The organism is Haemophilus haemolyticus, assembly GCF_003490935.1.
In the GTDB taxonomy this organism is placed as follows: Bacteria; Pseudomonadota; Gammaproteobacteria; order Enterobacterales; family Pasteurellaceae; genus Haemophilus; species Haemophilus haemolyticus_M.
On the sequence record NZ_QQGD01000002.1, the window covers coordinates 288,358 to 382,957 of the forward strand.

80 protein-coding genes, 2 rRNA genes and 2 pseudogenes (1 of these 84 cut by a window edge) are annotated in these 94,600 nt (G+C 38.4%); 37 read left to right on the forward strand and 47 right to left on the reverse strand.

Annotated elements, in window-relative coordinates:
- The 5 genes from DV417_RS03825 to DV417_RS03845 all read right to left on the reverse strand — a co-directional run.
- Positions 1–467 carry the 5' portion of a hypothetical protein gene (locus DV417_RS03825; RefSeq protein WP_192878542.1) on the reverse strand. Its footprint begins 64 nt before the window's first position, so the window shows 467 of its 531 coding nt (coding positions 1–467); it begins with the start codon at positions 465–467; its stop codon lies beyond the left edge, outside the window.
- 72 nt (positions 468–539) lie between these two features.
- Positions 540–1,838, reverse strand: coding sequence for a polyamine export protein PaeA (gene paeA, locus DV417_RS03830; protein WP_118878622.1), 1,299 nt, complete (start codon positions 1,836–1,838; stop codon positions 540–542).
- A 50-nt stretch (positions 1,839–1,888) separates the two neighbouring features.
- Positions 1,889–2,413, reverse strand: a complete 525-nt coding sequence (locus DV417_RS03835; RefSeq protein ID WP_118815970.1) for a DUF1523 family protein — start codon at positions 2,411–2,413, stop codon at positions 1,889–1,891.
- 26 nt (positions 2,414–2,439) lie between these two features.
- Positions 2,440–3,222: a YchF/TatD family DNA exonuclease gene (locus tag DV417_RS03840; protein WP_118878624.1), complete on the reverse strand. Its 783-nt coding sequence runs from the start codon at positions 3,220–3,222 to the stop codon at positions 2,440–2,442.
- A 54-nt stretch (positions 3,223–3,276) separates the two neighbouring features.
- Positions 3,277–4,260, reverse strand: coding sequence for a DNA polymerase III subunit delta' (locus tag DV417_RS03845; protein WP_118878626.1), 984 nt, complete (start codon positions 4,258–4,260; stop codon positions 3,277–3,279).
- Positions 4,261–4,457: 197 nt separating this feature from the next.
- Between DV417_RS03845 and DV417_RS03850 the strand changes: the two genes are divergently transcribed.
- Complete coding sequence (locus tag DV417_RS03850) at positions 4,458–6,431, forward strand: autotransporter outer membrane beta-barrel domain-containing protein (RefSeq protein ID WP_118878628.1); 1,974 nt, start codon at positions 4,458–4,460, stop codon at positions 6,429–6,431.
- Between the two features lie 632 nt (positions 6,432–7,063).
- Here DV417_RS03850 and tmk read toward each other — a convergent pair.
- The 4 genes from tmk to pyrR form a co-directional block, all read right to left on the reverse strand.
- Positions 7,064–7,696, reverse strand: coding sequence for a dTMP kinase (tmk, locus tag DV417_RS03855; protein ID WP_162790756.1), 633 nt, complete (start codon positions 7,694–7,696; stop codon positions 7,064–7,066).
- Positions 7,697–7,712: 16 nt separating this feature from the next.
- Positions 7,713–8,759 carry an endolytic transglycosylase MltG gene (gene mltG, locus DV417_RS03860; RefSeq protein WP_114908339.1) on the reverse strand — a complete coding sequence of 349 codons (1,047 nt, stop codon included), beginning with the start codon at positions 8,757–8,759 and terminating at the stop codon, positions 7,713–7,715.
- A gap of 70 nt (positions 8,760–8,829) precedes the next feature.
- Positions 8,830–9,765, reverse strand: coding sequence for a peptidylprolyl isomerase (locus DV417_RS03865; RefSeq protein ID WP_162790757.1), 936 nt, complete (start codon positions 9,763–9,765; stop codon positions 8,830–8,832).
- Positions 9,766–9,840: 75 nt separating this feature from the next.
- Positions 9,841–10,380 carry a bifunctional pyr operon transcriptional regulator/uracil phosphoribosyltransferase PyrR gene (gene pyrR / locus DV417_RS03870; RefSeq protein WP_046950471.1) on the reverse strand — a complete coding sequence of 180 codons (540 nt, stop codon included), beginning with the start codon at positions 10,378–10,380 and terminating at the stop codon, positions 9,841–9,843.
- A gap of 131 nt (positions 10,381–10,511) precedes the next feature.
- Here pyrR and mazG point away from each other — a divergent pair, with 131 nt between their 5' ends.
- A complete protein-coding gene (mazG, locus tag DV417_RS03875) occupies positions 10,512–11,303 on the forward strand; it encodes a nucleoside triphosphate pyrophosphohydrolase (RefSeq protein ID WP_114908341.1) in 792 nt (263 codons plus the stop codon).
- Positions 11,304–11,351: 48 nt separating this feature from the next.
- Here mazG and DV417_RS03880 read toward each other — a convergent pair whose 3' ends face one another.
- Positions 11,352–12,227, reverse strand: a complete 876-nt coding sequence (locus DV417_RS03880; RefSeq protein WP_118788615.1) for a VirK/YbjX family protein — start codon at positions 12,225–12,227, stop codon at positions 11,352–11,354.
- Positions 12,228–12,416: 189 nt separating this feature from the next.
- Between DV417_RS03880 and lon the strand changes: the two genes are divergently transcribed.
- The 4 genes from lon to serA all read left to right on the forward strand — a co-directional run bounded on the left by lon (position 12,417) and on the right by serA (position 18,156).
- Positions 12,417–14,831, forward strand: a complete 2,415-nt coding sequence (gene lon / locus DV417_RS03885) for an endopeptidase La (RefSeq protein WP_118878630.1) — start codon at positions 12,417–12,419, stop codon at positions 14,829–14,831.
- A 133-nt stretch (positions 14,832–14,964) separates the two neighbouring features.
- The gene (hemW, locus tag DV417_RS03890; RefSeq protein ID WP_065246492.1) at positions 14,965–16,116 is read left to right on the forward strand and encodes a radical SAM family heme chaperone HemW; all 1,152 of its coding nucleotides are present in this window, start codon (positions 14,965–14,967) and stop codon (positions 16,114–16,116) included.
- 118 nt (positions 16,117–16,234) lie between these two features.
- A complete protein-coding gene (gene rpiA / locus DV417_RS03895) occupies positions 16,235–16,894 on the forward strand; it encodes a ribose-5-phosphate isomerase RpiA (RefSeq protein ID WP_118878632.1) in 660 nt (219 codons plus the stop codon).
- A gap of 29 nt (positions 16,895–16,923) precedes the next feature.
- Positions 16,924–18,156 carry a phosphoglycerate dehydrogenase gene (gene serA, locus DV417_RS03900; RefSeq protein ID WP_118878634.1) on the forward strand — a complete coding sequence of 411 codons (1,233 nt, stop codon included), beginning with the start codon at positions 16,924–16,926 and terminating at the stop codon, positions 18,154–18,156.
- A gap of 453 nt (positions 18,157–18,609) precedes the next feature.
- Here the strand turns inward: serA and mutS are convergent, their stop codons facing one another.
- Positions 18,610–21,195, reverse strand: coding sequence for a DNA mismatch repair protein MutS (gene mutS / locus DV417_RS03905; RefSeq protein WP_118878636.1), 2,586 nt, complete (start codon positions 21,193–21,195; stop codon positions 18,610–18,612).
- A gap of 184 nt (positions 21,196–21,379) precedes the next feature.
- On the opposite strand from mutS, the gene DV417_RS03910 reads away from it, so the two are divergent.
- The gene (locus DV417_RS03910) at positions 21,380–22,660 is read left to right on the forward strand and encodes a tyrosine-type recombinase/integrase (protein ID WP_118878638.1); all 1,281 of its coding nucleotides are present in this window, start codon (positions 21,380–21,382) and stop codon (positions 22,658–22,660) included.
- 19 nt (positions 22,661–22,679) lie between these two features.
- Here the strand turns inward: DV417_RS03910 and DV417_RS03915 are convergent, their stop codons facing one another.
- The 4 genes from DV417_RS03915 to DV417_RS03930 are packed head-to-tail and all read right to left on the reverse strand — an operon-like array spanning position 22,680 to position 24,588.
- Positions 22,680–23,384: a DNA translocase FtsK gene (locus DV417_RS03915; protein WP_338121158.1), complete on the reverse strand. Its 705-nt coding sequence runs from the start codon at positions 23,382–23,384 to the stop codon at positions 22,680–22,682.
- On the reverse strand, positions 23,342–23,629 hold the full coding sequence (locus tag DV417_RS03920) for a hypothetical protein (RefSeq protein WP_118878640.1): 288 nt from the start codon (positions 23,627–23,629) through the stop codon (positions 23,342–23,344). The genes DV417_RS03915 and DV417_RS03920 overlap by 43 nt, the downstream gene beginning before the upstream one ends.
- Before the next feature lie 20 nt (positions 23,630–23,649).
- Positions 23,650–24,066 (reverse strand): hypothetical protein, encoded by a 417-nt coding sequence (locus DV417_RS03925; protein ID WP_046938922.1) that lies wholly within the window; start codon positions 24,064–24,066, stop codon positions 23,650–23,652.
- Between the two features lie 6 nt (positions 24,067–24,072).
- Positions 24,073–24,588, reverse strand: coding sequence for a hypothetical protein (locus tag DV417_RS03930; protein WP_005699280.1), 516 nt, complete (start codon positions 24,586–24,588; stop codon positions 24,073–24,075).
- Between the two features lie 108 nt (positions 24,589–24,696).
- On the opposite strand from DV417_RS03930, the gene DV417_RS03935 reads away from it, so the two are divergent.
- The gene (locus DV417_RS03935) at positions 24,697–25,065 is read left to right on the forward strand and encodes a helix-turn-helix domain-containing protein (protein ID WP_005699313.1); all 369 of its coding nucleotides are present in this window, start codon (positions 24,697–24,699) and stop codon (positions 25,063–25,065) included.
- A 483-nt stretch (positions 25,066–25,548) separates the two neighbouring features.
- On the opposite strand, the gene DV417_RS03940 is transcribed toward DV417_RS03935, so the two are convergent.
- A complete protein-coding gene (locus DV417_RS03940) occupies positions 25,549–25,971 on the reverse strand; it encodes a hypothetical protein (RefSeq protein ID WP_118878642.1) in 423 nt (140 codons plus the stop codon).
- Between the two features lie 181 nt (positions 25,972–26,152).
- On the opposite strand from DV417_RS03940, the gene DV417_RS03945 reads away from it, so the two are divergent.
- Positions 26,153–26,395 (forward strand): AlpA family transcriptional regulator, encoded by a 243-nt coding sequence (locus DV417_RS03945; protein ID WP_046938925.1) that lies wholly within the window; start codon positions 26,153–26,155, stop codon positions 26,393–26,395.
- 10 nt (positions 26,396–26,405) lie between these two features.
- The gene (locus DV417_RS03950) at positions 26,406–27,449 is read left to right on the forward strand and encodes a hypothetical protein (protein WP_118878644.1); all 1,044 of its coding nucleotides are present in this window, start codon (positions 26,406–26,408) and stop codon (positions 27,447–27,449) included.
- Positions 27,450–27,712: 263 nt separating this feature from the next.
- Here the strand turns inward: DV417_RS03950 and nlpD are convergent, their stop codons facing one another.
- From nlpD to truD, 5 genes are read right to left on the reverse strand one after another with little or no spacing between them, the layout of a single operon-like run.
- Positions 27,713–29,005 carry a murein hydrolase activator NlpD gene (gene nlpD, locus DV417_RS03955; RefSeq protein WP_118878646.1) on the reverse strand — a complete coding sequence of 431 codons (1,293 nt, stop codon included), beginning with the start codon at positions 29,003–29,005 and terminating at the stop codon, positions 27,713–27,715.
- Positions 29,006–29,028: 23 nt separating this feature from the next.
- Complete coding sequence (locus DV417_RS03960) at positions 29,029–29,214, reverse strand: hypothetical protein (protein WP_118878648.1); 186 nt, start codon at positions 29,212–29,214, stop codon at positions 29,029–29,031.
- 9 nt (positions 29,215–29,223) lie between these two features.
- Entirely contained in the window at positions 29,224–29,802 is a 579-nt protein-coding gene (locus DV417_RS03965; protein WP_118878650.1) for a YqaA family protein, read from the reverse strand.
- A 29-nt stretch (positions 29,803–29,831) separates the two neighbouring features.
- Positions 29,832–30,572: a 5'/3'-nucleotidase SurE gene (surE, locus tag DV417_RS03970; RefSeq protein ID WP_118878652.1), complete on the reverse strand. Its 741-nt coding sequence runs from the start codon at positions 30,570–30,572 to the stop codon at positions 29,832–29,834.
- A gap of 9 nt (positions 30,573–30,581) precedes the next feature.
- On the reverse strand, positions 30,582–31,601 hold the full coding sequence (gene truD, locus DV417_RS03975) for a tRNA pseudouridine(13) synthase TruD (RefSeq protein WP_118878654.1): 1,020 nt from the start codon (positions 31,599–31,601) through the stop codon (positions 30,582–30,584).
- A 108-nt stretch (positions 31,602–31,709) separates the two neighbouring features.
- Between truD and rraB the strand changes: the two genes are divergently transcribed.
- Entirely contained in the window at positions 31,710–32,132 is a 423-nt protein-coding gene (rraB, locus tag DV417_RS03980) for a ribonuclease E inhibitor RraB (RefSeq protein ID WP_118878656.1), read from the forward strand.
- Between the two features lie 66 nt (positions 32,133–32,198).
- Here rraB and DV417_RS03985 read toward each other — a convergent pair whose 3' ends face one another.
- The gene (locus tag DV417_RS03985; protein ID WP_118878658.1) at positions 32,199–35,096 is read right to left on the reverse strand and encodes a type III restriction-modification system endonuclease; all 2,898 of its coding nucleotides are present in this window, start codon (positions 35,094–35,096) and stop codon (positions 32,199–32,201) included.
- A gap of 1 nt (position 35,097) precedes the next feature.
- Positions 35,098–37,077 carry a site-specific DNA-methyltransferase gene (locus DV417_RS03990; RefSeq protein ID WP_118878660.1) on the reverse strand — a complete coding sequence of 660 codons (1,980 nt, stop codon included), beginning with the start codon at positions 37,075–37,077 and terminating at the stop codon, positions 35,098–35,100.
- A 228-nt stretch (positions 37,078–37,305) separates the two neighbouring features.
- Here DV417_RS03990 and slyD point away from each other — a divergent pair, with 228 nt between their 5' ends.
- The 4 genes from slyD (at position 37,306) to ppx (ending at position 45,257) form a co-directional block, all read left to right on the forward strand.
- Positions 37,306–37,926 (forward strand): peptidylprolyl isomerase, encoded by a 621-nt coding sequence (slyD, locus tag DV417_RS03995; protein ID WP_118878662.1) that lies wholly within the window; start codon positions 37,306–37,308, stop codon positions 37,924–37,926.
- A 151-nt stretch (positions 37,927–38,077) separates the two neighbouring features.
- Entirely contained in the window at positions 38,078–39,814 is a 1,737-nt protein-coding gene (gene tamA / locus DV417_RS04000) for an autotransporter assembly complex protein TamA (protein ID WP_118878664.1), read from the forward strand.
- 9 nt (positions 39,815–39,823) lie between these two features.
- Entirely contained in the window at positions 39,824–43,720 is a 3,897-nt protein-coding gene (tamB, locus tag DV417_RS04005) for an autotransporter assembly complex protein TamB (RefSeq protein ID WP_118878666.1), read from the forward strand.
- Positions 43,721–43,727: 7 nt separating this feature from the next.
- A complete protein-coding gene (gene ppx / locus DV417_RS04010) occupies positions 43,728–45,257 on the forward strand; it encodes an exopolyphosphatase (RefSeq protein WP_118878668.1) in 1,530 nt (509 codons plus the stop codon).
- Positions 45,258–45,320: 63 nt separating this feature from the next.
- Here ppx and DV417_RS04015 read toward each other — a convergent pair whose 3' ends face one another.
- Both DV417_RS04015 and hel read right to left on the reverse strand, forming a co-directional pair.
- A complete protein-coding gene (locus DV417_RS04015; RefSeq protein WP_192878544.1) occupies positions 45,321–46,004 on the reverse strand; it encodes an rRNA large subunit pseudouridine synthase E in 684 nt (227 codons plus the stop codon).
- 179 nt (positions 46,005–46,183) lie between these two features.
- On the reverse strand, positions 46,184–47,008 hold the full coding sequence (gene hel / locus DV417_RS04020) for a lipoprotein e(P4) (protein WP_118878672.1): 825 nt from the start codon (positions 47,006–47,008) through the stop codon (positions 46,184–46,186).
- Between the two features lie 225 nt (positions 47,009–47,233).
- Here hel and ftsB point away from each other — a divergent pair, with 225 nt between their 5' ends.
- The 3 genes from ftsB to ispF are packed head-to-tail and all read left to right on the forward strand — an operon-like array spanning position 47,234 to position 48,662.
- Positions 47,234–47,512 carry a cell division protein FtsB gene (ftsB, locus tag DV417_RS04025; protein WP_005629914.1) on the forward strand — a complete coding sequence of 93 codons (279 nt, stop codon included), beginning with the start codon at positions 47,234–47,236 and terminating at the stop codon, positions 47,510–47,512.
- On the forward strand, positions 47,512–48,189 hold the full coding sequence (gene ispD / locus DV417_RS04030) for a 2-C-methyl-D-erythritol 4-phosphate cytidylyltransferase (RefSeq protein WP_118878674.1): 678 nt from the start codon (positions 47,512–47,514) through the stop codon (positions 48,187–48,189). The genes ftsB and ispD overlap by 1 nt, the downstream gene beginning before the upstream one ends.
- A complete protein-coding gene (gene ispF / locus DV417_RS04035) occupies positions 48,186–48,662 on the forward strand; it encodes a 2-C-methyl-D-erythritol 2,4-cyclodiphosphate synthase (RefSeq protein WP_118805915.1) in 477 nt (158 codons plus the stop codon). Before ispD ends, ispF begins: the two co-directional genes overlap by 4 nt.
- Positions 48,663–49,186: 524 nt before the next feature.
- On the opposite strand, the gene dtd is transcribed toward ispF, so the two are convergent.
- The 3 genes from dtd to DV417_RS04050 all read right to left on the reverse strand — a co-directional run bounded on the left by dtd (position 49,187) and on the right by DV417_RS04050 (position 50,385).
- Entirely contained in the window at positions 49,187–49,621 is a 435-nt protein-coding gene (gene dtd / locus DV417_RS04040; RefSeq protein ID WP_118805914.1) for a D-aminoacyl-tRNA deacylase, read from the reverse strand.
- Entirely contained in the window at positions 49,618–50,058 is a 441-nt protein-coding gene (gene mioC, locus DV417_RS04045; RefSeq protein WP_114891363.1) for an FMN-binding protein MioC, read from the reverse strand. Before mioC ends, dtd begins: the two co-directional genes overlap by 4 nt.
- A 108-nt stretch (positions 50,059–50,166) precedes the next feature.
- Complete coding sequence (locus DV417_RS04050) at positions 50,167–50,385, reverse strand: cell division protein ZapB (RefSeq protein WP_005629924.1); 219 nt, start codon at positions 50,383–50,385, stop codon at positions 50,167–50,169.
- 160 nt (positions 50,386–50,545) lie between these two features.
- Between DV417_RS04050 and glpX the strand changes: the two genes are divergently transcribed.
- Positions 50,546–51,559, forward strand: coding sequence for a class II fructose-bisphosphatase (gene glpX / locus DV417_RS04055; RefSeq protein WP_118878676.1), 1,014 nt, complete (start codon positions 50,546–50,548; stop codon positions 51,557–51,559).
- A gap of 63 nt (positions 51,560–51,622) precedes the next feature.
- Here glpX and DV417_RS09520 read toward each other — a convergent pair whose 3' ends face one another.
- The 6 genes and pseudogenes from DV417_RS09520 to DV417_RS04085 all read right to left on the reverse strand — a co-directional run bounded on the left by DV417_RS09520 (position 51,623) and on the right by DV417_RS04085 (position 57,986).
- The gene (locus tag DV417_RS09520) at positions 51,623–54,280 is read right to left on the reverse strand and encodes an autotransporter outer membrane beta-barrel domain-containing protein (protein WP_239990468.1); all 2,658 of its coding nucleotides are present in this window, start codon (positions 54,278–54,280) and stop codon (positions 51,623–51,625) included.
- Between the two features lie 71 nt (positions 54,281–54,351).
- Positions 54,352–54,450: pseudogene (locus DV417_RS09415) on the reverse strand (NADP-dependent ketol-acid reductoisomerase); the annotation flags it as partial.
- A gap of 435 nt (positions 54,451–54,885) precedes the next feature.
- Positions 54,886–56,067 carry a formate-dependent phosphoribosylglycinamide formyltransferase gene (gene purT, locus DV417_RS04070; protein ID WP_065249825.1) on the reverse strand — a complete coding sequence of 394 codons (1,182 nt, stop codon included), beginning with the start codon at positions 56,065–56,067 and terminating at the stop codon, positions 54,886–54,888.
- An 8-nt stretch (positions 56,068–56,075) separates the two neighbouring features.
- A complete protein-coding gene (luxS, locus tag DV417_RS04075; RefSeq protein ID WP_009499584.1) occupies positions 56,076–56,579 on the reverse strand; it encodes an S-ribosylhomocysteine lyase in 504 nt (167 codons plus the stop codon).
- 331 nt (positions 56,580–56,910) lie between these two features.
- The gene (locus DV417_RS04080; RefSeq protein WP_118878680.1) at positions 56,911–57,384 is read right to left on the reverse strand and encodes a YqaA family protein; all 474 of its coding nucleotides are present in this window, start codon (positions 57,382–57,384) and stop codon (positions 56,911–56,913) included.
- The gene (locus DV417_RS04085) at positions 57,384–57,986 is read right to left on the reverse strand and encodes a beta-phosphoglucomutase family hydrolase (RefSeq protein ID WP_118878682.1); all 603 of its coding nucleotides are present in this window, start codon (positions 57,984–57,986) and stop codon (positions 57,384–57,386) included. The genes DV417_RS04080 and DV417_RS04085 overlap by 1 nt, the downstream gene beginning before the upstream one ends.
- 115 nt (positions 57,987–58,101) lie before the next feature.
- Here DV417_RS04085 and DV417_RS04090 point away from each other — a divergent pair, with 115 nt between their 5' ends.
- Entirely contained in the window at positions 58,102–58,479 is a 378-nt protein-coding gene (locus DV417_RS04090) for a PRD domain-containing protein (RefSeq protein WP_118813362.1), read from the forward strand.
- Positions 58,480–58,538: 59 nt separating this feature from the next.
- Here DV417_RS04090 and DV417_RS04095 read toward each other — a convergent pair whose 3' ends face one another.
- Complete coding sequence (locus DV417_RS04095) at positions 58,539–59,834, reverse strand: NAD(P)/FAD-dependent oxidoreductase (RefSeq protein WP_118878684.1); 1,296 nt, start codon at positions 59,832–59,834, stop codon at positions 58,539–58,541.
- Positions 59,835–59,975: 141 nt separating this feature from the next.
- Between DV417_RS04095 and DV417_RS04100 the strand changes: the two genes are divergently transcribed.
- Complete coding sequence (locus tag DV417_RS04100; RefSeq protein ID WP_118878686.1) at positions 59,976–61,028, forward strand: extracellular solute-binding protein; 1,053 nt, start codon at positions 59,976–59,978, stop codon at positions 61,026–61,028.
- Positions 61,029–61,432: 404 nt separating this feature from the next.
- On the opposite strand, the gene plsB is transcribed toward DV417_RS04100, so the two are convergent.
- On the reverse strand, positions 61,433–63,862 hold the full coding sequence (gene plsB, locus DV417_RS04105; RefSeq protein WP_118878688.1) for a glycerol-3-phosphate 1-O-acyltransferase PlsB: 2,430 nt from the start codon (positions 63,860–63,862) through the stop codon (positions 61,433–61,435).
- A gap of 174 nt (positions 63,863–64,036) precedes the next feature.
- Here plsB and lexA point away from each other — a divergent pair, with 174 nt between their 5' ends.
- From lexA to DV417_RS04130, 5 genes are all read left to right on the forward strand, one after another.
- On the forward strand, positions 64,037–64,660 hold the full coding sequence (lexA, locus tag DV417_RS04110; protein WP_118861515.1) for a transcriptional repressor LexA: 624 nt from the start codon (positions 64,037–64,039) through the stop codon (positions 64,658–64,660).
- A 142-nt stretch (positions 64,661–64,802) separates the two neighbouring features.
- Entirely contained in the window at positions 64,803–65,627 is an 825-nt protein-coding gene (gene dapF, locus DV417_RS04115; RefSeq protein WP_118878690.1) for a diaminopimelate epimerase, read from the forward strand.
- Between the two features lie 129 nt (positions 65,628–65,756).
- Positions 65,757–69,704, forward strand: coding sequence for a phosphoribosylformylglycinamidine synthase (purL, locus tag DV417_RS04120; RefSeq protein WP_118878692.1), 3,948 nt, complete (start codon positions 65,757–65,759; stop codon positions 69,702–69,704).
- Between the two features lie 128 nt (positions 69,705–69,832).
- Positions 69,833–70,462, forward strand: a complete 630-nt coding sequence (locus DV417_RS04125; RefSeq protein WP_005639071.1) for a YkgB family protein — start codon at positions 69,833–69,835, stop codon at positions 70,460–70,462.
- Positions 70,463–70,700: 238 nt separating this feature from the next.
- Complete coding sequence (locus DV417_RS04130) at positions 70,701–72,440, forward strand: DUF262 domain-containing protein (RefSeq protein ID WP_118878694.1); 1,740 nt, start codon at positions 70,701–70,703, stop codon at positions 72,438–72,440.
- 72 nt (positions 72,441–72,512) lie between these two features.
- Here DV417_RS04130 and DV417_RS04135 read toward each other — a convergent pair.
- A pseudogene (locus DV417_RS04135) lies at positions 72,513–72,674 on the reverse strand (glycerophosphodiester phosphodiesterase); the annotation flags it as partial.
- Positions 72,675–72,753: 79 nt separating this feature from the next.
- On the opposite strand from DV417_RS04135, the gene psiE reads away from it, so the two are divergent.
- A complete protein-coding gene (psiE, locus tag DV417_RS04140; RefSeq protein ID WP_005625591.1) occupies positions 72,754–73,173 on the forward strand; it encodes a phosphate-starvation-inducible protein PsiE in 420 nt (139 codons plus the stop codon).
- Between the two features lie 63 nt (positions 73,174–73,236).
- Here the strand turns inward: psiE and DV417_RS04145 are convergent, their stop codons facing one another.
- A complete protein-coding gene (locus tag DV417_RS04145; protein ID WP_118878696.1) occupies positions 73,237–74,523 on the reverse strand; it encodes a heme biosynthesis protein HemY in 1,287 nt (428 codons plus the stop codon).
- Between the two features lie 9 nt (positions 74,524–74,532).
- Positions 74,533–75,777 (reverse strand): uroporphyrinogen-III C-methyltransferase, encoded by a 1,245-nt coding sequence (locus DV417_RS04150; protein WP_118878698.1) that lies wholly within the window; start codon positions 75,775–75,777, stop codon positions 74,533–74,535.
- A 365-nt stretch (positions 75,778–76,142) separates the two neighbouring features.
- On the opposite strand from DV417_RS04150, the gene DV417_RS04155 reads away from it, so the two are divergent.
- The 3 genes from DV417_RS04155 to DV417_RS04165 all read left to right on the forward strand — a co-directional run bounded on the left by DV417_RS04155 (position 76,143) and on the right by DV417_RS04165 (position 80,432).
- On the forward strand, positions 76,143–78,674 hold the full coding sequence (locus DV417_RS04155; protein WP_118878700.1) for a class I adenylate cyclase: 2,532 nt from the start codon (positions 76,143–76,145) through the stop codon (positions 78,672–78,674).
- Positions 78,675–78,803: 129 nt separating this feature from the next.
- Positions 78,804–79,607 (forward strand): serine O-acetyltransferase, encoded by an 804-nt coding sequence (cysE, locus tag DV417_RS04160; RefSeq protein ID WP_046949318.1) that lies wholly within the window; start codon positions 78,804–78,806, stop codon positions 79,605–79,607.
- Positions 79,608–79,616: 9 nt separating this feature from the next.
- Positions 79,617–80,432 (forward strand): shikimate 5-dehydrogenase, encoded by an 816-nt coding sequence (locus DV417_RS04165; RefSeq protein ID WP_118878702.1) that lies wholly within the window; start codon positions 79,617–79,619, stop codon positions 80,430–80,432.
- Positions 80,433–80,464: 32 nt separating this feature from the next.
- On the opposite strand, the gene lpxH is transcribed toward DV417_RS04165, so the two are convergent.
- Positions 80,465–81,178, reverse strand: coding sequence for a UDP-2,3-diacylglucosamine diphosphatase (lpxH, locus tag DV417_RS04170; protein WP_118878704.1), 714 nt, complete (start codon positions 81,176–81,178; stop codon positions 80,465–80,467).
- Between the two features lie 85 nt (positions 81,179–81,263).
- On the opposite strand from lpxH, the gene DV417_RS04175 reads away from it, so the two are divergent.
- The 4 genes from DV417_RS04175 to lptD all read left to right on the forward strand — a co-directional run bounded on the left by DV417_RS04175 (position 81,264) and on the right by lptD (position 86,437).
- Positions 81,264–81,986, forward strand: a complete 723-nt coding sequence (locus DV417_RS04175) for a 1-acylglycerol-3-phosphate O-acyltransferase (RefSeq protein WP_118878706.1) — start codon at positions 81,264–81,266, stop codon at positions 81,984–81,986.
- Between the two features lies 1 nt (position 81,987).
- Positions 81,988–83,397 (forward strand): multicopper oxidase domain-containing protein, encoded by a 1,410-nt coding sequence (locus DV417_RS04180; protein WP_118878708.1) that lies wholly within the window; start codon positions 81,988–81,990, stop codon positions 83,395–83,397.
- 64 nt (positions 83,398–83,461) lie between these two features.
- Positions 83,462–83,929: a hypothetical protein gene (locus DV417_RS04185; protein ID WP_005635602.1), complete on the forward strand. Its 468-nt coding sequence runs from the start codon at positions 83,462–83,464 to the stop codon at positions 83,927–83,929.
- Between the two features lie 162 nt (positions 83,930–84,091).
- Positions 84,092–86,437, forward strand: a complete 2,346-nt coding sequence (gene lptD / locus DV417_RS04190; protein WP_118878710.1) for an LPS assembly protein LptD — start codon at positions 84,092–84,094, stop codon at positions 86,435–86,437.
- 86 nt (positions 86,438–86,523) lie between these two features.
- Here lptD and proS read toward each other — a convergent pair whose 3' ends face one another.
- From proS to cyaY, 3 genes are all read right to left on the reverse strand, one after another.
- Complete coding sequence (proS, locus tag DV417_RS04195; protein WP_118878712.1) at positions 86,524–88,242, reverse strand: proline--tRNA ligase; 1,719 nt, start codon at positions 88,240–88,242, stop codon at positions 86,524–86,526.
- A gap of 84 nt (positions 88,243–88,326) precedes the next feature.
- Positions 88,327–90,186, reverse strand: a complete 1,860-nt coding sequence (recQ, locus tag DV417_RS04200; RefSeq protein WP_118878714.1) for a DNA helicase RecQ — start codon at positions 90,184–90,186, stop codon at positions 88,327–88,329.
- Position 90,187: 1 nt separating this feature from the next.
- Positions 90,188–90,493 (reverse strand): iron donor protein CyaY, encoded by a 306-nt coding sequence (gene cyaY, locus DV417_RS04205; RefSeq protein WP_118878716.1) that lies wholly within the window; start codon positions 90,491–90,493, stop codon positions 90,188–90,190.
- 97 nt (positions 90,494–90,590) lie between these two features.
- Here cyaY and lptM point away from each other — a divergent pair, with 97 nt between their 5' ends.
- From lptM to DV417_RS04220, 3 genes are all read left to right on the forward strand, one after another.
- Positions 90,591–90,707, forward strand: a complete 117-nt coding sequence (gene lptM / locus DV417_RS04210; RefSeq protein WP_118878718.1) for an LPS translocon maturation chaperone LptM — start codon at positions 90,591–90,593, stop codon at positions 90,705–90,707.
- A 44-nt stretch (positions 90,708–90,751) separates the two neighbouring features.
- Entirely contained in the window at positions 90,752–91,999 is a 1,248-nt protein-coding gene (lysA, locus tag DV417_RS04215) for a diaminopimelate decarboxylase (RefSeq protein WP_118878720.1), read from the forward strand.
- Between the two features lie 195 nt (positions 92,000–92,194).
- Positions 92,195–92,821 carry a response regulator gene (locus DV417_RS04220; protein WP_118878722.1) on the forward strand — a complete coding sequence of 209 codons (627 nt, stop codon included), beginning with the start codon at positions 92,195–92,197 and terminating at the stop codon, positions 92,819–92,821.
- 64 nt (positions 92,822–92,885) lie between these two features.
- On the opposite strand, the gene DV417_RS04225 is transcribed toward DV417_RS04220, so the two are convergent.
- From DV417_RS04225 to DV417_RS04240, 4 genes are all read right to left on the reverse strand, one after another.
- Positions 92,886–93,326 carry a DUF2489 domain-containing protein gene (locus DV417_RS04225; protein WP_118878724.1) on the reverse strand — a complete coding sequence of 147 codons (441 nt, stop codon included), beginning with the start codon at positions 93,324–93,326 and terminating at the stop codon, positions 92,886–92,888.
- A 3-nt stretch (positions 93,327–93,329) separates the two neighbouring features.
- Complete coding sequence (yihI, locus tag DV417_RS04230; protein WP_118878726.1) at positions 93,330–93,890, reverse strand: Der GTPase-activating protein YihI; 561 nt, start codon at positions 93,888–93,890, stop codon at positions 93,330–93,332.
- Positions 93,891–94,065: 175 nt separating this feature from the next.
- Positions 94,066–94,181, reverse strand: a 5S ribosomal RNA gene (gene rrf / locus DV417_RS04235).
- Between the two features lie 181 nt (positions 94,182–94,362).
- Positions 94,363–94,600: ribosomal RNA gene (locus DV417_RS04240) — 23S ribosomal RNA — on the reverse strand; the annotation flags it as partial.

Consider the following 94,600-nt stretch of genomic DNA (forward strand, 5'->3'; position numbering starts at 1 on the left):
CCGCGCTCTTTGCCTTTTTGCAAATCACGCATCGCATCATAAATACCTTGAGTCATGCTTTGCGAATCCACTTTTTCCCAACAATTTCCACTCAAACGTTTAAGGTTCTCTTGCAATGCTTCCGCATGTAACACGCCGCTATAATAAGCATATACATCAGAATCATGGCCACCTGTATAAAGTTTATCCTGAATTTGTTTCACAGGAACTAAAATACGGCCTAAATACCAGTCATTCGCACCACTTGCAAAATTATCTACAAAGAAATTTTCATTCACGCGACCTTTATATGTCGCCACAGTCGCTTCATAAGCTGCGGCATAGGATTTCTGATCGATTTTATCTTTATCTAGATCAATCACTTTTTTATCGTTTCCCATAAATGGAATATAGTTGGTAACCGATGACCAAGAAGAACAACCTGCCAACATTAACATAAAAAATAAAACAGAGATTTTTTTAAACATAGTCATACCTGATTAAAGTTAATAAAACGCCGCCATTATACTGGCTGAAGGGGATTAAAGAAAGGGCGGTAATTATTCCGCCTCTTTTACTAAAGACACCAAAATCTGATCGATTTTAAAGTTTTCCGTATCAATCACCTCAAACTTGTATTTTCCGTAAACCACAGAATCGGTTTTTTTCGGGATTTTACGTAACATATACATCATAAAGCCACTGATAGTTTCGTAATTTTCTTCATCTGGGAAAGATTCAATATCTAACACTCGTGTCACATCCTCTAATGGCGTTGCGCCATCAATCAGCCACGAGTTTTCATCACGGCTCACAATATATTCTTCTTCGTTAGAAACCAATTCCCCCATGACAATACTCATTACATCATTTAGCGTAACAATACCCACTACAAGGGCATATTCATTCACAATAATGGCAAAATCTTCACCAGTAGATTTAAACAATTCCAACACTTCGTAAAGAGAAAGCGTATCAGGCACAAATAAGGCTTTACGGAGTAGTTTGGGATCAGTCAGCACCACATTTTCATTCTGCAAATACATGGTTAGCAACGTATGGGATTCTACATAACCTAAGATTTTGTCGAGGCTATTGTCACAAATCACAATTTTAGAATGAGAATCACGAGAAAGCGTATCCATGACTTCTTGGCGAGAAAAAGTGCGGTCTAAATACACGATATTTTCACGGGTTGTCATGGTGGAAGTCACTGTGCGTGCTTGCATATCGAAAATATTTTCGATGAGATAATGCTCTTGAGTTTTTAATACACCTGCTTCTGCGCCTGCTTCAACTACGGCGAAAATATCTTCAGATGTCATGCCATCTTCACGCACAGTGGAAATACGAAGTAAGCGGAAAAATACATTAGCAAGCGTATCAAAAAACCATACAAGCGGCTTAAACACAAACATACTGAAATTCATAATCCCGACAACGCGCAACGCCACCATCTCAGGATAAGTAATAGCAATACGTTTTGGAATAAGATCAGCAAATAAGATAAAGAAACAAGTAACCAATACAAACGCAATGGTAGAAGCAGTTGGCTCAATCCACTCGCCCACAAAAGAACGACTTAAAATTTCCGCGATATAAGGGCTTAGTGCACTTTCACCAATTCCCCCGCCAAGAATCGCCACCATATTCAAACCGATTTGAACCACGGTAATAAAACGACCAGGATGCTCTTGTAATTTAAGCACTTGAAGCGCGCGCACATCCCCTTCATTAGCTAGAGTTTGTAGTTTCAATTTACGCGAACCCGCCAGTGAAATTTCTGCAGAAGAAACAACCGCACTAATTAGAATTAAGGCAATAATCGCCAAAATAGTATGAAATAATTCCATAATCATTACTCAAAAATATGAAAGAAAACGACCGCACTTTGCGGCCGTTCAGGATATTACTCTTCGCTGTCAAACCAGCCGCGAACAAATTGAATAGACAAGAATAAAGTAGCTAACAGAAATGCATAGAAAATCCAAGAAACGATTGGATGACTTGGCATGTCATCAGCCGTAATTTCTTTAATTGAGGTTGCATTGCGATATTCATCTATCATCGTAATACGCCAACCATAGTATTTAATTTGCACAAGTTTGTTATCATTACCCAAAGCCTGCGCTTCAGCCTGTAAATTGGCTGATCCAAATTTGAAGTAGAACGGGAAACCCCAACGTGTATCTTCATTGCGATACACCATAATTTTGCCATCGTCATTTTGCGTATTGATGTAATACACATCACGTGTTGGGCCATCAGCTGGATTCGATTTTGTGATTGGGCCGTCTTTATCAACACGTTTAACTTCTACGCCAGTAACACGTGTCACATCATAATGAGGGAACACATAATTCACCACAGAAAACATAAAACCGTGGAATAAAAAAACAACAATAAATAAGAAATATTTAAAAAACTTTCGCATACTTTTCCCTTGTCAGAACTGTGCATTTATTCTACACGAATTTTAAATAAACGCTCGAAATTTTGCGTAGTGATTCGAGCAAACTCCTCAGTAGAAAAGCCCTTTAAGGTTGCTACGTATTCACAGACTTCTCTCGTATAAGCCGGTTGATTTTCTTTTCCCCGATAAGGCACTGGCGCAAGATAAGGCGAATCTGTTTCCACCAATAAGCGATCCATTGGCACATAACGAATAACATCACGAATCGCTTCGGCATTTTTAAAGGTGACAATGCCAGAACAAGAAATGTAAAAACCTAAATCTAACGCTTTTTTCGCAAATTCCATGGTTTCCGTAAAACAATGAATAACGCCACCGCACTTTTCAGCATGGTGTTGGCGTAACATTGAAATAGTATCATCACCTGCAGAACGTGTATGAATAATTACAGGCTTATCTAACTGGTTTGCAATATCGATTTGGCTACCAAACACCGCTTGTTGCTCCGCTTTATTGTCCGCGCTGTAATAATAATCTAATCCAATTTCGCCAATCGCAATCACTTTTGGATCTTTCGCTAAACGCAATAAGCGTTCTGCGTCATAAGGTTCCTCTTCAAAATCCAGTGGGTGAACACCACAAGCAAGCGAGACATTATTAAATTCGCGTAAAGATTCATAAGCCTGCTCAAAACGGCTTAACGTTACACCAATTGCGAGCAAATGTTTCACATCACGCGCGCGCGCTTTTTCCACCACATCTGCGATGTTTTTATGTAAATTTTCATAATCCAATGCATCTAAATGGCAGTGGGAGTCAACAATGAACATAATTATTTTTCCTTATGCCTAAGGCTTGAACACCATAGACTATATATCTTTAATTTATTGCGTTTCAAATACTTCTGTGACTAATCTGGTCAAGCTATCTAATAGCATCAATTCAACATTCACACCATTAATTGTAAGCAAATCTGACCGCACTTTTTGCATAATTTTGATTGCTTGTAATAAACCAAGAGCGGTTTGCTCATCGCTGAATTGTTCGATGCCACGGCCAAGATCGGCAACTTGTCGATGACTATCAATTTCAAGTTTATGCTTTAAACAATCAGAAAGAAAAGCCAAAATCCAATCTACTTGCTGAACATAGCGTTCTTTATCAAACAACGGAAGTAATTCCAATGGCGAACGTCGGCGATAGAACACCCAAAATTGACGTAAGAAGTTTTTACGCTGTTCAATCAGCCCTTCTTGTAACGTTTCTAATGCTAAAAGCGGACGCCCAAGATTCATCGCAAGTGCGGTTAAAATTTCCTGATTTTCAGCCGCACTTTCTGATTTCAACCAATCAAGAGCCATTTGTTCATTAGGCACGGAAAGATTCCACACTTGGCATCGACTGTAAATAGTTGCCAACAAACTTGCTGAACTATCCGTCTGAAGTAAAAAATAAGTATTTGGACGAGGCTCTTCCAATGTTTTCAATAACGCATTGGCAGCCGCTTCCGTTAAACGTTCCGCTCCTTGCACATACACCACTTTATTGCCGTTTTGTTGTGCGTGCTGCGCGACGATTTCATTAATGTCGCGAACTTGATCGACGCCAATATCCTTACCGTCAATCGGGCTTAGTTCGTGATAATCTGGATGGCTATGGGCTTGCATTAAATGACAAGAATGGCATTGACCACAAGGCTTATCGCCTTGAGCCACACACATTATTTTCTGTGCAAGTGCATCAAATAAACGTTCTACACCTAAACCAGAATCAGTTTTAATCAGCACAGCATGATGGCCCAAACCTTCGTCAAAGGTTTGAGCAATTTGATGATAAATTGGCATTAGCCAAGGGTAAAGAGCGGTCATTTTTCCAAAAATTTTTGAGAATAACGAGAGCAATTATACACATTTTCAAACTGGCTTGACAAAATAGCAAAAAGCAAACGTTTACTTTTAATAAATAAGAAATAAATAGAGAAATTTGAACCAAATGGCATTTTTTGTTCAGTTTTATGCTAGAATCTGCGCCCCATTTATTTTTACTTGACAAAAGAAAGCTTATTATGAAACTCAAAGTAAGAAAAGGTTTAATTTTTTTCTTGATTACATTTAGTTTGTTTATCCCTCGTTTTAGTTTTGCATATCCTGAATTTTTTGAAAAATATTGGAATGAGCGGGGAATTCTGCATCGAGGTGAAGGATTTCACGAAACTGTATTTTATTCATTAGAAGATATGCTAAATCCAAATTCGGTGGCTTGGCGTCGTATTCCCAAACAAGTTATTGATTATGCAAATTCTGACGACTGTAATGATAATCCTAAAGATGGTTGTAAACTATTCGGCTCTAATACTTACGAAAGAAAATGGTACTTTACAGATTTAGAGGAGAATAGATCTGGAGCAGAACAAGAAGGGGAGTGGTATGATTTTAATGCACCATATGCGAAACATTTTATGAATTCTTTCCGAGAAAATGCCCCTTGCGATTGGTGTTTACCCGTTTTGTATCAGTCTTATCTATATGATAACGATGAAGCAGGAAAAACAAGCCGACCATTAAATGCGTTAATCAATAACAGGGTATATGATTTTAATGTACTTGCTATTGACAACTATCGATTTAAGTTTCCAGGTGAAACAAGAGGATTGACTCTCACAGTGAAAAACCAAAGTGAAGTGCGCGGCGCCACCCTTCAGTTATTAAAAATGGTTTTACAAGATTCTCTTTGGGAGCCGCGTTTTGATTCCGATGTATATAACTTAGAGACACAAAATGCCAATATTCGCTTTAATAGCACCAATACAAGATTAACCGTGCATGAAAATTATCAAGGTGACGGCTCTCGCTTTTTCATTAAATTTAATCCAAAAGAAGCTACTCAACCTGTTTTAACCTTTGATAAAGATGTGACAGGAACGTCTAATATCATTTTTGAAACGCCAATTGAAGACTTAAAAAGTCTAGACGGGCATCAAATTATCAAAGTAAATGGCACAGCAGATAAACGCGCATTCCGTCTTTCTGGCAAACACCAAAAGGGAATTTATACACTCTCTTTACAACAACGCCCAGAGGGCTTTTTTACCAAAGTGCAAGAACGCGATGATATTGCGATTTATGCACAACAGGCTCAGGCAGCCAATACCTTATTCAACCTACGTTTGAATGACAAATATAGCGATATTTTTGACCACACTTTACCACGTAAAGCACTATGGGTACGTTTGCTTAACGGACATTCAAGCCAACATGTACAAGGTAAAATAGCGCCAGTAGAAGGAAACCATAAAGGTATACAACTTGGTGGCGATGTTTTCTCCTTACAGAATCAAGACTACCAACTTTCCTTTGGCTTAATGGGTGGGCAAGCAGAACAACGTAGCACTTTCCGTAACCCAGATACAGACAATCTTACAACAGGAAATATGAAAGGCTTTGGTGTGGGCATTTACGCCACTTGGCATCAACTTCAAGACAAACAAACAGGTGCGTATGTTGATAGCTGGATGCAATATCAACGCTTCCGCCATAACGTCAATAGTGAAGATGGTACAGAACGCTTTACTTCAAAAGGTATCACCGCCTCAATTGAAGCGGGTTACAATGCTTTATTGGCAGAACACTTAACGGGGAATGGGACTCAAATTCGTTTTTACCTACAACCACAGGCACAACTGACTTATTTGGATGTAAATGGCGGCTTAACCGATAGTGGTAATAGTAAAGTGAATTTACTTGGCTCTCGCCAATTACAAAGCCGAGTGGGCGTTCAAGCTAAAGCACAATTTGCTTTCACTAATGGAGTCATTTTCCAACCATTTGTTGCTGTCAATTCAATCTACCAACAAAAACCTTTCGGCGTGGAAATAGACGGTGAACGTCGAGTGATAAATAATAAAGCGGCAATTGAAAGCCAATTAGGTATAGCAGTGAAAATCAAATCTCACTTAACTTTACAAGCCACATTCAATCGCCAAACAGGTAAACATCACCACGCTAAACAAGGTGCGCTGAATTTACAGTGGACGTTTTAAGTTAAGTTGTAACAAAATAAAATCGGCAGGAAAATTTTCTGCCGATTTTTTATTTTAAAAGTGCGGTCATTTTTCGTTTGATTTACACCAATTTTTTACCGCTCTTTTAATTGCCAGTGTAGGATGGGCGTAAGCCCACGCGTATTATTAATAATATTCTTTTTTTCGTGGGCTTACGCCCACCCTACGGGCTTAACCTTACACGCTACATTCAATCATCAAACAAGCAAGCATCATCACGCTAAACAAGGTGCGCTGAATTTACAGTGGATGTTTTAAGTTAAATAGTAAAAAATAAAATCGGCAGGAAAATTTCTGCCGATTTTTTATTTTAAAAGTGTGGTCATTTTTCGTTTGATTTCCACCAATTTTTAACCGCTCTTTCAATTCCAGCTAATGTAGCCAATGTAGGGTGGGCGTAAGCCCACGCGTATTATTAATAATATTCTTTTTTTCGTGGGCTTACGCCTACCCTACGGGCTTAACCTTACAAGCAACATTCAATCGCCAAACAAGCAAGCATCATCACGCTAAACAAGATGCGTTGAATTTAAAGTGGACGTTTTAAGTTTAGTAGTAACAAAAAAAATCGGCAGGAAAATTTCTGCCGATTTTTTATTTTAAAAGTGCGGTCATTTTTCGTTTGATTTCCACCAATTTTTTACCGCGCTTTCGATATCAGCTTGCACAAGTTCAATTCTCTGCTCAGCATTAATCATCACTGCTTTTGGATTATCTTTTACTAATTCTAAATAGCGTGCTCGAGTGCGATGGAAAAAATCTAAATCCATTTGCTCAATACGGTCTAACTCGCCACGTCCACGAGCTCGCGCTAAACCGACAATCGGATCTATATCCAAATAAATTATGAGATCTGGCTCAAAATCACCTAATACGGTTTCTTTCAAGGTGAGCATAAAATGCGGGGCTAATTGACGTCCCCCCCCTTGATATGCCTGAGATGACATATCGTGACGATCGCCCACTACCCATTTCCCTTGCATTAAGGCAGGTTTAATCACATTTTCCACCAACTGAATACGCGCTGCATAAAGCATTAATAACTCTGCTTTCGCTGTCACAGGTTCTTCGGTTTCATGTTTGATGAGATGACGTAATTTCTCTGCCAATGGTGTTCCGCCCGGTTCGCGAGTAAACACCACATCTTTAATACCGAGTTCATGCAAGACTCGCACAACAGACTGATGAGCGGAACTTTTCCCCGCACCTTCCAAACCTTCAATGACAATAAACTTTCCTTTCATATTTTCTTCCGCACTTTTATTTGGCATTTTTCTGACTGCGATACCAACGTAAATATTCTTGTACCGCTTTATTATGTTCATTCAAATTTCGGGTAAATTTATGGCCGCCATTTCCATCGGCAACAAAATAATAAAAGTCTGTTTTTGCTGGATGCGCAACAGCTTGTAAAGCACTCTCACTCACCATCGCAATTGGTGTTGGTGGTAGCCCCTCAATCATATAGGTATTGTAAGGGGTTATCGTTTCCAAATCTTTCTTACGAATATTACCGGTATAACTCTCACCCATTCCATAAATCACGGTTGGGTCAGTTTGTAGTTTCATATTGGCTCTTAAGCGATTAATAAATACGGAAGCCACTTGTGGGCGCTCCGCCGCAATCCCCGTTTCTTTCTCCACAATAGAAGCCAAAATCAGCATCTGATACGGATCCGCTAATGGGAGGTTTTCATCACGTTCATTCCACGCTTTATCTAAGGCTTTTTGTAGACGAGTCGTTGAACGTTTTAATAATTCAAGATCTGTTGAGTTTGGCGTGTAATTATAGGTATCTGGATACAACCACCCATCCATGTTATTCCATTCGTAAACGGCTTTTGCAATGGCTGGAATATCCAATAACGCCATAATTTCTTTATCACTTTTACCTTGCAAGGTTTGTTTTAAGTGCGGTGCGTTTTCAAGGTTTTTACGCCATTCCTTGAACGTTTTACCTTCAATAAACTTCACACTAAATTGCGCTTCCTTGCCGGAATTAATGATATCCAATAAATCTTGCAACGTTTTCACACCCTCAAGAGAATAAGTTCCTGCTTTTATTTTATTTAGCTCAGGTTTCAACTTCAGTAAATAAGGTAATAATTTCCCATCATCAATTAACTTTTCTTGCTCAAAAAGTGCGGCTAATTTTGAACCTGTTGTGCCACGTTCAATAGTTAAAAGCTGATCTGCCTGCACATTTACTGGTGTTTTGACAAATTCAGTAATTTTGTAATAAGCAAAACTTGCCACGCCCGCTAAAATCAAAATTAAAAGTAAAATCGCAATTAAAAATTTCTTCATAAGCTATAAGAAAGAGAAAATAAAAAACAACAAAAGGGGCAATTAAAGCCCCTTTCTTTTTGATACTTTGTTATTTATTAAAATACTGAATATTCGCTCTTTTACGCAATGCCTTTACCCAATCCTTTGTCGCATCTTGTAATTGAGTGTTCACTAAACGTTCATATGCTTTTTGTGTGTAGGCTTCTGTAGTAAGATCGCCATCACGTGTGCCAGTTACTTCCAAAATATGCCAACCGAACTCGGTTTTAAATGGTTCAGAAATCACACCTTGTTTACTTTTCACAACGGTTTGCGCAAACTGTGGTGCATAAGTTTCTGGGAACGCATAACCTAAACTCCCACCATTTGCACCTGATAAATAATCTTTAGAGTACTTTAATGCGGCATCAGCGAAAGTTGTTTTACCTGCAATAATATCAGAACGAATTTTAGCTAATTGTTTTTTTGCTTGAGCATCATTTAACAATGGATTAAGTTTTAACAAAATGTGACGCACTTCGTATTCTTTACCTGTAACTTTTTGTGCGGTGCCTTGTGATTTTGCCTCATCCAACATTTTTTGACCAAGTGCAACCACTTCTTCACGCGTCACATCAATACTTTCTTGAATAGCTTTGTTACGTACAGCCCCCATCACCATTTGATTGGCAATTTGCTGACGGAATGTATTTAATGAGATGCCTTGATAATCCAGTGCATCTAAAAATTGACCATAAGTTAAGCCATTTCTAGCTGCAGTGTCTTCCACAATATGATCAATTTCACGCGGATCAATTTTTACACCTGATTCTTGAATTGCTTTCTGCACTAAAATATCATCAATAATTTTATCAAGTGCGCTTTGGCGATTGCCTTTTTTGCCCATATTGGCACGTACTTGACTTTCTAATACAGGAATACCATCCACTGTCGCTACGACACGTTCCTCAGCTTGTGCCATAGAAGAAAAAGCGACACATCCCAAAGCAACCAATAAAAAAGATCTTAAAACAAATTTTTTCATTTTCATCTCATCCAAAAAGAGTCAATAACGTTGGTTAGAGTAACAATTCTACTGAAGGTTCACAATAGGCAAAATTTATTTCCCTAAGATAGCAACTTCGTAACAGCCATCTTGTTTTTCAGTACGAACTTGTACAAGTTCATCACGGCTTGTTGGCACATTTTTACCTACGTAATCAGCGCGAATGGGTAATTCACGATGGCCACGATCAACAAAAATCACTAATTCAATTTTTGCAGCACGACCAAAATCAGTAAGTGCATCCATTGCCGCTCGAATGGTTCGACCAGTAAACAGCACATCATCAACCAAAATGACGGTTTTATCTTGAATATTCAAATATTGTGATGAACCACTATAAACTGGCATTTTATCTTCCTGATCAACTAAAGTTAAATCATCGCGATAAAAGGTGATATCCAGTTCCATTGAAGGTAAATTTATACCACTTAACTCTTCAACTCGACGTTGTAATAATTCGGCAATTTCCGCACCACGGCGTTTAATCCCAACAATAACAAGATCATCCAAAGATTGATGCTTTTCAATAATTTCGTGAGAAATACGCGAAATCGTGCGAAGAAAACGATCATGGTCGATAATAATTTTTTCCATTTTTCCCAGCTTTATCAATAATGTTTTAATGCGCAAAGTATAAAGAAAATACGCCTAAAAAGCGATGGTATTTGCACCATTTTTATCCTTCGTTATACTATCCAAAACATTCCATCAAAGGAAATAAAATTATGCGCTACTCCATTCAAGATTTCATCCAACTCATTGCCCAACTTCGTAATCCAAATGGCGGATGCCCTTGGGATTTAAAACAAAATTATGAATCCATGATTCCCTGCTTAACGGAAGAAACTTACGAAGTAATTGAAGCGATTGAGAAAAAAGATATACCAAATTTACGCGAAGAATTAGGAGATTTATTGTTACAAGTCGTTTTCTTCAGCCAGCTTGCTACGGAAGATAAATACTTTACTTTTGATGATGTATTGCAAGATGTTGCTGAAAAAATTGTGCGCCGTCATCCCCACGTTTTTGGTGATGCAAAAGCGGGGGACGAAACAGAAGCCCTTTCCCGTTGGAACGAAATGAAAGCCAAAGAAAAACAAGGTAAAAGTGAAGAAACCTCTATTTTAGATAATGTGCCCCGTGCTTTACCTTCTCTTACGCGAGCAGTAAAATTACAAAAACGTTGTTCAAAAGTAGGATTTGATTGGGAAGAAATTTCACCCGTATTTGACAAAGTGCGGGAAGAATTAGAAGAAGTTCAAGCTGAAACTAACCGCACTTCGATTGAACAAAATAAAGTGGAAGAGGAAATGGGTGATTTATTGTTCTCAACCGTCAATCTTGCTCGCCACTTAAAATGTGATCCTGAAGATGCATTACGGAAAGCGAATTTAAAATTTGAACGTCGTTTTCGAGCAGTAGAACAAGCGGTTCAACAACAAGGTAAGCAAGTTAATGATGTGCCACTTATTGAGTTAGATTTGTTGTGGGATGAAGTGAAAAAACAAGAAAATTAATTGAGAAGTGCGGTAAAAATTTCTCTCATTTTTACCGCACTTTCTTCGTTAAAGTTGCTGAATATCCAATGCCATTTGGTCTAACATTTCATAACGTTTACGATACATAGAACGTTTTTTACTTGCGATATCTTCTAACTGTTTGCGTTCAATATGCAAAGGTAATTGCCAATAATTATGGCGATATTCTCCTTGGTTTTCTTGCCAAAATTCATCGTAATTAAACAAAATCTTACTGCGCGCAGAAAGACGATATTTTCCTTGCGCTTTGTGTGGAATGCCCACTAACTCACATTGCCATTTTTCAGCAAGCATTTTGAACGCATTGACTAACAGAAACATTGGACGCATACCGTGCAATGCTTTTGTCGCTTGTTTTATAAGCTCTTGAGCATTGTCACTTGAGGGGCCTTGAATCGAGGCGATAAGCAATTTATTCGGGCTTAAAAAAGTGAAAGATGCATCATATACTCGCTCATCATGTTGATTACGAATATTAATAGAAAAATACCCTTCAAAGGGATCGATATGATTGATACTTAAAGATAAACGCAAATCATCGGTTAATTGCGTTAGCACAATATATTGTTGAGCTAATAATTGTTGGCAAAGCGAACGCCTCATTTTTTTTTCTGCCAAACGTAAATTCTCGGTAATCGCTGTTAAACGTTCAGCAGCAGAAAAGCGTTTATCGCAAAAAGTAGTCAGCATTGTATTGATACGATAATAATCTTGTGTAAATAAAGGCTGCCATTGAGTTTCTGTATTAAGAAAATTTACTAATTGGCGGCATTGCTTTTGATACAACCACTTATAGCCATAATAGCGTAATTTTTCCCGCACTTGTTTGAGAAAAGGGCGATCCTTGGAATAAGGATACATTTGAACATAAGTGGGGAAAATAAAATTATTTTTCGTGGACATAACTCAATATTTTGTGAAATTTAATAAAATTGTCAGTCATTTTAGCGATTATCACTGCATTTGCCAAAATTCTTTTTTGTTTAAAACCCACTTTATAACTCAGATTTTGTTATAATCTTTTCCTTGAATTCCTTTTTCCCTACCCCAATATTTACCCAAATTATCGGAAAGAATTAAGAGAGATAAATTATGGCGAAGAATACCCAACGTACGATGCCCGTATTGCCATTACGCGACGTCGTCGTTTTCCCTTATATGGTAATGCCACTTTTTGTAGGGCGTGCAAAATCAATTAATGCCCTTGAAGAAGCGATGAACGATGATAAACAGCTTCTTTTGGTATCTCAAAGAGAAGCAGATTTGGAAGAACCTACCCCTGAAGATTTATTTGATGTGGGTACCATTGCTAACATTATTCAATTACTAAAATTACCTGATGGCACAGTGAAAGTGCTAGTTGAAGGTCAAAACCGCGCGAAAATTAACAGCCTTGAAGATGGCGAAAAGTGCTTTTCCGCAAAAATTACCCCTATCGAAACCACTTATGGTGATGAGAAAGAGTTAGATGTTGCGAAAAAAGCGGTACTTTCTGAATTCGAAAATTATCTCACCTTAAATAAAAAAATCCCTGCAGATGTATTAAATGCACTTCATCGTCTTGGTGATGCAGATCGCTTATCAGACACAATGGCTGCGCATTTACCGGTAAGTGTTCGCCATAAACAAAGCGTGTTGGAACTTGCTAACGTGCAAGACCGCTTAGAATATCTGCTTGGCATGATGGAATCAGAAGCGGACATTCTTCAAGTTGAAAAACGCATTCGCGGTCGTGTAAAAAAACAAATGGAGAAAAGCCAACGTAACTATTATCTAAGCGAACAAATTAAAGCCATTCGCAAAGAAATGGATAGTGGTGAAAACGAAGATACGATTGATGAAGTGGAACAACTTCGTCAAAAAGTAGAAGCGGCTGGCATGCCTGCGGACGTACGCGATAAAGTGGAAAATGAGCTACAAAAACTCAAAATGATGTCAGCCATGTCTTCTGAAGCGACCGTTGTTCGTAGCTACATTGAATGGATGATCCAAGTGCCTTGGCATCAACGTTCTAAAGTGAAAAAAGACATTTCGAAAGCACAACAAGTATTAGATGCCGATCACTATGGTTTAGAACGAGTGAAAGAACGTATTCTTGAATATCTTGCAGTACAAGCACGTTTAAACAAAGTGAAAGGACCAATTCTTTGCTTAGTTGGTCCTCCAGGCGTAGGTAAAACCTCTCTTGGTCAGTCTATTGCCAATGCCACTGGTCGAAAATATGTACGTATGGCATTAGGCGGTGTTCGCGATGAGGCAGAAATCCGTGGTCACCGTAAAACCTATATTGGTGCATTGCCGGGTAAATTAATTCAAAAGATGGCAAAAGTGGGTGTAAAAAATCCATTATTCTTGCTTGATGAAATCGACAAAATGGCATCCGATATGCGAGGTGACCCAGCATCAGCATTGCTTGAAGTATTAGATCCCGAGCAAAACACCACGTTTAACGATCACTATTTAGAAGTGGATTATGATCTTTCTGATGTAATGTTTGTAGCAACATCAAACTCTATGAACATTCCAGGCCCATTATTGGATCGTATGGAAGTGATTCGTCTTTCTGGTTACACAGAAGATGAAAAACTTAATATTGCGATGCGTCATTTGTTAGCGAAACAAATTGAACGTAATGGTTTGAAGAAAGGCGAGCTTACCGTCGAAGAAAATGCAATTTTAGATATTATCCGCTATTACACACGTGAAGCGGGCGTTCGTGGGTTAGAACGTGAAATCTCAAAAATCTGCCGTAAAGCAGTGAAAAATTTATTGGTAAATCCAAAACTTAAATCTATCACGGTAAATTCAGATAATCTGCACGATTATCTTGGTGTCAAACGCTTTGAATTTGGCAAAGCCGATACACAAAACCGCATTGGTGAAGTGACAGGCCTCGCTTGGACAGAAGTGGGCGGTGATTTGCTCACGATTGAAACAGCCTCCGTTGTTGGAAAAGGAAAACTCACATTCACCGGCTCGTTAGGTGATGTAATGAAAGAATCCATCCAAGCAGCTATGACTGTTGTGCGCGCACGTGCTGAAAAATTGGGTATCAATTCTGAATTCCATGAGAAACGCGACATTCACATTCACGTGCCAGATGGTGCAACACCAAAAGATGGCCCGAGTGCAGGTATTGCAATGTGTACTGCATTAGTTTCTTGTTTAACAGGTAATCCTGTACGTGCTGATGTAGCCATGACAGGTGAAATCAGTTTACGCGGTAAAGTATTACCAATCGGTGGATTAAAAGAAAAACTTCTTGCTGCACATCGTGGCGGAATTAAAACCGTATTAATTCCAAAAGAGAACGTTAAAGATCTCGAAGAAATTCCAGAAAACGTAAAACAAAATCTTGCGATTCATGCAGTAGAAACCATTGATGAAGTACTTGGTCTTGCGTTGGAAAATCCGCCTGAAGGCATTGAGTTTGTCAAAGTTGAAGCTAAAGCGGCAAAATCACCCCGCCGTAAAGCGACCAGTAAGACAACAAGAGCGGTCAATTAATTGAATGTTTTAGGGCTTGTGAAAACAGGCCCTTTTTATCAACATTCACAGTGTCAGCTAAAATTTCATATTTACACAACGTGAATTTGTACTTTTTCAACTGTTCTCACATTTAAAACTTGTAAATAACAGCATGCTCAAACTTCCTCCACTTTCCCTTTATATACACATTCCATGGTGCGTTCAAAAATGCCCTTATTGTGATTTTAATTCGCACGCACAAAAAGGCGATATACCAGAACAAGACTATATTCATCATCTTCTGAAAGATCTGCAGGCCGATTTACAGCGCTTTAAAGATTCTATTCAACAGCGAAAACTCCATTCAATTTTTATTGGTGGCGGTACGCCAAGTTTATTCTCAGCAGAAAGCATTGCGTATCTCTTAAAAGAAATAAAAACACAGATTGATTTTGAAGATAATATTGAAATCACATTAGAAGCTAATCCTGGCACGGCAGAAGCTGAACGTTTTAAAGGTTATGTATCCGCAGGCATCACGCGAATTTCTATGGGGATACAAAGTTTTAATGATGACAAATTACAGCGCCTTGGGCGAATTCATAATGCAGCAGAGGCAAAAAGTGCGGTCAATTTAGCGAAAGTTTCTGGGCTAAAAAGTTTCAATTTGGATTTAATGCACGGCTTGCCGAACCAAACACTAGAAGAAGCCTTAGATGATCTTCGTCAAGCAATTGAACTATCCCCATCTCACCTTTCTTGGTATCAGCTCACGATTGAGCCAAATACGATGTTTGCTTACCGCCCACCTAAATTACCAGATGATGATGAGCTTTGGGATATTTTTGAGCAAGGCCACCAACTTTTAACCACAGCAGGCTACCAGCAATATGAAACGTCTGCTTACGCAAAAGCTGGTTTTCAATGTAAACATAATTTGAATTATTGGCGGTTTGGGGATTATTTAGCCATTGGCTGTGGCGCACACGGGAAATTGACGTTTCCGAATGGTGAGATTACCCGCTTTGCTAAAACCAAGCACCCGAAAGGTTATTTGCATGGCGAATATCTTTACGAAGAAAAAAATGTGCCAGAAATTGACCGCCCTTTTGAGTTTTTCATGAATCGCTTTCGTTTGTTAGAAACGGTGCCCAAACAAGAATTTGAAGATTACACAGGTTTATCGCAAAGTGCAGTGAAAAATCAAATTGATTTTGCCATTCAACAAAACTATATTGTGGAAAACGCTGATTATTGGCAAATCACTGAGCATGGCAAATTATTTCTTAATGAACTCTTAGAATTATTTTTAATAGAAGAATAACCAAAACATGAAATGGTACTGCTTGCGAAAGACATCTGTTCGGAAAATTACACTTGTTTATTAAATACTCTCGTAATAAAGTAACGCAATCGTTTACTTATTAAAATAAGGAAAAGAAATGAATCAATTAGAAATGAAAAAACTCGCCGCACAAGCCGCATTACAATATGTAAAAGCAGATACGATTGTTGGGGTGGGAAGCGGCTCCACGGTGAACTGCTTTATTGAGGCTTTAGGTACAATCAAAGATAAAATTCAAGGCGCAGTTGCGGCTTCAAAAGCATCAGAAGAATTATTACGTAAACAAGGTATTGAAGTATTTAATGCAAATGATGTCTCTAGCTTAGATATTTATGTGGATGGTGCAGATGAAATCAATCCACAAAAAATGATGATTAAAGGCGGTGGCGCAGCGCTCACTCGTGAAAAAATCGTCGCTGCATTAGCGAAAAAATTTATTTGTATTGTGGATTCTAGTAAACAAGTGGATGTGTTAGGTTCGACCTTTCCATTACCAGTTGAAGTTATTCCAATGGCTCGTTCACAAGTAGGCAGAAAATTAGCCGCACTTGGTGGCGCACCTGAATATCGTGAAGGCGTGGTGACAGACAACGGCAATGTGATTTTAGATGTGCACAACTTCACTATTTTAAATCCAGTTGAAATAGAAAAAGAATTAAACAACGTTGCGGGTGTCGTCACTAATGGGATATTCGCGTTACGTGGCGCAGACGTTGTGATCGTCGGTACGTCTGAAGGCGCCAAAATTATTGACTAATTCATAATAAAAATCATAAGGAAGCAAACATGACAAACAAAGTCTCTCTAGACAAATCAAAAATCAAATTTGTATTGTTTGAAGGTGTGCATCAAAGCGCACTTGATACGCTCCATGCGGCAGGCTATACCAATATTGATTACTATAAAAAAGCGCTAGATGGTGATGAATTAAAAGAAGCCATTAAAGATGCACACTTTATCGGCTTGCGTTCTCGCACCCATTTAACGGCAGACATGATTGAAGCCGCACCCAAATTAATCGCGGTGGGATGTTTCTGTATTGGCACCAACCAAGTGGATTTAAATGCAGCCAAAGCGCGTGGAATCCCTGTATTTAATGCCCCATTCTCAAACACTCGTTCCGTCGCAGAACTTGTATTAGGCGAGATTTTATTACTTATGCGCAATGTGCCACAGGCTAATGCTGAAGTACATCGTGGCGTCTGGAATAAATCAGCGACTGGATCTCATGAAGTGCGGGGTAAAAAATTAGGAATTATTGGTTACGGCCACATAGGCTCACAGTTAAGTATTATTGCGGAATCATTAGGCATGGATGTGTATTTCTACGATATTGAAAATAAACTTCCGCTTGGTAATGCCAAACAGGTTCGTAGCCTTGAAGAATTACTCAGTTCTTGCGATGTGGTTTCATTACATGTGCCAGAACTGCCATCGACCAAAAACTTAATGAACGCTGAGCGTATCGCACAATTAAAACAAGGTGCAATTTTGATCAATGCTGCGCGTGGCACAGTGGTAGATATTGATGCGCTCACTCAAGCCTTAAAAGACGGTAAAATTCACGGTGCCGCAATTGATGTATTCCCAATTGAACCTGCGTCAATTAATGAGGAATTTGTCTCACCGTTACGCGAATTTGATAATGTGATTTTAACTCCACATATCGGCGGTTCAACCGCAGAAGCACAGGAAAATATCGGTTTTGAAGTAGCAGGCAAATTTGTCAAATATTCAGACAATGGTTCAACGCTTTCTTCCGTCAACTTCCCAGAAGTATCTTTACCAGAACATGAAGGAACCAAACGCTTATTGCATATTCACGAAAATCGTCCTGGTATATTGAACAAACTGAACCAAATCTTCGTCGAAGCCAACCTCAATATTGCCGCGCAATATTTACAAACTGATCCGAAAATTGGTTATGTTGTCGTTGATGTAGAAACGAATGATGCATCGCCATTACTGACGAAATTGAAGGAAATCGATGGCACAATTCGTGCGCGAGTACTTTACTAAATGACAATTCGTACGTAAAACACGAGGTTTTTAGCCCCCTATAAGGAACTATACTTCACAAGCCTCTCTTGGGGCTTGTGAAAACTGACAATCCCTGTCCCTGATTCCCCCTTAAAAGGAGCTACATATTCTTTCATTAAAAAATTAGGGGCTGACGTAGACTAGCACTCTTGCTAATCTACGTCAGCCCCAAAATAATTATTCACCTATAAAAATAGATAGGCTCCCTATTTTTGACAAAATGGATAGTACAAGAGCCAGCAAAGAACAAAACAACTTAAATAAAGCGAAACATTTTACATTCAGACCAAAGCTGTAAGGATTATTTGGATTACTATAATCAGCAACGAATGAAACTGAAATTAAAAGACTGATTCGATGCTATGTCATCATCAGTCCTTAAGTAAATAGTCTATTTTTGACTAGATCAAAATTTCACCGCATTTTTTGATGTTACCCCACCATTTTCTTTAACTGATACAAATACGCCAAGGCTTGTTTAGGGCTTAAATCATCGGGATCCAGTTTTTCGATTGCCTCTCTTAGTGCATCCGTTTCTTGTTCAAATAATAATTCACCTTGAGTGTGATTGGCTTCACGTAATGCCTGAATTTGCTGATCGGCTGAATCGCCTGATGTTTTTTCTAATTGTGTCAATTTCTGTTTTGCCAGTTTAATAACAGATTGTGGCACGCCCGCTAAAGCCGCTACTGCCAAACCATAACTTTTACTTGCAGCACCATCTTGTACAGCGTGCATAAAGGCGATGGTGTTGTTATGCTCAAGTGCATCTAAATGAATATTGGCAATGCCTTCTAGCTGTTCTGGCAATGCGGTTAATTCAAAATAATGGGTGGCAAATAATGTAAGCGAGCGGATTTTTTTGGCTAACCATTCTGCACAAGCCCAAGCTAAGGATAAACCGTCATAAGTGGATGTGCCGCGACCGATTTCATCAATAAGAACGAGACTTTGCGCAGTAGCTTGATGAAGAATATTTGCCATTTCGGTCATTTCCACCATAAATGTTGAACGCCCTGAAGCTAAATCATCAGACGCACCAATTCGAGTAAAAATACGATCAATCGGCCCAATTCGCGCGCTGTCTGCCGGCACAAAGCTACCGATGTACGCCAGCAATGTAATTAATGCAGTTTGGCGCATATAAGTACTTTTACCACCCATATTTGGCCCAGTGATAACTAACAAATGACGGTTGTGATTTAACTCCACTGGGTTGGCGATGAAAGGATCTTTCAATACTTGTTCCACGACAGGATGGCGACCATTTTCAATTTTTACGCTCACTTCATCACAGAATGTTGGCATCACGTAATTGAGGGTGTCTGCGCGCTCGGCAAGATTGACCAATACATCCAATTCAGAAAGTACAAGGCTCGCCAGTTGTAATGAACCTAAGTGCGGTAATAATAAATCAAATAATTCATCGTAAAGTTGCTTTTCTAATGCTAACGCTGCACCTTTTGATTTCAGCACTTTGTCTTCATATTCTTTGAGTTCAGGAATAATGTAACGCTCTGCATTTTTTAGGGTTTGACGGCGAACATAATGAATTGGCGCTTTATGCGCTTGGCCTTGGCTAATTTGAATGTAATAACCATGCACTGCATTAAAACCGATTTTTAAGGTGTCAATACCTGTGTTTTCACGCTCCCGTTTTTCGAGGTTTTCCAAATATTGCGTTGCACCATCAGACAGCATACGCCATTCATCTAACTCGGTATTATAACCTTCAGCAATCACGCCGCCATCACGAATTAAAAGCGGAGGCGTTTCAATCAATGCACGTTGCAATAAATTGCATTGCTCGCTGAAATCAGCAATTTGGCTGAAAAGTGCGGTTAAAAATGGTGGTGTTTTTTGTTGAACAATCGTGCGTAATGCTGGAATTTGTTCTAACGCTGTGCGCAGGCGAGTGAGATCGCGAGGACGCGCTGAACGTAGCGCCACACGCGCTAAAATACGCTCCATATCGCCAACTAATTGCAAATAAGGCTGAAGTTCATCGACCAAATCAAAGTTCAGAATTTCCGCAATCGCTTGTTGGCGTTGTTTTAATTTTTCCACATCACGAATAGGCTGGTGAATCCAACGTTTCAATAAGCGGCTGCCCATTGGCGTGACGCATTTATCCAATACAGACGCTAGCGTATTTTCTGTGCCACCCGCAAGATTTTTCGTCAATTCAAGATTTCTGCGCGTGGCGGCATCTAACTGAATGCAGTCTTGATTTTGAATTAAGCTAATGCTTTGAATATGGAGTAATGCAGTACGTTGGGTTTCTTTTGCATATTGCAATAAACAACCTGCCGCACTTAAGCCTAAAGGGGATTTTTCCACACCAAAGGCGCGTAAATCTTTTGTGCCAAATTGGCGATTCAGTAAGGTGATGGCTGTGCTAAGTTCAAATTCCCAAATCGGGCGACGGCGTAATCCCTTGCAATGTTCAATCGCAGCCATTTCATTAAATTCTTCACAATACAGCAATTCCACAGGTGCAATACGTTGCAATTCTGCACGTAATGTTTCTTTATCTGCAGGTTCAGAAAGCTGAAAACGGCCAGAGGTCATATCTAAAGTAGCTAATCCAAATTTTTCTTTTTCTTGATATACCGCCGCAATCAGATTGTCTTGGCGCTCTGGCAAAAGTGCTTCATCACTTACCGTACCAGGTGTGACAATTCGCACAATTTGGCGCTCCACTGGCCCTTTGCTTGTGGCTGGATCACCAATTTGTTCACAAATCGCTACAGGCTCACCCAACTGAACCAATTTTGCTAAATAGCCTTCCACCGCATGATAAGGCACCCCAGCCATTGGAATTGGTTGCCCTGCAGATTGACCTCGTTTCGTCAAAGAAATATCCAATAATGCCGCTGCTTTTTTCGCATCGTCATAAAACAACTCGTAAAAATCTCCCATGCGATAAAACAACAAAATATCCGGATTCTCTGCTTTGAGTTTTAGGTATTGTTGCATCATTGGGGTGTGTTGGCTTAATTTATCTTCTAAAATCATTTAGTTATGCCTTGTAATTCATTGATACATAAATAATTTTATAAGACACTTCGTTTTATAGCGTCTTGCTAAGTTTTATGTAGTCTTACAAAATACTACATTTAAATATAGGTTATTTTGTAGGTTTTTATAGGTTGTAGTATAATATACATACAACGAAAAAGCTAAAATTGTCAGGTATTTTATGAGTTATGAGACTAAAAAGCCACTAACTACAAAAACTATTGAAATGATGAAACCTAAAGATTCAGATAAAGCTGATATAGGTGAGTATTCTGGTTTAAGGGTTACTTGTGGGAAAACAGGAGTAAAGACTTTCTTTTACCGATATTCTAGCCCGATAACTAAAAAGCTAACTCAAGTAAAAATAGGCTCATTTCCTCAAACTAGCCTAGCAGAGGCAAGAAAGCAGCTAAAAGAGCTAAAACATATTCGTTTAGCTGGTCGCTGTCCTGCAACCGAATTAAAAACATTTAAAAAAGAGCAAGCTCAAAAAGAAAGCCAGAAACTCTTTTATGTCAAGGATCTGATTGAGCTGTATTTATCGCAATATATTGAAGATCATTATAGTGAGAATGGTCGTCTAATCGTTGGTGCTAGAAAACCTAAAGGGCAAGATGAAGTTAGACGAACTTTATACAATGATGTAGTCATTCCATTTGGCGATAGATTAGCCTCTTCTATGACAAGAAAAGAAATCGCGGAACATATTACAAATATCGTGAACAATCGAGGTGCAAGCGTGCAAGCAGGAAGTGTTCTTAGAGAGTGGACTGCGGCATATCGTTTTGCTATTGGACTAGATAAATTTGATGAAAATTTTGTGAACCCTGCATTATTAGCAAAAGAAACGTTAAAAATGACAACCATTAAACTCACGAATAACAAAGGAACTAGAGCATTTGATCACCGTGAATTAGGGATATTCCTAAAATGGCTGAAAACATCAAGACTAACAGAAAAAATCCAAAACGTATTTCTACTTACATTACTCACGGGCTGTCGAACAGGGGAAATTTGCGCTATTGCTTGGGATGATATTGATTTAGAAATGAAGACAATTTTTCTTCGAGAAACTAAAACTGGCACATCTCGCTATGTTCAGCTATCTAATCAAGCAGTAGATCTTCTTAAAACATTTGATCGATCAACAAAATACTTATTTCAAATGCGATTACAAGAAAAGCCTATCCAACAAAAATACCTTACCGAAAGAACTTGGGGACTTAGAAAAAGTGGGGCAATGTTAGACATTGAACATTGGTCGCCACACGATCTGCGTAGAACAGTTCGAACAGGTTTGGCGAGATTGGGGTGCCCGAATGAAGTTGGCGAGGCTATTCTAGGACATTCAAAGAAAGGTATTGAAGGTACTTATAATCTACATACTTACGATAAAGAATGTAAAATTTGGTTACAAAAATGGGCTGATTACCTAGATGATTTACTAACAGAACAAAAATAGGCAGTTCCCTGCCTATTCTTTAATTTTCTGTTATGAGTAACTGCCGTTTTCCCATTGATAGCTCAGATACAATACCTTCTGTTTCAAGCTGATCCATAATGTGAGCGGCTCGACTAAAGCTAAGGTTAAATTTGCGTTGAATTGCTGATATTGAAATAGTTTGAGTTTCAATTACCCATTTACGCATAATATCAAATAAGGGATCAAGCTCAGTCTTAACTGGCGAAAATACCTCTTCAGTGAAGATATTTTCTTGATATTGAGTCTGTCCACACAGACGCCAAAGATCGGTTATCGCAACTATTTCTTCATCACTGATAAACGCACCGTGAATACGAGTTAAATCTGGAGAGCCTGATCCAGAATATAGCACATCACCTCGCCCTAACAATGTTTCCGCGCCACGCTGATCAAGAATAGTACAAGAATCTACCGCACTTGTCACGGTGAATGCAATACGACTAGGAATATTTGCCCGAATAACACCTGTAATAACATTGCTAGCAGGGCGTTGTGTGGCGAGAATTAAGTGAATCCCCACTGCTCTTGCTTTGTGTGCAATACGCACTATACATTCTTCCGTCTGCTGACCAGATGTCAGCATTAGATTGGCAAATTCATCAATAACGATCACAATATAAGGTAATGGGCTAAATGTATCTTTAGCAATACCTTCCGCATTTAAACGGCAGATTTTCTGATTATAGCTTTCGATATTGCGCACTTAACGGCATGCACATTCAATAATTCCGCCCATTTTGTAGGATCTGAAAGTTGATTGATGATGTTTTTTTCTAGGCTCTCTAGCTCTAATTTAATATTGTAAGTCGTAACTACAGGACCAATATCGTAACTGATCTTGGCATTCGCGATACCAAATGTCGATAGTACTCCGTCCACATCAGGCAACTGTGCATTATAATGCTTGGTTAAGAACTCTATCGGCAATAATAAATTATTTGAAAACATAAAAACCTCTAGATAATAGGTTAAAAATCTAGCTCACTTTCCCAAGGATCAACTTGATTGATATAGATCATTCGTTCAGCAATTCTATTGACTAATACACCATCAATCTTTTCTGTATAAGGATCATAAACTACTCCCTCAAAGTACCAATTTTCACCATCATTTATTATTTCTAACAACATTGATTCTTCTGTAACATTAGGTTTATTTGATCTTAGCTCTACTGAACAAGGATAAGTGAGCATATCTACTATGCCTTTAAACCAAACATAAGTATTAGGCTTTCCCTCTTGTTCATATTCAAACTTAATACTTAATTCTTTAGATTCACTTTCATACTTAATCCAGCAAGGTAGTGGTTCCCCCCATTCGGATTTATTACTACTATCTGAATATTCCATATATTCAGCAGTAATATTAAAATCATCTAATTGCATAGCTGGTTATTCCTCTTCATCTGAAACAATTTTAAGATCACCTAAATGCCAGTTTTCACCATCCCAAGAAATGACACTGTGCATACCTTGCTGAGCTACGTGAACATTTTTTCTTCTAAGTTCTTTATCTTTTGTAAACCAATAGTTGATTACTGTCATTGGTCGTGGTTTCAAAATACGATTTTTCTCATTTAATGGAGCTTGTAAATAATAGGTAAGTAAGCGCTCAGGCTCTTTCAAATAGGCTAAATAAGCTCCATTCATATGAGGGTAAGGTGTAGATTCAATAATCCCTAACCAAACCTCTCGCTCACTATCAATTTTCCAGTGTTTATGATGAGTTTTAAATCGGGATGCATAGGACTGTTCCGAAATACCGCAGTATTGAATTTGGCTCTCAGTCTCATCTTTTTGTTTTCCTGTAAACAAATAGAGCCCGCTCTCTTTTCCCCAATCTGATTCAATCACTTCAGAAAGCTCAAAAGGTCCATACCAATGAATAAGTGTAAAAGAATGCTTCATAACAAAATCCTTAAATAGGTGATATTCGTAAAATATACTATAACCGATATTTTTAAAGGAGTAAAACAGTTACAAAATAGCTATAAAAGATGATTTTAAGGCTAGATAATGTCGAAACTTTCAGTAACAGAAACCGATAGATTGATAGGAAAGCGGATTCAGCAAAAGCGTAAAGAGCTTGGATTAAGTGCCTCCGTGCTATCGGAGCAAATTGGCATCGCACAACAGCAACTTTCTCGTTATGAGCGAGGTGAAAATAAGATTAATGTTGCACATCTAGTCGAAATTGCCGCAGCATTGAATACCGAAATTAGCTGGTTTTTTATAGATTGCATATCAGATCAAAAAATTAATGATAAACAGAAATTTATTCCTGTTTCAGAAGATCGTATTAGAAATAGACTTTATGCTCATTTAGATAGGTTAAGTGCGGACAAAAAACGTGGTCTTTTAGTCTTCCTTGAGACTATTTTGTAGATGCTAAAAAATATGTTAAAATATTGATATATAAACATATTTTTATTTTGCATGAAAGCATTGCAACAGGGGGAATTAGACTGTTTATGCGGAATTTATAGCATAGTAAATGCAGTCTATTTCGTATCAAATAAGAAAATTAAGCGAAAACCATTATTTCACGAGCTACTTTTAGCTTATATGAATAACTGGGGTATTTATGATCTACTCACGAGTGGATTGGATCTTCACCAAATGAAGTATTTATTAAATCATACCGCTAAAATACATAAGCAAATAAGAATAGACTACCCTAACATAAGAAGACACTCAAAAATTCCCTTACTTATATCTTCTCATCTAGAAAGCCAATCTAACTCAATAGTATTATTCTCGACTAACTATCATTGGAGTTTGATAAAAAGTTACGATAACGAAAAATTAGTTCTTTTTGATAGTTGTGGTACAAATAGCGTAAAAATCTCTGAAATTTTACCTAGTTCACTATTTTTTATCTCTTTCATCCCTAAAGAATAAATAAGCAAGTAGGATTTCTCGATTCCATTTCTCTTTTTTCAGTGGAACATTTTTATCTAACAACTTAAGTAATTTATCTAAAGTCATATTTTCCTCACCTGAATATCTATAGATTTGACGCAATATTCTTAATTTTTCTTTTCTTGCGTGAATATAAATATAATAAGTAATAGCTAAAGATTTTACTTCCGCTTGTCTTATCTTTTCTCCTACTATTTCAAAGGCTTTTGCTATCTTCATCTGTCTTCTTGCTATTTTTTCATCAATATCCTCATAAGTATGGAATGTAACCGTCTTGGGAAAGCGTTCCTTGATTGATTTCCTTCTACGCTGTTGCTCTTCACAATTTCTCTTTTGCTTTCTTGTTTGTCCAATAAAATTCGTACTCACTTTTCTTCCTTAAACCAACTGACAGTCAGCAACTAAATTAATAAAACTGACAGTCAGTTATTTTAGGCTATTTATAACTGACTGTCAGCCAGTTTAAGAGCTAAAAATAGCTAAATATTCACTTCTGTAAAGGAAACCTCGCAAAGGGTAATTCCGCCTTTTGGTAATAAATGAGGTTTTTATGAAACTAATCAAACTAAGCCAAGTAATGGCAAAAACAACGTTATCCAAATCAACTATATACCGACTAATCAAAACATCTGATTTTCCACCACCAAAGAAACTGTCATTGAGAGCTGTTGCGTGGTTAGAAACGGAAATTGATGAATGGATTGTAAATAGAGGATGTGCATGTAATTCAAGTTCCAATCACTCTATTAGCACGTTACAAGCATATTTATTAAATAATACAACAACTCAATAGGAAATTAGCTATGAAAAATACCATTCTTGTAAACAGAAATGCTATTTATAGAAAGAATAACTTTATCTGTGTAGGTACTTTCAAAAAATACCCTATTTATATGGGAATTGATAAGCTATCTTTTGTATCAAAAATAATACCAGCTGAAGAATTCTGGGGTGTATACAAAAAATTTGATAAGTTAAAGCAGGTTAGATCTGGAAAATATGAGATATGTAGTATAAAAGTTAAACATTACCGCTGTGGTATAAAAATTACTTCGATGAAAAATCCTGATTTTTATCTGCTATTATCTTACGATTTCCCAAGAAAACTTAATGAGCCTAGAGTTAGATTTGAGTTATCTCCACAATATGCAAAAAATAGAGACATACCTAATGTGATCAAATGGCTGAAGAAACATATTGGGGTAGAGGTTATTGATATGCTGTTACAAACTAGTAGAGTAACTCGAATCGATCTTACCCTTGATGTACACAGCAAGCGATTTCTAAGAAATTATTACTTCTCTATTCCTAATGCTAGAACAGGGCGGAATTTCTTAGGTAACGAAGATGATTGTAAGAACAATTATGCTATTGGTTCTCAACGTTCTAGTTCTTACCTTTTAGTATATGAGAAACTAAAATTTCAAGAAGTTGAAGATGTTTACCAAAATAACCTTATAGTTAAGAGAGAACATATTAAGCGGAGCATTACTTGCTTAGAATTAAGAATAAAACCGCCATATCAACAACCACTTTTTCTATCGGAGGTTTCAATGCTAGAAAACCCATTCAGTAGAATTCTCATTTATAGAAGAAATAAAATCGCCTCTCAATTTAAGGATTTCCTTCCTTATATAAAAGAGGAGAAAAGTATTCCTCTAGCGGTTAAATCGTATCTACAAGCTAAAGTAGATGATGATACAAAGGTGAATAGAAACTTAAGACTAAAAACGAATAGATGTCTTGAAAAGTGTAAAAGTAAGTTTATACTCAACATTGATTGGTCAAAATACCCAGATATCATAGACAATTCTATTGGGTATTTCACTCAAACATCTCTGAGATAATTTGCCCCCTCAGCTATAAAAGCTACATAAGTGTAGGTTATTATGTAGCTTTTCATTTCCAAAACGCGCGAACCCTTGCAAATAAACAAACATAGCCTTATGCATCAGAAATTTTCTTCGGAAATCATCTAATTACCTGCTTTGAAACTGAATAAAGATAAGTTTTGTGGCGGCTATTTTAGGTGCCGAAAGGGGAAAAAGCCAGATAAAAAAAGAGCGGTGAAAATTTGTTGAGATTTTTCACCGCTCTTTTTAGAGGAATATTAACGTCTTGGAAGGTAACGTACTGGATCCACTGATTTACCTTTGTAGCGAATTTCAAAGTGGAGTTTCACGTTATTTGTACCAGAGCTACCCATTTTTGCGATTTCTTGACCGGCTTTGACTTCTTGTTGATCAGTTACAAGAATTTTGTCGTTATGCGCATAAGCACTTAAGAAATCATCATTATGTTTGATGATGATTAAATTACCGTAACCACGTAAAGCATTGCCTGCATACACGACGCGACCTGATGCAGCTGCTTTTACAGCCTGTCCACGAGAACCACTAATATCAATCCCTTTATTGCCACCATCAGTATTGGAGAAACCTTGAATGATATTACCTGAAGTCGGCCATTGCCATGCAACATTTGATGCGATTGGTGCAACAACATTGGCATTAATCGGTGTGCTATTGGTGTTCTCTACTGGTGTTGTTGTCGCAGGGGCAACTGGTGCAGTTGCAACCTGTACCATTGCTGGTGCGCTATTCGCTACACCTGCGCCAGATTTAATTGGTCCAATGATTGTGCCATCAGATCCCATTTGTGTACCATTTGCACCTGGCGTATAGGTGATTGCTGGTTCTGCTGGCGCTGCCGGTGCAGCCGCAGTAGTTGTTGTCGTTGTTGCTACAGGTTGTTTTACAGGAACCGTTGTTGTCACTGTTTTTGTACCACAATTAGAGATTTTTAAAGTTTGTCCTAGACTCAAACTATAAGGCTCAGTCATGTTGTTCAAGGCAGCTAATTCTTTTACATCAATCCCCGCCAAGTAAGCGATTAAGAACATGGTATCGCCTTTGTTCACTTTATAGGTATTGCCTTTGTAAGAGCCTTTTTCAATTTGGCTATAATCTGGTGCATTGGTATTTGGATTGCGTGGAACATTAATATGTTGCGAACCTACGCAATCAGAAACAGTTTTAGTGATGGTTTTTGTTTGCACAGCTGGCGCTGGTGTTGGCGCAGCTGGTTTTTGAGCTGGCTGAAACGCTGGCTGTACAGGTTTGAATGCCGGTTGAGCAGGCGCTGCTGGCATGGCTGGCGGTTGATAAGTCGGCTGAAAATTTGGTTGTGGCGCTTGCACACCTGTTGGTACACCGCCCATCGCTGGTACTGTGTTTTTTTGAATTTCAGGTTGCCAAGAACCGCCCGTGCTCTCGCCATTTACAGGTTGCATAATACCAGGTGAAAGCGTGTTATCTGCATTGGTAATTGGCGCAGGAGAATTAGAGGTACAAGCTGATAATACAATAATACTTAAAGGGAGTAAGAGAAACGATTTTTTCATAGTAATTCCTTATTGTTCCTTTATTATTTCATTTGCGCTGGCATTGTATTTTTTTGAATTTCTGGCATAAAGCTACCGCCAGCAACAGCGCCTGTGCCTTCTACTGGTTGCATGATGCCGTTTGGTAATGCATCTGGATCTTTAACTGGTTCTGATGCACATCCAACTAATACGGATCCAGTCATTAAAATAAGACCTAATTTATTCATTCTTTTATCCTAGTTTTTCAATATAAAGTAAGCTATGACAGCCAGTGCCACCACTGACCAACCAATAATTTCAATAGATTTTCGCAATTTTGCTGCGAATTTTTCACCGCCCCATGCGGCTAATTTTGCCACCAGCAAGAAACGCACTAAACGTGAAACAAATGCGGTGATAACAAAAGGGAAAAATGCCATTTGCATTACGCCAGAGCAGAGTGTAAACACCTTGTAAGGAATTGGGCTAAAACCTGCCACAAACACAACTAATACGCCCCATTGCTCAAACCAATTTATGGCTTTTGCCCAATGCGCACCATATCCCCATTGTTGTACAATATTTTCCACCCAGTCAGTTGCATAATAACCAATTGCATAACCAATCACCCCGCCGATGACAGAAGCAATTGCCGTATAAAATGCAAATTTCACCGCACTTTTTGGCTTTGACATAGACATTGGGATCAACATCACATCGGGCGGAATAGGAAAAAATATCGCCTCGATAAAACTAACAAAAGAGAGCCAAAAAGTCGCAAAGCGGTGCGTTGACCATTGCATGGTTTTATCGTACATCGTACCGAAAATTTTCATATTTCTTCTCTATTTGGTAGAACGCACCATTATTCCTGCTCTAACCAACCTTGTAAAGCCGAAAGTGAATGATGTGCAGTAAGATCTGCCTGAATTGGCGTGATAGACACATAACCATTTTTCACCGCATGGAAATCTGTTCCCTCGCTTTCATCTTCGGGTAATGCTGAAGGACCAATCCAATAAATGGTTTCATCACGAGGATCCCTTTGTTTAATAACTTCTGCAGACGAGGCACGGTAACCCAAGCGACACACCTTGTAACCCTTTAATTCTTCAAAAGGCAAATCTGGCACATTGATATTAATAATTTCACGAGGATTTAATAATTGATGATGTAATTTTGGAATGAGATTACACACCACTCGTGCTGCTGTTTCATAATGTTGACGACCATCTAACGAAACCGCAATAGCAGGCAAGCCTAAATGACGCCCTTCAAGAGCTGCTGCTAATGTGCCTGAATAAATCGTATCATCGCCCATATTGCAACCTGCATTAATGCCCGATACAACTAAATCCACTTGGCCAGATAAAAATCCGTTTAACGCTAAATGTACACAATCTGCTGGTGTACCATTCACACAATAATCGCCATTGTCTAAATGGCGTGGGCGCAGTGGCTCCACTAATGTAAGCGAGCTTGATGCTGCACTTCGATTACGATCAGGTGCAACAACAATGACTTCTGCAATTTTTCTTAATTCTGTTGCTAAAACTTGAATGCCTTCCGCGTGAAAACCGTCATCATTACTGACTAAAATTCGCATTGTACTTCCTTATGCTTCTGTATAATTTACTAACTCACGAACTAATGCCGTGGCATAACTGCCCGCTGGCAAATAAAATTTCAAACGCAAGCCTTCTGGCTCAAATGCCCAAGAAAACGCTTTTGCCTTCATTAATAATGGACGACGCGCTGCCTTCATTCTTTCTTGTTTCATTAAAGGATCGAAAACTGAATGTTTACTTACAATTTCATTTTCAATATCGCTTGCGGCCAACACATCTTCGCCAATTAAAGGGGCAGTGAGTAAAATATCTTGATTTTCTAACCGCACTTGCAAGGCATTTAAGTCTTCTTTTTCATCCGCTTTGAACCAACTGTGCGAACCTGCTAATTGCACAATATCGTTTGGCAAAACTTGATTTGTTGCGCTCTTTGCAATACGCGCCGCCACAACTAGATTAAAAATTTCACTACGCGCAGCGGAAAGATAAAAACTGCGTTTTTTACGATCTTTTACCTTGATTTCACCTTGCGCCCAACGCAATGCTTGCGTGAGGTTATGACCATCCCGACCAAAACGTTGTTCCGTAAAATAATTTGGGAAACCAAAATTTGCCACAAAATCCAACCGCGCTTTAAGCTCATCAGATTCTTCTGCACCGCGTAATAAAATATCGAAATAATTTCCCTCAAGGCTACCCGTGCGAATTTTTCGGTTATGTCGAGTAACCGCTAAAATCTCTACGCCCTCTAATTCAAATTGACTGAAATCGGGCGTTTCCATTCCCGGCATTTGCAAGCAAAACCATTGTTCTGTCACTGCTCGACGATCTTTCAACCCCGCATATCCCATATTGCGTTCAGAAACACCGGCAAATTTAGCTAATTTTTCACCAACAAATAAGGTATTGCAATCTGTTTTGCGTACATACAAGGCAACAAACTCCCCTTCGCCTGACATTTCATAGCCTAAATGCTCTTTTACAATAAAATCCGCACATTCAGCCTTTAAAAGTGCGGTGGTTTTTGGCGGTGTTTTTAATGCCAAATAAGGGAGTTGTTCGAGCATGATTAAGGGTTCTTTTTTATAGAAAATAATTGCGCGAAATTTTATGCGACTTTTAGTGATTTATCCACTAAAATAACCGCACTTTTGTTCTTGTTGAAGGATTTTATTATGTCAAAATTGGCTGAGTTACAAGCAGAAACCCGTGAAATTATCGCTGATTTACTTAACGACGGTAGTGACCCGGATGCGCTTTATATTATTGAGCATCACATTGCTCATCACGATTTTGATTTGTTAGAAAAAATCGCGGTAGATGCGTTTAAAGCTGATTATGAAGTTTCAGAAGCGGAAGAATTTGAAGATGATGACGGCAAACCTATTTTCTGCTTTGACATTATCAGTGAAGTAGAATTAAAAGCGGAAATTATTGATGCGCAACAAAAAGAAATCCTTCCGTTATTAGAAAAATATAAAGGCATTTATGATGGTTGGGGCACCTATTTTGAAGACCCGAATGCCGATGACGATGAATACGGTGATGATGGGGAATTTTTTGATGATGAGGATGTCGAAGAGCCTCGTGTGCATTAATCATTCTTTTTAACCGCACTTAATAAGTGCGGTTATTTTTTAGGTATTAGAAAAACAAACTACTCATCATTGTTGCTGTGCATTTTTTATCACATTCACAATTTCATCTTTCTCAAATTGGGTTTTAAAAACAATTTTTGTATCCGATGCAACGAGATTAAACAATTTTTCTGCGTGTTTAATTTTTTGCTGTTCTTCCGAACGTAAAGATTGATCGTCTGGTACATTTTTGCTTTCTACAATCAAATTCAACGTGTCGCCCGAGCTTGTTTTTATAATATAAGCAAAATCGGGCGAATATGTACCGCCGCCTGCCACAGGAATTTTGATAGAATTTTTTGGGATTTTTGTAAACACAATTACTTCTTTTACTTGATTTTTCGTTATGTTTGCGTGTTCCAATTCACTATCAAAAAACACACTTTCAAACAAAAACTCAGCCAATGGACTACTCGAATCAAACTGTGTGCCTAAATCCGAAGCATTCACTTCTGCCAACGCCTTACCTTGATTATCCGTAAATTTGGTTGGATGAACACTGCCTCCCACACGGCTAAATCCTACTTCAAACGCATTAAAGGAATTGAGTAATAACCAGCGGTCAAACCCTGCTTTTATCGTGTGAATCGTGCGTTCATTCAGGAAGTTTGAAATTTCCAACACATCACGAATCGCAAAAAATGCCTTGTGCAAAGTCTGCATTTGAATCAAAGCCGTTTGCGATAATTTCAATAAAAACTCACGATAATTCAGCGTATTAATCGGTTCAAAAACTTCATCATTCAGGCTTCTTGTTTCAGTGGCAGACAATAAACCATTATCCACACGAATTTTATTTTGTACGGTGCGTATGCCGGTTGCCGTAAATTTATCCGCATTTTCTTTCAGATAACGGATAAACAAACTCAAAAATTCATCTTCATCTTTGATTTTGTATTGCAACAAGGCTTTTTGGTTAATGATTTCCCATAAGGCTTTTAATTCATCATATTTAGCGATACGCATTTTGACTTTTTCAGCTTTTTCACCTGAACCTTTGATTTTTCCATCTTTCAGGTTGCCTGAACTTTCAAAGGCTTTTGGGAATAATTTTTTCGTTTCAGCAAAGCCATTTTCCAAAAAGACATCATCGTCATCGGTTAAATCTGCTAATTGATTGCGAATCTGTTTCTTACTGAGATCAGGATAATCCGTCTGAATTTTCTTAATTAATTCATCAGTTAAAGCCGTAAAAACAATCGGTTTTACCACCGCACTATTCACTTCATCAGTTAATTTTTTAACGAAATCCGTTTCGCTATTATCCACAAAATAATTCAAGAAAAAGGCTTGATCTTTTACTCTTGCCATATATTCATTTACAGGTAAACGTAAGCCACGACCGACTTCCTGCAATTTGCTCGTTTCAGAGCCGCTTGAACGCAATTTGCAAATTTGAAACACATTAGGATTGTCCCAACCCTCTCGCAACGTCCATTTGGAAAACACAAAACGACGTGGATTAGCAAGCGATAACAAGGTTTCTTTATCGTGCAAAATTTCATTTACTTCTTGCTCGATTTTGTCGTCTTTATCGCTGTTATCCTGCGAAAAATAGCCACCGTGAGTTTTGGCAATATCGTTTAATGCCGTTTGCCAATATTGGCGTAGAAATTCATCATTTTCTTTTTGCAAACGATGTTCTAATTCCGCTTTTACCATTTGCTCAAAAACGGTTTTTAGGCTGCCTGAAAGTTGATTTTTCTCATCACGATAGCCTGCAATATCATCAATGAAAAATAATGTGAGAGGTTTAATCCGTCCACCATTTCTCGTAAGCAATTCTTTTTCCAAGATAAAATGTTCTCTAATTGCTTGTCGCATCATTTTATCCCGCACAGTATCGCTGTATGAATATGGATTGATGGTATCGCCTTTTTTCAATTCAATACCATTGCTCAACACCAGCACGCTTTTATTCATTTCAGACACAAACAAATCGCTAATGGCTTGATGAATACGGTTTAAATTTTCGCCTTTACTTAACTTAAATTCTTGTTTATCTAAAATAAACGTCGCTTCTTTGCCGTCTAAATCAATCAGTTTAATCCGCTCGCCATTGTCTCCGTCAATTTGTTCAGTAAACGCACGAATGCCTTTTACTAAATCATCATTAAACGCATCAATCGCATTTAATCGATAAAGTAAATTTTCAAATTGATTGTTAAAGGTTGCACCATAACGCAAAATAAATTGGGCATTAAATTTCTGTATGTTTTCCCACGTTTTTTTGCTTGTAGGAAACTTATGCGGTTCATCAATAATCACAAAGGGATTAGTTGAAGCCAAGGCCTCAAAGGGCACAGAAAACTTATCTTTAATCAAGCGGCTGCCGTCATTGCCCTTATCTTTTCCCGCCATTGTGTCGGAATTAATCATACCTGCATTAATCAATAAGACGTGGATTTTCTGCTTATCTTCTGCTTGCACAAAACGCACAATTTCAGAGGGCATAAAGGCTTTTTTTGCTTTGTTTTTTTGGCTTTCTACTACATACAATTCAATTTCTGTTTCGCCATATTGCCCTGCAAAATCCTTGCGAAAATGCTCGGCAAGCGACACGCTTTGCAAAAAGTTTTTCGTCCCTGCTTTAATGGAAAGAGTGGGCACAACCACGATAAATTTAAACACGCCCAACTCACGATTGAGCTCAAACATCGTTTTTGTGTAGGTATAAGTTTTGCCTGTCCCCGTTTCCATTGAAATATCAAGCACATTACTATGGGATAACGCTATATCGCCCACGTTATTGGCTTGTTGGATTTTTTGCAAATTATCCGTTTTTAGGTTGCCTGCAAATTCAATTAAGGGATTTTCATCTGTTTGCACATTTTTATTTAAATGCACACGGTCAAACACTGCCAAAACGGATTCAATCGCTCGCTCTTGATGGGGCAAATTTTTTTCGTAAGTAAAACCTGCCATTTTAATACCTCGCCAATACGCTTAAATTGTTCAAGCCTTTTTTATTGGCATAGGTTTTCACTGCTTGTGCCAATTCTTTTTGCATCACGCTATCTATATTTTCGCCAAATAACACAATGCGTTCAGGCACAAAATCCTTATCGTTATCCAAGCGTTCAATCAAGGCTTTCACGTTCTCTGATGTAAAACCGCTTGCCAATAAATATAAATGTCCACAACAATAAAACGCTTGATAACCTGCTAAATCAACGGTTTCTACTTTTTCAGGCAGCCTGCAACCGTCAAACACTCGCCAAGTAGTTAAGAGCGTATGCAGTTGTTCATTGTTTAAATCAGTTTTGGGTAAAAAATCAATTTGTGAGTCAAAATCGGTATTTAAGGTCGTCTGAAAGTGCGGTTCGGTTTTGAAAATTTTAAAACCTAAATCGCCTGTGTAATCAGGGTTTTCAGTTTGGATTTTCTTTGACGCTAACTCAATTCTCGCTTTTGTGATTTCAAATAAATTGTGTGGCTTATTGTGTTTATCTAGCCAATTGATGGCATTTTGAATAATTTCTTTTCCGTCTTTACTAGCAACTTTATATGCTTCATCTAAATCATCAGGAATTTGTACAACAATAAATTTTCTTTTCTGTTTGTCTGTTGCACAAAGCTGTTCAATTGCATGAGCAGTAGTCGCAGAACCTGCAAAAAAATCTAAGATAATATCTTCATTTTTTGTACAATTATCAACTAAATCTGTTATTAAAAATTGGGGTTTAGGTGTAGAAAATACTTTTAAACCAAATAAATCAATAATTTCATTGGTTGCCGTATCTGTTAAATAAGCATTATCTTCTAATATACTTCTTGGTTTTTCCCTTAAATCATCACTCCAATAATCTTTTACATAAATCGTACCTTGGGGACTAGAATACAATCTATGCGTTTTATCTTCTGCAAAATCCATACTCCAAATCCAACGCCCATCATTTCCATTTGGCAATTTAGGGAAAATTTCCTTTAAATCATTTTTTTCATTTTGTGTTAGATATACTTTTCCAGTTTTTAAATCTGCATAAATTGGATAAAAACAGTTAGGACTATCTTCTCGTCTAGCACTACGTCCTTTTTTTCTAAATAATCCATCAGTTTTATATTTGCCAAATTCATCTATTTTCTTAAAGCTTTCTATATAATCTTCTGATACGGTTATCCCGATGAAATTTTTATCTTGCTTTTTTTTGGAATAAACCAAAATAAAATCATGATTAGTAGAATACCCCTCCTTACTACCCATACCATTTGCACTTTTTTTAACAATTAAAATATCTACAAAATTCTCTTCCCCAAACACTTCATCACAAAGTAGTTTTAATTGTGCTTGTTCATTATCATCAATAGAAATAAAAATCACGCCGTCATCGCGCAACAATTCACGCGCAATATACAAACGCGGATACATGAACGTCAGCCACGCACTGTGTGAATTGGATTTTTTAGCAGTAAATTCCAGCACACGCTTGGCTTCTTCCAAATCCATCCCCAAATCAACCAACTGCTGCGGCGTAAATTTTCGGTCATCTTGATAAACAAAACCGTCTGAACCTGTGTTGTACGGCGGATCGATGTAAATCATCTTGATCTGATTTTTATAAGCGTGTTTTAGGTGTTTTAACACTTCCAAGTTATCGCCTTGAATTAAGATATTTTCGCTATTTTGATTTTCTGGTTTTTGATTGTGTTCAATATCTTCCGCTAAAAGCGTTTCAGGCTGCCTGTCTTTTAAAATTTTGGCATAGGATTTGCCCAGCCAATTGAGGCTGTAGCTTTCTTTTTCTGTTTTAATGCCGTTTGATTGCAACGCTTTCGCCATTTTTTCAGGCAAAAATGCGCCTTGTTTGTCAAAACAATTTGGGAAATGACGTTTTAATATGCTTAGTTGTTCGTTTTCAGCTTGGGTGTTTGATGAAAACAAGGTTTCTTTGGTGATTTCGATCATAATTTTTCTGCTTGCTTGTTAATATAATTATTTGATTTTGCCGTATAACAGACCAGCTTTGCAAGTGTTGACCTTGATAACACAGCCTAAATTTAAAAACAAAGCCACATTAATTAAAAATTTGTTAAAGTTAAATAATGAAAGGCTATTAAATTTTAGCATTGCGCGAGGAATAATTTTCGTTACAATGATACGGCTTTTTTAACCGATTTTTATAAGGAAAACATAATGAAAGTAGCAAAAAATGTAGTGGTGAGCATTGCTTACCAAGTTCGCACACAAGATGGCGTATTGGTAGATGAAGCTCCAGCGAATCAACCACTAGAATATTTACAAGGCCACAATAATTTAGTGATCGGTCTTGAAAAAGCGCTTGAAGGTAAAGAAGTAGGCGACAAATTTGAAGTTCGCGTTCAACCTGAAGAAGGTTACGGTGCATACAGCGAAAATATGGTTCAACGTGTACCAAAAGATGTATTCCAAGGTGTTGATGAGCTTGAAGTCGGCATGCGTTTCCTAGCGGATACTGACATTGGTCCAGTTCCAGTGGTGATTACTGAAATCGATGGCGATGAAGTTGTCGTTGATGGAAATCACATGTTGGCAGGTCAAGAATTACACTTCACGGTTGAAGTTGTTGCAACTCGTGAAGCAACGTTAGAAGAAATCGCACACGGTCACGTTCACGGTGCGCATAGTCACCACCATGATGATGACGAAGAAGGTCACGGTTGTGGCTGTGGCAGCCATCACCACCATCACGACCATGATCACGATCACAGCGGATGCTGCGGCGGTGGTCACGGACACGGACATGGTCACGGCAGCTGTGGCTGCGGCGGTCATTAATTAAAAACAGCCGAAAACATTACCGCACTTTAGCAATGAAGTGCGGTATTTTTTTATGAAAAAACCGACAAAATGCGCTGAAAATATTGGATCCTAATGAACTTCTCGGTAGACTATAGCGCAATTCACTCAAAAAATTTTAGCCCTCAAAATGAAAAAAATATCGCTAAAACTCACCGCACTTTTTTTAGCATTAAGTTGCTTTCCTGCATTTGCTGAACAAACCGTTGATATTGAAGTTAAAGGCATCCGTGGTTTCCGTGCTGTGCGCAATACAGATCTCAATGTTCATTTGATTAACAAAGAAGAAATGGACGGTTCTGAACGCTATCAACATTTGGTGACTAAAGCGGTAGATCGCGGTTTGCGTGTGTTTGGTTATTATGAATCTTCCGTGCGTTTTGAACGAAAACAGCGTCAAGACAAACGCGATTTGTTGATTGCGCACGTTACACCAGGCGAGCCAACAAAAATTGCAGGCACTGATGTGCAAATTGAAGGGGAAGCCGCACAAGATGAAAATTTTGATGCGTTACGTAAAAACTTACCGAAAGATGGCGTTTTGGTTGAGCACCAAACTTACGATGATTACAAAACAGCAATTTCACGTTTAGCATTAAATCGAGGATATTTTGATGGGGAATTTAAAATTTCACGTTTAGAAATTAGCCCAGAAACCCATCAAGCATGGTGGCGAATGTTATTTGATAGCGGCGTTCGTTATCATTATGGCAATATAACTTTTAGCCATTCACAAATCCGCGACGATTATCTCAATAATATTCTTAACATAAAATCTGGCGATCCATATTTAATGAATAATTTGTCGGATTTAACTAGCGATTTTTCATCTTCAAATTGGTTTAATTCAGTTTTAGTTCAACCTAATATCAATCATAAAAGTAAAACGGTAGATATAGACATCATTCTTTATCCACGTAAAAAAAATGCGATGGAACTAGGTGTGGGCTTTGCAACTGATGGTGGCGTGCACACCCAAATTGGTTGGACAAAGCCTTGGATTAATAGCCGTGGACATAGTTTCCGCACTAATCTTTATCTCTCTGCCCCAAAACAAACTTTAGAGGCAACTTATCGAATGCCTCTACTTAAAAATCCATTAAATTATTACTATGATTACTCTGTCGGTTGGGAAGGTGAAAAAGAGAATGATACCAATACAAGAGCGCTTACGTTGTCCGCGTTACGTTATTGGAACAATGCGCATGGCTGGCAATATTTTGGCGGACTTCGTGCGCGATATGATAGTTTTACACAAGCCGATATAACCGATAAGACATTCCTCCTTTATCCAACGGTCGGATTTACTCGTACCCGATTACGTGGCGGTTCTTTTGCAACCTGGGGCGACGTACAAAAAATCACTTTTGATGTGGGTAACAAAGTTTGGTTATCGGAAGCGTCTTTCGTAAAAGTGCAAGCCTCTAGCGCATGGATTCGTACTTATGCGGAAAATCACCGTATCGTTGCTCGTGCTGAAGTTGGGTATTTACATACAAAGGATATTGAAAAAATTCCGCCCGCACTTCGTTTCTTTTCTGGTGGCGATCGCAGTGTGCGCGGTTACGGCTATAAAAAAATTGCGCCTAAAAATAAAAACGGAAAATTGGTTGGTGGCTCGCGATTACTTGCGGGTTCTTTAGAATATCAATATCAAGTTTATCCGAATTGGTGGGCGGCGACCTTCGCAGATAGCGGATTAGCAGCTAATGATTACACGACTAAAGAATTGCGTTATGGCGCAGGCGTTGGTGTCCGTTGGGCATCACCAGTGGGCGCGATTAAATTTGATATTGCCACCCCGATTCGTGATAAAGATAACAGCAAAAATATTCAATTTTATATCGGACTTGGTACAGAAATTTAAGGTGAATTTATGACAGAACAACTACAACCATCAGAAACTTCACCAAAATCACCTGAGCAATCTAATAAAAAACATTGGGTACGCAAGGCTGTTTGTATCGGAAGTGCGGTCATTTTGGTGCCCGTTTTAGGTGTTGCAGGGGCACTTTCTTTCGATGCGGGGCAAAGAGGTTTAATTCAACTTGCTGATAAAATGCTTGATAGTTTTTCCGTCGAGCAAATTGAAGGCGGACTACAAAATGGCTTGGTACTAAATAATGTTCGTTATCAAACCGCTGGGATTGATACTCATATTGCACAAGCGCGTTTACAGCTTGATTTCGGTTGTTTGCTTTCACGTGAGGTTTGTTTACGTGATTTCACCTTAAATAAACCGACGATTGCGATTAATACAGCATTACTGCCTCCATCTACGCCTGATAATTCAAAATCTGGCCCAATGAAACGCATTTCCTTGCCAATTGGTATCAATGCAGAAAATTTGGCAGTGCAAGATTTATCCGTAAATGTTGATCAGACTAATCTCACTCTCAGTCATTTTAAAAGTGCGGTAAGTTTAAATAATGAAAAAGGGTTAACTCTTGCGCCGACTGAAATTAACGATATTTCAGTTACTTCAAAAAAATTGCCCGAAGTTAAACCTGAGCCGCAAGCCAAACAGCCGAATAAACCTGTAGATTGGGATGCGATTGAGCAATCTTTAACGCCTGCTTTTTTAGGCAATGTATCAGAAATAATTCTTCCTTTTGATTTACACATCCCCGCGATTAAAGGCAAAAACTGGCATTATCAAGCGGTGAATGAAAAAGGTGAAACACTTCAATCTATTGAAATCCCAAGCCTGATTGCACAGGCGGATACCGTCGATAACGAACTGCAATTACAAAAATTAGCGGTAGAAAGCTCGTTGGGCAATCTTTCTTCACAAGGTAAATTACAACTCGATGGCGATATGCCGCTAGATTTAACTTTAAAATCCCATTTGGAGCCGTTGAAATCCGATGGAAAAGAAATTCTGCCAGCGAGTGATGTCGATCTTACGCTTTCAGGATCATTGAAAAAATCTACCGCACTTTCTTTAAAAACAAAAGGCGTATTAGATGCTGAACTGAATGGCGAAGTGCAATTAGCACAAGACAAAATGCCATTAAACCTCACATTAAATGTGGCAAAAGGACAATACGCTTTTGTAAACACGATGGCGCCACTCAAAATTAATGATGTGACACTTAAGCTCACAGGCGATTTACTGAATTATCACGCTGAACTTAAGGGTGGCGTAGATGGAATGGATTATATTCCCGCATCTAAAGTGGACCTTAATGCCGACGGCAAACTTTATGAAGTAACCGTCAATAAATTGGGGATAGCTTCGTTAGACGGTAAAAGTGAATTTGTGGGGACTGCAAACTGGAAAGAGGGCGCAAACTGGGATGTACAAGCCGATTTAGAAAAAATGAATATCGGTTTTTATGTACCTGTCATGCCTGCAACACTATCTGGCAAATTGTATTCGCGTGGTTTTGCAGGCTCTCAAGGCTGGCAAGTGGAAGTACCAGTGGCCGATTTAAATGGGACGCTGTCTTCAAACCCCATCAGTTTAAAAGGCTCCGCAACACTTAATCAAAATGTACTTCTAACAGTACCTGATTTGCAGGTTAGATATGGTGAAAATCATCTTAACGCAAGAGGGGTATTAGATGACCATTCTGATTTTGTATTAGATGTTGATGCACCGAATTTGCGTGGTTTATGGTCTGATTTAAGCGGTAATGTGAAAGGGCATGCGGCTATTTCTGGTCAGTTCACCAATCCAAACCTTGATCTTGATTTAGTCTCGTCTAATTTACACTTGCAAGGCTTCCAGTTATCTAAAGCGAGCGCGAAAGGGAATATCAAAAGCGATCCTTTCGCTAAAGGGCAATTCAATATTAAGGCAGAGCAACTTCATTATGGTGAAAGTGTTAAACTCCGTTTACTTGATCTCGCCTTATCTGGCGATGAACAAAATCATCTGTTAACGCTTAAATCCCAAGGTGATCCAGTTGCTGCAAATTTACAAATTAACGGTCATTTTGACCGCACTTTGGAGCAGTGGAAAGGCACACTTTCCCAAGCAAAATTTGATACACCTATTGGCGATGTAAAATCCAACCAAGCTATTGCGGTGTCTTACGATCACAAACAAACACAAGCCAATATTGCCGCACATTGCTGGCAAAATACAGATGTAGAATTATGTTTCCCCCAAGCCTTCAATGTGGGCAAGCAAGGGAATATTCCTTTCCAATTCAAACGTGTTAATTTGGATTTAGTGAATAAACTTATCGAACAAGATAGCCTCAAAGGAAACTTGCAAGCGCAAGGTAACGTTGCTTGGTTTACGGATAAACCATTCCAATTTACCGCAAAAGTAGATGGCAATCACTTAGCTTTCTCTCAAAAATTGGATTACCGTACGTTTAAATTGGATATTCCAAAATTAACCCTTAACGCCGACATTAAAAATAACAATTTGGTTTTAAAAACAGACATTAATGTGCATAACCAAGGCAGGATTGTAGGCGATATTCATTTAAATGACCTGGCTAAAAATCGTCAACTTGGCGGAACTCTTGCGATAGAACGATTAAACTTGTCGATCGCAAATCAGCTACTTACTAGTGGTGAATCAGTGAATGGGGAGGTAGTTTCAAAGTTGAGTTTCGGCGGGAATTTAGAGAAACCATTATTAAATGGCGACTTCAATATTCGCAATATTCGTACCAAACTAAAATCTATGCCAGTCAATATTACTGATGGTGATATTGCCGTACGTTTCCACGGTAATAATTCCACTTTACGGGGAAAAATTGAAACTAGCGATAGTCGTTTAAATTTAACTGGCCGAGCAAACTGGGCAAATATTGAACATTGGACAACAGAATTAAATGCTCAGGCAAATAATTTCAACGTGGATATTCCTTCTATGGCGAAACTACGTTTCAGTCCAAATATCACGGTGAAAGCGAATCCGAAAGAATTGAATTTAAGCGGAACAGTCGATATTCCTTGGGCGCGAATTAGAATTGATAGCTTACCAGACACTGCTGAGCCAGTGAGCGAAGATGAAGTTATTTTAAATGGCCCTCATAAGAGCAAAGAAGAAATGATTAAACGTGAATTTGCGGCAAAAACAAAATCAGGCATGGATATTCGTTCTGATTTACGCATCAATATTGGCAAAGACGTCAGCCTTGATGCCTATGGCTTAAAAACCAATCTTGATGGTTTACTTTCTGTGAAACAAGACAGAGGAAATTTAGGTTTATTCGGGCAAATTAATTTAACCAAAGGACGTTATGCATCTTTTGGACAAGATTTATTAATTCGAAAAGGACAAATTAACTTTTCAGGCCAACCGTCACAACCGATGTTAAACATTGAAGCAATTCGTAATCCAGAAGCAATGGAAGACAGCAAAATTACTGCTGGTGTAAGAGTAATAGGTACGGCTGATAGACCTGATGTCACCATCTTTAGCGAACCAAGTAAACCACAAGATCAAGCACTTTCCTATTTGTTAACGGGGCGTTCATTAGAAAATAGTGGTGAAGCAGGTTCTAGTGGATCCGTGGGGGCTGCATTACTTGGGCTAGGACTTTCAAAGAGCGGTAAATTAGTGGGAAGTATTGGCGAGGCTTTTGGTATCCAAGATTTAAACCTTGGCACATCGGGTGTGGGTGATAAATCCAAAGTGACCGTCAGCGGAAATCTCACCAACCGCTTACAAATAAAATATGGTGTAGGCTTATTTGATGGCTTGGCAGAAGTAACCTTACGTTACCGCTTAATGCCACAACTTTATTTTCAATCCGTTTCTAGTACAAACCAAGTGTTTGACTTACTTTATCAATTTGAATTTTAGGAATTTTATGAATCACCCTATTTTAGAACCCCAGCACCGCAGCGATGTACGTGAAATCGCTGCGATTGATCTCGGGTCAAACAGCTTCCACATGATTGTTGCGCGTATTGTAAACGGCTCAATCCAAGTACTTTCTCGCTTAAAACAAAAAGTGAAACTCGCGGAAGGCTTAGATGAAAATGCGGTGCTTAATCAAGAGGCCATCATGCGTGGTGTAAATTGCTTAGCCTTATTTGCCGAACGTTTACAAGGATTTTCTGTTGAAAATGTCAATGTGGTTGGTACTTATACGTTACGAAGAGCGGTGAATAATGACGAATTTTTACGTCAAGCAGCCAAAGTTTTCCCCTATCCCATTAATATTATTAGTGGGCAAACTGAAGCTAAAACCATCTACGCTGGCGTATGCCACACGCAACCAGAAAAAGGCCGCAAGCTCGTTGTGGATATTGGTGGTGGCTCGACAGAAATGATCATCGGCGATGATTTCACACCACTTGTGGCTGAAAGCCGTCACATGGGGTGCGTGAGTTTTGCGACTCAATTTTTTACCGATGGTGTCATTTCTCCAGAAAACTTTCAACGCGCGCGCCAAAGTGCGGTCAATAAAATCGAAGATTTAGGATTTGAATATCGCAAATTAGGTTGGCAATCTGTGCTCGGTTCATCGGGGACGATTAAAACTGTTACGCAAGTCATCGCGACTAATCTTGATCCAAATGGAACCATTACAGCCGAGCGATTAAATGCTCTAATTGAACAAACACTACAAGCCAAGCATTTTACTGAGCTAAATATTAACGGTTTAAACCAAGACCGCGTGGATGTTTTTGTTCCCGGTTTAGCAATTTTAAGCGCGGTGTTTGAAGTTTTTCATATTCAACAAATGCGCTATTCTGACGGCGCATTGCGCGAAGGCGTCATTTATAGCCTAGAGAAAAACTTCCAAGTTGCAGATATTCGAGCTCGTACAGCTTGGGGATTAAGCGAACAATTCAATATTGACCAAGCTCAAGCTCACCGCGTTGCAGATAGTGCTAATTTACTCAGTGCACAATATAAAGATTGGCAATCGACAGAATTTATTGAAGAAATGCGCGAAATCCTGCTTTGGGCAGCGCGCTTGCATGAAGTTGGCATTGTGATTAATCACAAAGGTTTACAAAAACATTCAGCTTATATCTTACAAAATATGGAATTACCTGGGTTTGATCGCGAACAGCAACGTTTGCTTACCGCGTTAGTGCGTTGGCATATTGGCACGCTTAAACCTGCTGAATTTTTTAAATTTGCACGTTATAGCGAGCAAGATGTGATGGCTTTAATGCGATTGCTTCGTCTTGCGGTTATTCTCAATAAATCCCGTCAAGCAACAGAAACAGCAAAAAATTTCACCCTTGAAATGCACCGCACTTTGAATGATTGGACATTGAATTTTGAAAGCGGATACTTAGACCGTAACCCGTTAATTTGGAATGAATTGCGAGCTGAAAGTAATCTTCTGAAAGAGTTTGAAAGCAGTTTAGTTTTTTATTAATTGTCTTTCTGCTCAATATTTATGGGAGAAAAATTCAGGGCAAGCTAAATACTTGCCCTATTTTTATAATTTAACGGTCTGAAATAATGCTTTTATTTCATCCAATGATAATAATTTAAATGAGCCATTTGCTAATCCATCAATAGATAATGAGCCCATACTCACTCTTACTAATCGTAAAGTGGGGAAACCAATATGCGCAGTCATTCTCCGCACTTGACGATTGCGCCCTTCACTAATCTTAATTTCTAACCAGCTTGTGGGAATATTTTTTCTCTCTCGGATAGGTGGATTGCGTTCCCATAAATTTGGTTCTGAAATTAACCGCACTTGAGCGGGTTTTGTCATGCCATCTTTGAGTTCTACACCTTTTCTGAGTTGTGCTAAATCGGTTTCCTCAGGAATGCCTTCCACTTGCACCCAATAGGTTTTTTCTGTTTTAAATTTTGGATCGGCCAAACGATGTTGTAATTCACCATTATTGGTTAAAATCAGTAATCCTTCGCTGTCCCTATCTAATCGACCTGCCGCATAAACATTTGGAATTGAGATAAAATCTTTTAAGGTTGCGCGTCCTTGTTCGTCGGTAAATTGCGTGAGTACATCAAAAGGTTTATTGAATAACACAACTTTGGTTTCATCCAACGACAGCGTTTTAGGTTTTGATTTTGGCTTAAAAGTGCGGTGAAAATTAACCGCACTTTTTTCTTTAGGCGGCAATTTTCCTGCCGAAAAATTTTTCTTCATTAACTTATGATTTCTATTTTGAAAAGCTTGCAACATCATAACAAAACTTCAAGCTGTAGTAATGATGATTATTTGAGTGAACCTGAAAAACTAAAAAGGCTAAGCCAGTAAAAACTGAGCTTAGCCCCAAAACTAAATTTTTTAGAATCGATATTTAAATCGATCTTTTTAATGGGAAATTATTTACCATCCCAAGCTTGTACTGCATCTAAACGAGCTTTAATTTTGCCTTGTGTATCTTTTTTGAAATACCCGTTAGCTAAACCACCTTCCCAGCCACCGTAGTTTGCGTTAGGTAACATAATGAAAGTTTTACCAAATTTGCCTTGGTTTTGATCAACAAATGCACGGCGGTCTGCGTTTAATTTGCCATATACGGTATCACCGAAGTCATCTAAGTTATCGCCTACATAAAGTACGATTTCATAGCCTTGTTTTTCAATTTCTGCAAAACGAGCCGCTTTAGCTGATTTGTCTTTTTTCAAATAAAATGCAGATTCTTCCACGCCATTGAAACCTAAACGTTTCATATCATCAATAGTGCCTGCTTTTTCAGAACTATCTTTGCGGTTTGTTACATAGAACATTTTACCTTTGTGGCTGTTTACGTAATTATTAAATTCTACCGCACCAGGAACTGCACGAGATTGACGCGCATCTACCCAACGAGTCCAATCTTTACCATCGAATGGTTTATTATTTTGAACTTGCCAGCCAGCATAAGGACTGTTGTCTAACATGGTTTCATCTAAATCAACCACAACCGCTTTTTTCTTACCTTTTGCCACTTTGGCGTGGTCAAATGCAACTTTTGCCGCATTGTACGCTTGATAAGCTAATGCTTTATATTCGCCAGAATCTTGCATCCAGTTTAAGCCAAGAACAGCTTGTTGTTGCAATTGCATTTTTGCGTGTTCTTCTGATTTCATTTGGTGTGCACCACAGCCAGCTAAGACAAGAGCAGAAAGAGCCGCAAGTGCGGTCATTTTTAACGTTGTTTTCATATTACATTCCTTTCAACTTTAGGGTTATTAAAAATGGGGAGAGTATAGCAATTCTTTTTTATTTTTTGGGAGTATTCTCAGTAATTCTGTTCAATTTGTGATGTACATCACATTTTTAACGAGAGATTTAGATGTAAAACTTACCGCACTTTCTTTTTTATCCTATCGCCTTTCCCCCCTTTTCACGGTAAACTAGCCGTAATTTTATTCATCACCAACATTTTTATGCGACTCCTTATTCTCATTCTTTTTGCCGTATTAGCTTTGTTCCAATATGACTTATGGTTTGGCCGTAATGGTTTCTTTGATTACCGTGAAACTGCCGCAAAAATTGTAGAAAACCAAGCGGAAAATGAAAAACTGTCTCAGCGCAACCAGCGTATTAATGCGGAGATTCAAGGACTAACCAAAGGCTTTGAGGCCATTGAAGAACGTGCGCGAATGCAGCATGGCATGGTAAAAGAAAACGAAGTGTTTTATCACATTGTGAAAGAGAATAAATAATGGCTCGTTCAATTATTGCGGTATTGCCAGCAGCTGGTGTGGGCTCGCGAATGCAAGCGGATAAACCGAAACAATATTTAACGCTACTTGGCAAAACACTGCTCGAACACACACTTGATGTTATGCTTTCTCATCCTGCCGTCTCTAAAATTATTTTGGCGGTGAGCAAAGATGATCCTTATATTGCTAAGCTATCACTTGCTCCTAAAATTCAGTTAGTAGAAGGTGGCGCCACACGAGCTGAATCCGTATTAAATGGTTTAAATGCAATTGAGGAAAAAGATGCGTGGGTGCTTGTTCATGATGCTGCTCGTCCTTGTTTACAACACGCCGACATTGATAAATTGCTAGCCATTGAAGATAAACATGGTGCTATTTTGGCAATTCCAGCGACGGATACGATTAAACGGGCGGATAATCAGCAATGTATTGTGAAAACAGAAGATCGTCGTCAACTTTGGCAAGCGATGACACCACAGTTTTTCCCAGTAGATATATTAAGAAATGCGCTTTCCACAGGTATTCAACAAGGTGCGAATATAACGGATGAAGCATCGGCAATGGAACTGGCAGGATTTCGACCGCACTTGGTAGCTGGGCGTAGCGATAATTTAAAAGTGACTCGTCCAGAAGATTTAGCATTAGCAGAATTTTATTTAACAAGGAATAAATTATGATCAGAATTGGACACGGTTTTGATGTTCATGCGTTTGGTGAAAATCGCCCATTAATTATTGGTGGCGTAGAAGTGCCTTATCATACTGGGTTTATTGCGCACTCAGATGGCGATGTGGCATTACATGCCTTAACCGATGCAATCTTGGGCGCCGCGGCTTTAGGTGATATCGGAAAGCTTTTCCCTGATACCGATATGCAATATAAAAATGCCGATAGTCGTGGGCTATTGCGTGAGGCATTTCGTCAAGTGCAAGAAAAGGGATATAAAATTGGTAATGTCGATGTCACTATCATTGCACAAGCACCTAAAATGCGTCCACATATTGATGCCATGCGTGCCAAAATAGCTGAAGACCTACAATGCAATATTGAGCAAGTCAATGTGAAAGCAACGACTACTGAAAAACTAGGCTTTACAGGAAGACAAGAAGGGATTGCTTGTGAAGCCGTTGCCCTTTTAATCCGACAATAATTGTTTATTCTTAAAAGTGCGGTGAATTTTTTAAAAGAATTTCACCGCATTTTTATTTTTGTGATCTAGATCACAGTTTTAGCCTAGAAAAAGGCATACCATATTCTTGTACAGTGAGTTTGTAGCTGATAACACAGACTATAAATGAAAAGATTTAGGCGCAAGAATGGATGTTTGTGCCATTTGGCATTGCGCTGTGCACTTTGCCTATTGGGTTTGGCGGGCTGTTGTCTGACATTCCCGATTGTCCCTAATCAGTGATAATGGCATTGGGTGATAATTCACCTTTGTTATTAAAGTGGCCATTGGTGAGAGGAAACGTCCATTTATGGACGAGGGAGCAATGGAGGGCTTCAGTTCGCCTTTTTGCTCACCAACCTTGTTGTTAGGTACTATGTTGTTAGTTGACGTTGACTAATGGAATATGTACGTTTAACGCAGATATTCCATTAGTTAAGCTATTTAGCATGCTTAATTTTCTAAAATTCAAAAATCTCGTCTTATTACTAACTCAACCGTTCTATTTATACATTCAACCAAAATGTAACTGGGCCATCGTTTGTTAAACTCACTTGCATATCCGCTGCAAATTGCCCAGTTGAAACAGGTAATTTCTCACCGCACTTTTGGATAAAGTATTCATATAATTCATTAGCCAATGCTGGGGGGGCACCTCTTGAAAAGCTTGGACGCAAACCTTTTTGCGTATCCGCCGCTAATGTAAATTGTGAAACAATAAGTAATTCCCCTTGTGCTTGTTGAACATTTAAATTCATTTTGTCATTTTCATCACTGAAAATTCGATAATTAAGCACTTTTTCAGCAAGTTTATCCGCTTTCTCTTGGTTATCTTCTTTTTCTACACCAAGCAAAATCAGTAAACCTTTGCCAATTTGTCCTATTGTTTCACCGTTTACATCAACTTTTGCCTGAGTGACACGCTGGATTAAGGCAATCATTTTAATCCCTCAATAAAGCTAGGTAACCATGCTTCAGCATAGCCTTCTTGATCATCCACGTTTAACACGTCAATTTTTAAAGTTTCGCAAATTTTGACCGCACTTTTTCCTTGAAGCACTTGCTCAACTTTATCCGCTGCATAGCAAAAAGTATCATAATCAGAATTACCTAATCCAACGACAGCAAAACGAACATCTGAAAAATCGTTTTGGCTGTTAGCTAATTCATCAAATAGAGGTTTTAAATTATCTGGCAACTCACCCGCACCATGAGTTGAAGTCACAACAAGCCAAATTTTTTCATTTTCGATATCGGATAAACTTGGTCCGTGAAAAAGAGCGGTGGAAAAACCTTGAGTTTCTAAAACATCGTTTAAATGTTCGGCAACATATTCTGCGCCACCTAAAGTGCTGCCAGAAAGAATGCAAATGTGCATTTGATTATCCTGTATTTATTTTTCTTCCCTAACGTAGGGAAAAGTAAAAGAATATTTTTGAAATGATGAAAATAAAAAGGCTTAGATTTTCTAAGCCTTTTATTACGATTAAACGTTATCGAATTTGCCAAGCAATGAACGAATATGTTCTTGCCAGTTGCGGTGTTCGTTTTTCAGTTGTTCGTTTTCAGTTTGTAAACTTTCGATATTTCTGTGAGATTCTGCGTTTTTCTCTTTTAATTCTTCAACTTCTAATTGAAGTAATTGGATAGTTTCTACCGCTTGTTTAATTTTTTCTTCAAGCTGGTTTAAAATTTCTAAAGACATAATGATTTCCTTTTAAATAGGGGTAAGTTTGAGAGTATTTTACCCAGTAAATTTGTCTTTTTAAAGCGTTGGAGAAAAAATTATTATGCAAACGATTACGCGGTGATAAAATAAGGGCATTTTGCCATGATCTAGAAAAGTAAGCAGAAGGAGAATAATGATGAATCGTGCATTGGCTATTGAATTTTCACGTGTGACTGAGGCAGCTGCGTTAGCGACTCATATGTGGCTTGGTCGAGGGGACAAAAATGCAGCTGACGATGCAGCTGTGAAAGCTATGCGTTATATGCTGAACTTAATTCATATGGATGCTGAAATCGTGATTGGTGAAGGGGAAATTGATGAAGCACCAATGCTTTATATTGGTGAAAAAGTCGGTTCTGGCATGGGAGAATTGATTTCTATCGCCGTTGATCCTATTGATGGCACGCGTATGACCGCAATGGGTCAGTCTAATGCTATTTCTGTCTTGGCTGCTGGTGGTAGAAATACCTTTTTAAAAGCACCAGATATGTATATGGAAAAATTGGTGGTTGGCCCAGATGTTAAAGGCATGATTGATTTAACTTTACCATTAGAACAAAATCTTCGCCGTGTTGCATCTAAGCTAGGAAAATCCCTTTCTGATCTCACCGTAATGGTATTGGCAAAACCACGCCATGATGCGGTAATTAAACAAATGCATAACTTAGGTGTGAGAGTGATGGCAATCCCTGATGGTGATGTAGCTGGTTCCGTATTGTGCTGTTTGCCTGATGCCGAAGTCGATCTTCTTTACGGAATCGGGGGCGCACCAGAAGGTGTGGCTGCTGCCGCTGCAATTCGTGCATTAGGTGGCGATATGCAAGCTCGTTTGCTTCCTCGTAACGAAGTAAAAGGTGATACCGAAGAAAATAAAAAAATTGCTGCCGATGAAATTCAGCGTTGTGAAGCATTAGGCGTAAAAATCAATGAAGTATTAAAACTTGAAGATCTTGTGCGTGATGACAACCTTGTATTTACCGCAACGGGTATCACCAATGGCGATTTGCTTAAAGGTATCTCTCGAAAGGGCAATTTAGCCAGCACTGAAACAATTTTAATTCGTGGAAAATCCCGCACAATTCGTAAAATCCAATCCATCCATTATCTAGATCGTAAAGATTCTGAAATTTATAAGATTTTGAATATTTAGTTTGGGCAAACAAAAGTGCGGTGAATTTTCACCGCACTTTTAAGAGGTATGTTTAGCAAGATACTACCAGCTATAATGATAAATCGCTTGAATTGCATAAGGTTTGTCGAAGTTTTTACCGTCAGCACGGCTTACTTCTAAACCAAAACGATGATTTGCAAATCCAGCATTTAAACCGACCGCACTTTCAAAACGTCCACGGCTGCTTGCGACATCAAGCGCGCTGTTTGTGTAATGAATTTTGCTGCTACGGTTTTTGCTAGTAATCGCATTTACTTCTGCATAAGGTTGTAAATTCCAACCATTACTTAATGCAAAGCCTTTGGCTACACGTAAACCAATTCGAGAATAAACAGAAGATAAGCTATCTTCATTCCCTTGTGATGAAATATGTGTCCACGCTATTTGTGTTTGCGGGGTAATTGTCCAATCGTTCGCAAGGCTAAAGCGTTTGCCTAATTCACTCGAAATAGTATAAGCGTTGTAATGGCGTTTTTCAGTGTGATTTGAGTTAGTGTGTAAACGGCTGTATTTCACGATGTTATCTACATAAATACCGTTATCTGCAAGGTAAGCTGCATATAAGCCCACGCTATTGCTTCTTACTTTGCTATCACCGTAATGACCATTAAAATCAACGTTAGCTTGGCTGCGGCCAACAAATCCACCAACACGGAGGTTATCAGTTACAGCAGCATCAGCGCCCACTTGTACGCGATGTACGTTTTGTCTAAAGCCAGAAGTTTCACTCTCACCAGTAGAAAGTGCGGCTAATTTTTGGCGAGAATTCACATTACGAACCCACACATTGCCTTTTTCTTCACCTAGACGTTGATGGATGCCACTTAAATCATCTTCCACTAAAAGCAATTGTGCCTGACGAAGAGAAACTTGTGCATTTGCTAAGTCTGAAAGTAATGGTGTACTTGGTAGAACTGGAGCTGCAGATGGTACTACCGGATTACTTGGATTCACTACAGGATTACTTGGAGTCACTACAGGATTATTTGAAGTTACCACAGGATTATTTGAAGTTACCACAGGATTACTTGGAGTCACCACAGGATTACTTGGAGTCACTACCGGATTACTTGGAGTCACTGTAGGATTACTTGGAGTCACTGTAGGATTACTTGGAGTTACCACAGGGTTGCTTGGAGTCACCACAGGGTTGCTTGGAGTTACCACAGAATTACTTGGTGTAACTACATTTTTAGAGTTCGCTAATACCCAATTATTTCCCTCTTTTGTTAGGAAGTATTGATAAGCCCCTAAATCTACACGATTATTCGGGTTAGTTAAGCTAAATGCCGCATTACCACCATTGGTTTCTACAAGAGTTACTTTACCGTCAGTAACATTCTCGCCTTGGTTCGTTACCCCAATTTTGTGTGAACCTTCTGCGGTGCCCTGAACAATGATTTTATTTGCATTGTTATTGGCAATATTTGTGTAAAGATTAAATGTGCCAGAGCCAGTAAGATTTCCCGTGATAGTTAATACAGCATAAGGCGCTTTGGTGCTAGTTAAGGAAACGGCTGAATTATTTAAATGCAAGTCAGTTAATTCTGAGTTATCAACTAAATCCCATGTAGAATTGTTAGTGAGGTTTAATGTAACAGGCGTTTTATTTTTGTTGTCGTATTGTTTTACCATACCATTCAACTGAGAGTTATCTGCATTCAAAATAAATCTCGGTGAACTTGTCTTTTCACCTTCAGCTAAGTCTGTATCTGCTAGTTCAGGCATATTTAACCCTACAAGCACTTTTGCATCAGGTACTTTAGTATTTTTTAGATTAACGGTAGTTGAGCTGTAATTATTTGTGTCATCTCGAGAATCTTGTCTATTGGTAAAAATAACCACATCTCCAGTGTTATTTTCAATGTTAGAATTTGTAATGTTGGTTACGCCACCATCAAGTACAAAACCTAAACCTTTACTTTGACCTTTCGCTTCAATTGTGAGCAAGCTGTCTTCAATATTTAATGTAGTATTCTCAGATGCGTATGCAATAGTAGTTGATTTATCGATACCTTCTGGCTGTAGCGTGATATCTAAATTTTTGATATGTAATGTTGAGTTTTCGGCATCTATAGCAGTGCTGTTATATCCCCCCAGAAAAATAGAGGAGTTGGTAATATTTGCTGTAGATTTATCAAATAGTTGGTACCCTATGCTCTCTTTAGCTGAACTAACAATACTAACTGCATCAATATCAATGGTACTATTACGCTGAAGTTCAAATGCTGAATTTCCTAAAACAGGCTTTCCATCTGCATCAACTGTAGAAAGCCCCTCAGATAAATTGATATTACCGAAGTGGAATTTAAGATTTGCATCTCTCAATTCAAAAACAGAACTTTCAGGAAAAGCCTTCGATAATGTGAAAGTGCTATTAGGTTTGATTTCTAATGAGGTAGGTCTATTAGAAAATTGAGGAGCCAGGAAAATTAATGATTCTGTTGGGTAATCCTTATTGTCTAGACCATTTTTCATTCTAAAAGATACATGGGCTAGATTATTTTTATTTGTTAAATCATAGCCATAATCTGAATAAAAATTCATATTTTTTACTTCAGAGTCAGTTCTTTCTGGATTCTTATATACGGTACCTTCATATAATTTATAATCAATGGCCCATGCCGAATTAACTAATCCTAACGCCATAGCCACCAAACTCACTTTAAAAGTGCGGTTAAAAATTTTATTGTTTTTCATATTAATTCCTTTGGATTATAAAAAAAGCCAACTTATTGAATAAGTTGGCTTAAATTTTACTGGTTTAATAATTAACCCGCAACTGCGATACGTTTCATATCGGTCATATAACCGCGTAATTCTTGACCGATTAATTCAACAGGGTGGTTGCGAATCGCATCGTTTACATCGCAATAGCATAAATAGGCTAATTCCTCATAAACTATCAAGACAACCCATTTATGAAACCTCACTATGCTAAAATGCATCCTCTACCTAAAACGGAAGAAAACCGCTTACGTTTAATAATTTTACAGCTTAAACCTATCGTCGAATCTTGGCAGAAAATAGCATCATTCAAAGTATATCTAGAAAAGGGAATTACTCGGACAATACCACAATGGGAAGTTTCCTTGGGCGATTAAAAATGGAATATTTTTATAGTCAGAAATTCAACACTAGAGGGGGAGGTAGTTGATACAGTCAGAGATCATTTGGATTACTATAGTCATCGATGGATTCAACTAAAATTAAAAGGACTGAGTCCGATACAATATCAAAAACAATCCTTTAAATCACAGTCTAACTTTTTGGAGTCAAATCAATTTTTACCGCACTTTCGATTTTTATAAACTAATTTCTAGCTGTTCATAAGCTTGTTTTACTTTTTCCAATGCTTTTTCAACGGATACATCACGCGCAAGTAAAACGCCTAAGCGTCGATGGCCATTCACTTCACCTTTACCAAATAATCGGATATTAGTATGAGGTTGCGCCAGTGCTTTTTCGATTCCACCAAATTGCACATTTTGTGATTTGCCTTCCACAACAATAGCTTTAGATGCCGATGGGCTAATCAACGTAATTTCAGGGATTGGTAAACCTAAGATCGCACGAGCATGTAAAGCGAATTCAGAAAGCTCTTGAGAAATCAGCGTTACCATTCCTGTATCATGAGGACGCGGTGATACTTCATTAAAAATCACCTCATCACCACACACAAACATCTCTACACCGAAAATACCGAATCCACCCAATGCACTGGTAATCTTTTCAGCAATCGATTGCGCTTTTGATAATGCAATATCCGACATAGCTTGAGGCTGCCAAGATTCCCGATAATCGCCATCTTCTTGACGATGACCTATTGGCGCAAGGAAACTTGTACCATTGATATGGCGTACTGTCAGTAACGTGATTTCATAATCAAATTTGATAAAACCTTCAACAATTACTCGACCAGCACCCGCGCGCCCACCTTCTTGCGCGTAATCCCAAGCTTTTTGAATGTCATCTTTAGACTTTAAAATGCTTTGCCCATGCCCAGAAGAAGACATAATCGGTTTCACCACGCAAGGAATACCAATTTTTTCGACCGCACTTTGAAAGTCTGAAAAATTATCCACAAATTGGTAAGGTGAAGTTGGTAGCCCTAACTCTTCTGAAGCTAGACGACGAATCCCTTCACGATTCATCGTAAGTTGAGTGGCTTTTGCAGTCGGCACAACATTAAAGCCGGCTTGTTCTAATTCAACCAAAGTGGCTGTCGAAATAGCTTCAACTTCGGGAACAATGTAGTCAGGCTTTTCTTTCTCCACAAGCGCTTTCAATGCATTACCATCTAACATAGAAATGGTGTATGCACGATGTGCTACTTGTTGTGCTGGGGCATTTTCATAGCGATCAACTGCAACAACTTCAACGCCTAAACGTTGCAATTCAATCACTACTTCTTTACCCAGTTCACCAGAACCCAACATCATTACTTTGGTTGCATTAGGGGTTAATGCTGTGCCAATTGTTGTCATGATTTCTCCTATTTTAATAACGAATCATCGAGTGCCAAATCTTCATTTTTATTCACGCCTACACCGCGTGCGATAACATTTTTTGCAATTTCGTGTGCTTCTTCCAAAGAATGTTCCGTATAAGTACCGCATTGATAGATATTTAATTCAGGGATAGTTGTTTGATCTTGCACGCCTAAAATATCCTGCATTGAAGCTAACCAAGCTTGTGCGACTTGCTGTTCATTTGGCGTACCAATCAAGGACATATAAAATCCCGTGCGACATCCCATCGGAGAAATATCAATAATTTCAACGCTATCGCTATTTAAATGATCACGCATGAAACCCGCAAACAAATGTTCAAGAGTATGAATACCTTTTGGAGGAAGAATTTCTTTATTTGGAATACAAAAACGTAAATCAAAAATGGTAATGTCGTCACCTTTTGGCGTACGCATCGTTTTTGCTACACGTACTGCTGGTGCATTCATTTTGGTATGATCCACTTTAAAACTATCAAGTAATGGCATAAAGTTTTCCTTATAAATCAGTAAATTAAAAATAAATTTGAATAAATGTTCATTTTTTGCAAATTCTAATGAACTTTATGGCAAGGCTCATTGTCTTATTTAACAAGCGACTTGCAGTTGTTTTAATAAAATTGGTTCCTTAGGTTATTTGCCCCACATTTATTGTGGGGCTTTTTTTATCCCGAATTTTTATTTAAAAAATTTTCAGAAAATGTTGAACTTTCTTATAAAGTGCTAGTCTCATAGAACAAGCAACTTGCAGTTGTTTTAATAAAATTGGTTCCTTAGGTTATTTGCCCTGCATTCATTGTGGGGCTTTTTCTTGCGCATTTTATAATAAGAATGGTGCACTAAAAAACAATAACGCAACATAACGAACCAGTTTTCCAAGAAAGATAAAGATGCTACTTGCCACAAAATTTAACCTTAACCAACCTGCTATGGCACAAAATAAATCACCAACGATAGGCAGCCAGCTTAAAAGTAAAGTAATCGCCCCATAACGCCGTAGCTGATTTATTGCCCATAAAGTGCGGTGATTTTTTGGAGCAAATTTTGGCATCCATCGCCCAATCCCGTAAGTGGTTAAACTCCCCAATCCATTGCCAAGCGTGGCGAAAAAAACGAGTGCTAATATGTCTATACTAAATAAAGATCCCAACGCCAATTTAGGGACAGCAAGAGCAACAAATGCAACCTCAGAATTACCTGGTAATACCGTTGCACTCAAGAATGCGCTGACAAACATAAGGCATAACGCATGAGTTTGCCAAAAATCAGCACTAAAAAATGAAAAAATATCCATTATCTTGGCGAAATGATTTCTCGAGAGCGAACATCAAACACGTCCATTCCCGCATTTAATCCCGCTTGCACGCCTAAATCAGCATCTTCAAATACGATACAACGACTTGGATTAGCTTGAATTAATTCCGCACAACGTAAAAAAGTTTCTGGATGTGGTTTATGTTCTTTTACATCATCTGCACTGACAATGGCATTAAAGTAAGGTGCAATAGCCAGTTTATCCATCAACATATCAATAATTTTACGGTGTGAGCCAGAACCTAGAGCAATCGGCTTTTTCTGATGAAAAGATTTAACAATTTCAAAGGTTGGCAATAACTTTGATTGAGTCGGAATAAGTTGATAAGACAACTCACGTTTTGCAGCAAGCACATCCTCAATTCGATCTAGTGGCATATTCGCCGCTTTCATCATTTCTCCCGCAATGGTTCGAACCGTCGCCCCACCGAAGTTATACATAATTTGGCAATCAAATTCATAGCCAAATCGCTCTCCCACCATCGTCCAAGCCTGTGCATGTACGGGCATGGTATCGATTAAAGTTCCATCCATATCAAAAATCAATCCTTCATATGGATTGAACATCTCATAATCTAACATTTTTACATCCTTACAAATTTTTTACCATTTTGCTACAAAACTGTGATCTGTGCACTGTTTTATTTTGGTAAAGTGCGGTAAATTAGTGAACAAATTTTGAACTAATAAAAAACAAATGCGGTTATTTAAGCAACTAGAACGTTGGAAAATTCGCAGGCAAATAAATCAATCTATTATTGATGTGGTATTTCATTTACGAGATCGATTAGCTCATTACTGGCAAGCTGATGTAAATACGCCTCAAGTAGATTTTATGCTGCTGCACATTGCTTGCAGCTTAGGTCGAATAGAACGAGGAGGTTGCGTTTCACCACTATATCCAGAAATACTTGAAGAAATTCAAAGTGCGGTCATTTTTCCACAAGTTTTAGCTATCCATCAAGATTTACTCAAGTTGATGCCGTTTTCCATTCCTGAAGCAGAACAAACTTATTTTTTAGCGAACATTCATTCTTTGGTTATTGAACAGAAGCAATTAAAGCATGTGATGTAATATAAATAAGTCCACTTATAAAAAATGACCTAGCTTTTAAACTAGGTCATTTTTATATCTTAACGATATTTATCTAGAAATTTGTAATACTGCACACCAATCTTTGTCGCAAGATCTTTGATAATTCGGCCACCATAAACAGAAGGGACTTTCAGTCCTTCAAAAATAGATAAACGTTCATCGTCACCAAAAATCGCCTCAGTTACAATTCGTCCCGCAAGACCCGTCAAAGCAACACCGTGACCAGAATATCCCTGTGCAAAATAAATGTGCGGAGAAATACGACCAAAATGTGGCGTTGAGTTTAAGGTCATATCAATCGGGCCAGCCCAGCCATAATCGATTTTTACATTTTCAAGTTGCGGGAATACGCGCAACATATTTTTCCGCATAATCGCGACCATATCTTTTTCTGAGCTAGAATCACTACCAAAAAGCAGACGGTTGTCAGCACTCAAACGATAATAGTCCAATAATAAATTGTTATCGCACACCGACATGCCGTTATTAATGACAGAATCAGCAACCGCTTGGCTTAACGGCTCTGTGGCGATAATAAAACTTTCTACAGGTAATATTTTACGATTAATTCCGTGATGGATAGATTTCGGGAGCGCATCAATATAAGCATTGGTGGCTAAAATAACGTCTTGAGAAATCACCGCACTTTTATCTGTTTTAACCTCAACGCAACCATTTTTCTCAACCATATCCACTACGGGAGATTGTTCAAAAATCTGAACACCCAGATCGACACAAGCTTTCGCTAAACCTAAACAATAATTAAGTGGATGTAAATGCCCTGAGTTACTATCAAATAAGCCCCCCACATAAATATCACTGCCTAAGTGTTGTTTTAATTTAGGTTTATCCCAAAGTTGCATATTCTGATAGCCAAAATTCTCATGACTTTCTTTTTCAATTTCAATTAAGTCATCCATTCGACGTTCATTTAATGCTAATGTGGCATAGCCTTTTTTCCAATCGCACTGAATGCCATATTTCTCAATGCGTTCATCAATAATATCAATGGCCTCTAATGACATATTCCAAAGTTTATGCGCTTTATCTTCGCCAACTTGTTTAACGTATTCATCAATGCCTTCTTCAAAGCCATTAATTGCCTGCCCACCACTACGACCAGAAGCACCAAAGCCTACTCGAGCGCCCTCTAATACAATAACTTTTTTTCCTTTTTCCGCTAGTTCTAATGCCGCAGATAAACCAAAAAATCCAGCCCCGATCACACATACATCAGCATGTTCAATTTGAGTGAGCGGCGGGAATTGAAAATCTTGGTTACGAGAGTCGAAATAATAAGAGCGAACGTGTTCTTGATAGGCAAAATTAAGCATAAAAAATCTCTTAGGAAAAAATTGGCAAAATCTTACCCCGAAAGGGAAATATGTCAAACCTTTTACAAAAAAAATGCTATACTGCGCGCGCGCAAAATTTGTGCGTTTTATGATGAACGATAACCCTCGGAGGTCAATAAATTGAAAAAATTCTTTGCTCACTCACTCAAAAATCTTTTCCTTTCCACCACCGCACTTTTCGCGGCTTCCGCTTTCGCCAATAACAAACTTTACGTCTATAACTGGACAGACTATGTGCCTTCTGATTTAGTCGCTCAGTTCTCTAAAGAAACTGGCATCGAGGTAATTTATTCTACCTTTGAAAGCAACGAAGAAATGTATGCGAAACTCAAACTTACTCAGAATACTGGCTCTGGCTATGATTTGGTGTTTCCATCAAGTTACTACGTAAATAAAATGATTAAGGAAAAGATGCTTCAACCGATTGATCAAAGTAAATTGACCAATATTCATCAAATTCCTAAACATTTATTAAATAAAGAATTCGACCCTGAAAATAAATATTCATTACCTTATGTTTACGGACTTACTGGTATTGAAGTTAATGCGGATGAGATTGATCCTAAAAACATCACTAGCTGGGCAGATTTATGGAAACCTGAATTTAAAGGCAAAGTTCTTATGACCAGTGATGCACGTGAAGTGTTCCACGTAGCATTATTGCTTGATGGTAAATCGCCTAATACCACAAATGAAGAAGACATCAAAACAGCTTATGAGCGTTTAGAAAAACTTTTACCAAATGTGGCAACCTTTAACTCTGACTCGCCAGAAGTCCCTTACGTACAAGGTGAAGCAGCAATTGGTATGATTTGGAATGGTTCTGCTTATTTAGCACATAAAGAAAATCCATCTCTTCAATTTGTGTATCCAAAAGAAGGCGCAATTTTCTGGATGGATAACTATGCGATTCCAACTACAGCAAAAAATGTTGAAGGTGCGCATAAGTTCATTGACTTCTTACTTCGTCCAGAAAATGCCAAAGTTGTGGTAGAACGCATGGGCTTTTCTATGCCAAATGAAGGAGTCAAATCATTACTCAGCCCAGAAGTTGCCAATGATCCTAAACTATTTCCACCAGCATCAGAAATAGAAAAAGGGATTATGCAAGGTGATGTTGGAGAAGCTGTCGATATTTATGAAAAATATTGGAGCAAATTAAAAACCAATTAATTTCTAAATTTAGAAAACAAAAAAGTGCGGTGAAAATTTGATCTGTACCCTAAAAGTTGGACTAACCAAACCAACAATTGAGGTGCAGATTTTATTATGGGTAAACACTACATAATCAAATTTAAATTACAGGTTCTTCAATCTATTCTTAATAGAAAAATGAGTATTAAGAAGCCACTAGTATTTATAATAAACAAAGCTAATAGTATCATTTTCTATCAGATGGAGGCATATCGTCGATTTCATTACTGAAAATGGCGATATTCAAAGTATGTCAAGAAAAAGGAATTTCTTAGATATATGACATATAGAAAGTTTCTTTGGACTATTAAATTCACCACACTTCTTATATAGCTAATATAAAAAAGGAGCATCAAATGATGCTCCTAAAATTTAAACCTGACTTAAGCATGTTCTTCTGCTTTTTCAACCGTTCCTTTGACAGTCAAACAAATTTCCGTTGAAATCAAATGAGAAAGCGTTGAAGCCAAATATTCTATTTTTTCAAGATTGCCATTGCCTGATTCATCAAAATAACCTTGCTCTTTCAAATTCGCAATGAACATAGAGAAGACGGCTTTATCAAAGAATTCCGGTGCATTAATACCATGCAACACAGATAAACGCTGTGCAACGAGTTGACTTTCTTTTTCAAGTTCTGCACGTGAAATATCTGGTTGCTTTTGCAAAATTGTCACTGTGATGTAATAACGTTGCAAGATTTCACGCATTCCCGCAGACCAAAGTTGTAAAATACGTACTTTCGATTTATTGATAGATAAGAAATTATCATTAGAGTTAATCACCTGTTGGCGCGCAAATTCATCAATAATGTGGTGAATTTGAGTTTTTAACTCTTCTTCACTAAAGTGCAAGAATAACTCGCCTTTTAAGAACGGATAAATCTTACCAACCGCTTCCACTAATAAATCTTTCTGAATCGCCTCATAATGCAAAATGATGCTTGCAACTAAAGATGGCAATACAAATAAGTGTTGAATATTATTGCGATAGTAAGTCATCAACACGGCCGACGCGCGTTCCAAACGCACAATTTCCCCAAAGTTATCCTTTTCGACTAACACGCCAACACGATCAAGCGTTAATACATGGTTTAACATCATTTCAGGCGTAGCCGTTGGCAAGACAACATCTGTGGAATAAGGCACGTTTTGTAGTAATTGTTGGTAACTCGCCAGTTGTTCTAAAAGTTGCTCACGAGAAAGTGCACGCTGACGAGAAGACAATAATGCTGTCCCAACCAAATTCATTGCATTCACCGCGGCAGCTTTATTAATGTTCACCATTACTTGTTTTGATATAGAATCAACTGCGGGAGCAAACCATTGTGGTTTTTCTTCGTGATTTTGCTCTTTCCAATCAGGGAAATGTTGGCTCAAATAGTTTGAAAGCGTAATTGGCTCACCAAAATTCACAAAACCTTGACCAAGATTGCGTAATTTTTTTATTACTCGAATAACCAAACCTGCATTTTCTTTTTCTTTCGCTGCTCCACGCAATTCTTTTGCGTAAGTATCCACTTCCAATACATGCTCATATCCCACATAAACTGGAACAACAGAAATTGGGCGAGTTTGATTATGTTGTAACGCTTGAAGTGTCATCGACATCATACCTGTTTTTGGCGCAAGTAAACGACCAGTACGCGAACGACCACCCTCAATAAAATATTCTACTGAATAACCACGATGGAATAACTCTGATAAATATTCGCGGAAAATGGCAGAATATAATCTGTTTCCTTTAAAAGTTCGGCGAATAAAGAATGCCCCCCAACTGCGGAACATTCTACCCACAGGCCAGAAGTTTAAATTAATTCCTGCTGCGATATGCGGTGGAACAAGCCCTTGATGATAAAGCACATAAGAAAGCAATAAATAGTCGATATGACTACGGTGACAAGGCACATAAACAATCTCATGACCTTCAAGTGCTAATTTACGTACGCGATCTGCATTTTGCACATCAATACCAGAATAAAGTTTATTCCAAAGCCAACGTAAAAAACGATCCACTGCTCGTAAACTTGAATGACTTACATCAGCAGCAATTTCATCCAAAATCTTATGCGCTTCTTTTTGGGCTTTTTCAATACTGATATTTTTCGATTTTGCTTCATCTTCAATCGCACGTTGAATCGCTTCTGATTGCAATAATTTATTAAACATAGCTTGGCGATTCGGTAAACGCGGGCCTGTGGCAGAAATACGCTGTTTAGCAAAATGCATTTTTGCAACTCGAGCCAATTTTTGCGCAATTTTTTCATCAGAACCATGCTCATTCACCATATAACGTAATGAAACGGCTTGAGAAAAACGCACAAAAGTATCACGTCCAAACCAAATAGCAGCAAAAGTTTTTTGCATGCCATTTAACAAACGCAAGTTAGGCAAACTGGATTTATCTTCATGTCCAGGAGAACGCCCCCAAAGAACGGAGACTGGAATAAGTTGCACATCTAAACTCTCAGAAGTGCGGTGTAATTCGAGGTATTTATTGAAAATCGTGGTGGTTTCATCTTTCGCACCTTTCGATTTAAAAATGCGGCGTCCCTCATCTAAATACACATAACGAGGCAACTTCACACCATCAATTTCATTTTTCTCCGCAGGATCAGGCAAACCTAACGCCAAACAATTTCGACGGAAAATAACGAAATCGGTTTGAGAGGTATAAGGCAAAACATAAACAACAGGTTGGTGAATATTGAGGGAAAGCTCTTCTATCGGATTGGCTGGAATTGGATTATTTTTCACTAATACTGACAGAGGCAAGCTCAATAATTGACGATACATATTTACAAAATTTGCCATGATAAATTTTCTCTTTGTTGTAAATTTGAAATATTTTAACACATCCGATCTCAACCGTTTTAAAAAATTTGGTGGCAGAATGTGACCTAATACACAGATCTAAAAAATAACTATTGCAACTTCACACAATCTGTATACAATACCAGTTATCTGTATTTAAAAACAGGAGTGTATATGAGACCATTAACAGCACGCCAACAAGAAGTGTTGGATTTATTAAAACGTCATTTAGAAACAACAGGCATGCCACCAACACGAGCTGAAATCTCTCGAGAATTAGGCTTTAAATCACCCAATGCGGCAGAAGAACATTTAAAAGCGCTTTCACGCAAAGGTGCGATTGAGATTATTCCAGGCGCATCCCGTGGTATCCGAATCTTAGACTATAGCGCAAATGAAGAATTTGATGGTTTACCACTTGTGGGGCGCGTAGCGGCTGGAGAACCGATTCTTGCTGAACAGCATATCGAAGCAACTTATCGTGTAGATGCCGATATGTTTAAACCACAAGCAGATTTCTTACTAAAAGTTTATGGTCAATCCATGAAAGACATTGGTATCTTAGATGGTGATTTATTAGCTGTACATAGCACCAAGGATGTACGTAATGGACAAATTGTCGTTGCCCGTATTGAAGATGAAGTGACGGTAAAGCGCCTTGAGAAAAAAGGTTCTATCATTTACCTACACGCAGAAAATGAAGAATTTGATCCAATTGTGGTAAATCTTGAAGAACAAGAAAACTTTGAGATTGAAGGCATTGCCGTAGGGATCATTCGCAATAATGCTTGGATGTAATCTGAGTAAACTAGCGAATAAAGTGCGGTAAAAATTTCCTGTGTTTTACCGCACTTTTCTTAATCTAAAATTCTGAATTTGCCATTCTTTTTACCGCTCTCTATAATGCAATCAATCTTGAATTTAAATAAAGGATGGAAAAATGCAGTTTTCCAAAATGCACGGATTAGGCAACGATTTTGTTGTGGTTGATGGTGTTACTCAAAATGTTTTTTTTACGCCAGAAACCATTCAACGCTTAGCTGATCGCCACCGTGGAATTGGTTTTGATCAGCTTTTGCTTGTTGAACCACCTTATGATCCTGAACTCGACTTTCATTATCGCATTTTCAATGCCGATGGAAGTGAAGTTTCGCAATGCGGAAATGGTGCCCGCTGTTTTGCTCGTTTTGTGACATTAAAAGGGCTAACTAACAAAAAAGACATCGCGGTTAGCACGCAAAAAGGCAATATGGTTCTAACGGTAAAAGACGATAACCAAATTCGTGTGAATATGGGTGAACCGATTTGGGAGCCAGCAAAAATTCCATTTACCGCAAATAAATTCGAGAAAAATTACATCCTACGCACAGACATTCAAACCGTCTTATGTGGTGCCGTTTCAATGGGAAATCCTCATTGTGTTGTACAAGTAGATGATATTCAAACAGCAAATGTTGAACAACTTGGTCCTTTGCTAGAAAGTCACGAGCGTTTTCCTGAGCGTGTCAATGCTGGTTTTATGCAAATCATCAATAAAGACCATATTAAACTTAGAGTTTATGAACGTGGTGCTGGAGAAACGCAAGCCTGTGGAAGTGGAGCTTGTGCAGCTGTTGCAGTTGGAATTATGCAAGGTTTATTGAACAATCGAGTTCAAGTCGATTTGCCAGGCGGTTCATTAATCATTGAATGGGATGGCGTTAGTCATCCACTTTATATGACTGGCGAAGCGACCCATGTATATGATGGTTTTATAACTCTTTAATCTTCTTATCCCCATCAAATTCTTAAAGATGGGGATTTTATCTCCAGCTTACGCAAACGTTTTCGTTTCTAAAAATATCCTTTATAATACCCCTCAATTTTCATTCCTATCCTCATAAAGGAACCCCTTATGTTTCAAACTTTTCGTGGCTCACCCGCCCTTTCTGAATTCCGTATTCAAGGCTTAATGCAAAAATTCCAACAAAATCAATTACCGGTGAAATCGGTTTATGCGGAATATTTGCATTTTGTGGAATTAAATCGACCGCTTGTTAGCGAGCAGGAAGCTAAGTTAAAAGCATTGTTACATTACGGACCGACCTTGGCAGAACACGATGCCAAAGGCGAAACCTTTATCGTAATTCCACGCGTCGGTACCATTTCTTCTTGGTCTTCTAAAGCGACCGATATTGCGCATAACTGTGGTTTAAGTGAAGTGGAGCGTATTGAGCGTGGTTTGGCGTATTATTTTGAGTTAAGTCAACCGCTTGATGAAAAAACAACAGAGAAATTGACCGCACTTTTACATGATCGAATGATGGAAACTGTGGTGCGTCGTCCTGAAGATGCAGAGATCTTATTCCGTCATCAAGATCCGAAACCGTTTAAAACGGTCGATATTTTAAAAGGTGGACGTGAAGCCTTGGTCACAGCCAACGTAGAATTAGGTTTGGCACTGGCAGAAGATGAAATTGATTATTTGGTGGAAAACTTCACCCAATTAGGGCGCAATCCGCACGATATTGAACTTTATATGTTCGCGCAAGCTAACTCTGAGCACTGCCGCCATAAAATCTTTAATGCGGATTGGATTATCGACGGCAAAAAACAGGATAAATCCCTGTTTAAGATGATTAAAAATACCTTTGAGAAAACCCCTGATTTCGTGCTTTCAGCCTATAAAGATAATGCTGCGGTGATGGAAGGTTCAAAAGTCGGCCGTTTCTTTGCGGATCAAGACGGACAATATCGCTATCACAATGAAGATGTGCATATCTTAATGAAAGTGGAAACCCACAACCACCCAACCGCAATTTCGCCATTCCCAGGTGCGGCAACAGGTTCAGGCGGTGAGATTCGTGATGAAGGTGCAACGGGTCGTGGTGCTAAACCTAAAGCAGGTTTAACCGGTTTCTCGGTATCAAACCTCGTCATTCCTAACTTTGAACAGCCTTGGGAAAATCCACTTTCCAAACCAAACCGTATTGCTTCAGCCTTAGATATTATGATTGAAGGTCCATTAGGTGGCGCTGCATTTAACAATGAATTTGGTCGCCCTGCGTTATTGGGTTATTTCCGTACCTATGAAGAGAAAGTTAACAGCTTCAACGGCGAAGAAGTGCGTGGTTATCACAAACCGATTATGTTAGCCGGTGGTATCGGGAATATTCGTGGCAAACACGTTCAAAAAGGCGAAATTTCAGTTGGCGCGAAATTGATCGTATTAGGCGGCCCAGCCATGAACATCGGCTTAGGCGGTGGGGCAGCGTCTTCGATGGACAGTGGGAAATCAAAAGAAGATTTAGATTTTGCCTCTGTTCAACGTGAAAACCCAGAAATGGAACGCCGCTGCCAAGAGGTGATTGACCGCTGCTGGCAATTAGGCGATGAAAACCCAATTCTCTTTATTCACGATGTGGGCGCGGGTGGTTTATCCAACGCGATGCCTGAATTGGTGCATGATGGTGAACGTGGCGGTAAATTTGATTTACGCTCTATTCTTTGCGATGAAAAAGGGATGTCGCCATTGGAAATTTGGTGTAATGAATCGCAAGAACGTTATGTCTTAGCGGTTGCGCCAGAAAAACTCGAATTATTTACCGCACTTTGTGAACGTGAGCGTGCGCCGTTTGCGGTTATCGGTGAGGCAACGGAAGAAAAACATTTAACCTTGCACGATAGCCATTTCGACAATAATCCTATTGATTTGCCAATGAATGTGTTATTGGGCAAAACCCCGAAAATGACGCGCAAGGTTTCGTCAAAAACTGTCGAAAATCGACCGCTTGCAACAGAAAATATTCAATTAAAAGAAGCCTTCCATCGTGTATTACGTTTACCGGTGGTGGCAGAAAAAACTTTCTTAATCACCATCGGCGACCGTTCGGTAACTGGTATGGTGGCGCGCGATCAAATGGTTGGCCCATGGCAAATTCCGGTGTCTGATGTGGCAGTCACAACTGCATCATTAGACAGCTATCACGGTGAAGCCATGGCAATGGGCGAACGTGCGCCAGTAGCGTTATTAGACTTTGGAGCTTCTGCACGTTTAGCGGTGGCTGAATCCATTACCAACATTGCGGGCACCAACATTGGCGATATTAAACGCATCAAACTTTCTGCAAACTGGATGTCTGCAGCAGGACACAGTGGTGAAGACGCTGGCTTATATGAAGCGGTGAAAGCGGTGGGCGAAGAACTTTGCCCTGCGTTAGGCATTACCATTCCAGTGGGTAAAGACTCTATGTCGATGAAAACCACTTGGGAAGAAAATGGTGAGAAAAAATCAGTAACAGCTCCGCTTTCTTTAGTGATTTCATCTTTTGCGCGCGTGGAAGATGTCCGCAAAACCGTGACACCTCAATTACGCACAGACAAAGGCGCAAGCCGTTTATTGTTGATTGATTTAGGCGAAAGAAAAAATCGCTTAGGTGCGACCGCACTTGCGCAAGTGTATAAACAATTAGGTGATAAACCAGCCGATGTGGTGAACGTAGCCAAACTGAAAAACTTCTTCGATGCAATGCAAGCATTAGTAGCAGAGCGTAAATTATTGGCTTACCACGACCGTTCAGACGGTGGTTTAATTACCACCCTTGCAGAAATGGCATTTGCGGGTAACTGTGGCGTGGATGTTGATATTTCTCCGTTATTCGATAGCGGAAAAGGATGGGCGCTTGAGCTCGGTGCGGAACACTATGCTCAAGAAATTTCCGAGTTAGCCATTTTATTTAACGAAGAATTAGGCGCGGTGATTCAGGTATTAGAGGCGGAACTTGACGCTATTTATACGGTGTTGAAAACACATGGATTAGAGGGAATTACCTACGACATCGGCAAGGTTAGCAACAATGATCGCATTGTGATCCATCAATTCGGAAGGGAAATTTTGGATGAAAAACGCTCAGAATTGCGTGGCATTTGGGCGGAATTGACCCATCAAATGCAACGCTTACGCGACAACCCGGAATGTGCTGACCAAGAATTTGAAGCGAAAAAAGCGACAGACAACAAAGGTTTATCTGCTCACTTAACCTATGATGTGAATGAAGATATTGCCGCGCCGTACATCAGCAAAGGCGTGAAACCGAAAGTAGCCGTATTGCGTGAACAAGGCATAAACAGCCACGTTGAAATGGCGGCAGCTTTTGATCGTGCAGGCTTTGCGGCGATTGATGTTCACATGAGCGATTTAATGGTAGGTCGTTACAACTTAAACGACTTCAACGCGATGGTGGCCTGTGGTGGCTTCTCTTACGGTGACGTATTGGGCGCAGGTGGTGGCTGGGCAAAATCCATTTTATTTAACCCACAATTACGCGATCAATTCAGCCAATTCTTCGCCAATGAAAACACCCTTTCATTAGGCGTATGTAACGGCTGTCAATTTATCTCCACCCTTGCGGAAATCATCCCTGGCGCAGAAAACTGGCCACGTTTCGTGCGTAATAAATCAGAACGTTTTGAAGCGCGTGCTGCGATGGTGAAAATCAACGATACTAACTCGCTGTGGTTTAAAGGCATGGCGGGTTCTCATATGCCGATTGCCGTTTCTCATGGAGAAGGTCGCGTAGAATTCAAAACACCTGAGAATTTAACCGCACTTCAAGCGCAAAACTTAATTGTGGCGCAATATATCGACAGCCATTTAAACGTGACTGAAACTTATCCAGCCAACCCAAATGGCTCGGTATTAGGGATTACCGCGATTTCTAACGTGGACGGTCGTATTGCTGCGATGATGCCACACCCAGAACGTGTATTCCGTGCCGTGAGTAACTCATGGTATCCAGAAGATTGGTCTGAAGATGGTGCTTGGATGCGAATTTTTAGAAATGCGAGAATAAATTTCAAATAATGTGAAATTGCTCACAGAAAATTAATACAAAATAAGAGATACTGAGTGAGTCAGTATCTCTTTTTTATACTGAACAATTCTTGGATATTTTGTCCGTAATATCAATTGAACTATATGAGGAGTTCTTAATGAGTAGTTTAGTTACGTTGCTAGCTAATATTGTTGCGCCATTGCAACGTCAATTTATTAACTTTATCCGCATTGCTATTTGTGTAGTGATGGTTTGGATTGGCGGCTTAAAAGTTTGCCAATATGAAGCAGATGGTATCGCACATTTTGTGTCAAATAGCCCTTTCTTAAGCTTCCTTTACAAAAATGGAGCGAACATGGTAGAAAATGATAAGGGTGTTTTAGTAAAAGAATATACCTTATACAAAAACCCTGAAGGCAAAATGGTCGCAAAAAATATTGAATGGCATAAAGCTAATGGCACCTATACAGCTTCTTATATTATTGGCGCGATGATCGTGACCATTGGTATTTTAGTATTAGCGGGAATTTGGTCTCCAACATTAGGTTTATTCGGAGGTTTACTCACCTTTGGCATGTCGATAGTCACGCTGTCTTTCCTGATATTTACGCCAGAAACCTGGGTGCCGAATTTAGGCGGGGACTTCCCAACACCTAATTATGGCTTCCCATATCTCTCAGGTGCTGGCCGACTCGTGATTAAAGATATTATTATGATGGCAGGCGGCTTAGTTGCTGCAGCAGAATGTGCAAAACGTTATTTAGAGAATAAAAAGCAATTTGCGTAATTAGTTATTTAAAAGGCTTGCTGAGATAAATGGCAAGTCTTTTTCCTAAGATACAAAAAGAAGCAGTTGAATAATAATCATATATTAATTGTCGTGATGATGTGATGATCAGAGCATGAATAGCACGCATTTAGCAAAATTTATGGTATCAAAATTTGTCTACAAATGTTGTTTGGATGTCGGTTTTTAGAAATGCAAGAAAACATCTAGGTAATTATTAATTCAATAAAGGTAAAATATGTCTATTACAAATTTCAATACTGAAAACAATTCATTTAGCAAACTTATTTCTGATAGAGTAGTTTTTAAAATACCAAAATTTCAACGTGATTATAGTTGGGAGAATGCAGAATGGATGGAATTATGGGAAGATATTGAGGCATCGTTGAAAGATGATGAAGCTCATTATATGGGATATTTAGTTTTGCAATCAGTAGGTAAAAATACCTTTAATGTTATTGATGGACAACAAAGAATAACAACTTTATCTCTAATAATATTGGCAGCCATGAAAATGCTTAATAAATTAATAGATGGTAATGTAGATTCTGATGATAATAGAAATAGACTTAATAGTATAAGAACAAGATTCATTGGTTATCAAGATAGTGTTACATTAATAAATAAAAATAAGTTGTCTTTGAATAGAAATAATGATTCATATTACAAGAATTATATTGTTCCTTTAATTGATAATTTGCCAACAAGGGGGTTCAAGGAAAGCGAGCATCGTTTAAGAAAATCGTTTAATTTCTTTTATGAAAAAATTGAGTTATATATTAAGCCTAAGGAGAATAAAGGCGCTGAAATAGCAAGATTTGTTGAGGCTATTGTGGATAATTTATTTTTTACGGTAATTACCGTAACTAATGAGTTAAATGCATATAAAGTTTTTGAAACTCTAAATGCGAGAGGGGTAAAACTTTCTTCAACTGACTTATTGAAGAATTATTTGTTTTCTATTATTGATAATCCAGATGTAGATGATTTTAATTCAGAAGTTAAAGAGTTAGATGATAGATGGAATAAAATATTAGATAGATTGGGTAATAATAATATATCTGATTACTTGAGGGTTTTCTGGTTGAGTAAATATGATTTTGTTAGACATATGAATTTATTCAAAACTATTAGAAGTAAAATAAAATCTAGAGAGGATGTCTTTAAACTAATTAGTGATATGGATCAAAATTTAGATTCTTATTTACTATGTGTATCTCCAGAGCAAGAGTCATTATCTAGTTCTAATAAATTAGAGATAGAGTTGTCTAAATTATTAAAGTTATTTAGAATCAAGCAACATTATCCATTGGTTATGTCTGCTAAGAGAAAGTTAACTGAACAAGAATTTCAGAAAACATTATCATATTTATTAGTTATTGTGTTTAGATATACGGTAATAGGGAATCAACCTTCTGGAGATCCTGAGAAAACATATTTTACTACAGCGAAAAATATAGAGCTAGGGATATTAAAAAATTCTCTTGATGTGGCTAGAGCATTACAAAATTATTATCTTCCAGATAAGCTTTTTTCATCGCTATTTGAAAATAAAGTAATTATAACGACAGATTCAAAAAATAACAAAATTGCAAGATACATTTATTCAGAGATAGAAAAATTTATCAATGGGATTAAGTCAGATATTAATGATGACTCTATAACAATAGAACATATTTTACCTCAGAATCCAAATGACACTTGGTCTAGTATAGGCTCTTATGAAAGAGAGAAATATATCTATCATGTTGGAAATATGATGCTGTTGGAAAAAAACTTGAATAAGAATGCAGAGAATAAAAGTTTTGATGAGAAAAAAGAGCTGTATAGGAAAAGTAAATTTAGACAAGTATCCGAACTCTTCGATTCATTAGGTACTAATAATGATAGCTGGGATGTTAAGAATATAGAGAAAAGAGCTAATATATTAGCTAAATATGCTCGCCAGATATGGCGCATAAATGGAATTCAAAACTGATATTTTATTAACAAAAAGCGGTCAAAATTACAACGAATTTTGACCGCTCTTTTTATTACTTTTACTTACGTATTATTTTTGTTTTTTCAAAAACTCAACGCCTGTATCTGGGAAGCCGGTGAATACGCCAGTTACGCCAGATTTATTCAATAATGCATCGTACATTTGATTTACGTCAGTGAAGAATTCAGGTAAAACATCTTTACGCACAGTGTATGGGTGTAATTCCACTTTATTTTTCTAAATGACTTTGACCAACTTTACAATCTTGCATTAGAATACGGATCTTTGATTTTTGCTGTAAGGAATAAAAATGGAAGAATCTCCAGAATTAGAAAAATTGCCACGAATTATTACTGGTGTATTGAAAATCGTGCTTTGCACGGCATTGATTGCGTTAGCGATTGTACTCATCATTGCCCTTGGAAAAATCACTTATACTTTAGCGATGATGGTGCTTAATACTTCGACTGTCGTGCCTTATGACGTAGCTGAACAAGCTGTGATGTTTTTCTTATATTTCGGGTTTATTGGCTTGATTGTGCAGTATTTTAAAAGCGGCTATCACTTCCCTTTGCGCTATTTTATTTATGCAGGGATCACTGCGATGTTGCGTTTAATCATTGTTAATCATGAAAGCTCAGTAGATACCATCTTATTTGCAGGCGCAATTTTGATTATGGTGATCGCACTCTGTTTGGTGTTATATTCTAATAAACTGAAAAATATATAGTTTTATATTCAAAGCAACAAAAAACGCACTTCATTTGAAGTGCGTTTTGTCTTTTTAGTTGAGTTACTCAGATTTGCTTTCTAAAAGTGCGGTTGAATTTTCTTCTGTTTTTTCTTCCGCACTTTCTGGGACGACATCTTGAATTGCCATCACTGATTTCAAACTCTCTTGGCGAACTTGCTCAGCTAATGCTTTATCACCCGCTTGTTCAAATACATAAGATGCCATCATCAAATCATTTGACTCTAACTGTTCAGGACAAGCCATCACGTTTTTGAAGACATCTGCTGCTTTAACAAATTCATTGTTACGAACATATAAATAACCCAAAGCACGATTGATACAACATTTTTGCTTCTCATCTGCACGTTTTGCACGTTTTTCGATTAGCTTGAGAAGTTTACTGTTATCTTCTGGTTGTAAACGTGTAATTTGAGTACAAAGTTCTTTGCTAATGCTGGTGTTATCGCCAATTTTCTTCAATACTTCGACAGTAAATTCCGATGCTGATTCATGATCATTACAATCAATTAAACGCTGAATTAAACCAACTTTGAGATCAATATTATTACGACGACTACGAGACTGAGCATCCCACCATTCAAGCAAACCATCTACGCCTTCTTCGTTCATTTTCTCATCGAGCAAACCATTTTCTGTTTGAGAACGAAGATCTTTAAACTCTTCAGCGCTGAATAAACCACTATTTTCAACCCCATCTAAAATCTTATCGAGGGCTTGATAGGCTTTAGAACGAAGATAAATTTCTACCGCCAGTTTTAACACTTCTTTATTGCGACCAGCCATTTCTAACAAGCTATCCACAGAACTACGTGCCGCTGGCAATTTGTTTTGTTGCAATAAAATACGCGTACGGGCAATTTCCACCAGCAAATTATCTGAACCAGCTAATTCAGTTACTTCAATCAAATAGCGATTTGCGCTAAATTCATCACCTCGTTGTTGTGCTGCTTCAGCTGCTTTGATGAGGTTTAACACAGGCTCAGCAGAATGTTTGGCATTCTTACCAATCAATTTTTCTGCTTTAGCGTAATCCCCTTCATTCATCTTCATCAAACCTTCAAGGGTTTGTTTCTGTGCTCTCACACGTTTACGGCTAGAAAACCAATTATAAGAACCGCGACTTAAACGTAGAAAACGCGTTACGATCCATTCCAAACCATAAATAATCGCTAAAGCAATTACAAAGAAAATTACTAATGTCGTAATCGACATTTCAACGATATTATTTGTTGTTTCAATACGAACATAGCCTTGCTGACCAGAAAGATAAGGCCCTGCAATCAACCCAGCAAGCAATGCCAGCATTAAAAAAAGCACTCTAAACATAGGCTATCCTTATTTTTGTGGCTCAGCTTTTGCCGGTTGAGGTTCTTGTTTTTTTGGTGCAGATACTTCTGTTGCCGAGCCTTCAGCTTTAGGCATAGTTTCAATAGCTTTATCCGCTTCGATTTCCACCTTTTGAACATCTAACGACGCACGATTAAGATATTTATCAAGCAAGGTCAAACTTTGTAATTGCCCTGGCACATCTACATAAATAGACGAATCAGCCAGCTCATCTACTGATTTTAAGAAATTTTGTGTCACTTCTGCATTCGTATCAAAATAGCTACGAACCCACGAAGCAACCGCATCTAAAGATTGTTTATAAAGTTCATCTTGCTGGCGTGGTACGGCCATAATAGCAAGTTGTAAACGTAAACGAATATTCTCACGAAGATAAATATCTTGGTTTGGCGCAAGTAATTCTTTTTTATCCGCACTTTGTTTTGGCGAAATACGAATGAAGTGATTTAGGAAAGAAGTTGCACTCTTTTCCACATTTTGCTGCCAATCTGCAATATCATCAGATAATTTACCGCTCTTTTCTGGCGCTTCATCAAAATTCACATTCAACGCTTGTAATTCATCCACAGTATTGGCAAGCTGTGAAAGTTTTTGCATTACTGCATTTTGGTCTACGCTTGAAAGTGAAAGAAGTTGTTTTAAATCTTGGTTGATTGCAGTACGAATCGCATTCGCTTGTGAATTATTTACCTTAACGAGAGTTTCATCAGCCAATTTTAATAAAGAAATGGCTGTATCAACATCGTTATCTAAAACAAGTTTACGTAAGGCATTGTTTAATAAGAAATCTGCTTCGGAAAATAACCAGTCACTCGGTTGTTGTGCACCAACAAGTTGACTAACTTGTTTTACTTGAGATTGTAACGCAGTAATTTCGCCTGTTTTGCCTGCAACTAATTGCTCAAGTTGCTCGATTTTATCTTGTGCGGTTTTTAAGCCTTGTTCTAATTGTGTAACCTGTCCACTATTATCAGACACAGGGGCAGAAACAGCCACACCACTTTGGCTTTCAAGTGCGGTTAATTTTTGCTGAATTTCAACTACTTGTTGCTGACCAAAATAATAACCAGCTCCACCTACACCTAGCGCAATGAGAATCGCCAATAAACTCAATGCTGTGCCCGTTTTTTTCACAATAGTTTGTGGAACTGGCTGTATCGTTTCTGTTTTTTCAACCACTTTTGGCGTATCACCAACTTGTTCAGTGATGTCGTTATCTTGATCTTTTGCCATATCAATTCCTTAATAAGTCAGATTGAATAAGTTAATGTACTCGCTTTAATAAGAAAAATACCGAGCAGTCGCCAATGGTAAAAATATAGATTCTCATATCAGCGAAATTAAGCCATTTACGCAATAAATTTGTTGGCTATCCTATCACTCTTAGGTTAAAAAGTCATTTTGATTGTTGATATAAGAAACACCTCAGATATGAGAAATCGCATTAAAAATAAGATTTTTAGTCATTTATTTTGCGTTCTAATAATTTAAAATCTCTGATTCTTCACAAACTGTGATTTGCATCACAATTTTTTGCATTTATACTCCCTAAGTGGTAAATTGTTCGCCAATTTTTGTTGTTCTGGTAGGGACACCACGTGGAATGTAATCTAGCACAAGCAAAACAATGGGTTAGCGCTTTGGATCAACGCCGTTTTGAGCGTGCATTACAAGGTTCAGGCGATGCATTCCAACACGTTTTAGCGGTTGTTCCTTTACTTTTACACCTAAACCATCCGCAACTTCCAGGCTATGTTATTCACGCCCCCTCAGGTATTGCAAGTTTCCTCGCATCTGATTATCAAAAAAAATGGCTCACCAATGAATACGGTATTCACTATGCCGATCATAAGTCTTCAACACTCAAAAGTGCGGTAAATTTTCACGAAGTTTTACCACCAATTCTAGGCGTTTATTTAATGGGTAGCTTTGGCTCAATAAGTCAAACCTCTTCTTCAGATCTTGATACTTGGATTTGTGTCCGTGATGACCTCCCCCCAGATGAACACGCTCTTCTTATCCAAAAAACTAAACGAATTAGTGAATGGGCAATGCAATTTAATGTGGAAATTAATTTTTATTTGATGGATCAACAACGTTTCCGCAATGAACATTATGCTGACCCACTCACTGTTGAAAATAGCGGCTCTGCGCAATATATGTTGTTGCTTGATGAGTTCTATCGCTCCGCCGTACGCTTGGCAGGTAAACCTTTACTTTGGTTGCATTTATGGGTAGAAAATGAAAAAGACTATGAAAAAGAGGTCGCTCGTTTAATTACGGAAGGGGAAATTGATCCAAATGATTGGGTAGATTTCGGCGGTTTAGGACAATTTTCTGCAAATGAATATTTCGGTGCCAGCTTATGGCATCTTTATAAAGGGATTGATTCGCCTTATAAATCTGTGCTCAAAATTTTGTTGTTAGAAGCCTATTCCAAAGAATATCCAAACACTTGCTTAATTGCCCGCACTTTTAAGCGAGATTTACTTGCAGGTAATATCAATCCTGATCACCATTTTGATCCTTACATTGCCATTCTTGCAAAAGTAACCCGATATTTAACCGCACTTTCTGAATTTAAACGTTTGGATTTTGTGCGCCGTTGTTTCTATGTAAAAGCAACAGAAGATCTTGCGCGTTACCAAACTAATAATTGGCGTATTCGTTATATGGAAATCCTTGCGCAAGAATGGGGATGGTCTGCAGAAACGGTGAAACACCTCAATAAGCGTCCATTCTGGAAAATTAAGGATGTAAAAGAAAACCACGATAACATAATGAAATTTTTAATGTTGAGCTATCGCAATTTAGTGGAATTTGCGCGAAAGCATCATATTCACTCGAGCGTCGTGCCACAAGATATCAACATTCTTTCTCGTAAACTTTATACTGCTTTTGAAGAACTTCCTGGCAAAGTGTCCTTACTCAACACACAGATATCTCACAATTTATCAGAAGCACACCTGACTTTTGTGGAAGTTTGCGGCAATAAACATTTTAAAGATGGTTGGTATCTTATCAATCAACCAACGCACCATATTATGTTCTCCAAAGAACGAGTCATTGAATACGGGGAAAGCCTGAATAAATTAGTTTCTTGGGCTTATTTCAATCATTTACTCACAGAAAAAACCGAATTGTCAATTTTTAGCAAGAATGTGACTTTAAATACATTACAACGCTTTGTCACTAACTTGCGTCAGTCTTTTCCAAGCACCATCGCCAAGCAACCCAAAAACAGCGATTTATTGAACCAATGCGAAATTCGTAGCTTGTTTATTGCCATAAATCTCACCACAGATCCAACATCCAAAGTAGAAGAAGTGTTAACGGGTATTTCATCGCGAGATTTATTTAGTTTTGGATCGCTCGAACAAAGCCTTGTAGGCAGTATCGATTTTACTTATCGCAATGTGTGGAACGAAATCCGAACGCTCCATTTTGAAGGGCAAAATGCCATTTTGCTTGCACTAAAAGTGCTTTCTAACAAAATTTATCGTGGCGTTAATCGCCCAGATTCCATCCAAGTATATTGTTATAGCGAACGTTATCGCCAAGATTTACGCCAATTAGTGATGGGATTAGTCAATCGATGCGTTAGCATCCAAGTAGGTGATATTCAACAACCTTGTCAAACATCACGCTTACGCGTAGCGGGTAAAAACTGGCAATTATTTTTTGAAGATCGCGGGATTAGCTTACAAGAAATCGGAAATGAATCTGTCTGTAATGAAGCTGAAAGTGCGGTGGATTTTGACGAAGTTTTACAAACGCCAATTGAAGATGGCGAGACAAGCCAAGAAAGTCGTCGCTATCCGCCAGAAATGGATGCCTTCGCAAGTGAAGGATTCCTACAATTCTTTTTTGAAGATAATTCCGATCACAGCTTCAATGTTTACATTTTAGATGAATCTAATCGTCTCGAAATCTATCGCCACTGCGATGGTGAAAAAGATGAAAAAGTGCGGGAAATTAATCAACTTTATCAAAACGCTAAACAGGAAGGCGATAAAAATCCTTACAATATCGTTCAACGTAATTTTAACTACCCTCAATTTTATCAACTAAAAAATGGAAAAAATGGCATATCCATTGTGCCGTTTAAATTCAGCTCAATGAATAAGTAATATCCTCGTTAAAAATTATTTCTAGCCTGTTTCACTTTTGTTTTTAATAGATCTTTCCGTACATACACAAATTCAGCTATGATTAACATATATAAACGCGTAGTCTGAAAGCAGGCAACAGGAGGAAAAATGACATTAGATGTGTGGCAACATATTCGCCAAGAAGCCAAAGAACTTGCCGAAAACGAACCTATGCTTGCCAGTTTTTTTCATTCTACGATTTTAAAACATCAAAATCTGGGCGGAGCGCTAAGTTATTTGTTGGCTAACAAATTAGCCAATCCTATCATGCCGGCTATTTCTCTCCGAGAAATTATTGAGGAAGCCTATCAAGCCAATCCTTCGATCATTGATTGTGCTGCTTGCGATATTCAAGCTGTTCGCCACCGAGACCCCGCTGTGGAATTATGGTCCACTCCATTGCTTTATTTAAAAGGTTTCCATGCGATTCAAAGTTATCGAATCACCCATTATTTATGGAATCAAAATCGTAAATCCCTTGCCCTTTATCTACAAAACCAAATTTCCGTGGCTTTCGATGTCGATATTCACCCAGCGGCGAAAATTGGTCACGGCATCATGTTCGACCACGCAACAGGTATTGTTGTGGGGGAAACATCTGTAATCGAAAATGATGTTTCAATTTTGCAAGGCGTAACGCTTGGCGGTACGGGAAAAGAATCAGGCGATCGTCATCCAAAAGTACGCGAGGGTGTCATGATTGGGGCGGGAGCAAAAATTCTCGGTAATATTGAAGTGGGTAAATATGCCAAAATTGGGGCAAATTCTGTTGTGCTTCACCCTGTGCCGGAATATGCCACAGCCGCGGGTGTGCCAGCTCGTATAGTGAGTCAAGATAAAGCGGCAAAACCTGCTTTTGATATGAACCAATATTTTATCGGCATTGATGATGGAATGAATTTAAACATATAAGGAGACACCATGATCAACAAAGATACCCAACTCTGCATGTCTTTATCTGGTCGCCCGGGTAATTTCGGTACAACCTTTCACAATTATTTGTACGATAAACTAGGCTTGAATTTCATTTATAAAGCCTTCACCACGCAAGATATTGAACACGCAATCAAAGGCGTGCGAGCATTAGGTATTCGTGGTTGTGCAGTGTCAATGCCATTCAAAGAAGTTTGCATTCCGTTTTTAGATGAGATTCATCCATCAGCACAAGCTATTGAATCCGTAAACACCATCGTGAACGATAATGGCTTTTTGCATGCATATAACACTGATTATATTGCCATCGTAAAATTAATTGAAAAATATCACTTAAATAAAAATGCTAAAGTCATTGTTCATGGCAGTGGGGGTATGGCAAAAGCCGTTGTGGCGGCCTTTAAAAATTCAGGTTTTGAGAAGTTAAAAATTTACGCACGCAACGTAAAAACAGGTCAATATCTCGCCGCACTTTATGGCTACGAATACATTGATTCTTTAGAAAACCAACAGGCAGACATTTTAGTCAATGTTACGCCAATCGGCATGAAAGGGAGCAAGGAAGAAATGGATTTAGCCTTTCCAAAAGCACTCATTGATAATGCTAGTATCGCGTTTGATGTAGTGGCTATTCCTGCTGAAACACCCTTTATTCGTTATGCTCAATCACAAGGAAAACAAACCATTTCTGGCGCAGAAGTGATTGTGCTTCAGGCTGTAGAACAATTTGAACTTTACACACATCAACGCCCAAGCGATGAATTAATAGCGGAAGCTGCGGCGTTTGCTCGAACAAAATCTTAACATCAAAAGTGCGGTGATTTTTCACCGCACTTCTAATCTTTCATAAAACCAAATTCTCCGCTTTCATCCATTTTTAAAATTGATGCGTAATTTTTTCGCCAATCCCCTAATACAATTCGTGTAAATCCTGCTTGTTGATGAATCGCCTCACGGTGTGTGTGTCCGTGAATTAATAAATTTACACCAAACTCTTGTACTTTTTCTGTCGTAAAGGCTTGATTTACATCCATGATTTCCTGCGATTTGGCTTGTTTATCTTGATTACTCTTTGCTCGAATTTTCTCCGCAATTTTCACCCGCACTTTTAATGGCAAGCACAAAAACAAATGCTGCAACCATTTTTGATGAACTCTACGGCGAAATTGTTGATAAGCCTCATCATCAATGCAAAGCGTATCGCCATGACAAAGTAAGATTTTTTTATCATAAAGTGTGATCAATTGATAATCAGGTAAAAACTGAACACCTGTATCTTTCGCAAAACGTTCACCAATCAAGAAATCACGATTGCCGTGCTGAAAATAACATTGCACACCTTGATTACTTACAGACTTAATTAAATCTTTAACTTGTTGAATCAATGTAGATTGCTCGTCATCACCAATCCAAAAATCAAAAAGATCACCCAAAATGTAAAGCCGTTCAGCCTGTGGGGCAAGATTCTGCATAAAATTGACAAAAAGTGCGGTCAATTCAGGCCGATTTTCGCTTAGATGCAAATCAGAAATAAAATAGCTATGTTTCATAAAAATTCCACGATTTTTGTTTAGATTAGCACATATTGATATTGAATTTGCTATACTTTAATGAAATTTTGTATAGGACATCCTCATGTTAAAACTACTTCGAATTTTCCTCGTATTAATCTGCTGTATTCTAATTTGTGTACTGGGTACGATTTATTCTTTTATCCGCTTTAAAAATCCAAGCAACGTAGGCATTGTTGCACGTTGGTTTGGACGCTTATATCCACTTTTTGGCTTAAAAGTAGAACATCGTGTTCCTCAAAATCAAGAGCAGATTGGACGTGCCATTTATATCGGTAATCACCAAAACAATTATGATATGGTGACAATCTCTTATATGGTGCAACCTCGCACAGTAAGTGTGGGTAAAAAAAGTTTAATTTGGATTCCCTTCTTCGGCATTCTGTATTGGGTAACGGGCAATATTTTCTTGGATAGAGAAAACCGCACAAAAGCACACAGTACGATGTCGCAGCTCGCACGACGAATTAATGAAGATAATTTATCTATTTGGATGTTCCCGGAAGGCACTCGCAGTCGTGGTCGCGGTTTATTACCCTTTAAAACGGGTGCATTCCATGCGGCAATTTCAGCAGGCGTGCCGATTATTCCTGTGGTTTGCTCAACCACTCATAATAGAATTAATTTAAATCGTTGGGATAATGGCAAAGTAATTTGCGAAATAATGGAGCCAATTGATGTTTCAGGCTATACCAAAGACAATGTTCGAGATCTTGCGGCTTATTGTCATGATCTAATGGAAAAACGCATTGCCGAACTTGATGAAGAGATAGCAAAAGGAAACTAAAATGCCACGCCTTTCCCGCCGTCAATTATTAAAAACAGCTGCGATTTCTACCGCACTTTCCACCGTGCCCGCACCATTGTTAGCGGCAAGCCGTGAAAAATTAGTTGTGCCGCCACTAATCGAAGTTCGCCGCGGTCGCCCAATTGTATTAACCATGCAGGAAATGAATTATCCCCTAGATGGCTCACACAATGTGACAGTATGGGGGTTCAACGGTAATTATCTTGGCCCAACCATTAAAATCAAATCAGGTAGCTTTGCCAAACTTAATTATCATAACAATTTGCCACAATCAGTTGCCTTGTCTATTCAAGGTTTACAAGCATCAGGTGAACTGTTTGGTGGCGCAGCTAGAATACTAAAAAAAGGCGAGTCTTGGGCCCCCATCGTGCCTATTGAACAACCCGCAGCAAGCTGTTGGTATCGTTCCGCGACATTAGCCAACTCAGCCTATCAAACCTATCGAGGCTTAGCTGGAATGTGGTTAATTGAAGATGACCAAAGCTTAAAAGCGAATCTTCCCAATAAATACGGCGTAGATGACATTCCATTGATTTTACAAGACATGGAATTTAACAATGATGGTCTCCAATTATTCAAACAAAATCAACCGCACTTTGTAGGCAATCGCTTGTTGGTGAATGGTATTGAAGCACCATATTTAGATGTCGCACGGGGCTGGATTCGTTTACGTTTGCTCAATGCCTCATTAGCTCGTGCTTATGATTTACGCTTGGATAATGATCAAGAAATGCTACTTATCGCACAAGATTTAGGTTTCTTACCAAAAGCTAAATCAGTCAAATCTTTGGTTCTCTCGCCAGGAGAACGCGCAGAAATACTGGTTAATATGAATGAAATTGACAACGTATCTCTCATTAGTGGAAGTAAACGTGGCTTGTACGACAAAATGAAAAATATGTTGATCTCAAGCGATGAACTCTCTGATAACACCGTCCTTGAATTACGTGCTCAAGGACAACTATCCGCATTTAACAAACAACCGAATCTAACTTTCGAAACGGATGCACCAGCAATGTTGCAGCAAGCCGTAGTCCAAACTCGAGAATTTAATATTGATGTCACAAACGGCTTAATTAACCAAAGACGTTTTGACCCACGCAAAGTTGATGTAATAGCCCGAAAAGGAACAATTGAACGCTGGATTTTAAATGCAAGTTTACCTGTTGGATTTACTATTCAAGGTGCCAAATTTATAGTGGAAAGCCAAGGAGAACATCAATTCCAAGCAGAAGAATTAGCTTGGAAAGATACAGTTTGGGTAAAAAACAAAACTCAAATTTTAGTGAAATTTGATCAAGTATCTTCTGGCAACTACCCATTCTTATTTGGGGTATCGAATTTAATGCTAAAAGATATGGGATGCATTGGCGTACTGATGGTACAATAGCGTTAACTATCCCAAAACACTATGAATTTTAATCATTCATACTTTATTTAAAGAGGAAATCGTAATGAAAAAATCATTAACATTAGCCGTTCTTTCTTTATGCGCAGCATCATCTGTATTTGCCGCGTCCGATGTTCCACAAGAACCGCAACCAACACTTTACCTTTCAACCTATGATATGTCTGGAAAAACTCCAACGGATTTAGGTAAAAAAGATATTTCTCGTTCAGCTAAAGCACACCAACTTTGCTGGGTAGCTAATGGTAATTTTGCGAAACAAATTACTGTTACCGAAGTCTTTAAATCACCTGAAAAAACAACCTTTGCTGTATCAGAAAATCCAAATGCAGTGAAAGTTTCTGAAGATAAAAAGACCCATACAATCACAACAACTCGTGATGCATTAAACCAAGGTAAAACGGTAGTAAATTGCTGGAAATTTGATGAAAAGGATCCTAGAGGCCAATATACAATCCAAGTTCAAGTAGGTGAGATTGTTTATGACCCGTTGACATTTAACGTTGTAAAATAAGAAAAATAAAAACTCAGCTTTTGCTGAGTTTTTTAATTTTATGCAAGTAAAGTTATAGAAAATTCTAGATATATCCCATCAACAGTTTATTGAAAAATATTACTAGCCTTGAGCTTTTTCCAGTATAATCTGACCAATTTTCTGACAAATTAAAACAAGACGATGAATAAAAAACACACTTTAATTTCACTTGCTATTTTGACCGCACTTTATAGCCAACAAAGTTTGGCGGATTTACATGAACAATGTTTAATGGGCGTGCCAAAATTTAGTGGTGAAGTCGTGACGGGTGATGTGAATTCTCTGCCTGTATATATTGAAGCGGATAACGCAGAAATTAATCAGCCAAATGATGCAACCTATCAAGGTAATGTGGATTTGAAACAAGGTAATCGTCATTTGTTAGCACAATCCGTGCAAGTCAAACAATCTGGAAACCAGCCAACGCCTTTACGCATGGCTTATGTCCGCAATGGATTTGATTATAAAGATAATCAGATCAATATGTTGGGTAAAGATGCGGCGTTTAATTTAGATAGTCACGATGGTAATTTAACAAATTCAGAATATGAATTTGTCGGTCGTCAAGGTCGCGGTAAGGCTGATGATATAACATTAAGTAATAATTATCGCGTAATGAAAAACGCCACCTTTACTTCATGTTTGCAAGGTGACAATGCTTGGGCTGTAGATGCGTCAGAAATTCGTCAATACGTGAAAGAAGAATATGCTGAAATGTGGCATGCTCGCTTCAAAGTGCATGGCGTTCCCGTCTTTTATACCCCTTACTTACAATTACCCATTGGAGATCATCGTCGCTCCGGTTTATTAATTCCAAGTGCGGGAACATCTAGCCGAGATGGTCTTTGGTATGCACAACCAATTTATTGGAATATTGCACCTAATTATGATCTTACTTTTACCCCGAAATATATGTCTCGCCGTGGTTGGCAAGCAAATGGGGAATTTCGCTATTTAACCCCTATTGGCGAAGGTAAAGTGGCAGGAGAATATTTAGGTAAGGATCGTTACTCTGAATATTCTAGTGATAATCGAAAACGTCATTTGTTCTATTGGAATCACAATTCTAGCTTTTTACAAAATTGGCGTTTAAATATTGATTATACCCGAGTAAGCGATAAACGTTATTTCAGTGATTTTGAGTCCGTTTATGGTCGCAGCACTGACGGCTACGCAAACCAATATGCTCGTATAGCTTATTATCAACCAAATTATAATTTTTCTCTTTCTGCACGACAGTTCCAGATTTTCGATGAAGTGGACATCGGCCCTTATCGTGCAATGCCACAATTAGATTTCAATTATTACAAACATGATTTGGCTAATGGATGGTTAAATTTCAAATTACATTCACAAGCTGTTCGTTTTGATAATGACAGTGAATTAATGCCAACTGCATGGCGTTTCCATGCAGAGCCTAGCCTAAATTCTTTAATGTCAAATAAATACGGCAGTTTGAATATTGAAACTAAACTTTATGCGACTCGCTACGATCAGAAAAAAGGTTCAGGAAAAAATGCAGAGGACGTGCAAAAAACGGTAAATCGAGTTATTCCACAATTTAAAGTTGATTTACAAAGCGTATTAGCACGCGATACAACGTTCTTAAAAGACTATACACAAACCTTCGAACCGCACGTGCAGTATTTATATCGTCCTTACCGAAATCAAAGCAATATTGGTTCAAAACTTAATAATGAGTATTTAGGATTTGGTTACGATTCAGCCTTAGTACAGCAAGATTACTATTCGCTATTCCGTGATCGCCGTTATAGTGGTTTAGACCGAATTTCATCGGCAAATCAAGTTACCTTGGGTGGCACAACGCGTTTTTATGATATTGGTGGTGAAGAACGCTTTAATTTATCTGCAGGTCAAATTTATTACTTGAGTAATTCTCGTATTGATGAAAACCCTGCAAATAAAACCCCGACTTCATCATCAGATTGGGCATTAGAATCTAATTGGAAAATGAGTGATAAATGGCATTGGCGTGGTAGTTATCAATTTGATACTCATACCAATTCAACATCATTAGCAAATACATCTCTAGAATATAATCCTGAAAAAAATAATTTAATTCAGTTAAATTATCGATATGCGAACCAAGAATATATTGACCAAAACTTGGGTAAATCGGCTAACGCATATCAACAAGATATCCAACAAGTGGGCTTAGTTGTAGGCTGGGAAATTGCCAATAATTGGGCTGTAGTAGGGCGCTATTATCAAGATCTCGCCTTACAAAAACCAGTAGAACAATATATTGGCATCCAATATAACAGCTGTTGTTGGGCTGTTGGTGTCGGTGCTAGACGTTACGTTACAAGCCACCAAAATCAAAAGCATAATGAGGTCGTTTACGATAATAGCATTGGCGTAACCTTAGAATTAAGAGGTTTAGGCACCAATGACCATCAAAGCGGTATTCAAGAAATGCTAGAAAAAGGAAAACTACCTTATATTCGAGCATTTAGTTTGGATTAAATATAGTTCAATATAAACTTTAAATCTACAAGAAGAGCGGTTATTTTAACCGCTCTTTTGTCTCAATATACAAAATAAAATTCTGATTAGCGATTACCTAACTTTTTGTTTAAAACGCTGAGCAACTGATCTTTACTAATCATTTCTTTTTCACCGGTACGGCGGTTCTTATATTCAATTTCACCGTTCTCTAGGTTTTTCTCACCGATTACCACCATATGTGGCACGCCAATCAATTCCATGTCGGCAAACATCACTCCCGGGCGTTCTTTACGATCATCAAAAATCACATCCACACCTTGTGATTGTAAAGTGCGGTAAAGTTCTTCAGCATATTTTTGCACGGTTTCAGATTTGTGCATATTCATCGGTACAATGGCGACAGTGAACGGGGCAATTTCGTCTGATGGCCAAATAATACCGCGATCATCATGATGCTGTTCAATCGCTGAAGCTACCACACGAGTTACCCCAATACCGTAGCAGCCCATTGTCATTACAAGTGGTTTACCATCTTCGCCTTGAACGGTCGCTTTCATTGCTTCAGAGTATTTTTTACCAAGTTGGAAAATATGTCCCACTTCAATACCACGTTTGATTTGAAGCGTGCCTTTACCATCTGGGCTTGGATCGCCTTCAACAACATTACGTAAATCAAATACTTCTGGCATTGCTACATCGCGTTCCCAGTTCACATTGAAATAATGTTTTCCATCGATATTCGCACCACAGCTAAAATCAGACATTAACGCTACAGTGCGGTCAATAATTGCTGGAATATTTAAATTCACAGGGCCTAATGAACCCACGCCCGCACCAATTTTCGCTTTGATATTAGCTTCATCTGCGAACTCAAGCGGATCTGCTACTAATGGGTGTTTTTGTGCTTTGATTTCATTTAATTCATGATCACCACAAATAATCAACGCAACAAGCGGTTGGTTTTCATGGGCACCTTTTACAATCAACGTTTTCACAGTTTTAGTGATCGGTTGATTAAATTGTTCTACAAGTTCATTAATAGTTTTCGCATTTGGTGTATCAACCAATGTCATTTCTGCAGTTGGTGCTTGGCGTTCGCCGACTGCTACCGCTTCTGCCAATTCGATATTCGCGGCAAAATCCGATTCTGTTGAGAATACCACATCATCTTCACCGCTTGAAGCTAACACTTGGAATTCATGAGAAGCAGAACCACCAATAGACCCAGTATCCGCTTGTACCGCACGGAAATCTAAGCCTAAACGGTTAAAAATGTTACTGTATACTTGATACATAACATCATAGGTTTCTTGTAAACTTTCTTGTGTTGTGTGAAATGAGTACGCATCTTTCATAATAAATTCGCGCGAGCGCATTACACCAAAACGAGGACGTACTTCATCACGGAATTTCGTTTGAATTTGATATAAGTTAAGTGGAAGTTGTTTGTATGAAGAAACTTCTCGGCGGACTAAATCAGTAATCACTTCTTCGTGAGTTGGCCCAAGTACAAAGTTACGGTTTCCGCGATCTTCAAAACGAAGAAGCTCAGGGCCATATTGATCCCAACGACCAGACTCTTCCCATAACTCCGCAGGTTGCACAACTGGCATTAATACCTCAATTGCACCACCTTTGTTCATCTCTTCGCGAATAATCTTTTCTACTTTTTTCAATACGCGAATACCAGTAGGTAGCCAGTTATATAAACCTGATGCCATTGGACGAATCATACCTGCACGCAACATTAATTGGTGGCTCACTACCTGAGCATCATTTGGCGTTTCTTTAAGGGTAGAGAATAAATATTGACTTGTACGCATTGTTTAACCTTAGATTCTAAGAACTGAAAAAATTGGCGCAAGTATAACAAAAAGTGCGGTGATTTTTAACCGCACTTTCGATACTTACTCATTATTTTGCGCTTTCGCCAAAATTGCTTTATGTTCCTGAATCAATGCCATAAAAGGCTGGCCAAACCGTTCTAATTTGATAGAGCCTACGCCATTAATTTGCAGCATTTCAATATTACTTGTTGGCATATATTGTGCCATTTCTTGCAAAGTCGCATCATTAAAGACAATGTACGGTGGAATATTTTCTTTATCGGCAATTTGTTTGCGTAGGAAACGCAGGCGTGCAAATAAGTCCTTATCGTAATTTGCAACACTTTGACGTTGTGGATTATGGGCGATTTTACTTATTGAGGAAATTCGAGGCATTGCCAGTTCTAATGGTTCTTCACCTTTCAGAATCGATTTGGCACTTTCAGTAAGTTGCAATGTTGGATTTAATTCACCAATGACCTGTTGCACAAAACCCAAATGAATAAGCTGACGAATAACCGACTGCCAATGCTCTTTGCTTTTATCTTTTCCGATACCATACACTGAAAGTTTATCATGTTGGCGTTCAATAATTTTCTGATTATGCATTCCACGCAATACCGCAATCACATAATGTGCACCGAAACATTGCCCCACTCGATAAATAGTAGACATTACTTTTTGCGCATCGACTAAACCATCATATTTTTTAGGAGGATCGAGGCAAATATCACAGTTATTGCATGGTGTTTGTCGATGCTCACCAAAATAATTGAGAAGAACTAAACGGCGACAAGTCTGGCTTTCCGCAAATTCACCTATCGCTTCTAATTTATGCTGCTCAATCTGACGCTGTGGCGTTTCTGGTTTTTCTAAAAGAATTTTTTGTAACCAAGCATAATCCGCTGGCTCATAAAACAAAACGGCCTCAGCTGGTAAATCATCACGTCCTGCTCGCCCTGTTTCCTGATAGTAAGATTCAATGCTGCGAGGTAAATCAAAATGGGCAACAAACCGCACATTGGATTTATTAATCCCCATTCCAAAAGCAATGGTTGCGACGACCACTTGAACATTATCACGTTGAAAATCCTGTTGCACGCGCTCACGCAGTGCCGTTTCCATTCCAGCGTGGTAAGCAGCAGCAGAGACGCCTTTATTGCGTAAACTTTCCGCAATTCGCTCAACCTTGTTTCGGCTGTTGCAATAAATAATCCCACTCTTGCCCTTTTGAGCCAACACAAAACGAGTCAGTTGCTCCATTGGTTTATATTTTTCTTCCAAGGTATAACGAATGTTTGGTCGATCAAAACTACCAATATATTTATGCGGATTTTCCAGATTGAGGTGAGTCAAAATATCTTGGCGAGTTGCATAATCGGCTGTCGCGGTGAGCGCCATAATTGGCGCATGAGGGAAACTAGCTTTTAAACCGCCAAGCTGGGTATACTCAGGACGAAAATCATGCCCCCATTGAGAAATGCAATGTGCTTCATCAATCGCAATAAAGCTGACTCGACTATAAGAAATAAGTTGAAAGAAACTGTTCGTCATCACTTTTTCTGGCGACACATAGAGCAGTTTAAGTTGCCCAGAAATAAGCTTATTTTGTACTTGTTGCTGCTGTTCTAAAGTCTGACTAGAATTAAGAAAATCCGCCTCAATTCCATTAGCTTGCAACTGATCCACTTGATCTTTCATCAAGGAAATCAGCGGAGAAATCACTAAAGTTAAACCAGCAAAACAAAGTGCTGGAATTTGATAACAGAGCGATTTGCCATTCCCCGTTGCCATTACCACCAAAGCATCTTGTCCGTTTAATGCGGCATTGATGACTTCTTCCTGTCCTTTACGGAAAGATTGATAACCGAAAATCGATTTCAAAACAGAAAGTGCGGTCGGTTTTTCTATTATTTTTGGTGATAAAGGAGAATCAAGCATCTTAGAACTGCACGTTCTCGCCATGTGCAGCACAAGCTTCTACTAAACAATCCCAAAAACGTTTTCCATCGTTAGAAACCCAGTCGCCATTTTTAAAAGCAAAATGAAAACCACCTAATTTACTCGCAATCCAAAGCTCAAGTAATGGTTCTTGCTTGTTAATCACTATTTGTGTGCGATTATCAAAGGTGATTGTAAATACTGAACCTTGCGTTTCACAATCTACATCCACACCTTGCGCTTCTAATTCTTCTTCAATTTTTTGCCAAACTTGTTCAATATTTTGGTGAAATTCTGCAATATTCATAAAATGTTCCTGTTTAAATCTGATAGAATGCGGCAAATTATAAAGCCTTTCTTAAGCTTGTGAAAGGCGGATTTACCGATAAGTAAGAGAGAGAAAAATGAAAAAACTACTATCAATTTTAGTGCTTAGTGCAATTTGCATTGTGACAACAGGATGCGGCGTAAAAGGTCCTTTATATTTCCCAGAAAAAGAACAAGCACAACAAACCAAATAAGCGATTATCCAATTACAATCCCAAAATAAAAACAGGAACACAACATGAATTTCTTCCAATATAAAAATAATAAGCTTTATGCTGAAGATATTCCGGTTCAACAACTTGCTGAACAATTCGGTACACCTCTTTATGTATATTCTCGCGCAACACTTGAACGCCATTGGCATGCTTTTGACTCAGCCTTCGGTAATCGTCCTCACTTAATTTGCTTTGCCGTAAAATCTTGCTCGAATATCGGCGTATTAAACATCATGGCAAAACTAGGTTCAGGTTTCGATATTGTCTCGCAAGGCGAACTTGAGCGTGTACTTGCAGCGGGTGGCGATGCATCAAAAGTAGTCTTTTCGGGCGTTGCTAAATCCCGAGAAGAAATTATTCGTGCACTAGAAGTTGAAATCCGTTGCTTTAATGTAGAATCAATTTCTGAACTCAAACACATTAACCAGATCGCAGGCGAGATGGGGAAAATAGCGCCAATATCTTTACGAGTGAATCCAGATGTTGATGCGCATACACACCCTTATATCTCAACAGGATTAAAAGAAAATAAATTTGGTGTAAGCGTAAATGAGGCTCGAGAGGTATATAAATTAGCCTCAACGCTGCCAAACATAAAAATAACAGGGATGGATTGCCATATAGGCTCACAGCTCACTGAATTACAACCATTCTTAGATGCAACAGATCGATTAATTGTCCTAATGGAGCAATTAAAAGAGGATGGAATTACATTGAAACATCTCGATCTAGGCGGTGGTTTAGGGGTGACTTATACGGATGAAACGCCACCTCACCCAAGCGATTACGCAAATGCATTGTTAGAAAAACTAAAAAATTATCCTGAACTTGAAATTATTCTTGAACCGGGTAGAGCAATTTCTGCAAATGCGGGAATTTTAGTGGCCAAAGTGCAATACCTAAAAAATAATGAAAATCGTAATTTCGCAATTACCGACACAGGAATGAACGATATGATCCGCCCAGCATTGTATGAGGCTTATATGAATATCGTAGAAATTGACCGCACTTTAGCAAGAGAAAAAGCCATTTATGATGTTGTGGGACCTGTTTGCGAAACGTCAGATTTCTTAGGCAAACAACGAGAACTTTCTATTGCTGAAGGTGATTATATAGCTCAATGCTCAGCAGGCGCCTACGGAGCAAGCATGTCATCAAACTATAACTCAAGACCCCGTACTGCAGAAGTTTTAGTAGATGGAGATAAATCCTATTTAATTCGTCGTCGAGAAACCTTAAAGGAACTTTGGGCATTAGAGTCGACCATTTAATCTTTCTTATCTTAAAAGAGCGGTAAAAAATTATCTATTTTTCTACCGCTCTTTTCTATCCATAAATCAGCCTACCTCAAACAGTAAGTTTGTGAGATAAATCAAATTTTTTTCTATTCTAGATTGGCATAGAATTGAATTCTTTATAGAATATTATGTTTTTTAAAGTGGACTTTTGCCACTAAAGGGGAAATTATGCAAGAAAAACTAAAAGTTTTGTTGATTGACGACCATCCATTAATGCGTCGTGGCATTAAACAACTTGTAGAATTAGACGATAACTTTGAAGTGGTGGCTGACGTAGGCAGCGGCACAGAAGGGATTTCTGTGGCATTACAAACATCACCTGATGTGATCATTTTAGATCTCAACATGAAAGGACTTTCTGGGTTAGATACGCTCAAAGGATTACGCGCAGAAGGCGTTGATGCACGAATCTTAATTTTAACAGTATCTGATGCAAAAAATGATATTTATACTCTGATTGATGCAGGTGCAGATGGTTACTTGCTAAAAGATACGGAACCAGATACTTTGCTAGATCAAATAAAGTGCATTGCACAAGGTGAAGTCATTCTGAGTGATTCTATTAAAAATTTACTGTTAGAACGTACTCATGAAGAAAACCCATTAGACAGCCTAACTGAGCGTGAGATGGGAGTACTTCGTCAAATTGCAACTGGCTTATCAAACAAGCAAATTGCAGCACAACTGTTTATTTCAGAAGAAACTGTAAAAGTACATATCCGTAATTTATTACGCAAATTAAATGTACATTCTCGTGTTGCCGCAACCGTGTTATTTTTTGAACAAAATCGTTGAAGAAAATAATCATAAAAAATGCGCTAGGAGAGACTTAGCGCATTTTTCTTTACAGTTACAATATTTACATTAATTCAATAGATTTAATATCTTCTAATAATATATACAATTCTTTTTTAATATCTTGTTCAAATTGTACTTCTGCACTTTCTCGCTCTAAATCTAGACGCATTCTTTCTCTTTTTTCAAGCAATTTACGATCATCATGTGTAGGCATATCACACACAACTTCATATAAGTTAGCCATCGCAGGATAAGATGATAAGTTCTTACCAAAAGGCATTAATAGCATTGTAAGACGAATTACGCCTTCAGAAAGATTACATTCTCCAGCCTGCATTGTTCGCGCAATAATATCAATGCTCTCTTTTAATCGTATAACCCGACTATTCTTAGCTTTAGCAATCAATTCCTTTTGAACTTTTAACTGCTTTAATAAAAGGATTGCATATAAACTCAATCCAGTTAAAAAGAAAAGTGCAATGACAAGAAATATCCAAATCATAACTTATCTAAATTGGTTAATATCGATACGCTCGAAAGTGCGGTATAAATCATCTTCACTTTCATCTTCGTCTTCAATGCCAAGTTCTTCCATTAATTCAGAAATTCGATCTAAGCATTCATCTACAAATTGTTGATCTGGTTTACTAATAGCTTTACCTGCATCTAAAGCATCCAATAATTCATTAAGAATTTCGTTATTTTCCAAATTTTCAAGCTCTTTCATTGGATCTTGCTTTTTCACCTTTTTTATTACAGGAATTAATTGACCTTTTTCAGGCTTATTAATAAATTCAACAACCAACGGAACCTTTTTCTTACTACCGATTTTTGGATCTTTAATTTCATTTTGAAATTTATTCGCTTTTTCTTCAACCGCACTATGACGAGATCCAGAAGCCAAACCTTTATGCTTACGTTTTTTCTTATCTTCACGAGCTTTAGCGTCCAATTCATAACGTGTAAGCTTTTTACCAGAGCGCGCCTTTGTTATATCTATTTTTTTATCTACTTTTCGAATTGGCATAATATCGGTAATTCGACGTGTTTTTTTCTTACGAGCCATAAGGTATCCTTCTAAAAATTTTGCGGATTGTATCACTAGTGCGTATTTTTCTCACTAACAAACATAAACTTTATCTAAACTTATTTTGTTAAAGTATAAACACCTAAAAAACAAAAACCCCAGTCCTTCAACTGGGGTTCTTCTGTTTTTACTTAATTTAGATATGTATTTGGTAACCTGGCGGTGCCCTACTCTCACATGGGGAAGCCCCACACTACCATCGGCATTACAGCGTTTCACTTCTGAGTTCGGTATGGTGTCAGGTGGTTCCACCGCACTATCGCCGCCAGGATAATTCTTTGATAACTTGTCTTTTCTCTTTTATCTTTCGCTACTCAGCTCTTACTCGACCTTTCACTCGTTCTTATTGGCCACAAGCTGAATCTGATTTTCTTTTTATTGAGTCTTCTATATCTACTTTTCTTTGTTTAGTCTTCTCTTTCGCTCTTTTCCAAAAACACTTGAGCGTTGTATAGTTAAGCCTCTCGGGCAATTAGTATGCGTTAGCTCAATGACTCACATCACTTACACACCACACCTATCTACGTCTTAGTCTTAAACAACCCTTACTGTCTTAAAAACAGGGAGAACTCATCTCTTGGCAAGTTTCGTGCTTAGATGCTTTCAGCACTTATCTCTTCCGCACTTAGCTACCCGGCAATGCGTCTGGCGACACAACCGGAACACCAGTGGTGCGTCCACTCCGGTCC

Coding starts and splice junctions, on each gene's coding strand:
- mioC (WP_114891363.1), bottom strand. CDS start 50,058: ATGCACATTTGCATTCTTTCTGGCAGCACTTTAGGTGGCGCAGAATAT.
- DV417_RS04145 (WP_118878696.1), bottom strand. CDS start 74,523: ATGTTTAGAGTGCTTTTTTTAATGCTGGCATTGCTTGCTGGGTTGATT.
- proS (WP_118878712.1), bottom strand. CDS start 88,242: ATGCGTACAAGTCAATATTTATTCTCTACCCTTAAAGAAACGCCAAAT.
- mazG (WP_114908341.1), top strand. CDS start 10,512: ATGCGCTACTCCATTCAAGATTTCATCCAACTCATTGCCCAACTTCGT.
- DV417_RS03935 (WP_005699313.1), top strand. CDS start 24,697: ATGTCGAAACTTTCAGTAACAGAAACCGATAGATTGATAGGAAAGCGG.
- tmk (WP_162790756.1), bottom strand. CDS start 7,696: ATGAAAGGAAAGTTTATTGTCATTGAAGGTTTGGAAGGTGCGGGGAAA.
- DV417_RS03880 (WP_118788615.1), bottom strand. CDS start 12,227: ATGTCCACGAAAAATAATTTTATTTTCCCCACTTATGTTCAAATGTAT.
- DV417_RS03920 (WP_118878640.1), bottom strand. CDS start 23,629: ATGTTTTCAAATAATTTATTATTGCCGATAGAGTTCTTAACCAAGCAT.
- purL (WP_118878692.1), top strand. CDS start 65,757: ATGTTTCAAACTTTTCGTGGCTCACCCGCCCTTTCTGAATTCCGTATT.
- DV417_RS03945 (WP_046938925.1), top strand. CDS start 26,153: ATGAAACTAATCAAACTAAGCCAAGTAATGGCAAAAACAACGTTATCC.
- lptD (WP_118878710.1), top strand. CDS start 84,092: ATGAATAAAAAACACACTTTAATTTCACTTGCTATTTTGACCGCACTT.
- hel (WP_118878672.1), bottom strand. CDS start 47,008: ATGAAAACAACGTTAAAAATGACCGCACTTGCGGCTCTTTCTGCTCTT.
- DV417_RS03965 (WP_118878650.1), bottom strand. CDS start 29,802: ATGAAAATTTTCGGTACGATGTACGATAAAACCATGCAATGGTCAACG.
- lysA (WP_118878720.1), top strand. CDS start 90,752: ATGAATTTCTTCCAATATAAAAATAATAAGCTTTATGCTGAAGATATT.
- DV417_RS04165 (WP_118878702.1), top strand. CDS start 79,617: ATGATCAACAAAGATACCCAACTCTGCATGTCTTTATCTGGTCGCCCG.
- DV417_RS04050 (WP_005629924.1), bottom strand. CDS start 50,385: ATGTCTTTAGAAATTTTAAACCAGCTTGAAGAAAAAATTAAACAAGCG.
- DV417_RS04085 (WP_118878682.1), bottom strand. CDS start 57,986: ATGTTAGATTATGAGATGTTCAATCCATATGAAGGATTGATTTTTGAT.
- ispD (WP_118878674.1), top strand. CDS start 47,512: ATGGCTCGTTCAATTATTGCGGTATTGCCAGCAGCTGGTGTGGGCTCG.
- lptM (WP_118878718.1), top strand. CDS start 90,591: ATGAAAAAACTACTATCAATTTTAGTGCTTAGTGCAATTTGCATTGTG.
- DV417_RS04175 (WP_118878706.1), top strand. CDS start 81,264: ATGTTAAAACTACTTCGAATTTTCCTCGTATTAATCTGCTGTATTCTA.
- DV417_RS04185 (WP_005635602.1), top strand. CDS start 83,462: ATGAAAAAATCATTAACATTAGCCGTTCTTTCTTTATGCGCAGCATCA.
- DV417_RS04130 (WP_118878694.1), top strand. CDS start 70,701: ATGTCTATTACAAATTTCAATACTGAAAACAATTCATTTAGCAAACTT.
- DV417_RS03930 (WP_005699280.1), bottom strand. CDS start 24,588: ATGAAGCATTCTTTTACACTTATTCATTGGTATGGACCTTTTGAGCTT.
- slyD (WP_118878662.1), top strand. CDS start 37,306: ATGAAAGTAGCAAAAAATGTAGTGGTGAGCATTGCTTACCAAGTTCGC.
- tamA (WP_118878664.1), top strand. CDS start 38,078: ATGAAAAAAATATCGCTAAAACTCACCGCACTTTTTTTAGCATTAAGT.
- dtd (WP_118805914.1), bottom strand. CDS start 49,621: ATGATTGCCTTAATCCAGCGTGTCACTCAGGCAAAAGTTGATGTAAAC.
- tamB (WP_118878666.1), top strand. CDS start 39,824: ATGACAGAACAACTACAACCATCAGAAACTTCACCAAAATCACCTGAG.
- DV417_RS04220 (WP_118878722.1), top strand. CDS start 92,195: ATGCAAGAAAAACTAAAAGTTTTGTTGATTGACGACCATCCATTAATG.
- DV417_RS04080 (WP_118878680.1), bottom strand. CDS start 57,384: ATGGATATTTTTTCATTTTTTAGTGCTGATTTTTGGCAAACTCATGCG.
- ftsB (WP_005629914.1), top strand. CDS start 47,234: ATGCGACTCCTTATTCTCATTCTTTTTGCCGTATTAGCTTTGTTCCAA.
- luxS (WP_009499584.1), bottom strand. CDS start 56,579: ATGCCATTACTTGATAGTTTTAAAGTGGATCATACCAAAATGAATGCA.
- DV417_RS04090 (WP_118813362.1), top strand. CDS start 58,102: ATGCGGTTATTTAAGCAACTAGAACGTTGGAAAATTCGCAGGCAAATA.
- DV417_RS03985 (WP_118878658.1), bottom strand. CDS start 35,096: ATGGCAGGTTTTACTTACGAAAAAAATTTGCCCCATCAAGAGCGAGCG.
- DV417_RS04180 (WP_118878708.1), top strand. CDS start 81,988: ATGCCACGCCTTTCCCGCCGTCAATTATTAAAAACAGCTGCGATTTCT.
- DV417_RS09520 (WP_239990468.1), bottom strand. CDS start 54,280: ATGAAAAACAATAAAATTTTTAACCGCACTTTTAAAGTGAGTTTGGTG.
- ispF (WP_118805915.1), top strand. CDS start 48,186: ATGATCAGAATTGGACACGGTTTTGATGTTCATGCGTTTGGTGAAAAT.
- surE (WP_118878652.1), bottom strand. CDS start 30,572: ATGCGAATTTTAGTCAGTAATGATGACGGTTTTCACGCGGAAGGCATT.
- DV417_RS03845 (WP_118878626.1), bottom strand. CDS start 4,260: ATGACCGCTCTTTACCCTTGGCTAATGCCAATTTATCATCAAATTGCT.
- DV417_RS03950 (WP_118878644.1), top strand. CDS start 26,406: ATGAAAAATACCATTCTTGTAAACAGAAATGCTATTTATAGAAAGAAT.
- rpiA (WP_118878632.1), top strand. CDS start 16,235: ATGAATCAATTAGAAATGAAAAAACTCGCCGCACAAGCCGCATTACAA.
- psiE (WP_005625591.1), top strand. CDS start 72,754: ATGGAAGAATCTCCAGAATTAGAAAAATTGCCACGAATTATTACTGGT.
- ppx (WP_118878668.1), top strand. CDS start 43,728: ATGAATCACCCTATTTTAGAACCCCAGCACCGCAGCGATGTACGTGAA.
- DV417_RS04225 (WP_118878724.1), bottom strand. CDS start 93,326: ATGATTTGGATATTTCTTGTCATTGCACTTTTCTTTTTAACTGGATTG.
- DV417_RS04125 (WP_005639071.1), top strand. CDS start 69,833: ATGAGTAGTTTAGTTACGTTGCTAGCTAATATTGTTGCGCCATTGCAA.
- paeA (WP_118878622.1), bottom strand. CDS start 1,838: ATGATTATGGAATTATTTCATACTATTTTGGCGATTATTGCCTTAATT.
- DV417_RS03840 (WP_118878624.1), bottom strand. CDS start 3,222: ATGTTCATTGTTGACTCCCACTGCCATTTAGATGCATTGGATTATGAA.
- DV417_RS03925 (WP_046938922.1), bottom strand. CDS start 24,066: ATGCAATTAGATGATTTTAATATTACTGCTGAATATATGGAATATTCA.
- DV417_RS03865 (WP_162790757.1), bottom strand. CDS start 9,765: ATGAAAAAATTTGTTTTAAGATCTTTTTTATTGGTTGCTTTGGGATGT.
- lexA (WP_118861515.1), top strand. CDS start 64,037: ATGAGACCATTAACAGCACGCCAACAAGAAGTGTTGGATTTATTAAAA.
- DV417_RS03910 (WP_118878638.1), top strand. CDS start 21,380: ATGAGTTATGAGACTAAAAAGCCACTAACTACAAAAACTATTGAAATG.
- nlpD (WP_118878646.1), bottom strand. CDS start 29,005: ATGAAAAAATCGTTTCTCTTACTCCCTTTAAGTATTATTGTATTATCA.
- DV417_RS03960 (WP_118878648.1), bottom strand. CDS start 29,214: ATGAATAAATTAGGTCTTATTTTAATGACTGGATCCGTATTAGTTGGA.
- truD (WP_118878654.1), bottom strand. CDS start 31,601: ATGCTCGAACAACTCCCTTATTTGGCATTAAAAACACCGCCAAAAACC.
- lon (WP_118878630.1), top strand. CDS start 12,417: ATGGCGAAGAATACCCAACGTACGATGCCCGTATTGCCATTACGCGAC.
- serA (WP_118878634.1), top strand. CDS start 16,924: ATGACAAACAAAGTCTCTCTAGACAAATCAAAAATCAAATTTGTATTG.
- mutS (WP_118878636.1), bottom strand. CDS start 21,195: ATGATTTTAGAAGATAAATTAAGCCAACACACCCCAATGATGCAACAA.
- mltG (WP_114908339.1), bottom strand. CDS start 8,759: ATGAAGAAATTTTTAATTGCGATTTTACTTTTAATTTTGATTTTAGCG.
- DV417_RS03850 (WP_118878628.1), top strand. CDS start 4,458: ATGAAACTCAAAGTAAGAAAAGGTTTAATTTTTTTCTTGATTACATTT.
- rraB (WP_118878656.1), top strand. CDS start 31,710: ATGTCAAAATTGGCTGAGTTACAAGCAGAAACCCGTGAAATTATCGCT.
- DV417_RS04150 (WP_118878698.1), bottom strand. CDS start 75,777: ATGGCAAAAGATCAAGATAACGACATCACTGAACAAGTTGGTGATACG.
- dapF (WP_118878690.1), top strand. CDS start 64,803: ATGCAGTTTTCCAAAATGCACGGATTAGGCAACGATTTTGTTGTGGTT.
- cyaY (WP_118878716.1), bottom strand. CDS start 90,493: ATGAATATTGCAGAATTTCACCAAAATATTGAACAAGTTTGGCAAAAA.
- DV417_RS04095 (WP_118878684.1), bottom strand. CDS start 59,834: ATGCTTAATTTTGCCTATCAAGAACACGTTCGCTCTTATTATTTCGAC.
- glpX (WP_118878676.1), top strand. CDS start 50,546: ATGAATCGTGCATTGGCTATTGAATTTTCACGTGTGACTGAGGCAGCT.
- pyrR (WP_046950471.1), bottom strand. CDS start 10,380: ATGGAAAAAATTATTATCGACCATGATCGTTTTCTTCGCACGATTTCG.
- DV417_RS04015 (WP_192878544.1), bottom strand. CDS start 46,004: ATGAAGAAAAATTTTTCGGCAGGAAAATTGCCGCCTAAAGAAAAAAGT.
- DV417_RS03835 (WP_118815970.1), bottom strand. CDS start 2,413: ATGCGAAAGTTTTTTAAATATTTCTTATTTATTGTTGTTTTTTTATTC.
- yihI (WP_118878726.1), bottom strand. CDS start 93,890: ATGGCTCGTAAGAAAAAAACACGTCGAATTACCGATATTATGCCAATT.
- hemW (WP_065246492.1), top strand. CDS start 14,965: ATGCTCAAACTTCCTCCACTTTCCCTTTATATACACATTCCATGGTGC.
- lpxH (WP_118878704.1), bottom strand. CDS start 81,178: ATGAAACATAGCTATTTTATTTCTGATTTGCATCTAAGCGAAAATCGG.
- purT (WP_065249825.1), bottom strand. CDS start 56,067: ATGACAACAATTGGCACAGCATTAACCCCTAATGCAACCAAAGTAATG.
- recQ (WP_118878714.1), bottom strand. CDS start 90,186: ATGCTTGATTCTCCTTTATCACCAAAAATAATAGAAAAACCGACCGCA.
- DV417_RS03990 (WP_118878660.1), bottom strand. CDS start 37,077: ATGATCGAAATCACCAAAGAAACCTTGTTTTCATCAAACACCCAAGCT.
- cysE (WP_046949318.1), top strand. CDS start 78,804: ATGACATTAGATGTGTGGCAACATATTCGCCAAGAAGCCAAAGAACTT.
- plsB (WP_118878688.1), bottom strand. CDS start 63,862: ATGGCAAATTTTGTAAATATGTATCGTCAATTATTGAGCTTGCCTCTG.